Raw genomic sequence first — 115,343 nt, 5'->3', positions numbered from 1 at the left:
AGGCCCGGTTTATCAACTCGGTGCGGGGGACCATTGCGGCGGCCCAGACCCTGGCCCTGCGCCACCTGCCCGCATCCCTGCTTATGGTGGCCATCGTGGCCGCACAGGTGCTGCTGGCCGCCTACGCCGCCCCTCTGCGGGGCTGGCTGGTGCTGTTTTGGGTGATGCTGGGGGCGTCCGGTACGGCGTTCCTCTGCTCCAAGGTGCTGGAGTCCGTGTTCCGGAAGGAACTGGGGCAGAAGGAGCGCGATCCGGTTCCGGCTGTCCGGAATTGACGCCCGGCGCTGCCGGACAAATAAATATGACATCCAGTCCTGTATGATTGGGAGAGCACGACGCGGGGCGGTCCATTGGGCCGCCCCGCGTCGTAATTCTGTCCGCCTCCGGCAGAGCCGCGTGTTCCGGCGGGGCTCAGGCGGGACACTGCCTGCCTGTGTGGTCGATGGTGTAGTCCGTGCCGCAGGTGCCGGGGAGGATGAGCTGGGAGATGGGCACAAAGGTGTAGCCCTCCTGGAGCAGGGTCTCCAGAATGGTGGGCAGGGCCTCGGGGGTGTGGAGGGCGGCGTTGTGGAAGAGCACGATGGACCCGGGCTGTACCTTGCTGGTGACCCGCTGGACGATCTCCGAAGCGGGCAGGTCCTTCCAGTCCAGACTGTCACGGTCCCAAACAGCTTCAAGCCCCTGGGGCCCGCCGCCTCTGGGGCCCAAAGGCGGCGGGCTGGGAAAGCGGACCGAGAAGAGAATGGTGGAAAAAAGATACCGGGTATGGTAAGATATCTCCAAAAAATTGGTTCTGTTCCCTGTGAGCGGGGCAGAGCGGGAGGGATATCATGGTACGCATCGCCATCGCGGAGGACGACCCCGCCTACCGGGCCACGCTGGAGGAGTATCTGGAGCGGTACCGGAGGGAAAACGGCCTGGAGGCAGAGGTGACCGCCTTTTCCGACGGGCTGGCCCTGACCGAAGGCTACCGCCCGGTGTACGACCTGCTGCTGCTGGACATCGAGATGCCCAACCTGGACGGCATGTCGGCGGCGGAGAAGATCCGCGCCGCCGACCCGGAGGTGGTCATCATCTTCATCACCAATATGGCCCAGTACGCCATCAAGGGGTATCAGGTGGACGCCCTGGACTACGTACTCAAGCCGGTGAGCTACGCGGCCTTTGCCTTCAAGATGAAGAAGGCCCTGGCCATGATCCGCCGCCGGGAGGGAGCGGACGTGGTGATCCACATGGCGGGGGGCCTGCGGCGGATGAATGCCGACGAGATCCGGTATGTGGAGGTGGTGTCCCACAAGCTCTACCTCCACACCGGGGACGGCGTGCTGTCCGTGCCCGGCACCCTGCGGGATATGGAGGTCCAGCTGGAGGGACGGCACTTTGTCCGCTGCAACAAGTGCTACCTGGTCAACCTGCGCCACGTCCGGGAGGTGCGGCAGAACACGGTGGACGTGGGCGGGGAACAGCTGCTCATCAGCCGCCCCAGGAAAAAGGAGTTTCTCCAGGCCCTGACCGACTATCTGGGAGGTGGGGGCATATGATCGCGCTCTCCGCGCTGTGGGACTGGGCGGTAAACTACCTGGGCTTCGCTCTGGAGCTGTCGCTGGCCTGCGTGCTGTACATGCTTCCGCTCAACAAGCGGCCCGGCTTTTCCCTCCGCCTGGCGGCGGGCATCCTGCTGATGCTGGCCTTTGCCGGGCTGATCCCCCGCTCCCTGCTGCGCTATCTGCTGGAGTTCGCCGCCGCTGCCGTGCTGGTGTGGGGCTGCTGCGACCTGTCCTTCTGGGACGCCCTGTACTGCGCTGTGTGCGGCTATGCCACCCAGCACTTCGCCTTCTGCTGCCACACCTGGCTCAACCGCACGGTGGGCGGACTGGCCCGGTGGTACTATCCCGCCAAGCTGGCCACCTTCCTGGCGGTGTACCTGGCGTTCTTCTTCCTGATCGCCCGGCGGCTGCCCGAGAAAGGGCGGTACAACGCCGGCGCCAGGCAGTCCCTGTTCTCCCTGCTGCTCATCCTCACCTGCACTATCCTGCTGAGCAACTATGTCACCTCACGCATCGTGGCGGGCACGGCGGCCGAGGACCTGTATATCTGCTTTCTCTACGCCATGCTCTGCTGCTTTGCGGCCCTGTGGCTCCAGGTGCTGCTCCAGCGGCAGTCCCGTCTCCAGCGGGAAATGGACCTGAAGGAACGGCTCTGGCACCAGCAGAAGGCCCAGTACCACATCACCAAGGAGAACATCGCCCTCATCAACCGGAAGTGCCACGACCTCAAGCACCAGATCGCCGCCCTGGCCCGTCCGGAGGCCGACGGAGCCCGGAGCGGCTACCTGAAGGAGCTGGAGGACTCCATCCAGATCTACGACTGCACGGTCAAGACGGGCAGCGAGGTGCTGGACACCGTGCTCACCGAGAAGAAGCTGTACTGTGAGGCCCACCAGATCAACATGACCTGTGTGGCCGACGGCAGCAAGCTGGGCTTTATGGACCCGGTGGACGTGTACGCCATGCTGGGCAACGCCATCGACAACGCCATCGAGGCGGTCAGCGGCCTGCCCGACCCGGAGCAGCGGCTCATCGCCGTGTCGGTGTGGACGGGCCGGGGGCTGCTCCTCCTCCAGTTCGAGAACTACTTTGACCACGCCCTGACCTTTGAGGACGGCCTGCCCGCCACCACCAAGGCCAGGGACGGGTATCACGGCTTCGGCATCCCCAGCATCCGCTCCACCGCCGAGAAGTACGGCGGCTGCATGACCCTCCACGCCGAGGACGGCCTCTTCGTCCTCCGGGTGTCCATCCCCCTGCCCTGAACCTGCGCCCCCTCCCCCTGCCGGGAGGGGGCTTTTTGCAGTTGGGGCAGAAAAAGCGACAGTTGGGGCCGGACCTCTGGACGTTCTGAAAAGAGCTGATATACTGTGCAATATCAGCTGTGTCCGGGCACAAAGTGAAAAAACATGAGGAGCGAGGAAAGCGCGCCCCGCCCCTGTGTTTCCCTTCAAGGAGGAATGGAATACAATGCAAAAGCGAAAGAAGTGGAGCAACAAGCTCTTTGCCGGACTGTGGGGCGCTGTGCTGGCCATTGTCCTTGTGGCGCTGATCATCGCCAACGCCGTGGCCCTCAACTACGCCACCATCATCACCACCTACTTCGGCCACACCACCAGCAAGGTGGAAAACGGCAACGACTCCGCCATCTACTACGAGAGCGACTATGCCTCCGACGAGGACCTGTACCAGGCCGGCCTGGAGATGTGCGAGACCGTGGAGGGCGAGGGCCTGGTACTGCTGAAGAACGAGGATGACGCCCTGCCCCTGGGCGAGGGGATGAAGGTCAGCCTCTTCTCCGAGTCCTCCGTGGACCTGATCTACGGCGGCACCGGCTCCGGCAGCGTGGACACCTCCACCGCCAAGGATCTGAAGACCGTCTTTGAGGACGTGGGCTATGAGGTCAACGGCACCCTGTGGGACTTCTACAAGGGCAACCACGAGACCTACTCCCGCTCCAACCCCAGCATTTTTGCCAGCCAGAACAACTTCGCCATCAACGAGTGCCCCGTCAGCGAGTATACCCAGGAGGTGAAGGACTCCTTCGCCCAGTACAGCGACGCGGCCATCGTGGTCATCGCCCGCTCCGGCGGTGAGGGCGACGATCTGTCCCGCCAGCTGGACGAGAGCGAGGGCGGCGGCACCTATCTGGAGCTGACCACCCAGGAGAAGGAGATGCTGGAGATGGTGGCCGGCGCCGGATTCGGCAAGATCGTGGTGCTCATCAACTCCTGCAACGCCATGGAGCTGGGCTTCCTGGACCAGGCCGAGTACGGCATTGACGCCTGCATCTGGATGGGCGCCGCCGGCCAGAACGGCCTGAGCGCCGTGGCCGCCGCCGTCAAGGGCGACATCAACCCCTCCGGCCACCTGGTGGACACCTACGCCTACGACTCCCTAAGCTCCCCCGCCATGCAGAACTTCGGCGGCCTGGAGTACACCAACGGCTCCGAGCTGGACAACCTGTCCGAGAGCTACTTCGGCGTCATGACCCAGTACACCGGCAAGAACTACGTGGTGTACCAGGAGGGCATCTACGTGGGCTACCGGTACTACGAGACCCGGTATGAGGACGCCGTCATGGGCACCGGCAACGCCGGCGACTACGACTACGCCTCCACCGTCCAGTTCCCCTTCGGCTACGGCATGAGCTACACCACCTTTGAGCACAGCAACTTCACCTTCACCCCCAACGGCGACACCTTTACCGTCACCGTGGATGTGACCAACACCGGCTCTGTGGCCGGCAAGGACGTGGTCCAGATCTACTTCCAGTCCCCCTACACCGACTACGACAAGGCCAACGGCATTGAGAAGGCCTCCGTGGAGCTGTGCGGCTTTGCCAAGACCGGCGAGCTGGCCCCCGGCGAGACCGAGACCGTCACCGTTGAGGTGGACAAGGAGGAGCTGCGCACCTACGACGCCGACGGCGCCAAGACCTATATCCTGGACACCGGCGACTACTACTTCGCCGAGGGCGACAACGCCCACGAGGCCCTGAACAACATCCTGGCCGCCAAGGGCTACACCACTGCCGACGGCATGACCGCCAACGGCGACGCCGACAAGGCCGCCAAGTGGACCCAGAGCACCCTGGACACCACCACCTACTCCGTCAGCGACACCGGCGTGGCCATCACCAACCAGTTTGACAGCGCCGACATCCAGCACTACTACCCCGACATCACCTACCTGACCCGCAGCGACTGGGAGGGCACCTTCCCCCAGACCCTGGAGCTCACCGCCACCGAGGAGCTGAAGGCCGATCTGGCCGCCGGTCCCGACACCAGCGAGGAGGGCTACACCATGCCCACCATGGGCGCGGACAACGGCCTCACCGCCGCCATGCTCATCGGCAAGGACCACGACGACCCCATGTGGGACGACCTGCTGGACCAGATGACCGCGGATGAGATGATCACCCTGGTGAGCCTGGGCGGCTACCGCACCACCCAGGTCAACTCCATCTCCTACCTGGGCACCACCGACCAGGACGGCCCTGCCGGCATCTCCGCCACTCTGGTGGGCGGCGGCACCAAGTGCATGGCCTACCCCGCCGAGGTGGTCATGGCCGCCACCTGGAACGTGTCCCTCATCAATGAGCTGGGCGTCCTCATCGGCGAGGACGGCCTCCACAGCGGCGTCACCGGCTGGTACGCCCCCGCCATGAACACCCACCGCACCCCCTACACCGGCCGCAACTTCGAGTACTTCTCCGAGGACGGCTTCCTGGCCGGCCAGATGGGTGCCGCCGAGGTTCAGGGCGTCCAGAGCAAGGGCATCTTCTGCTACATCAAGCACTTCGCCCTCAACGACCAGGAGACCAACCGCAAGGGCGTGGCCACCTTCTCCAACGAGCAGGCCATCCGCGAGATCTACCTGACCCCCTTTGAGAACTCCGTCCGCTCCGGCGGCGCCAAGGCGGTCATGACCTCCCACAACCGCATCGGCGCCACCTGGGCCGCCGGCTGCTCCGCCCTGAACAACAACGTGCTCCGGGACGAGTGGGGCTTCACCGGCCACATCGTCACCGACTACGTGGGCACCCCCGTCTACCAGTCCGCCCTCCAGGCCGTGCTGGCGGGCAACGACATGATGCTCTCCACCTCTGCCGCCAACGAGAACATCAGCCCCTACAAGAACAACGCCCATGTCATGACCGCCGTCCGTGAGGCCTGCCACAACATCCTCTACACCGGCGTCAACAGCGCCGCCATGAACGGCGTGGACGAGAACACCCGCATCGTCAGCGTCCTGCCTCTGTGGCAGACCTGGCTCATCGCCTTCGACTGCGTGGTGGCCGCCCTGATCCTGGTGGGCGTGGTGTGCATCGTCCGCCGCTGCCGCAAGAATACCGCCGCTCAGACCGGCAAGCAGTAATTTTTTCCCATTCCCGCCACCGCCCCCGCGCCCAACGGCGCGGGGGCGGTTTTTAAAAATGGGTATTGGGATGCAGACGTCTTTCAGTTCCCTCCTGCCTGCCCGGACGGGGCGGCGGGAAAACAGGGCAGAGCCTCAGTTGCAAACAGCGGCGGCAATTGGTATAATAAAACCAATATAGAACAGCGCGTTGAAAATATCTCCGGAAGCGAAAAAAACGCTGCCGGGCGGCGCTTCCGCACCGGAAAGAATACCGGCGCGGCGGGCGGAGACCGTCCGGTCAATGGGGATGGGGGAGCAAAACAGTGAACTTTTTGGAGCGGTTGGAGTACCATTCTTCCAGGCTGACCAACACGGAGCGGAAAATATCCGAGTATGTCCTGACCCACCAGTCGGAGACGGTCCGGGTGAATATTGCCGAGCTGGCCCAGCTGTGTGAGGCGTCCCGTTCGGCGGTGCTGCGGTTTACGCAGAAGCTGGGGTATTCCGGGTTCACAGAGTTCCGGTACGATTTCTCCCTGTTTGTCCATGCGGGCCTGGTGACCCACAGCGAGAGCCCCAACCGGGTCCAACTGGTGGCCTCCTACTACGAGACCACCATACGGAAGATCTCCGAGTGTATCAATGACAGCCAGCTGGGCGAGATCACCGAGCAGATCATCCGGGCCCGGCGGGTGAAGATTTTCGGCATGAACCGGAATGGATACAGCGCCCAGCAGCTGCGCCACCACTTCCACACCCTGAACTTTGACGCCGAGGCGGTCACCGAGGACGTGCTGGTGCGGGACCTGTCGGCCGCGGGCAGGAAGGGGGACGTGCACATCTACTTCTCGGTCAGCGGCGAGACGCCGGTGATCCGGGAGGCCATTCAGTCCTCCTTTCAGCAGGGTGTGACCACCGTGCTGATCACCATGCACCGGGACAGCCAGATGGCGCCCTACGCCACCTACCAGGTGGTGCTCCCCTCCACCCGGACCGTGACCACAGAGTATTTTCTGGACCAGCAGGCCATCAACTTTGTGTTTATTGAGATTTTGATCGTCTTTCTGGGCAACAGCCTGGCCCTGGCGGAGGAGAAGGCGCGCAGCGGCCAGAAGAGCGAGACGTGAATAAAGCCGTGGATGCAAAACACCCCTGAACACGCAAGTGTTCAGGGGTGTTTTTGTGTGTTGTATGGCGGTCACGCAGGGCTGGACAGGGGCGCGCTGAGCTTTTTGCGGTAGAAAGAGAAGAAGCAGGCGCCGCCGATGGCGGTGGAGACGATATCAGCCACCGGCTCGGCGGCCAGTACCGCCAGCACCTGATCGCCCTGAAAGAGCACGGGGAAGAGATAGATCAGGGGGATCAGGAGGATGACCTTGCGGAACACGGCGAAGAACAGGGAGCTTTTGGCGTTGCCCAGGGCGATGTAGGCCTGCTGGCAGGCGTTGAAGGCCCCGTAGCAGATCATGCCGAAGAAGTAGACCCGCAGCATGGTGGGGCCGGCGGCCAGGGTCTCCGGGTCGGCGGTGAACATCCGCAGGAACAGGGAGGGGAAGGCCAGCACGGCCACGGCGCACAGCAGCGTCCAGCCCCAGCAGGTGAGCAGCTCCAGACGGAAGGCGGAGCGCACCCGGTCCAGCTTGCCGGCGCCGTAGTTGTAGCCCAGGATGGGCTGGGCGCCGTCGGTAAAGCCGTGGGTCATCAGCTGGGCCATCTGCCAGACGCTGTTCATAATGGTCATCACGCTGACAGCCAGGTCCCCGCCGAACCGGTAGAGCTGGTTGTTGAAGGCGATGGACAGCAGGCTTTCGGTCAGCTTCATGATAAAGGGGGACACGCCCAGCAGCATGATCTGCCACAGAATGGACCAGTCGGGCCTCATCAGGGACCAGCGCAGCCGCAGGGTGCTGCCGCCCACCAGGAGAAAGCGCATGACCATCACGGCGGACACGCCCTGGGAGATGACGGTGGCCAGGGCGGCGCCCGCCACGTCCATATGCAGGCCGTAGATCATAATGGGGTCCAGCACCACGTTGAGCAGCGCACCGGTGGCCACGGTGAGCATGCCCATTTTGGCAAAGCCCTGGGTGTTGATATAGGCGTTCATGCCTACGGAGATCTGGACGAAGAAGGTGCCGCAGATGTAGATCCGCAGGTAGGAGAGGGCGTACTCCAGGGTGGTATCCCGGGCGCCGAAGGCGTAGAGCAGGGGCCGGCCGAAGGCCAGGCACACCGCCATGATCACCGCGCCCACAGCCATCAGGGCGCTGAAGCTGTTGGACATGATGTGCTCGCCCTTTTCCGTCTCGCCGCGGCCCAGGCAGATGGCGCACAGGGGGGCGCCGCCGTTGCCCAGCAGAGCGGTGAAGGCGGTGACGATCAGGGAGATGGGGGCGGTGATGCCGATGGCGGCCATCATGCTCCGGCTGTCCGGGAGCTGGCCGATGTAGATCCGGTCCACCATGTTGTAGATGACGGTCACGATCTGGGCCAGGATGGACGGGCCTGCCAGGGAGAAGAAGATGCTGCGGATGCTGCCGGTTCCCAGTTTGACAGTATCCATGGGTTACCCGGGCTGTTTGGTGCCCAGATAGAAGGCGATGTTGGCGTTCCGGTCCAGCTTAGGCACCAGCACCGGCTCACGGCAGGTCATGATGGGGGTGACGCCGGGGCCGTGGCCGGCCAGATGGGAATCGCCGTGGATGATCACGCCCACCGTGCCGGAGCCCCGCAGGTAGTCCGGGCCGTGGAAGCACTGGTGGTCCTGGATGAACACCAGGTCGCCGAAGCGGAGGTCCTCCAGGTGGAACTCGGCCCGGGAGGCGGGGTCGCGGGTCATGATGTCGTAGTCGCTGCCGAAGACCTCCATGGCGCCCAGGCCGGAGCCCATGAGGTAGGCGGGGATCACGGCGGACACGGGCACCACCAGATGGCCGTCCTCCTCCTGGATGTTCAGCTTGCCAAAGAGGTCGGGGTCCACGCTCATCAGCTTGACCTGGGGATAGTCCAGCAGGGCCAGGCCCTGGCCGTAGGCCTTGACCAGGATCTTGTCGTCGCAGACCATCTTGTTCAGGGTCTCCTGGGAGAACCAGATCATCACGTGGTCGATGCCGCCGTGGGTGCCGGTGACAAAGCCCTTGTCGCCGGCGGCCTTGCCGGTGACCACCTCCGCCACGTTGCCGATGCAGGACAGGTGGGTGTAGGCCCGGTTCTCGATGTCGTCGGCGTTCTTGGAGCTGACGCCGGGCTCGATGTGGTCGCCCACCAGGCCCATGCAGCTGTCGCCGATCTCAATGTCGTAGGTGATGGCGCCGTGGGCGGGGGTGAAGCGGGCGCCGCCGTCGCTGCCCACCCGGTAGACCTTCTGAGGGGTGAGGACGGGGTGATGGACCCGGCCCATGACGGACTGGCGGACGATTTTGTCCCGGTTGGTAGCCAGACTCATAGCAAAGACTTCCTTTCTTATGCGTTGTTGTTGCGGTAGCGCTCCAGCTTCTCCCGGTCCAGCTGGGAGACGAAGGCGGTGACCGCCTCCAGACAGTGGAGATAGTCTCCGGCGTCGATCATCAGGCTGCCGGTGTGGACGTTGCGGGCGCAGATGCAGGCGGTGAGGGCGGGCACGGCCAGGCCGGAGGTGTTGATACACCCGGCGTCGGTGCCGCCCTTGGACTGGTGGAACTGATAGGGGATATTCCGGCTGCGGAGCAGGTCCAGGTAGTCGAGAAACATGGTGCGGTTGGGCAGATAGGTGCCGTCGGCGAAGCGGACCATGACGCCCTGGCCGATGCCGCCGTAGGGGGGCTCGAAGCGCTCCACGTCGTTGGCGGCGGTGCAGTCCAGGATGATGGCCAGGTCGGGGTTGACCAGGTTGGAGGCGGTGCGGGCGCCCCGGAGGCCCACCTCCTCCTGCACGTCGGCGCCCACATACAGGTCAAAGGGCAGTTCCACGTCCCGCAGGCTGCGCAGCAGCTCCACGCCCAGAATACAGCCGAAGCGGTCGTCCCAGGCTTTGGAGAGCAGCCGCCGGCCGCCGTTGAGCACCTCAAAGGGGCCGTCCACTACGATCTGACAGCCCTCCAGCACGCCCTGGCTCCTGGCGTCCTCCTCACTGAGAAAGCCGAAGTCCAGATAGAGCTGATCCAGGGGGACCCGGCTGTTGCCGATCCGCTCCCGGAGGACCTTGGTGGACAGGGCGGAGACGCAGCCCCGGAATTCCCGGCCCTGGTCGGTGCGCATGCGCACCCGGGCGCCGGGGAGCACGTCATCCCACAGCCCGCCGATGATGTGGGCCCGGATCAGGCCGTTGGGGCGGATCTGGCGGACCACCAGGCCCACCTCGTCGCTGTGGGCGGCCACCATCACCCGGAAGGGATCGGGCGCTTTGGAGCGCTTGACGGCAAAGAGTGAGCCGTTGTAGTCGCGGACGACCTGGTCGGCCACGTCTTTGTAGTAGTCTGCCAGCAGGCGGCACACCTGCCGTTCCTGACCGGAGACTCCGATGGCCTGGGTGAGCGTCTCCATCAGTGAGAGGGTTTCAGATGAGCAATTCATATCGGTTCCTTTCCTCAGCCCGTAATGGGGAACCAAACGGCGCGCCGGAGTTGGCGCGCCGTTTGGCGCAAGACTGATCAGTAAGTCAGCCCGTCAAAGTAGACGGAGTTGGTGGGGTCGTGCTTGAGGCCGGAGACATCCGGGTTCATCAGCGCCAGCGCGCCCGAGCCGTACAGGGGGATGGTGTAGGCGTTGTCCTCCACCAGGTACTTCTCAGCCGCGTGGAGCATCTCCATACGCTTGGCGGGATCGGTCTGGGCGTTGGCCTCCTCGATCATGGAGTCGTAGGTGGGATCGTTGACCTGCTTGTAGGACTGGTTGTAGGACACCCAGCGCTCCAGATAGTAGTAGGGGTCCAGGTAGTCGGCGCTGGTGGAGCCGGTGGCCACCTCGTACTGACCGGCCTTGCGGGCCTGGGCGTAGGCCTTCTGCTCGGCGGCGCTCAGCTCCACGTCCACGTAGATCTCCTTCCACATGGCCTGAAGGGCCACGCAGATGTCGGTGTTGCCGCTGGTGCCGATGTAGCTGATGGTCAGGGGCATACGGTTGTTCTCGTTGTAGCCGGCGGACTCCATCAGGGCCTTGGCCTGCTCCAGGTCGTAGTCGGCATACCGCTCCTGGTTGTCGGCGTTCTCACGGAAGTCGCCGCCGTCGGCGTCGGCCATGCCCTTGGGCACGTAGCCGTAGAGGGGGTACTTGGTGTCGTTGGAGCCGATCAGGGTGAGCAGCTGCTCCCGGTCAATGGCCATGGACAGGGCGCGGCGGACGTCCGCATTGGCCAGGGCGGGGTTGGTCTCGCCGGTGCAGTTCACCCACAGGAAGGTGTTGGACACCACGGGGTCCAGGTGGATGAGGGCGGGGTCGTCGGCGTAGTTGACGGACACGTCAACGGGGACGTACAGGGCCAGATCCAGCTCGCCGGTCTGGAAGGCGGAGAGCTGAGCCTGGGGGTCGGTGATGATCTTGGCGATGAGGGTGTCGGTCTGGACCTGGTCGGCGTAGACGTAGTACTCGTTCTTGGTCATGACCACCTCTTCCTTGTCCCGGACGGCGTCCAGCTTGAAGGCGCCGTTGGTGGGCACGGCGGGGTCGTTGGCCCAGGTGCTCTCATGCTCCACGGCAAAGTCGCTGCGGAGGGGGTAGGCCACCACGTTGCTCAGCAGGCCGGTGAAGTAGGGGCAGGGGGCGGCCAGGGTGATCTCCAGGGTGGTGTCGTCCAGGGCGTGGATGCCCACGTCGGTCATGTCGGCCACGTCCAGCATGTTGGCGTTGGCCTCGGCGCCGCCCGCCACAGTGCTGTACAGCAGGTAGGCGTAGGTGGAGTCAGGGCCGTAGCCGATGCTGCGCTTCATGCCGTACTCGTAGTCGGCGGCGGTGACGGGCTGGCCGTCGCTCCAGGTGTTGCCCTCCACCAGCTTGAAGGTGTAGGTCAGGCCGTCGTCGCTGACGGTGTAGCTCTCGCAGGCCATGTTCTGGACGTTGCCGTTCTCGTCGTAGCGGAACAGGGGGAAGTACAGCTGGGCCAGCACGGCGCTGGTGTTGGAGTTCATGCAGATGGCGGGGTCCAGATAGTCGGGCTCGCTGGAGAGACCGTAGGTAAAGGTGTGGGTGCTCTCGCCGGTTTCACCGGTCTGGGTCTCGCTGGGGGTGGACGGCGCGCAGCCGGCCAGCAGGGCCAGACTGAGGGCGCAGGCCAGCAGTCGTGTGAACTTCTTCATAATTCTCTCTCCTTTTGCGTTTGCGTTTTTTAGGAAGCGGAGGAGCCGCTCTCCTCGTACAGGAAGCAGCTCACCTGTCTTCCGCCTACCTGAACAGTGGGGGGCGGGGACTGGAAGCAGCGCTGGCTGGCCCTGGGGCAGCGGGTGGCGAAGGGACAGCAGGGCTTGGGGTTGATGGGGGTGGGGATCTCACCCTCCAGCACGATACGCTTCCGGGCCCGGGCGGTGCGGGGGTCGGGGATGGGGATGGCGGACAGAAGGGCCTGGGTATAGGGGTGCAGGGGATTGCGGTAGAGCTCGTCGCTGGGGCCGGTCTCCACGATGTGGCCCAGATACATCACGCCGATGCGGTCGGAGATGTGCTTGACCATGGACAGGTCGTGGGCGATGAAGAGGTAGGACAGGCCGCTCCGCTCCTGTATCTCCTCCAGCAGGTTGATGACCTGGGCTTGGATGGACACGTCCAGGGCGGAAATGGGCTCGTCGCAGACGATGAACTCGGGGTTGAGGGCCAGGGTGCGGGCGATGCCGATGCGCTGGCGCTGGCCGCCGGAGAACTCGTGGGGGTAGCGGCGGATGTGGTCCGGCTTGAGGCCCACGGTACGGAGCAGCTCCACCACCCGCTCCTCGCGCTCATGGGGGGTGTACAGATGGTGGATGTCCATGGGCTCCCGGATGATCTCGCCCACGGTCATGCGGGGGTCCAGGGAGGCGTAGGGGTCCTGGAAGATCATCTGAACGTGCTTGCGGTAGTCCCGCAGCTGGGCGCCCTTCAGGGTGGTGATGTCGGTGCCCTTGTAGTAGATGTGTCCCGAGGCGGGGGAGTAGATCTTGACGATGGTGCGGCCCAGGGTGCTCTTTCCGCAGCCGGACTCGCCCACCAGACCGAAGGACTCCCCGGGGTAGATCTCAAAGGACACGCCGTTGACCGCCTTGACGATCTGCTTTTTGGCCAGCAGGCCCTTGGTCACGTCGAACCAGGTGCAGCACTGGTCTACCTTTAAAATAGGCTCGGTCATTGGCTCGCCCCCTCTTTCTGATTGAGCCAGCAGCAGCTGGAGTGGGTGGGACTGAATACGGTGGCATCCGGCATATAGTCCCGGCAGACCTTCATGGCGTACTCGCACCGGTCCAGGAAGGGGCAGCCGGCGGGGGGCTTGAGCAGGTCGGGGGGAGAGCCGGGGATGGGGGTGAGGACGCTGTCGTCCGCCTCCGGGTTGGTGACGCAGTTGAGCAGGCCCTTGGTGTAGGGGTGGTTGGGGGAGTAGAAGATCTCGTCCGCGGTCCCCTGCTCCACGATCTTTCCGCCGTACATGATCAGGACCCGGTCGCACACCTGGGCCACCACGCCCAGGTCGTGGGTGATGAGGATGACAGAGGAGTGGAACTCCTCCTTCAGGTCGGCGATCAGGTCCAGCACCTGGGCCTGGATGGTCACGTCCAGGGCGGTGGTGGGCTCGTCGGCGATGATGAGCTTGGGGTTGCAGGCCAGGGCGATGGCGATGATGATGCGCTGGCGCATGCCGCCGGAGAACTGGTGGGGATACTGCTTGATCCGCTTCTCTGGGGAGGGGATGCCCACCTTGCGCATGAGCTCAATGGCCCGGGCCACCGCCTCCTTCCGGGAGAGCTTGGTGTGATTCATGATGGGCTCCACCAGCTGGGTCTCGATCCTCAGCACCGGGTTGAGGAAGGTCATGGGGTCCTGGAAGATCATGGCCATGTCATTGCCCCGGGTGGCCTGCATCTTTTTCTCGTACTCCTTGGGGGAGGAGAAGCTGGACACGGACAGGTCGGTGCCGTCCAGCATGACCTTGCCGGAGGTGACGGTGCCGTTGCCCGCCAGCAGGCCCATGATGGAGAACATGGTGACGCTTTTACCCGAGCCGGACTCGCCCACAATGCCCAGGATCTCGCCCTTTTCCACGGTAAAGGACACATCCCGGACGGCGCGTACCGTCCCCTGCTCGGTGGAAAATTCGGTTGAAAGGTGCTCTACGCTGAGAACAGACATGACAATCACCTACCGTTTCTTGGGGTCCAGGGCCTCGCCCAGGCCGTCGCCCAGGAAGTTCAGGGCCAGCATGGTCAGGCAGATGGACAGCACCGGCCATACGATCTGAAGGGGATAGCTGTTGATGACCAGCCGGGCGTCGTTGGCCAGGGTGCCCCAGCTGGACATGGGGGCGGAGATGCCGATGCCCACGAAGCCCAGGAAGGACTCCTGGAAGATGGCCGACGGGACCATCAGGGTCAGGGACACGATGATGGGGCCGATGGAGTTGATGATCAGGTGCTTGAAGAGGATTCTGGACTTGCTGGCCCCCATGACAAAGGCGGCCAGGGAGAACTCCTGCTCCTTGAGGGACATGACCTGGGTGCGGACCAGACGGGCCATGCCCACCCAGGAGGAGATACAGATGCCCAGCAGTACGGAGAACATGTTGCTGCCGAAGATGAGCATGATCAGGATGATGTACAGCAGGTTGGGGATGGAGTAGAGCATGTCCACCACCCGCATCATGATCAGGTCGGCCTTGCCGCCGATGTACCCGGCGATGCCGCCGTAGACGATGCCGATGACCATGTTGATGCCGGCGGCTGCAAAGCCTACGGCCAGGGAGATCCGGGCGCCGAACATGACCCGCACGAAGATATCCCGGCCGAACTTGTCGGTGCCGAACCAGTGCTGGAGGGTGGGCAGCTGGTTGAGGGCACTGCTGTCCATGCCGTCATAGGTGTAGGGGGAGAGGATGGGGACGAAGATGGCCATCAGGCACATGAGAATGATGAAGCACAGGCTGATGAGGGCCAGCTTGTTGCGCCGGAAGTTGCGCCAGGCGTCCTGCAGGAAGGTCTTGGACTCCATTGCGATGAACTCGGCGTTCTTTTCCGAGGCCGGCAGCGGCTCAAAGGCGTCGGGCGGCAGCGGATGGGGGGCGGAGGCTTGCTTGATGATTTCCTTCATGTCAGTCACCTGCTTACTTGTCCAGTTTGATCCGGGGGTCCACCGCGGCGGCCACCAGGTCGGAGAGAAGGTTCATAACGATCACCAGGAAGCCCATGAAGATGGTCAGGCCCATAATCAGGGTGTAGTCCCGGTTGGTAACGCTGCTGACAAATTCAGAGCCGATGCCGGGGATGGAGAACAGGGTCTCCACCACGAAGCTGCCGGTCAGCAGGCTGGCGATCAGGGGGCCGGCGTAGGTCACCACCGGCAGCAGGGCGTTGCGCAGGCCGTGCTTGATGATGACCTGCCACTTGGGTGTGCCCTTGGACCGGGCCAGGATCATGTAGTCCTGCCGCATGACCTCCATCATGCTGGTGCGGGTCAGGCGGGAGATCATGGCGATGGGGTGGAGGGAGACGGCAATGGTGGGCAGCACGTAGTGCAGCGGCGTCTTCAGGCCGATGGTTGGGAACAGGCCCAGCCCCACGCAGAACACCAGCATCAGGAACACGGCCAGCAGGAAGTTGGGGACGCTGACGCCGATGGTGGACAGCAGCATGACGAAGTTGTTGATCCACCTGCGCTTGGACAGGGCTGCGGCAATGCCCAGGCCGATGCCCACCACCATGGAAAAGACAAAGGCGGTCAGGCCCAGCCGCATGGTGACCGGGGCGGTGGTGCCGATGATGTCCACAACGGTCTTGCCCTTGCGGATCAGGGACTCGCCCAGATCTCCGTGGATCAGGCCCTTCATGTAGATGCCGTACTGCTCCAGCAGCGGCTTGTCCAGACCGTGTTTGCGCTCCAACTGCTCGTACTGCTTCTGCGCGGCCACGGATTCGTCGTCGTTGATGAAAGGAGAACCCGGGATAATGCGCATCAAGAAGAAGGTGGCGGTAATCAGAAACAGCATGGTCAATATACCGATGAGCACGCGCCTGATAATGTAATTCAGCATACGATTCTCCTGCCTTCCTGGGGAATGGGAAGAAGTATCAAAAAATATATTGAATTGAATCTCTTTCCCAAATTTGATATGAATTATATAGCGTCTCGCATAATAATGCAAGAAGAAAATGTGAAAGAGTCGAAAAAATTTTTTCTTTGTCAATTTGCTGCAATAAAATAAAAAGTGAAAAAGGTAAACTGTGCTTTATGATATTGGGAAAAAGTAAAATTGTTTCAGCGTGAATCTTAAGAATAAATAGTGACTTGCAAAGTGTTTCATTTCAAAATACTTTTGCAACAAAGTGTTTAAAATGAATTTTATTCAAGATACAAATGCATATAATGAGAATCCGTCTTTGAGTCAGAGACGGATTTCAGACGGGATATTCAGAAAAAAGAGAGAAACTGAAAGAACTTTCTTGCAGCAGGAAAACTTCGGAAAAAGAAGAAAGAAGGACGGTAAACCCCATATAAGCGGACAAGTGTCCCATTTTGAACAGAAAATATAATGGAGTAAAGCGCCGGAAGGGCGGGATCTCAAACATCGGGTGTGTTATGGAAAGACAAATGTACGCCTGATAAAGCGGCCGTCAGAGAAGGACAGCACAGCGGGAGCGAGTGAATGTTTCCACATCCGGATGAAAAAATGTGGACAGTTTCGGGCTGTGTCCGGAGAGCGGCAGACCGGAAGGCAGCCCGGATTCAGGCGGACAAAAAACGTGAGGCGGAACAGCGCATGCGCTGTTCCGCCTCACGTTTTCGGTATGGTTTTTGAGATGCAGCCCGCTATTCCGGCAATTCGCCACCGGACGCGGGGGTGGCGCGGAAGTTCGGGGTGGCTGTGCCGTCCTCCGCCGCCGCAGACCCATTACTGGCGGCGTTGGCGATGAGCAAATATCAGCCGTTGGAGGGGTTGAGCACGGGGATAAAGATGGTGTATACCACCAGGACCAGCACGGCGAGGAAGGCGATCACCGCTACATAGAGGGCCAGGCTGGCCAGGGCCCGGTTCATGCCGCCGCGCCTGACATAGAGCACGTTGCCCACAATGGAGCAGATCAGCCCCAGAACAATCAGGGCCACGCCGATATAGACCACCGGGGACAGGGAGAGGTTGACGCCGATGCCCTCCTGTACGGAGAGGACCAGGCAGCCCACCAGGGCCAGAACCAGGCCCAGCAGCGCCGCGGCGATGGAGGCCACGTTGATGAGATCCAACTTATTGAGCTTCATGTTTATCCTCCTTTTTCTCGCCCAGCTTGTTCAGGACAGGCGTCATTGCCAGCAGATAGAGCACGTAGATGAGGACCGCGTCCACCGCGTACAAGCCGTAGACCCAGGCGGGCGTGATGGAGATGACCCGGGAGGAGGAGGAGAGGCCGTTCATCAGGTTGGAGTTGACGTAGGTGTAGCAGATGCGGTGGGCAGACTCCCGGAGGGCGTTGAGCACATCGGGGTCATTCTGGTATCCCTCGATGAACATGGACTGGTCACTGACGGTGCAGAGGAACAGGTCGGTGCCGGCCAGAACCAGTTCCCGGGGGACCACCTTGTCGCTGGGGCCGCTGACAAAGTCGGTGATGACCACGCCGTGGAAGCCCCACTCGTCCCGCAGGATGCCGGTGCACAGATTGTAGTGGGAGCTGGAGTAGGTGGTGCCCACCCGGTTCATGGAGGTCATGATGCCCATGCCGCCGCCCTCGGCCACGGCCATCTCAAAGGGCTTGAGGTAGATCTCCCGGATGGCCTGCTCGTTGGAGAAGGTGCACACGGAGGAGCGGTTGTTCTCCTGCTCGTTGAGGGCGAAGTGCTTGGTGTAGGTCACCACGCCGTGGGCCTGGGCAGTGGAGGCCACGGCGTAGGCCATGGTACCGGAGAGGAAGGCGTCCTCGGAGAAGTACTCTCTGGTGCGGCCGCAGATGGCCACCCGGTGGATATTGCAGGCGGGGGCGTACCAGCCGGTGGTGCCGGTCAGGAGGCAGTCCTGAGAGACAAAGTAGCCCAGCTGGGCCACCAGCTCCCTGTTCCAGGTGCAGGCCAGCATACTCTCGGAGGGGAAGGTATAGCAGCTCTCTCCGCCCAGCTGGGAGGAGTCCAGACCGGCGGGGCCGTCCTTGTCCACGGAGGCGGGCTTGTTGATGCTGCCCACCATGTTGGTCTTGAAGCCGCCGTAGGCCACGATGGACATGAGCTCCTCCGCCGTGAACTGGTCCAGGAGCATGTCCCAGTACTCGTTGTCGTAGTCCAGCCCCATCAGGGACATGATGGTCAGGCCGTTGCTCTGGCCCGTGGCGGGAGCGGGTTCCTCGCCGGACTCAAAGGTGGGGTTGAAATTGCCCAGCAGCTCCTCGGTGGCGTCGATGTCGCCCGCCTTCTGGGCGGGGATGGTGCCCATCCAGTCGTTTCTGGTGACATAGGTGACAGTGCCGGGGTAGTAGTAGTTCAGGTTGACGTCGTCAAACTTATTGGTGATCTTTTCGCCGTTGGCACCGTAGGAGTAGGTCTCGGCGTCAAAGCTCTCCTGGGTGTAGGTGCCCACCAGGGAGGCGTCGCCGGGGGCGGTCATTTTGTAGGCGTCCATGGCGATGCCGGCGGCGCCCTTGGAAGCCAGGATGTTGTTGACGGCGTCGTGGGCGTTGGCACCTGCGGCAAAGTAGTACAGGCCGTCGTCCACAATGTAGGTCTTCAGGTTGTTGGCGTCGTAGGCCCGCATCTCGGACTTGTCTACCTCAACAGTCAGGGTCTCGCTCTCGCCGGGGGCCAGCAGGCCGGTCTTGGCAAAGCCTACCAGCTGTACGGAGGATTTCTCCACGCCGTTGCGCTTGTCGTACTCGGTGTAGGGGGACTGCATGTAGAAGCCGACAGCCTCCTTGCCCGTATAGGTGTCGCCGGTGTTGGTCACCGTCACGGACAGGGTGAAGCTGGTGGGGTTCTCCTGGAGGGCAAAGCCGGAATAGGCGAAGGTGGTGTAGCTGAGGCCGTAGCCGAAGGGGTACTGCACGGTGGCGGCGTAATCGAAGTCGCCGGCGTTGCCGTTGCCCAGGACCACGTCCTCATACCGGGTCTCAAAGTAGCGGTAGCCCACATAGATGCCCTCGATGTAGTTGACGTAGTTGCCGACTCGCTCTCCGCCGCTCATGAGTCCCTGGTCCTCGGCGCTGTTTTCGTAGTTGAGCATGGAGATGGGGGATTCCACGTCATAGGCAAAGGTGTCCGTGGTCTTGCCGGAGGGATTGATCTCGCCGGTGAGGATACGGGGGATGACGCCGATGCCGGCGTCGCCGCTGAAGTTGATGTAGAGCACGGAGAGATTGTCGAACTGCTCCAGATAGTCGCACTCCACCGTGTTGGAGGTGTTGAGCAGAACCACTACATTGCTGAAGTTTTCAGAGGCGTACCGGATGAGGGCCTCCTCGGTGTCGGTAAAGCGCAGGTCGTCCACGGTAATGTCCATGGCCTCGGCGCCGCCGCTGAAGAGCACCACCACGGCCAGGTCGTTGTAAGAGGAGATGGAGTCTCTGGCCTCGGCGGAAAAGGCGGAGGGGTCGGCCTCCTCGGTGAGGCCCTGGTAGTAGGAGATCATGGTGGGGTTCACCTCAAAGCCGGCGTCGGTGAACTGCTTTTCCATGGAGGGCGCGTTGTCGGAGACGGATACGCCGGCGGAGAGCATGTCGTCCCGGCTGTAGATGCCCAGGAAGGTGGTCCTGGTGGGCGCCACGGGCAGGCCGTTGTTCTGCAGGAGGATCACGCCTTCGGACTGGACCTCCTCGGCGTAGGCCCGCTCATCGGCCTCCAGCTGCTCGGTGGAGGTGTAGTCCAGATTGAAGTAGTTGGTATTCTCGCTGCCTGCGTTTTCATCCGCCTCAATGCGGAAGGTGGACTGGTGGAAGAAATTGCTCACCAGGGTGCTGTAGGAGAAGGCAAAGTAGTTCAGCGCGATCAGGACCGCCAGAAAGAAGGCCACGACCACGTACAGGAGCCCGTAGAGCTCTTTTCTCTTGATCTTCATGGGTTAACCCTCCATATCCGCAAGGGAGGCGCTGCCGGAGAAGGTGACGATATCGCCGGTACCCAGTCCCCAGTTGTACTGCGCTTCGATTGCAATCTGATAGCTGCCCGTGGCCTCGTCGTACCGGGCGTGGTACTCGTAGGGGTCTGTGAACAGCTGATAGGTGTCCTGAAGCTCGCTGACCAGAAGGTGGGTGCTGTACTCGGGCTCCTCCGCGCCCACGGGGAACTTGGTCCAGAGGACGTAGTCGCCCGCCGGGTCCTCGTGGATGTCGATGTTGCCGTCGGTCAGGGAGATGGTGGAGTCGGTGAATACGATGATGTACTCGTCGGCCGCCTCGTCGTAGGTCCAGGTGCCGGAGCGGTTGAAGTACCAGCCCGCGCCGGTGTTGGTCAGACTGGCGGAGACGGTGCCGTCCTCGGCGCAGAGGAGGGTGCCGTAGCCGTAGTGCTGGTAGGTGGTGTAGCCGGTGAGGGAGAAGATAGGCGGCTTCCGGCCCAGACCCACGCCGTCGTACTGGGCGGCAAAGTCCTCGTCCAGATAGGTGAGCACCACCCGGGGCTGGCCGAAGTTGCCCATATCGTAGTCAAAGGTCAAGGAGTAGGATTTGGTGTCGGGATTGTAGCGGCTGTACGCAAAAGTCCCGCTGGCGTCGTCCAGGAAGATCTTGTAGCCCTTGCCCTCGGTGAAGGTCCATCGGCCGGTCAGGTTCAGGGCCGGCATCTCCTTCACGGTCAGGTCCAGCGTCTGGTCCTCGTCCTTGTTGCCGGTCATGTCCAGGGTGAAGGTGCGGCCTGTGGCCGTCTCCACCGTGCCGCTGAAGACGAACTCATAGTCGCCCTGGGGCGCGCTGCTCTCCGGCCCGGCGTCGGCCGTGGCGGGACGGCTGTCCGCAAAGTGCATGCCGACCATGACGGCCGCGATGACGGCATATACGACCAGCGGAGCAAGCAAAATGAACAGTTTCTTCGTTTTCGTTGCCAATTTCAATCTCTCCTCCTTAAAATATTGCTTTTTTAAGCGCCCTTATTGTAGCACACACCCAGGCGTTTTCAGCGGTTTTACCCATGACTGGTCGGGATTCATGTCCTCTCTGCGCGGGCATTGCATAAACGGTATGTTTTCGCGCACGTCCGGTATTTTGAAGCCCGGCGGGAGAAGGAGAGTTTGGCGTTTTGCACAAAAGACACCCAATCCGCCTCTGGGCAAAATAAAAGCGTGACTGCATTTGTGCAGTCACGCTTTCATGGGAAGATTCTGTTAAGGTTCCCTTCGCTTGGCGTCCACAGAGAGCAGCGCCGAGACGATAAAGGCGTCTCCCTCCTGGCGCATCAGCAGGTTACCCCCGTACAGGTCGTGGATGATGTAGTGCATGCTCTTGGTGCCGAAGCCGTGGAGGCTCTTGTCGCCCTTGGACGTCCTGGGGAGCCCGTTCCAGAACTCCGGCTGCCGCTCGCTGTAATTTTTGATGACGATGCTGACAAAGCCGCCGTTCTGCCGGCAGACGCTGACCGAGATGCTCCGCCGGTCCTCCGGGCAGCGCTGCTGGCACTCGATGGCGTTGTCCAGGGCGTTGCCGAAAAAGGAGTAGATATCCGTCGGGCTCATAAAGTCCAGCGCCGCGCCGTCCACCGTGCAGGTCAGGGAGATCTTTTCACTCTGGCACAGCAGGCTCTTCTCGGTCAGGATCAGATCCAGGTACTTGTTTCCCGTCTTGAAGAAGCTGTCGTAGATCTGGATGGAGTCCAGGGTCTCGCGCATGTAGGTCCCGTCGGAAGCGCCGCTCTCCTTCCGGCCCAGGGCCAGGAGCTGGTGCTTCATGTCGTGGCACTTCATGTTGATCATGGCGATGGTGCGCTCCGACAGGCTGCGCTGCTTCTCCTGCTCCAGCAGCAGCTGCCGCATGGTGTCCTTTTCGTACTGAGCATAGGACCTGTCGTAGACGCCCGCCAGCAGCAGGACGATGAGGGCGGTGCAGATGCTGAAGAGCAGGCAGTTGTTTGACAGAGTAAAGAGGTCCAGGCTGGTGTTCTGCATGTAGGAGTTGAGCACGTTCAGGATCAGCAGGATGGCGATGGCGGATACCAGCAGATACATCTTGTTGATGCGCAGCTCCAGCCTGAATTTGTGCACCCACGACCGGACAAAGGTCAGGTAGAACAGGGCGTACAGCGCCAGCATCAGCACCAGCGTCAGACTCTGGAAGAGCAGGGAGGAGACAGAGAAGAAGCGGTAGAGGAGGAAATATTTCATGCTGGCAAACAGGTTTTGCATGCTGTATGCCACAACGCTGATGTAGACCAGCTGCTCCGCGTCCAGCCTGTGGCAAAAGGCCATGGCAAAGACCGAGTAGACAAACCAGACCAGAAAGCTCCAGGTATAGTTGTGGACGATAAAGAAGGCGCTGTCAAAGCCGTTGTCAAAGCACAGCGGGAGAAGGAGAAAGGGGAGCCACACCAGCGCCCGCAGTCCGAAGAGCCGCCGGCGGGGCAGGTGGACGAAAAACAGCAGCTCCGCCCAGAACAGGCGGAACTGATAGGACTGTATGCTGTCGAGTCCCCGGATCAGAAGGTTCACAGCGGAATCTCCGTCCATATTCGCTCAGCCTCCCGTCTCAAAGAAGACCGTCAGCGCGTTGAGGAAGCCCTTCCGCCGCGCCCGGCTGATCTTCAGCTGGCTGTCGCCCACCCAGAGGGTATCGCCGTCGATTTTATTTACATAATGCAGATTGACCAGAAAACAGTTGTTGCAGCGGACAAAGCGGCTTCCAGCCAGGGGCCCCAGCTTTTCCTCCACGCTTTTTAATGATTCCCAGGACTCCAGGTCCCCGTTCACCGTGTGGTACACCACCAGATGCTTGTTCACCTCGACATAGCAGATGCTGTTTGTGTCGATCCGGGAGAGGCCGCTCTGGGTTTTCAAGAGGACGGCGTGGTGCTGCCTGCCCTTGGCCGAGGCCACCGCCCTGTCAAAGCGCAGTGCAAAGGAACCGTAAGTGACGGGCTTCAAAATATAGTCGCTGGCGCCCACCTCATAGCCGTTTAAGGCGTACTGGGCCATCTGGGTGACAAAAATCAGGCATACGCTGGGGTCCACGACGCGCAGACGCTTTGCCGCGCTCAGCCCGCTCATGAGCGGCATATTAATGTCCATAAAAATAATGTCGTAGCGCGGCTCATAGCCTTCCATAAAGGCCAGTCCATCGGAAAAGCGTTCCACGGCAAAGACCTCGTTTTTCTCCCTGCCGTACTGTTCGATGCACTTCGTGAGCTGCCGCGCTTCGTCCTCCAGATCCTCCACAACGGCGATGCGGATCATGGCCCCTCAACCTCCCTGACGCAGAGTAAATAGGTTGAGAATATTATCTCATAGATGCAATAACTTGGCAATACTTGATTAAATCCGGCTAAAATGTGTACGGAAAACGGATATTATCGCCCGCGCCGCCAATGAAACGGTGCAGTACGGCCGTGGCGGACGCCGGGGACGGATAAAAAACAGACCTGGAATACAGGAGGGGATGGCTGCCGTCCAGGCCTCATATGTTCCAGATCACTTCCGTCGTATCGTCGGATAATTTGATTTCCCGAATAAACTGGGCCGCCACCAGCTTTTTCTGTTCGAATTCCAGGGGACCGAATTTCAGATGCGCCAACTTGGGGCTTGGACTTGCGTGGTGCCCGGCCTGCTGCTCCAGCAGTTCCTGCCGCTGGCACTCCAGCTTTTTGACGGTGCGGTTGATATAGGCCATGGTCAGGTCGCTGCTCTCGGCCAGGGCGGAGATGAGCCGGTCGATTTTCCGGTCGATCTCGGCCAGAGCCGCGGTGTTTTCCCGGCCGTCTGCCGGATGCTCCTTCACGTCCGGGCACTCTGCCAGAAGCCGCTCCAGCTCCGCCTCCACGGCGGCCTCCAGGGTCCGCAGGTCCACCTGTATGGACGAGTGGCACAGTCCCAGATTGGAGCGGCCGCTGCACACCAGATAATATCTGTCCTTGTCCCGGTTGACCTTGACGCTGTACCCGCAGGTCCCGCACTTCAAAAGACCGGAGAGCCAGGTGTGCTTTCCCCGACCGGAATTGCCCAGCTGCCGGTTGGCCTCCAGCTTGTACTGGCACCGGAGCCACAGGCCGGAGGAGACCAGCCCGTAGTGGGTGGACAGGGAGAAGTGCTGCTCCTTCAGATCCTGGTATTTGCCTGCGCTCCGGTCCCGCTTGCCCACGATCATGCCGCCGTGAAGCCCGTCGAACTCCTCCAGCCGGTTGGCAAAAATCAGGCCTTTGCCCTGGTAGTATAGATAGACATCCTCATCGGCCATGACGTATAATGGACTATGTAAAATACGGGAGAGCGCCACATTGTCCCAGGTGGCCCGTTTTGGAGCGGGGACGCCGTCGCCGTTCAGGGACCGGGCCACGCTGCCCAGAGAGGCGTCCTCCCGGGCGTAGGACTGAAAGATACGCTCCACGGTGGAGGCGTGCTCGTCGGGCAGAAGGCCGGGGGCCGGTTTTCCGTCTAGCCCCGGAAGTCTGCCGATGGTAAAGCCGTAGGGCGCCGGACCACCCGGCCAGGAACCCAGTTTGGCCCGCTGGTAGTAGTTGTCCCGCACCCGCTCCGCCGTGGTCTCCCGCTCCAGCTGGGCAAAGACCATGATGATGTTGAGCATGGCCCGGCCCATGGGCGTGGAGGTATCAAAGGTCTCGTTGATGGAGACAAACTCCACATTATGGCGCCTCAGAATCTCCCACAGCCGGCCGAAGTCGGCGATGGAGCGGGAGAAGCGGTCCAGCCGGTAGACGATGATCTTCTGGACCAGGTCCCGCTCCACATCCGCCATCATCTGCTGAAAGGCCGGGCGGTTGGTGTTCTTGCCGGAGTAGCCCTTGTCCTGATAGACGCGGAATTCTCCGCCGGATTTCTGGCGGCACAGATCGATCTGCCCCTGGATGGAGAGGCTGTCCGCCTTGTTCACGGACTGCCGGGCATAGATGGCGTCCAGGGCGGACACCTCCTTTCATGACAGCGACCTGGCCGGCTCAGCGGCCTCTTGCGTTCCCGGGCGGACGCCGGGGTACCCTGGGGCCGGACTGTTGGAGCGCCCGCAGGCAGGCGGTATGGATTTGCAGCAGGCGGTCGTTTCGCTGCTGTACATCCGCGTCTGCGCAGGGATGCAGGTGGATCAGGTTCAAAGCAAACGCCTCCTTTTGCGGATAGGGCTCCTGCCGGCCTGGCGGCTGCCTTCAGTGCCCGTCCTATCCTATTCATGGCGGGGGCCTGATATCCATCCTGTCCCCCTGCCCTGCGGAAAGGAGGGCTGGAGGCGGTCTGGTCATATTGTGAAAAATACCTGTGATAAATTGTACAGTTCGGAGGGGAGAAAACAGGGCAAAAAAGGACACATGGCCTTTCTAGTTGTGAGATATAGCGGATATAATGGGTTTACAGGGAGAGAAATCTGTGCCATTTGCTGATTCTGGAAGCTGCGCGCTCTGAGGAGATGGATGCATTTGGAAATTTTCAAAGAATTGCCAGAGGACAAGCGGGCGTACATGGAGCTTCTGTTTCGCAACTGCACGGAAGAGGTCAGGTACTATATGTCCCTGTTGGAGATTCCGGCCAACCAGACCTTTATCAAGGCGGGGACAGAGTGCACCCATATTTTTATGATCCTGTCGGGAAAGGTGACGGGGGTGGAGTGGCCCGCCCACGACCGGTCCTACCCGTTCAAGGATTTCGGACCGGGAGATTTTTTCGGAGAGATCGAGTGCTTTGCCGGTCTGCCCTGCTACCGCATCAGCATCCTGTCGGCCACAAGGTGCCGGGTGCTCACCATCCCGGCGGTGTGCTACATGGAGTGGATGCATATGGATGTGGACGCGCTGTTTATGCGTACCCAGGAGAATATGCACCGGCTGATCACCCAGACGGCGGAGGCCAGAAAGTATCTCTTCATGGAGGGAAAGGACCGGCTGATGGTCCACCTGATCCGTCTGTTTGAACAGCGGCAGCCCCAGCCTGAGAGCCTGGAGCTGAAAAAGACCAGGCAGCAGCTGGCGGAGGAGATCGGCTTTTCGGTCAAGACCCTCAACCGGAGCATCCAGCATCTGGAGGAGATGGGGCTGATCCAGGTGCGGAAAGGAAAGGTCGTCATCCCCCGGGAGGGATTTTATCAGATGAAGGCCCATGTGGAACACCACGTCAACGGCTGATGGGCTGTCCCGAAGGGCGCCCCTTCATCCATCAGGAAACAGGAGGAAAGCACCATGTATGTAGGGAAGAAAGTCACCCGGGTAGATGCCTATGACAAGGTGACCGGACGCACGAAATATACCGACGATCTGTGCGACAGGGGGGCATATGTGGCCCAGATCCTGCACGCCACCATTCCCAACGGGCGGGTGGTGTCCATGGACGTGTCGGCCGCCGAGGCCATTCCCGGCGTGGTCAAGGTATTCACCTGCTTCGACCTGAAGGAGAAGCACTATTTCCCCACGGCGGGGCACCCCTGGTCCACCGACGAGAGCCACCAGGACGTGGCCGACCGGCTGGTTCTGACCGAGCGGGTGCGGTTTTACGGCGACGACATCGCCGCCGTGGTGGCGGAGGACGAGGTGGCCGCCGCCCAGGCCCTGCGGGCCATCAAGGTGGAGTATGAGGAGTACCCCTTCGTTCTGGACGTCCAGGAGGCCATGAAGGACGGAGCGCCCCAGCTCCATGAGGACTACCCCAACAACATCCTCAAGCACACCTCCATCCGCAAGGGCAACTATGAGGAGGCCATCAAGGAGCCCGGCCTCATCAAGGTGGAGGGCTGGTACGACACCCCCACCGTCCAGCACTGCCACATTGAGAACTTCATCTGTACCGCCGAGATGACGGGGGACCGGATCAAGATCATCAGCTCCACCCAGATCCCCCACATCGTCCGCCGGGTGGTGGGCCAGGCCCTGGGAGTGCCCTGGGGCAAGATCCAGGTCATCAAGCCCTACATAGGCGGCGGCTTCGGCAACAAGCAGGACGTGCTCTACGAGCCCCTGTGCGCCTGGCTGTGCACCCAGCTGGGGGGCCACCTGATCAAGATCGACATCCCCCGGGAGGACACCTTTGTCTCCAACCGGGTGCGCCACGCCATCCGCAGCCACATCATCTCCTGGGTGCGGCCCGACGGCACCTACGCCGCCCGCAAGCTGGAGGCCTTCTCCGACCAGGGGGCCTACGCCTCCCATGGCCACAGCATCGCGGCCAAGGGCATGGGCTGCTTCCCCCAGCTCTACCCCTGCGACAACGTGGAGGCCGATTCCTACACCGTGTTCACCAACAAGTCGGTGGCGGGCGCCATGCGGGGCTACGGCATCCCCCAGGCCATGTGGGCGGTGGAGTGCCACACCGAGGACGTGTGCGCCAAGCTGGGGCTGGACCCCATCGAGTTCCGCCGGAAGAACCTGATGCCCGTGGGCTTCACCGATCCCTTCTCCAAGAACGAGCTCTACTCCGACACCTTCAACCAGTGCATGGACAAGGGCATGAAGGAGATGGACTACCTGCGCAAATACAAGGAGTACCAGAACCAGACCGGCGATGTGCGCCGGGGCGTGGGCATGGCTGTGTTCTGGTACAACACGGCGGTGTGGCCCATCTCCCTGGAGACCTCCTCCTGCCGTATGGTGCTCAACCAGGACGGCTCCCTCCAGGTCCAGCTGGGCGAGACCGAGATCGGCCAGGGCGCCGACACCGCCTACACCCAGATGACGGCGGACATTGTGGGCGTGCCGCTGGACGCGGTCCACGTGGTCTCCTGCCAGGATACCGACGTGACCCCCTTCGGCACCGGCGCCTACGCCTCCCGTCAGACCTACACCGCCGGTTTCTCCATCCGGCAGACCGGCTCCCTGCTGAAGGAGCGCATCCTGAACTACGCCCACCAGCTGACCCGGATGCCCCCCTACAATCTGGACATCATCGACGGCAAAATCGTCCGCATAACCGACGGTCGGGTGCTGATGACCCTGGGCGAGCTGGCCACCGAGGCCCTGTACAGCCTGACCGACAGCCAGCACATCACCGCCGAGAGCACCTCTCAGATCAAGTCCAACGCCTACTCCTTCGGCTGCACCTTCGCCGAGGTGGAGGTGGACATCCCCCTGTGCAAGGTGAAGCTGGTGGACATTGTGAACGTCCACGACGCGGGCACCATCATCAACCCGGCCCTGGCCGAGGCCCAGGTCCACGGCGGCATGAGCATGGGCATCGGCTACGGCCTGTCGGAAAAGCTGATGTTCGACCCCAAGACCGGCCGGGCCCTGAACAACAACCTGCTGGACTACAAGCTCTCCACCTTTATGGACCACCCCCGTCTGAGGGCCTATTTCGTGGAGAACCCCGAGCCCACCAGCGCCTTCGGCACCAAGGCCCTGGGCGAGCCCCCCGCCTGCTCGGTGGCCCCCGCCATCCGCAACGCCATCTACCACGCCACCGGCGTGGCGGTGGACGAGGCGCCGGTCAACCCCCATATCCTGTTCCGCAGATTCCGTGAAGAAGGTCTGATCTAAGGAGGCAGCAGTCTATGTATGATATCAAAGCGCTCTATGAGGCTGAGAGCGTACCCCACGCGGTGCAGCTTCTGGTGGAGCATCCGGAGGCCCAGATCATTGCCGGCGGCAGCGACGTGCTGGTCCAGATTCGGGATGGAAAGCGGGCCGGCAGGGAACTGGTGAGTATCTACATGCTGGATGAGCTGCGGGGCGTCTCCCTGGAGGAGGACGGCGCCCTCCGGATCGGCTCCCTCACCAGCTTCTCCCACATCACCCGGGACCCCCTGATCCAGCAGCACATCAAGGTGCTGGGCGAGGCGGTGGACATGGTGGGCGGCCCTCAGATCCGCAACATCGGCACCATCGGCGGCAACACCTGCAACGGCGTCACGTCGGCGGACTCGGCCTCCACCCTCTTCGCCTGGGACGCCATCGTGGAGATCACCGGCCCCGAGGGGGTGCGGCGCATCCCCATCCAGACGTTCTACATCAAGGCGGGCCAGGTGAACCTGCGCCCCGGCGAGCTGCAGACCGCCATTATCATCCCCAAGTCCTCCTATGAGGGGTACAAGGGACATTACATCAAGTACGCCATGCGCAACGCCATGGACATCGCCACCATCGGCTGCTCGGTCAACGTCAAGCTGTCTGCGGACAAGCAGACCATGGAGGACGTGCGCATCGCCTACGGCGTGGCGGGCCCCATTCCCATGCGGGCCGTCCACGCCGAGGAGAAGGCCAAGGGCCAGCCGGTCACCGAGGCGGCGATCAAGGCCGCGGCCCAGGCTGTGCTGGAGGACATCCACCCCAGAGACAGCTGGCGAGCTTCCAAGGACTTCCGGGAGCACATCGCCGTGGTGCTGGCCGAGCGGGGGCTCAGGGAGGCAATTCGTCTTTCGGGAGGTGAGATCCATGCGTAATCAGTACAAGCTGGTCTCCTGCACCATCAACGGCAAAAAGGTGGAAAAGATGGTGGACGTGCGCTCCTCCCTCACCGACATGCTGCGGAACGACTTCCGCCTGACCAGCGTGAAGAAGGGGTGCGAGGTGGGCGAGTGCGGCGCCTGCAACGTGCTCATCAACGGCGAGACCTTCAACTCCTGCATCTATCTGGCCGTCTGGGCCGACGGCAAGGAGATCGTGACCCTGGAGGGCCTGGCCGGCCCCAACGGCGAGATCTCCGACATCCAGCAGGCCTTCATCGACGAGGCCGCGGTCCAGTGCGGCTTCTGCACCCCCGGCTTTGTCATGAGCGCCGCAGAGCTGCTGGCCGCCGGCCGGGAGTTCTCCGACGATGAGATCCGAAAGATGCTCTCCGGCCATCTCTGCCGCTGCACCGGCTATGAGAACATCTTCCGGGCCGTGAAAAAGACCATGCTGCGCCGGCTTGGAAAGAATGCCGAGGCGGACGCGGTATAACCGCCCCAGAAAAAGCGCTTGCATCCATATCCTATCCCAATTGTCGCGCCCTCCGGCTGTGTCAGTGTCCGATCCAAACCAAGTGAGATGTGTACGACCGGCCGGAGGGATTCTTTTCCTCTTTTAGCTAAAAAATAGTTATTTGTAATGAAAAATATAATTTAGCAATCAGACGATGAGAGGTGCAGAAATGGAAAACAAGGAAGCGAATGTGAAGACCGTCACTGCGGAAAACATCTACCGGCTCAATGGGCGCGTCCCCCTGTCCAAGGCCATCCCCTTCGGCCTGCAGCATGTTCTGGCCATGTTTGTGTCCAACCTTGCCCCGGTGCTCATTGTGTGCAGCGCCGCCCTGGTGCGGGGGACGGAAAACCACCTCACTGCGGTGGAGATCACCCGCCTGCTCCAGTGCGCCATGTTTGCCGCCGGCATCGGCACCTGCATGCAGCTCTATCCCATCTGGAAGATCGGCTCCAAGCTGCCCATTGTCATGGGCGTCAGCTTCACCTTCCTTGGAAGTCTTCTGATCATCTGCACCAATCCCAATCTGGGCTATGAGGGTATGATCGGCGCGGTCATCCTGGGCGGTATCTTTGAGGGCCTGGTGGGCCTGAGCGCCCGGTACTGGAAGCGCTTCCTCACCCCCGTGGTGTCCTCCTGCGTGGTCATCGCCATCGGCCTGTCCCTGCTGCCCGTGGGCATGAATTCCTGGGGCGGCGGCAGCGGAGCCGCCGACTTCGGCTCCTGGCATCACCTGCTGGTGGGCCTGTTCACCCTGCTGGTCTGCCTGGTGTCCCGCTACCTGCTCAAGGGCGTGTACAAGAACCTGAACATCCTGGTGGGCCTCATCGCCGGATACATCCTGGCGGGCATCCTGACCCTGGCCGGCGTGGCGCCGCTGGTGGACTTCTCCGGCATCGGCAAGACGGTGGGGGAGATCGGCTTCTTCAGCCTGCCCCGGCCCGTGTTCTTCACCGGGCACATGCCGGTGTTTGACCTGGGCGCCTTCTTCACCATCGCCATCGTGTTCCTGGTCTCGGCGGCGGAGACCACCGGCGCCACCACCGCGGTGTGCAAGGGCGCCCTGGACCGGGACCTGAAGATCGAGGAGCTCCAGGGCTCCCTGGCCGTGGACGGCTTCTCCAGCACCATCTCGGGCTGCTTCGGCTGCCTGCCCCTGACCTCCTTCAGCCAGAACGTGGGCCTGGTGACCATGACCGGCGTCATCAACCGCTTCACCATCCTCATGGGCGCGCTGATCATGATCCTGGCCTCCCTCTTCCCGCCCCTGGGCGCCTTCTTCAACTCCCTGCCCCAGTCCGTCCTGGGCGGCTGCACCGTGATGATGTTCGGCTCCATCCTGTATGAGGGCGTCAAGATGCTCAAGGACTGCAAGTTCAACGACCGCACCATGATCATCGTCTCCCTGTCCTTCTGCGTGGGCGTGGGCCTGACCCAGACCGACGGCAACTTCTTCAGCGCCTTCCCCTCTGCCGTGGGCGACATCTTCAACGGCAATGCCGTGGCCGGCGTGTTTGTGGTGGCCCTGCTGCTCAGCCTGTTCCTGCCCAAGAGCAAGGACGCCGACGAGGACTGAGCCATCGCACAAGTACATAACAAACGCAGCCCCTGCCGCCAAGCGGCAGGGGCTGCGTTCGTCTGCGGGCAGTAGAAGCGCGGGCGGAGGCACACTGCATCCGGACCCGGGAACTGCGGAGTCCGGTATCATGCTACAATGGGTTTGCCTGAAAATAATATTGCATTTCTGTGAAAATACGGTATGCTATGGATGGAATCCTTTCGAAATATACGTACAGAGAGGAAGAACAGCGTATGCCAGGGGTAAAGATCGTTACACAGCCATATTTGCTGATGGAAGCAGTTGAGCTGCTGTATCTGTTCATGAACAATGACTCATTTCACAATACCAGACGGAACTTCTTCCTGAAGTACAGCGAACAGCTCTCCGAAGCGGAGCGGGAATACTACGAGACGCTGTTCAGAACTTTGGAGGAGATCCTGACGGAGGGGACAAAGGGACTGGACCGGGAGGACCCTGAACTGCAGTACTATTTTCAAAAATTTCAGTGGGGAACGGCCCGGGATACGGTCTGTCTTGCAAAAATTGTGCTCTACTCCTTCCTGCAGGGCGGTCCGGCAGAATTTGACGAGAGTATCAAAGCATGCCGGGAGCGGTACTATATCTGCGCATCCGACAACTTTTCCCACTACAAAATCCAGGGCATCAGCCACTCCGGGCTGGATTTTGTCAGATGCGGCGGGGAGGAGACACAGTCGCTTTTTGCTCAGGTGGATCAGCTGTTTTTGCCGGAAGCGAGTAAATGGAATATCTATAAGATACTCATGGAGTATGAGACCCATCTGAATGCCCTGCAAGAGCGGCTCAGGCCGGTGGCAGCCCGGCTGCAGCAGATCTTACAGCGCCACGATGCGCTGTTTCAGAAGGCAATCGACAGCTGGCGCAGTTATTTTGCCCACCATGGGCTGCGGGACTTCAAGCAGAGCGTTCTGGGATTCGACATGGGAACGGCACAGGACGCCACATGGGAGGAAACGGTTTGCTTCTGGCGGATCGGGTGTACCCGCGTGGACCTGTGGCAGGATGAAGCGGCAGAGACTGCCAATATCGGCGTGGTGGTGCGGCTTGACACCAGCACGAAGCCCTCGGGAAAGGTCATGGAGGATGTGTCGAATATTTTGAAGCTCCTCAGCGATAAGAGCAGATTCGAGATCCTGCAGCGGCTGTCCCAACGGGAATATTATGGCCTGGAGCTGGCAGGGGAGATGAAGCTGACCTCCGGTACCATATCCAAGCACCTGAATGTACTCTTTTCCTACGGCCTGCTCAACCTGCGGCGGGTAGACAACCGCATATATTACCGGACGGACGAAGAGAGCGTTCGACATTTTTTGCAGCAGGTGGGGGAGCAGCTGTTCTCAAAGCATGAGGGCCCCTGACCGCAGCGGATGTTGCATACGGCCCCGGCGCACGCAGCAATGCGGTGCGCCGGGGCCGTATTTTTTTGTCAACATCACAAAAAAACTGTTGCATTCAATACAGAACCGATGTATTCTTATTTATGAAATATAAATGTTTCATAATAAAGAAGATAGAATAAAAATTCTGAAAATCCGCAGAAAATACAGGATTTACGGGAAAAGAAAGGAGAAATCACATGAAGAGAGCGAGACGGGCAGTTGCGCTGATCCTGATGCTGTGTATGCTGTTGGGCATGAGCGCATATGCAGAAAACGAGTTGTCATGCGACATCGTGGAGGATTGGGACGCAAGTACCGATTTGATGGACGCAGAAAAGTACCAGAGCACAAACTGCACGCTTACCCTGGGCAGCGACACTGAGGTGGGCGGCTATGTGGCGATGAAGGCCACAAACTATGGCCCGCTCCTGACGGTTACGGCACAGTTTGCCGCCGGGAAGAGCGTGGGCGTGTGGGTGAAGCAGGCTGATGCCTGGATATCACCGCAAAAGGTGAGCGCATCCTGGACGCCATTGACAGCCAGCAGGACGCCGTGATCCAGAGCATCGAAGAAGAGGTGCTTGACGGCGAGAAGGCAGACGTACAGTACCGGTACACCCTGGCTACCAACGCCATCGCCATGGATGTGGCCTTTGGCGACATGGAGGCCATCAGTGAGCTGGACGGGGTCTCCTGTGTCTATGTGGCCCCCACCTTTACCGTGGACCCCCTGATGAGTTCCGCCTCCCAGATGGAGGAGGTTGCCAAGGTGTGGGACGATCTGGGCTACAAGGGCGAGGGCATGGTGATCGCCGTCCTGGACAGCGGCATTGATACCGACCACGACGCCTTCAGCGTTGCGCCGGAGAATCCCCGGCTGACCCAGACGGATGTGCAGAACCTCCGCGTGGATATGCACGCCACCACTGCGCGCTATATCAGCCCCAAGATGCCCTTTGCCTTCAACTATTTCGACAAGACCACCCGTGTCGACCACAACGGGGGCTCCGACCACGGCACCCATGTTTCCGGTATCTGCGCCGGCAATGACGGCAAGGAGAACGGTTTCCGCGGTGTTGCGCCCGAGGCCCAGATCGCTGTGTTCAAGGTCATGAGCGATGAGGGCTCCGGCAGCTACGCCGACATTCTGGCCGGCGTGGAGGACGCGGTCCGGCTGGGTGTGGATGTCATCAACATGAGCCTGGGCTCCACGGCGGGCTTCACCTACGTGGGCGAGTCTGTCCCCACCTATGACGATATCTATGCCAGCGTGGAGAAAGCGGGCATCTTCCTGGCGGTTGCGGCTGGCAACAGCTACAGCGTGGCCTATGGGAACAACTGGGGACTGGATCTGGCTCTTACCGACAACCCGGACACCGGCACGCTGGCCTCCCCCGGCACCACGATGAGCGGCACCACTGTGGCCAGCGTCAATAACGCCTTTGAGACGGGCGTGGGCTTTATGTTGGACGGACAGGCTTACCCCTACGTGGACAACGCCCCCACAGGCGTGGAGGGCGTCCATGCCTTCAGCGAGCTGGAGGAGGGCGACTACCAGTATGTCATGGTCCCCGGTTACGGTGCAGCCGAGGATTACGAAGGCCTGGATGTGGAGGGCAAGATCGCTGTGGTCTCCCGCGGCTCCATCTCCTTCAATGAGAAGGTAGGCTACGCCAACAACGCAAAGGCGGCGGCGATCATCATCTACAACAATGTCTCCGGCACGTTCTATATGTCCATCAACACCTACTATATCCCCGCGGTCTCTGTGGCGAAGGCCACCGGGCAGGCCCTGGCGGATGCCGCGGTGGACGGCGTGGGTACCCTGACCATCAAGAAAGGTACGTTCCAGTGCGTCAGCGGCGATGGCTACCGGATGAGCATTTTCTCCTCCTGGGGCGCTACGCCGGATCTGCGGCTGGAGCCGGACATTACCGCTGTGGGCGGCAATGTCTACTCCTCCCTGGACAACAACACCTATGGTAGCTCCAGCGGCACCTCCATGGCCTGCCCCAACCTGGCCGGCTGCGCCCTCCTGGTGCGGCAGTACATGAAGGACAAGACCAGCTCCAACTATGTGGCATTCGAGGGGCTGACCGGCTATGAAAGCAACCTGCTGGCCAATACGCTGCTGATGAACACCGCTGCGCAGCTGCAGGACGAGGACGGCCATACATATTCTCCCCGGCGGCAGGGTGCTGGCCTGGTGCAGGTGGAAAAGGCCATGAGTACCACCTCCTACCTGACAGTGGATGGGATGAACCGCCCCAAGATCGAGCTGGGCGACGACGCCGACAGGCGGGGCGCCTACACGCTGACCTTCAATGTGACCAACTTTGCGGATACCTCGGTTACCTTTGCGCTGGATACCCAGGTGATGGCGGAGAGCGTGCTGGAGCAGGACGGCCTCAGCTTCATCGCCGAGAAGCCCTACGACCTGACGGACCTGACCAGCATCAACTATATGACTGGCAAGACCGTGAAGGTCAACGCCAACAGCACCGAGACGGTTACCATTCAGCTCCAGCTTTCCAACCAGGCCAAGGCGTACCTCAACGAGAATTTTGCCAACGGCATGTATGTGGAGGGCTATGTGACTCTGACCCCCGTGGGAGAAGGGAACAACGGCGTGACTCTGTCCCTGCCCTACATGGGCTACTACGGCGACTGGGCGGCGCCCAGCATCATGGATCAGGGCACCTACGCCGACGGCGTGGACAGTATGTCCAGCCAGTATGAGAACTGCGCGTTCAGCGGCGTCATCTATCCCAATGAGGAGACCGGTGAGCTGGAAAACAACTCCTACTTTGAGCTGGGCTTCAACCCCTACTGGGAGATGCAGGATTCCGAGCACCCCGACGGCGTGCCCTTCTATGCCGACCGGATCTCCATGACCACCCAGGAAGCGGTGCAGAACGGGGAGCAGCAGGGCGTTTTTGCCATCAGCGGCCTCTATGTCTCGCTGCTGCGCAATGCCAAGACCATCCGCTATGCGATCACCGACACGGAGACCGGCGATGTGTACTGGCAGGATACTGCGTTCTATGTGCCCAAGAGCTACTACATGAGCTCGGCAGGCATGTGTGTGCCCGCAGTGGAGCCCATTGTGTGGTACGGCACGGATGCCAATGACAACTATCTGCCGGATGGGACGACCGTGGAACTGCCCGTGCATGCAGAGCTGGACTATGCCCGCGGTGAACAGACCTGGTCCATGCCGATCACCATCGACAACAGCGCCCCTGAGCTGGTGAGCCTTACCACCTACCAGGCCGGAGAGAAGACGATGGCTCGCCTGAAGGCTCGGGATAACCACTATCTGGCCTATATCCTGGTACAGGATATGGACACGCAGGAGAAAATCTTTGAGACGCCCGTGGCGGAGTTCCAGCGGGGTGCCACCACTGTGGTGGAGTTCGATGTGACCGGGCATACCAATCTGGGCGTGCTGCTGGGCGACTACGCCTTCAATGAAACTGTCGATGAGAGCATCTCCCTAGGCGAACCGGCCAGCTTTGGGATGGCTCCCGCCGCAATGGACCTGCAGGTAGCCGAGACAGGCAGCCTCACGGTGTACGGCGCGGCTGCGGAAGACGTTTCCTTTACCAGCGAAGACGAGAGCGTGGCCACCGTGGATGCCGCCGGCGTCATTACCGCTGTAAAGGCCGGCAAGACCCGCATTTGTGCCAGCTATGAGGATCAGACCGCCTACTGTGTGGTCACCGTCACTGACGCCGAGCAGACAGGGCCGGTAGACCCTGTGCCCACCAACGGAGATCTGGCCGTCCGTATCAGCAGCCCGGAGAAGGCCTGTGAGGGCGACTTTGTGACGGTTACCCTGGATGTGATAGAAAACAAGTTCGGATTTGCTGCCGGCGATCTGATCTTCCACTACTCTGACGATGTGCTGAACCTTGTGAAGGTAACCGTGGGCGACATGCTGGAGAACGCTGAGGTGGCTGTCAACGCGCCCTTTGGAACCGGCGGCGCGTCTGTCGATTCCCAGACCAGCAAGGGAACGGTAAAGGCGGCCTTTGCAAATGATACGGACATCCAGGGAACGGGAACGCTGCTGAGCTTCCTGTTCGAGGTGGCGGATGATACCGCGGATCAGGAGGCCTACATGAACCTGACGGTTACCGACCTGTACCAGATAGACCTGTCCAGCTTTGACACGACGGAGCTGTGCCCGGAGGTCAGCCTGACCGTGGAGAGCAAGCCTGAGGTTCCCGGCATTCCGCTTCCCGACATCCCGTCCACCAAGCCCGAGCCCGGTGATTCCGACGAGGACACTGACATCCCCTTTACTGATGTGAAGTCCGGCGAGTGGTATGCCGAGGCTGTGGCCTGGGCGGTGAAGGAGAGCATCACCAATGGCACCTCCGCCACCACCTTCGGGCCGAACGCGGATTGTACCCGCGGCGAGGTAGTGACGTTCCTGTGGCGCGCTGCGGGCTGCCCGGCACCCCAGTCCGACACCAGTGCTTTTGAGGATGTAAAGGCTGATACATACTATACGGATGCCGTCCAGTGGGCGGTGGAGCAGGGCATTACCAACGGCACCTCCGCTACCACCTTCAGCCCGGACGCCACGGTGACCCGCGGCGAGTTCGTCACCTTCCTGTACCGCTATGCCGGATCTCCCGCTACCAGCGGAACGAACCGATTCAGCGACGTCCAGGCGGGCGCGTACTACTACGACGCGGTGCTGTGGGCTGCGGAGAGCGGCGTCACCCAGGGTGTGACCGCGACTGCCTTTGCCCCCAACGCAACCTGCACCCGCAGCCAGACCGTGACCTTCCTCTACCGTGCGCAGGCGGAGTAAAACGCCACTCGGTCTTCGTTCTGAGCCGATTGCGGCGGTCCTACGGGGAAAATTTAACTGCTAAGATACAAAGGAAGGCAGCCGGACATTTTTGCAAAAATGTCCGGCTGCCTTCCTTGCTGCCTTTATAGGCAGAATATGACTGCTGCTTCTGAAACTTTGATGTATCAGGCCCTTGAAGCTGTTGGGGAAACATCCACGTCCCACTGGATGGGCTCCATGCCGATGGAGCGGATGGCGCTGATGACCGTGTCGTTGTACTCGCCGTAGGGGGGGCGGATCAGGGTGGGCCGTACGCCGGTGACCGCCTCGATCTTGTCGCTGCACGCCTCCACGTCGGCGATGATCTCCTCCCGGGAGAGTTTGGACATGTGGGCGTGGGTGTTGGAGTGGTTCATCACCTCGTGGCCCGCGTCGTGGAGGGCCTTGACCGACTCGGGGTATTTGTCCACCCAGTCGCCTACCACAAAGAAGGTGGCCTTCACATTGTACCGCCCCAGAATGTCGATGAGCTCCTGGGTGTCCTCGTTCCCCCAGGGTGACGTCACATTGCGGCGCTGTTTTTGGCGCCGAAGCGTCAAATGCGAGTGGTATTTTGCGCTGCTTTGTGCTATCATGAAGTGGAATGGCATAAAGAGACGGGAAATGCCCGGCGTTCGGAGTAGAGTGCCGGGCATGGGGTCAAAGAACCATATAAAACTGAAAAATGGGAGGTCCCATATTGATGAACATCACCATTTCCGATCTGCTCGATCTGTCCCACACCATGGCGGGGGAGTACCTCAGCCAGTTCCAGTACCCCTGGGAGGCCCTGGACGGCATCAAGGAGATGATCCTCTCCCTGGGCAGCCAGCTCTCCCCGGAGGAGTACAGCCAGCCCCAGGAGCACGTCTGGGTCCACAAGACCGCCGTGGTGGCCCCCACCGCCTATCTGGGCGCGCCCTGCATCATCGGGCCTGAGACCGAGGTGCGCCACTGCGCCTTTATCCGGGGCTCCGCCCTTGTGGGCGCCCACTGCGTGGTGGGCAACTCGGTGGAGCTGAAAAACGTCATCCTCTTCGACAATGTCCAGACCCCCCACTACAACTATGTGGGCGACTCCATCCTGGGCTACAAGAGCCACATGGGCGCCGGGTCCATCACCTCCAACGTGAAGTCGGACAAGACCCTGGTGGTGGTGAAGGGGGAGACCGACATGCCCACCGGACGGAAGAAGATGGGCGCTATCCTGGGCGACTTTGTGGAGGTGGGCTGCAACTCGGTCCTCAACCCGGGCACCATCCTGGGCCGGCACAGCAGCGTCTATCCCACCTCCTGCGTCCGGGGCGTGATTCCCGCCAATTGCATCTACAAGGACAAGGACCACATCGTCCCCCGGCAGGAGAAGTAACGGTTTCCCAGGGCCCAGGCGCCGGAAAACCGGACATCTCCCCGCTTCCGGCGGGGGACAGCGGACAGAACAGGAAAGAGCCCTCACACCGGCCTGAAGAGAATGGCCGGTGTGAGGGCTCTTTTTGTTTGCCCGGCCCGGCATATTACCGCTCCGGGGATGCATACAATGGGGAGAGAACGCAGGAGAGGAGGACACGCTATGGCCCAACGCAGCAGGCCGGGAGAGCGGGCCTTGTGGCGGATATCCCGCCGGTTCGACGGCGCCAGGGACCCGGAGGCTCTGGTGCGGGCCCTGATCAAGGCCCACAGGAAGTGAGCTGTTTCCATAAAGAGGGGGCGAGCGGGGTTTGGATGTGTGGAGGACGGCGGGCTACCTGCGCCTGTCCCGGGAGGACGGGGACAAGGCGGAGAGCGACAGCATCGCCAACCAGCGCAAGCTGCTGGAGCAGTACATAGCCGCCCGGCCGGAGCTGCGCCTGGCGGACTTCTACCAGGACGACGGCTACACCGGCACCAATTTCGACCGCCCCGCCTTCCGCCGCATGGAGGAGGACATCCGACAGGGCAGGGTCAACTGCGTGCTGGTCAAGGATCTGTCCCGGTTCGGCCGGGACTACATCGAGGTGGGGCGGTATCTGGAGCGGGAGTTCCCCGCCCGGGGGGTGCGGTTCATCGCGGTCAACGACCACGTGGACAGCGCCGCAGGCCGGTACGACATGCTGCTGCCCATGAAGAACATCTTCAACACCCAGTACGCCCGGGACATCTCGGACAAGGTGCGCTCCGCCATCCGCACCAAGCAGGAGCGGGGGGAGTTTGTGGGGGCCTTTGCCAGCTACGGCTACCGGAAGGACCCGGAAAACCACAACCGCCTGCTCATCGACCCGCCCGCCGCCCAGGTGGTGCGGCGGATCTTCGACCTGTTCGAGGGCGGCTGGGGAAAGGTCAGGATCGCCAAGTGCCTGAACCAGGAGGGGATCCCCAGTCCCAGCGAGTACAAGCGGATCCTGGGGGAGCGGTACCACAACGGCCGCAGGATGGACAAGACCACCTACTGGACCTACGCCACGGTCCACCGGATGCTGCGCAACCAGATGTACGCGGGGGACATGGAGCAGGGGCGGAGCCTGCGGCCCGCCATGCACGGCAGGGCGAGGCAGAGAGACCGGAAGGACTGGGCGGTGGTGCCCGACACCCACGAGGCCATCATCAGCCGGGAGCAGTGGGAGCGGGTGCAGTCGCTGCTGGAGAAGCGGACCCGAGCGCTGAGCTTTGAGGGGAACCAGAGCCCCTTTGCCGGGTTCCTCCGCTGCGGCGACTGCGGACGGGCCATGGTAAAGACCAGGAGCGCCGGGGGGATCTACTACAGCTGCGGCTCCTACAAGCGGTACGGTCCCGCCGTGTGCAGCAAGCACAGCATCTCCCACGTTCTGCTGGAGGAGATCGTGCTGGAGGACCTGAACCAGGTCATATCCGGAGTCCGGGACCTCGGGGGCCTGGCGGACGAGGCGGAAGCCTGGACTGCCCCCGGTCCCCGGGACCAGCGGGGGCGGCTGGAGGAGGGGCTGGAGCGGCTCTACCGGCTGAAAAAGGCATCCTATGAGGACTACCGGGAGGGACTCATCAGCCGGCAGGACTTCCTGCGCTACCGGGAGGACTACGAGCGCCAGGAGCGGGAACTCGCCGCCCAGCTGAAGGGGCTGCCGGGCGGCGGGGAGGAGACCGCGCCAAACCCATGGGTGGAGGCGCTGGTCCGGCAGGGAAGGCTGACCGGGCTGGACCGGGTCACCGTGGCGGAGGCGGTGAAGCAGATCCTGGTTTTTGCGGACGGGCACATGGAGATCACCTATACCTTTTCCGACCAGCTTGGACTGATACAGCAGTAGGGGGCCTTTCCATTATGGAAAGGCCCCCTACTGCTGCGCGTTTTGCGGCCTGCGCCATGGGCGGCATCCATAAAATTTGAAAAATTTTTCTTGTGATTTTGGTTCCTTCCCAGGTATGGCGGCGCCCGGCAGAACGGGAATAAAGGCAAAATTTTGCCGGGAAAAGGGAAAACCGCGGCGCAGCGGGCCGCCTGCCATTGAAGGGAAAACCAATTGCCCGCCCTGAAGGATTATGATATTATAATTAAAAATACGAGATAAAATCCACGGAAACGGGAGAGACGGTCGGCCCATGGCGGGCTGAGACGGCGGGGCTCTGCCGCCTTCCGGGGAGAGACTGGCATGGGGCAGGTGAGGGAGATGTTTGATATTGCAGTGGTCGAGGACAACGATCAGGATGCAAAGACCATCATCCATTCTTTGACACGGTATGCATCCAAAAATCAGCTGGAGTTCCGGATCACCCGGCTTCCCGACGCGCTCAAGCTGATCAACGCCTACAAGTCAAATTACGATCTGATCCTTATGGACATCGAGATGCCCCACATGACCGGCATGGAGGCGGCGAAGGCCATCCGGCGGATGGACCACGGGGTGACCATCGTGTTTGTGACCAACATGGCCCAGTATGCCGTGGAGGGGTACGCGGTGGAGGCCTTCGACTACATCCTCAAGCCCATCAACGACTACGCCCTTGACCTGAAGCTCAAGCGGATCATGGCCCACGTGGGCAGCACGGCGGGGGAGCGGATCGTGATCCGGACCGAGGGGGAGACCATCGGCCTTCAGGTGCGGAAGATCTGCTACGTGGAGGTGGACGGGCACTACCTCAACTGGCACACCCGGGACGGGGTGTACCGCTCCCTGGGCACCCTGAAGTCCATCGACCAGCAGCTGCCCGAGAGCTACTGCGCCATCAGCCGCTGGCACGTGGTCAACATGCGGTACGTGCGCAGTGTGGTGGGGGACGAGGTGCTGGTGGAGGGCGAAAAGCTGCACATCGGCCGGTCGTACAAGCAGAAGTTCCTGCAGGCCTATGCGGAATACATGGTGGGTGGGACTTAGACGATGGATGAATTTTTTCTGGTATACGTTGAGAACCTGATGTGTTTCTCCCTGTTTTTCATCAATTTCCCTCGGAGACAGCACTTTGTGGCCCGCTTTCTCGCGGCCCTGGCCCTGGGAGCCGGCGGCGTGCTGCTGATCGGCCGTCTGCTGTACGCCTCCAGCCTGTTGGTGTTCATCTACTATCTCATAGAATTCTGTATGCTCATGGTCATCTTCCACTTCTGCTTTCAGACCAGCTGGGAGCAGGCCCTGTGCTGCGCCAGCGCCGGCCGGGCCACCCAGCACCTGATCTACCAGATATTGCAGCTGATCAGCCTGAGCTTTGACCCGGCCGACTACCTGGCCTCCGACTCCGCGGCCTATTTCCTGGGGGCGCTGCTGTCCTATCTGCCCTTCTGCGCAGTGGTCTATGTGGCGCTGGGCCGGAAGATCGGCGCCTTTGATTTTGACTACGAGAAGGGCGAGTTCCGCTGGCGGATGGGCCTGCTCAGCGCGGTCATGGTGCTGGTCTGCGTGGGCATCACCCGGTTCGCCAAGAGCAGCACCTCCCAGGATATATACGGCACCATTGCGGAGAGCCTGTACGCCATCATCTGCTGTCTGGTGTGCATGCTCATGCAGTTTGAGCTCAACCGGCGGGCCAAGCTGACCAAGGAGATGGAGATGGTGCGCATGCTGTGGAAGAAGGACAGCAAGCAGCTGGCCGAGCGGAAGGACACCATCGAGCTCATCAACATGAAGTGCCACGACATCCGCCACAAGCTGGAGGACTACCACCTGCCCATCACCGACGAGGAGGAGAAGGAGATCAAGTCCCTCATCCGCATCTATGACCAGACCTACCGCACCGGCAGCCAGACCCTGGACGTGCTGCTGGCCGACCGGGCCCTCCTGTGCGAAAAGGACCACATCCAGCTGAGCTTTATGGGGGACGGCAGCTGCCTGAGATTCCTCACGGAGTCGGACATCTACTCCCTGCTGGGCAACGCGGTGGAGGCTGCCCGGGGACTGGAGGAGGAGAAGCGCCAGATCAGCATGATCATCCGGAGCAGCGGGGACCTGGTATCTATCAGCGTGACCAATTATTACCAGGGCCAGCTGCATTTTGAGGAGGACCTGCCCGTCACCAGCCAGCCCGACGCCGAGGACTTCCACGGCTACGGCATGAAGAGCATGCAGGCCATCGCCCAGAAGTACGGCGGCAAGCTGAAGGTCAAGGCGGAGGACGGCGTGTTCAAGCTGACCATCTGGCTGATCGACGGCAGCCGGCAGCCGGCGTAACGGCGCCACACGTCGGGCAGCGCCGCAGACGGGCGGAAAAGGCGAAAACTGCCCCACAATAGAGAGACCCCATAAAATACGAAAACCGAAATTTTTTGCCACACAAAACACCCATACCGGTCAGACATCGACCGGTATGGGTGTTTTTTTCTGCCAAAAATCAGAGCTGTATCGTAGTTCTGCGGGGGACAGATGTTTCTCTGGGACAGTGCGACCGAGGAGCGCTTATTGCAATTCGTGCAAAAAATCTGCGGATTGTGCAGGGTTTGCTGTGGAAAATAGATAATTCGAATATAATACACATGGCTCGAAACGGGTCATATTACGAGGAAGGAGAGTTATTCATGAAGAGAATCGTTCCCTTGCTGCTCTCGGCAGCCATGCTCGTCTCCCTGGCAACCTCCTGTACCAATACGGGGGATACGCCCTCAACGCAACCGACCACATCCCCCAGCCCCTCCCCCACGGAGAGCGCGACCACCCTTCAGGACGGCTACATCCCCGCGCCCTATACGGCGAGCAACGAGGATGAGCTGACCGCTGAGTTCCTCGACCCCGTGTTCTATGAGAACGAGGACGGCCCCACCATCGGCGTGACCCTGCTGGGCGTCATCGTTCAGGACGGCAAGTACTTCCGCGACCTGGACAACGACCAGGAGCTGGACGACTTCGAGGACTGGCGTCTGGACGCCGAGACCCGCGCCCAGGCCATGGCCGCAGCCATGACGGATCACCAGCTGTCCTATCAGCTCCTCAACGTCATGGCGTACAGCCCCAAGAGCACCAAGACCGCCGACGTGGTGGATGAGAACGGCGAGCCTGTCTGGACGCTGATCTACCCCGCTCAGGGCGGCTTCGGCGGCGGCGATGAGGACCCCGACGCCACCAACATCGAGTACCTGCAGACCTCCGGCATGCGCAACTTCGTCCTGCGTAGCAACCCGGAGACCGAGGTGGCCGTGTGGTTCAACAACGGCCTGGAGCAGTTCAGTGAGTACGAGGCCGTCACCAGCGGTGAAGTGGCCGTCCCCTACCTCACCTTCACCAACCCCATCAGCCACGGCCTGCCCAACTCCGAAGGTGTGGCCGCCGCGTCCCTGGGCGACGGCAATGCCGACGCCGTGCTGGAGGACGCCCAGTATGACCGCCAGGTCATGTGGGCCAAGGGCGTGGAAGCCCTCTACGGTCCCCAGATCGACCTGGTGACCGCCCCCCGCTGGTCCCGCAACTCCACCACCTACGGCGAGCGGGTGGACATGGCGGAGGAGATCGCCAGCAACCTGGTCATTGGCTATCAGAACGGCGACCAGGGCATGGTGGAGGGCAGCGTCCTGCTGACCGTGAAGCACTTCCCCGGCGACGGCGCCGCCTACAACGGCTTTGAGAGCCATGGCTACACCGGCCGCTACCGCGTCTACTCCACCGAGAACTCCCTGGCCAACTACCAGCTCAAGCCCTTCATCGCCGCCTTTGAGGCCGGCGCCGCCGGCGTCATGCCCGGCTACTCCCAGCCCGCTGACGACCCCCGCACTGCGCCCCAGTCCATTACCTACAACGGCGAGACCTATGACATCCGCCTGGGCGGCTACGGCAACGCCTTCAACGAGGACGTGCTGCAGTACCTGCTCCGGGAGGTTCTGGGCTTTGACGGCCTCATCAACTCTGACTCCGTCAGCCAGAGCAACGCCCACGGCGTGGAGGACATGTCCGGCTATGACCAGACCGTCCTCTTCGTAAAGGCCGGCTGCGACGCCGGCGTGTTCAGCGCCGCCGGCCAGATGGGCGGCATGGCCATCAGCCCCGAGCTGATCGAAGAGGCCCTCACCAACGGCGACCTGACCCGCGAGGAGCTGGAGCTGGCTGCCTACCACCGCCTGCTGCCCCAGATGCAGAGCGGCAACCTGGACAACCCCTACCGCGACCTGGAGGAGAGCGTGGCCACCGTCAATGAGGTGACCCCCAAGGTGGAGTCCCTGGCCGAGGAGATGAACCTGAAGTCCGTGGTTCTGATGAAGAACTCCGACGCCACCCTGCCCCTGAGCGACACCAGCGTGAGCGTGTATGTCCACGGCTTCAACCAGGACGATGACGCTGACGTCAGCGGCATGGTCGCCGCCCTGGAGGGCGCCGGCTTCACCGTGGTGGACGACTACACCCAGGCCGACGTGGCCTACCTGCGTGTGGATCCCAGCATCGTGGGCCAGGGTTCCAGCGAGCTGGCCATTCTGGATCTGGCCGAGGACGTGGAGACCCCCATCTATGACGACAACGCCAAGCGCACCGACGACACCGCCCTGGTCACCACCGTGGCCAGCATGGACGAGTTCCAGGAGATCGCCGACGCCGTCCACGCCAACGGCGGCAAGGTGGTGGGCGAGATCGACGCCTCCAACGCCTGGATCCTGACCAACATGGAGCCCTACTGCGACGCCCTGTTGGGCACCTTCAGCACCAGCGACGACGCCGTCGTCCAGGTGGTGACCGGCGCCTATAATCCCACCGGCAAGCTGCCCGTCACCATGGTGGCCGACGCCTCCGTCATCGCCCTGGTGGAGACCGAGCTGGAAGGCGAGATGTGGGATATCTGCGTCTCCCCCAACGACGTGCCCGGCTATGAGAAGGAGCAGTACATGGACGCCGACGTGCTGGCCGCTTCCCCCTCCGGTTCCTACGCCTATCAGGACTCCGACGGCAACTTCTACTGGTCTGATTTCGGCCTGAGCTACTAATTTCAGCCCTTCGTCCGGGCCCATGCCCGGCGGAACCCATGGGGCAGGCCTCTGGTCTCAGAGGTCTGTCCCCGTGTGGTTATTCCAACCCCATGCTATATGACAAAAGGAGCGTATTAAAATGAAAAAGATTCTCAGTCTCTGCCTGGCCCTGTGCCTGATGACCCTCGCCGGCTGCACCAGCGAGCCCGCCCCCAGCGACAGCACCCAGCCCTCCGACAGCGCCCAGGTGAGTACCCAGCCCTCCGACAGCGCTCAGCCCGCTGTGGAGCCCAGCGACAGCGCCCAGCCCTCCGAGGACGAGGAAGTCGCCGCCACCCCCGACCCCAGCGCCCCCGCCACCCAGCTGTTCTACAGCAGCGATGTATCCGAGATGGAGGGCAGCTGGACCCTGTCCCAGGTCTATGTGGGCGGCGAGACCTTTGACGCCGTGGACAACGCCGCCACCCTGGCCATCACCTTCTCCCTGGACCCCTCTGAGCTGGTGGACGATGCCGCCTACATCCACAACCAGGTCTATAACCTGACCGGCGACCTGACCTTCGGCGTGGCCGGCATCAACGACACCCTGTCCGCCGACGGTCTGGACGGCTATCGCGGTTCCACCGCCTGGTCCGACTTCCCCCAGGGCGAGGTGGTCACTGAGGGCGAGTTCTACAAGCAGCCCGGCCCCGCTACCATGCGCTTCCAGGACGTGGACGCCTACGGCCTGTTCCTGGACCAGCTGGCTACCGGCGCTCCCGCCGATGTGGAGACCACGGAGCGCACCCTTGTCATCGGCATCAACAACCAGGGGCAGCTTCTGCTGGGCGCCAGCGAGGAGCACCTGGAGCGCCCGGGCACTGAGGGCGACTGGACCTACTGCCTGATCTTCGACAAGGCCGCGTAACCGATTCCACCTCCCGTACCCCATCACCTGGTCATTTCCCGGCCGGACAGGAGCGAGCTCCTGTCCGGCTGTCGAGAGGAGCGTTTTCTATGAAGACATCCAAAAAAGCGCCCGGTTTCTATGTGACCCTCTTCTCCTGCGTGCTTGCCATCGTGTCCGCCGTATGCTACGGCGTGATTTTCCGGGAGATCGAGTACAAGGAGCCGGTATTTGACCTGCGGATCTGCATCATCATGGCGGCCGCTGGCGTGGTCGCCGCCGTCCTGCTGTTTGTGAATGAGCGTACCGCCGGCTTTGCCCCGGCCCTGCTCTGCCTGGGCAGCGGCATTTCCCTTATGCTCTTCATCAAGATCGCCATCTGGCCCGTCTCCGATACCATCTACGGAATCGAGCCCTTCCCCGCTTTTACCCAGCTGGTGGCCTGTGCCGTGCTGCTGGTGGTCACCCTGGTGGTCTCCGAGGTGGTACTGTACATGAAAAAGTACCGTTCTGCCTGATGGAAAGAACGCGCAGAGAGGAGAACTTCCGATGAAATCCTCAAAGAAAAGAACACTCAAGAAAATTTTTGCCAACGTCACCGTGGGCCTGCTGATCCTGGTCTACTTCGCCAACACCATTGCGGGCCAGTTCTCCGGTCAGATCAACAGCTTCCTGGGCACCTCCACCTCCATGACGGTGACGGAGGGAGACGACGCTTCCAGCGAATATGTGCGCTACTACGAGTCTGTGTTTGACTCCGTGGCCGACCTGAAGGCGGCCGGTCTGGCCAAGGCGGAGGAGGCCGAGGCCGAGGGCGCGGTGCTGCTGAAGAACGACGGCGTGCTGCCCCTGAAGAACCCCGAAGTCTCCCTGTTCGGCGCCACTGCTACCGCTCCCGTGTACGGCGGCACCGGCTCGGGCGCGGTGAATACCGCCGATGCCCCCACCTATGTGGACGCCCTGACCGAGAGCGGCCTGACCGTGACTAACGAGGCCCTGCTGGACTGGTATGCGGAGGAAGAGTATGGCCGCACTTTCTCCTCCAGCGGCGAGGAGATCAACGAGGCCCGGTGGAACTCCATCGCTGAGAGCGACGCGGCCTCCACCTTCGGCAACGGCGAGGTGGCCATCTTCGTCGTGGGCCGTGTGGGCGGCGAGGCCAACGACCTGAAGAGCACCAACCATGTGGACGGCGGCACCAACCCCCTGGGCGCCGACGTGCCTGAGAACTCCGATTACCTGATGCTCAACCGGAACGAGCTGGGCATCCTGGAGGGACTGAAGGGCCTCAAGGATGAGGGCAAGATCAGCGGCATCGTGGTGCTGTTCAACAGCGCCAACCCGGTGTCCGCCGCCTTCCTGGACGACGAGGTCTACGGCATCGACGCGGCCGTGTGGATCGGCTCGGTGGGCCAGAGCGGCCTGTACGCTGTGGGCGACATCCTCAGCGGCGCGGTGAACCCCTCCGGCTCCCTGCCCGACACCTGGTGGACCAACAATCTGCTGGACCCCGCCATGTCCAACTTCGGCGTCTATACCTACACCAACGCCGGCGACTACACCTATGCCTCCAGCCCTGCCAAGTTCACCAGCTACGTGGTCTACCAGGAGGGCATCTACGTGGGCTACCGCTACACCGAGACCCGGTATGAGGACGCGGTCCTGGGTACCGCGGGCGTGGGGGACTATGTCTACGACGACGTGGTGGCCTATCCCTTCGGCTACGGCCTGAGCTACACCACCTTTGACATGAGCGACATGCAGGTGGAGAAGAGCGGCCAGGGCACCGACGCGGCCTACACCGTGACTGTCACTGTCACCAACACCGGTTCTGTGGCCGGCAAGAAGGCGGTGCAGGTGTACGCCCAGAAGCCCTACACTGACTACGACAAGGAGAACCAGATCGAAAAGGCAGCTGTGGAGCTGGTGGGCTACGGCAAGACCGGCCTGCTGGAGCCCGGCGCCAGCGAGACCGTGACGGTCACCGTGCCCGAGTATTTCCTCACCAGCTATGACGCCATGGGCACCGGGGTGTACATCCTGGAGGACGGCACCTACTACCTCACTGCGGCGGACGACAGCCACGAGGCCATCAACAACACCCTCTCCGCCAAGGGCTACACCACTGCCGACGGCATGACCGCCGACGGCAACGCCGACCTGGTGTACGCCGCGGACTACACCTTTGACGCCCAGACCTACGCCCAGGCCTACGGCACCGGCAACGACGTCACCAGCCTCTTTGCCTCCGCGGACATCAACCGCTACGAGGGCAGGGGGGACAACAGCGTGACCTATGCTTCCCGCAGCAACTGGGAGGGCACCCTGATGCTCTGGGCCGACGAGAACGCCGACGGCGAGAACGACAACTATGTGAAGCTGTCCATGACCGACCAGATGTATGAGGACACCATTCTGGACGCGTCCGACCTGCCGGAGAACGACGACCAGTGGCCGGTAATGGGCTCTACTGAGACCAACTACAGCCTGATCCAGCTGCTGCAGAACGAGGACGGCAGCGAGATTGCCTACGACGACCCCATGTGGGACGACCTGCTCAACCAGCTGACCTACGAGGACCTGTCCCGTCTGTGCGCGGTGGGCCTGCGGATGACGGTCTCTCTGGAGTCCATCGGCATGCCTGAGACCCTGGACCACAACGGCCCCTCCGGCGTGACCCAGAAGTACTCCGCCGGTCCCAACGGCTACGCCAACCAGACCAACGACCCGGACAAGGAGCAGACCGGCACCTGCTACCCCTGCAACGGCATCCTGGCCGCCACCATGAACGACCAGCTGGTGCAGGAGGTGGGCGAGCTCATCGGTGAGGACGCCATGTGGGCGGGCTACGCCGGCTTCTACGGCAGCGGCCTGAATATCCACCGCACCCCCTACGCCGGCCGTGTGTTTGAGTACTACTCCGAGGACGGCATCCTGACCGGCCTCATCGACACCTACGAGACCATCGGCATCCAGTCCAAGGGCGTGTATGTGTACAACAAGCACTTCGCCCTCAACGACCAGGAGCTGCAGCGGCAGGGTCTGGGCACCTGGTGCAACGAGCAGGCCATGCGGGAGATCTATCTGCGGGCCTTCGAGCTGCCCATCGTCAACGCCGACGCCAAGTGCGTCATGACCGCCTTCAACCGTATCGGCGCGGTGTGGTCGGGCGCCTGCTCTGAGCTGCTCACCGACTGGCTCCGGGGCGAGGCCGGCATGACCGGATTTGCCGTCACCGACATGTTCGAAGGCGACTACATGAGCAAGGCCCACGAGGTGCTGGCGGGCAACGACATCCCCGATAACTTCCCCGGCACCACCGGCACCGGCGTGGATACCGCCTCCAGCGGGGACCTGGGCTTTGAGTTCGCGGCCTACGGCCCCGACGGAGAGACCCCCAACGCCCAGATCGCCCAGGCCATGCGTGAGTCCGCCCACCGCATCCTGTACACCGTGCTCCACTCCCGGGGCATGGACGGCATCGGCGCCAATACCCGCATCGTGACCGTCACGCCCTGGTGGCAGATGGCCCTCAACGTGGCCCAGATCGCGCTGGCAGTGCTGAGCGTGGTGGCCGTGGTGGTGCTGGTGGCCGACATGGTGCCCCGCAAGCAGAAGAACGCCAAGCAGTAAGGCAGGGAACGGGACGGCCCGGTACCCCTGAGGGAACGCTGTCCGCCGCAAGCAGCTGATGCCGTGCGGCGGACAGCGCCCATTCCCTTGCTCCGCTTTATTGCGCGGACAGGTAAAAAACATTACAATAATAACCAGAAATTAGCAGCGCCCGGACCCGGACGGAGCCGGCGCCTGCAAAGCTCCACGGACAGGAAAGAAGGAGAGGCTCGATGCGGAACAGCATTTGTTTAAACCGGAACTGGACCTTTTACGGTCCCAAAGGTACGCCGGAGGCAGTGGATCTGCCCCACACCTGGAACGCGGTGGACGGACAGGACGGCGGAAACGACTACTGGCGCGGCACCTGCACCTATGAGAAGACGTTTCCCATGCCGGAGTTTGACCCGGACACCCAGACGGTGTACCTGGAGTTCCGGGGGGTGAACGCCTCCGCCGACGTGGAGCTCAACGGGAAGCCTGTGACCCACCACGACGGCGGCTACTCCACCTTCCGGGCGGAGGTGGCCGGGCTGCTCCAGGCGGAGAACCACATGACCGTCCGGGTGGACAACAGCGTCAACGACCGTGTGTACCCCCAGAAGGCGGACTTCACCTTCTACGGCGGCATCTACCGGGACGTGGTGCTGCTGGTGGTGAGCAAGCACCACTTTGATCTGGATTTCTTCGGCGGTCCCGGTTTGCGCATCACGCCCGCCCTGGACGGCGCCACCGGCAAGATCCGGGTGGAGAGCTGGACCAACGTGGAAAGCCCCGCCGTGGAGGTGACCCTCACCGACGCGGAAGGGAACACCGTGGCTGTCGGCCAGGGCACCGACGTGACCCTGGACATCCCCGGCGTGCACCTGTGGGACGGCGTGAAGGACCCCTATCTCTATACCGCCACCCTGCGGCTGGTGGAGAACGGCGCTGTAGTGGACGAGATCTCCAGTACCTTCGGCGTGCGCACCTTCCGGGTGGACCCCAAGGAGGGCTTTTTCCTCAACGGGCGGCCCTATCCCCTCCACGGCGTGTCCCGCCACCAGGACCGGAAGGGCCTGGGCAACGCCCTGACCAGGGCCCACCACGACGAGGACATGGCCCTCATCCGGGAGATCGGCGCCAACACCATCCGCCTGGCCCACTATCAGCACGACCAGTACTTCTACGACCTGTGCGACCAGTACGGCATGATCGTCTGGGCGGAGATCCCCTATATCTCCGAGCATATGCCGGGTGGTCGGGACAACACCATCAGCCAGATGAAGGAGCTCATCATCCAGAACTACAACCACCCCTCCATCGTCACCTGGGGCCTGTCCAACGAGATCACCATCTCCACCAGGGACAAGGCGGACATGCTGGACAACCACCGGGTCCTCAACGACCTGTGCCACACCATGGACCCCACCCGGCCCACCACCCTGGCCTGCTACGCCATGTGCGGCCCCTTCAACCGCTCGGCCCATATCTCCGACCTGGTGAGCTGGAACCTGTACCTGGGCTGGTACGTGCCCGGGCTGTTCCTCAACGACCTGTGGATATCCTTCTTCCACCTGGTCTACCCCAAGCGGTGCCTGGGATTTTCGGAGTACGGCTGCGAGGGCATGCCCAACCTCCACGCCTCCCACCCCCGCCGCGGGGACCACACCGAGGAGTATCAGGCCATTTACCATGAGTTCATGCTCAAGTGCTTCCAGCGCCACCCCTATATGTGGAGCACCCACGTGTGGAACATGTTCGACTTTGCCGCCGACGCCCGGGACCAGGGCGGCGAGCCCGGCATGAACCACAAGGGGCTGGTCACCTTTGACCGCAAGATCAAGAAAGACAGCTTTTATCTCTACAAGGCCTACTGGAGCGACGAGCCCTTTGTCCACCTCTGCGGCAGCCGGTACACCGACCGGGCCGAGCAGGTGACCACCGTGAAGGTCTACTCCAACCAGAGCCAGGTGTCCCTCTACTGCAACGGCAAGCTGGTGGAGACCAAGACGGGGGATAAGGTCTTTACCTTCCGGGTGCCCCTGAATGGCCCCGTCAAGCTGGAGGCCCGGGCCGGTCAGTGCCGGGACGCCATCCATATCCGGCGGGTGGAGCGTCCCAACGACGCCTACCGCCTGAAAAAAGGGAAGAGCTCCAGTGCCAACTGGGTATGAGACTCATTGCAAGGGAACCCATCATTTTGAAAGAAGAAGGAGATGCCATGTGAAGAACCATACCCATGATCCTTCCGGAAGCGGGTTGAACCGGGCCAAGCCCTATCAGCTGGTCCTGTTCCCCCTCAATAACGGCGCAACCAACGTCTATTTCATCCTGATTCTGTCCTATGTGGCCCAGTTTGGCTCCAGCATCCTCCATCTGGGCGTGTTTGCCTCCATCATGGTCACGGTCATGCGGGTGTGCGACGCCATCACCGACCCCATCATCGGCGCCATGATGGACCGCACCAACACCAGAATCGGCAAATTCCGGCCCTTTATGATTTTGGGCAGCGTGGTCATGGCCCTGAGTGTGGTGGCCCTCTACATCCTGCTGCCCTTTATCCCCGAGACCATGATGCCCCTGCGCTACGTGGCATTCACCGTGGTCTACTTCATCTGGGTTCTGGGCTACACCTTCCAGACCTCTGTCACCCGCGCCGGCCAGACCGTCCTGACCAACGACCCCAACCAGCGCCCCATGTTCACCATCTTCAACACCGTGGGCTCCCTGCTGGGCATGGGCATCATGCAGTTCCTTATCCCCCCTGGTCAAGGCCATGTATGACGTGAAGGACGCCGCCGGCAACGTCATCACCTCCGGCTACGCCAACCCCATGGTCTACCGCATCATCACCCCCATCGGCATCGGCATCTCGGTGCTGCTCACCATCCTGGCCATCATCGGCATCGCCGAGAAGGACCGCCCCGAGTTCTACGGCCTGGGCGTACTCGGAGAACGTGAAGCTCTCCGAGTACGCCCAGATCATCAAGGCCAACAAGCCCATGCAGCGCCTGATGGTGGCCGGCGCCGGCTGCAAGCTGGCCCTGGCCATCGCCACCAACACCACCGTGCTGCTGGCCCTGTACGGCATTGTCATGGGCAACTACAACTCCCTGTACCTGCCCATGATGGTGCTGGGCTATGTGTACGCCGTCCCCTTCTTCCTGCTGTCCATGCGCACCAGCCAGAAGAAGGGCCAGCGGGCCTCCCTCATCCGCTACGTCTCCGTGGCCCTCATCTGCTACGTGGGCGTGCTGGTGCTGCTGCTGGTCAACAGCCACGGCAATCCCAGCCTGACGCTCTCCTTCCCCTTCAAGGGCGGCGGAGCCATCAACCTGTACACCATCCTGTTCATCGTGTTCTTCGGCGTGGGCTACGGCACCTACTACGCCACCGCCGACATGCCCATCCCCATGGTGGCCGACTGCTCGGACTACGAGACCTACCGCTCCGGCAAGTATATCCCCGGCATCATGGGCACCATGTTCTCCCTGGTGGACAAGCTGGTGTCCTCCCTGGCCCAGACCCTGGTGGCCTTTATCTTCCTGGCCTGCGCCGGCCTGTCTGAGCTGCCCGACGACAGCACCCCCTACTCCATGGGCATCAAGGTGGCTGTCATCATCATGTTCTGCGTCATTCCCATGCTGGCCTGGGGCGCCACCCTGCTGGCCATGAAGGGCTACACCCTCACCGGCGCCAAGATGAAGGAGATCCAGGCGGTCAACGCCGCCCGCAAGGCGGCCATCGAGCAGGGCATGTCCCTGGAGGAGGCCATGGAGCGGTACCAGACCGTGGACCAGGTGCCCGAACAGCTGCGAAACTGAACTGAAAGGGAGAAAAAAACTTGAATACCTTTCTGACCGACGATTTTCTGCTGGACACGGAGACCGCCAAGGCCCTGTACCACACCTACGCCGCCTCCATGCCCATCGCGGACTACCACTGCCACATCGACCCCAAGGACATCTGGGAGGACAGGCGCTTTGAGAACATCACCCAGATCTGGCTGGGGGGCGACCACTACAAGTGGCGGCTCATGCGCTCCAACGGCGTGGAGGAGAAGTACATCACCGGCGACGCCTCCGACTATGAAAAGTTTGAGAAGTTCGCCCAGACCCTGCCCCGGGCCATCGGCAACCCCATGTACCACTGGTGCCACCTGGAGCTGAAGAACTACTTCGGCTACACCGGCGTGCTCAGCGGCGAGACTGCCCGGGAGGTGTGGGAGCTGTGCAACCACAAGCTGAAAAACGACCCGGCCATGAGCGCCCGGGGGCTGATTCTGGGCAGCAATGTGGCCATGGTGGGCACCACCGACGACCCGTGCAGCGACCTTATCTGGCACGAGAAGCTGGCGGGGGATAAATCCTTCCCCGTGCAGGTGTGCCCCAGCTTCCGGCCCGACCCGGCGGTGAATCTGCACAAGAGCGGTTTTGCCGCCTATCTGGAGCAGCTGGAGCAGACCACCGGCCGCACCATCGCCACCATCGAGGATATGCGGGCCGCCCTCAGCGACCGCATCGCCTTCTTTGACGCCCACGGCTGCCGCTCCGCCGACCACGGCCTGGACTATGTCATGTGCCGCCAGGTGTCCGACGAAACCGCCACCGCCGCCATGAACAAGGCTCGGGCGGGGGAGACCCTCACCCGGGAGGAGGCCGAGGGCTACCAGACCGCGGTGATCCTCCACTGCGCCCGGGAGTACCGGAAGCTGGGCTGGGTCATGCAGCTCCACTTCAGCTGCATGCGCAACCCCAACAGCCGCATGATGGCCCAGCTGGGGCCGGACACCGGCTTTGACTGCATCGCCGTCACCGACAGCTGCGCCGCCACCTACCGCCTCATAGACGCCCTGGAGCGGGAGGGCAATCTGCCCAAGACCGTGCTGTACAGCCTGAACCCGGCGGACAACGCCTGGATCGACACCCTGCTGGGCGCCTTCCAGGGCCCGGAGACGGCGGGCAAGATCCAGCACGGCAGCGCCTGGTGGTTCAACGACCACAAGACCGGCATGACCGAGCAGCTGACCAGCCTGGCCAACCTGAGCGTGCTGGGCAACTTCATCGGCATGCTCACCGACAGCCGCAGCCTGCTCAGCTACGCCCGGCACGAGTACTTCCGCCGGGTGCTGTGCGCCCTGCTGGGCCGCTGGGTGGAGAACGGGGAGTACCCCCGTGACCTGCCCGCCCTGGGCCGCCTGGTGCAGGACATCTGCTTCAATAACGCCAAACGCTACTTTAATCTTTAATCATAAGGAGAACACAATGAAACTCTCGTTTCGCTGGTACGGAGAGAGCGACCCCATCTCTCTGGAGTATATCCGCCAGATTCCCGGCATGCGCAGCATCGTCACCGCTGTGTACGACGTCAAGCCTGGCGAGGTCTGGCCCGAGGAGAGCCTGGCGGCCCTGAAGAAGGACTGCGAGGACAACGGCCTGGTGTTCGACGTGGTGGAGTCCATCCCCGTCCACGAGGACATCAAGCTGGGCCGGGGCGACCTGGACCACCTGCTGGAGGTCTACTGTGAGAACATCCGCCGCTGCGCCAAGTACGGCGTCAAGTGCGTGACCTACAACTTCATGCCCGTCTTTGACTGGACCCGCACCCAGCTGGACAAGAAGGCCCCCGACGACCCCCCGTACCCCATCTTCGGCCTGCCCCGCATCATCACCTGCGAGGCCAACCTGGACCGGTTCCTCAAGCTGGTGGACTCTCCCGCCAACTGCCTGTGCCTGTGCACCGGCAGCCTGGGCTGCGCCAGGAGCAACGACGTGGTGGCCATGGTGCGCAAGTACTCCGCCATGGGCCGCATCGCCTTCATGCACATCCGCAACGTGAAGATCATGGAGGACGGCTCCTTTGAGGAGCGGGCCCACCTGTCCAGCTGCGGCAGCCTGGATATGTACCAGATCGTCAACGCCCTGGTGGAGACCGGCTTTGACGGCTACGTCCGGCCCGACCACGGCCGCATGATCTGGGGCGAGACCGGCAAGCCCGGCTACGGCCTGTACGACCGCGCTCTGGGCGCGGCCTACATCAACGGCCTGTTCGAGGCCTGCGAGAAGGCAAAGAAATAATCTTTTTCTGAAAGAAGGAGCTTTATTATGATCAATCTGCCTCTGAATGTGGATTTTACCGGCAAGGTCGTCGTGGTGACCGGCGCCGGCGGCGTGCTGTGCGGCGAGATGGCCCGTGCCTTCGCCCAGGCGGGCGCCAAGGTGGCCGCCCTGGACCTGAACGAGGACGCCGTGAAGAAGCTGGCCGATGAGTGCAAGGCCGAGGGCTATGTCTGCGAGGGCTACAAGGCCAACGTGCTGGAGATCGAGGCTCTGGAGGCCGTCCACGCCCAGGTGCTCCAGGACCTGGGTCCCTGCGACATCCTCATCAACGGCGCCGGCGGCAACAACCCCCGCGCCACCACCGACAACGAGTATCAGCACGAGGCCAAGGAGGGCCAGAAGACCTTCTTTGACCTGGAGCCCAGCGGCGTGGACTTCGTGTTCAAGCTGAACTTCCAGGGCACCCTGCTGCCCACCCAGGTCTTTGCCAAGGACATGGTGGACAAGCAGCACGGCTGCATCCTGAACATCTCCTCCATGAACGCCTACATCCCTCTGACCAAGATCCCCGCCTACTCAGGCGCCAAGGCCGCCGTCTCCAACTTCACCCAGTGGCTGGCCACCCACTTCGCCGGCAGCGGCATCCGCTGCAACGCCATCGCCCCCGGCTTCCTGGTGTCCAACCAGAACCGGAAGCTCCTCTTCAACGAGGACGGCACCCCCACCCCCCGTACCGCCAAGATTCTGGCCGGCACGCCCATGAACCGGTTCGTGGAGAGCGACGAGCTGCTGGGCGGCGTGTTCTTCCTGTGCGACGACAAGGCCGCCAGCGCCATCACCGGCGTGGTGCTGCCCATCGACGCGGGCTTTGCCGCCTACTCCGGAGTGTAACAGGTCATGGCGCTTCACGTTATGGACGAGGCAGCGCGGTGCCTGGGCTGTAAAAAGCCCAGGTGCCGGGAGGGCTGCCCCATCGGAACCAATATCCCGGAGGTCATCCGCCTGCTGAAGGAAGGCAAGCTGGACGAGGCGGGCTGGATGCTCTTTGAGAACAATCCGCTGACCACCGTCTGCTCCCTGGTGTGCAACCACGAGAGCCAGTGCGAGGGGCACTGCATCCGGGGCATCAAGGAAGCGCCGGTCCACTTCTCCATCATCGAGAACTACATCTCCACCACCTACGCCAACAAGATGGTGAAGGGCCCCGCGCCGTCCAACGGCCGCCGGGCCGCCGTCATCGGCGCGGGCCCCGCAGGCCTGACCATCGCCATCATTCTGGCCCGGTACGGGTACCAGATGACCATCTTCGACGGCCGGGACAAAATCGGCGGCGTCATGCGGTACGGCATCCCAGACTTCCGCCTGCCCGACGCCGTGCTGGACGACATCGCCTACCGCCACCTGGAGCTCAAGGGCATCAAATTCCGCCCCAACACCTACATCGGCAACACCCTCACCATTGACGACCTGTTCCGGGACGGCTATGAGAGCGTGTTCGTGGGCGCGGGGCTGTGGCGGCCCAACCGGCTGAACATCAAGGGCGAGAGCCTGGGCCACGTGAGCTACGCCATCAACTACCTGGCAAACCCCGACGCCTTCCATCTGGGGGAGCGGGTGGTGGTCATCGGTACGGGCAACTCGGCCATGGACTGCGCCCGCACCGCCATCCGCAAGGGGGCCAGGCACGTGGTATGCGTGGCCCGGGGGGACGCCATCAGCGCCAGCCAGTACGAGACCAGCTACGCCAAGCTGGAAGGGGTGGACTTCCTCATGGACAAGGCCACCCTGGAGATCCGGGACGACGGCGTGGTGCTCTCCGACAACCAGAGGCGGGAGGACGGCTCCGTGGCCCCGCGGAGGGCACGGAGGAGCTCTACCCCTGCGACAGCGTCATCATCGCCGTCAGCCAGGGTGCGGAGAGCAACCTGGTCCAGACCACCCAGGGCATCGACACCAATGTAAAGGGCCTGCTCACCGTGGACGAGGACGGCCGCACCAGCCGACCCGGCGTGTTCGCCGCCGGCGACGCGGTCAACGGCGCCCGCACCGTGGTGGAGGCGGTTGCCAACGGCAAGCGGGTGGCCGAGGCCATGCACGCCTACATGCAGAGCCTGCCCATGCCCGAGCCAGACCAGTACGCGGACGTGCCTGTGGCCCGGGAGGCCCAGGTGCTCCAGACCCCTGCCGGGTCATAGACAAGATCTACTGCTGCTGAAAAGGAGCGTTATCAACATGAATGCCATGAATGAAGCCATTTCCAACATCGGCGTTGTGCCGGTGATCAAGCTCAACCACCCCGAGCGGGACGCCGCCGCCCTGGCCAACGCCCTGTGCGAGGGCGGCGTGCCCGTGGCCGAGGTGACCTTCCGGGCCGCCGGCGCCGCCACCGCCATCAAGCTGATGAGCCAGGCCCAGCCCGATATGCTGGTGGGCGCGGGCACCGTGCTCACCACCGGGCAGGTGGACGAGGCCCTGGCCGCCGGCGCCAAGTTTATCGTCACCTCTGGCCTGGACCCTGATATCGTGAAGTACTGCCAGGCCAAGGGCGTGCCCGTCTACCCCGGCTGCAGCTCCGCCACCGACTACCACACCGCCTTCAAGCTGGGCCTGGAGGTCGTCAAGTTCTTCCCCGCCGAGCAGTGCGGCGGCCTGGCCAAGATCAAGGCCCTCAGCGCCCCCTTCCCCATGTTCAAGGTCATGCCCACCGGCGGCATCTCCCTGAAGAACCTGAAGGACTACCTGTCCTGCCCGGTCATCTGCGCCTGCGGCGGCTCCTACATGGTCACCGCCGACCTGATCGACAACCAGAAGTGGGACGAGATCATCAACCTGTGCAGGGAGTCCGTGGCCATCGTGAAGCAGGTGCGGGGCAATGGCTGACTATGTGCTGGCCCATGTGGGCATCAACGGGGCCAACCCGGAGGAGGCCCGGCGGGCGGCCGCCCTGTTTGGCACACTCTTCGGCTTCACGGCCAAGGAGGGCAACAGCTCGGTCTTTGCCGGCAGCGGCATCGAGGTCATGAAGGAGCCCTACAAGGGCACCCACGGCCACATCGCCATCGGCACCCCCGATGTGGCGGCGGCCCAGGCGGAGCTGGAGGCCAAGGGCTTCACCTTTGACCCCTCCACCGCCAAGTACCTGCCCGACGGCACCCTCAACGCCATCTATCTCAGCGATGAAATCTGCGGCTTTGCTCTCCACCTGGTGGGCAGGAAGTAAGGCGCATACAGGAGGAATCCCGACCTATGAAAGTTGTTACCTTCGGCGAGCTGATGGTCCGGCTCCAGCCCTACAACTACGAGCGCTTTGTCCAGGCCGACCACCTGGAGTTCAGCTTCGGCGGCGGCGAGGCCAACGTGGCCGTGTCCCTGGCCAACTACGGCGCCCACGCCGTGTACGTCACCAAGCTGCCCGCCCACGCCATCGGCCAGGCGGCGGTCAACTCCCTGCGCCGGTACGGCGTGGACACCACCAAGATCGTCCGCGGCGGAAACCGGGTGGGCATCTACTACAACGAGAAGGGCGCCTCCCAGCGGGGCAGCGTGTGCATCTACGACCGGGCCCGCTCCGCCATCCAGGAGTCCCAGCCCTCCGACTTCGACTGGGACAGCATCTTTGAGGGCGCGGACTGGTTCCACTTCACCGGCATCACCCCCGCCCTGGGCCCCAACCTGGTGGACGCCTGCGAGGACGCCTGCAAGGCCGCCAAGGCCCGGGGCGTGAAGATCTCCTGCGACCTGAACTACCGGGGCAAACTGTGGACCCGGGACCAGGCCCGTGCGGCCATGACGCGCCTGTGCCAGTACGTGGATGTGTGCATCTCCAACGAGGAGGACGCCAAGGACGTGTTCGGCATCGAGGCCGAGGCCACCGACATCTACGCCGGTGAGATCAACCGTGAGGGCTACAAGTCCGTGGCCAAGCAGCTTGCCGACAAGTTCGGCTTTGAGAAGGTGGCCATCACCCTCCGGGAGTCCCACTCCGCCTTTGACAACGGCTGGAGCGCCATGCTCTACGATGTGGCCTCGGACGAGTACTGCTTCTCCAAGAAGTACGACCTCCACATCATCAACCGGGTGGGCGGCGGCGACAGCTTCGGCGGCGGCCTGATCTATGCCCTGCTGTCCGGCAAGTCCACCCAGGAGGCGGTGGAGTTCGCTGTGGCGGCCTCCGCCCTCAAGCACTCCATCGAGGGCGACTACAACATGGTCACCCTGCCCGAGGTGGAAAAATTGGCTGGCGGCGACGGCTCCGGCCGCATCCAGCGCTGAATATCAGACAAACAGGGCCGGCTGCATCAGCAGCCGGCCTTCCTTTTTATCTATGACAGAGAGGAGATGCAGGCCATGATACACCGCAATCCGCTGCTGAGTCCCCAGGGGGACACGGGGAAGTTCATCACCGTGGGGGAGATCATGCTGCGGCTCACACCCCCGGACTACGGAAAGATCCGGGTGGCCACCAGCTTTGAGGCCAGCCACGGCGGCAGCGAGGCCAACATCGCCCTGGCCCTGGCCAACCTGGGCGTGGACAGCACCTTTTTCACCGTGGTGCCCAACAACAGCCTGGGCAAGAGCGCGGTGCGCATGCTGCGCAGCAACGACGTTCACTGCACCCCCGTCATCCTCAGCACCCCCCAGGAGACCCCAACCCACCGGCTGGGCACCTACTATCTGGAGACGGGCTACGGTATCCGGCCCAGCAAGGTCACCTACGACCGGAAGCACAGCGCCTTTGCCGAGTACGACTTCCGCCAGGTGGACCTGCACGCCCTGCTGGAGGGCTTCGACTGGCTCCACCTCAGCGGCATCACCCCCGCCCTCAGTCCCTCCTGCGCCCGGCTGGTGCTGGACTGCCTGAAGGCGGGCCGGGAGCTGGGCATGACCATCAGCTTTGACGGCAATTTCCGCAGCACCCTGTGGAGCTGGGAGGAGGCCCGGGACTTTTGCACCAAATGCCTGCCCTATGTGGATGTTCTGCTGGGCATCGAGCCCTATCACCTGTGGAAAGACGAGAACGACCACAGCAGAGGGGACTGGAAGGACGGCGTGCCCTTCCAGCCCAGCCTGGAAGAGGAGAAGATGGTGTTCGACACCTTTGTGGCCCGGTACCCCAACCTGAAGTGCATCGCCCGCCACGTGCGCTACGCCCACAGCGGCAGTGAGAACAGTCTGAAGGCCTACATGTGGTACAAGGGCAAGACCTACGAGAGCCGCCTCATCACCTTCACCATCCTGGACCGGGTGGGGGGCGGCGACGCCTTTGCCAGCGGCCTCATCTACGCCATGCTGAAGGGCTGGAGTGCGGAGGAGACCGTCAACTTCGCCGTGGCCAGCAGCGTCATCAAGCACACCATCCACGGAGACGGCAATATCACTGACGACGTGGACACCATCCGCAGCATCATGAACCAGAGCTATGATATTAAAAGGTAAGGGACGCCGCAGTTCAAATCCAGAGCGGCAAAGCGAGGCTCCGGGCCACTGGCCCGGAGCCTCGTGCTTTTTTTCTGCGTAAGGTCCCCTCGCAGAGGAACTTTTACGCCTCTGTCCCTGTCAGCCGCGCCACCACCTGGCGCCACTCTTCGGTCCCCTGCCCCCGGAAAAGCCCGTCAAATTCAGGGGATACCCGGGTCAGGCGGGACAGACGCAGCCAGTGGAGTCGCAGCGCGTCCATGCCCAGAAAGTACCCCGTGGTGTACCGGATCCGGCTCAGATCAGTCCAAAGGGCTTCCCGAAGGAGCGCATGGTCGGCGCGGCGGTTCCGGGGGTCCCGGAGGGCGGCGGACAGAGCCTTTTCCAGCCGGGCGGCCGTGGGGATCTGCTGCTGGTAGAAGGTGCGGATGGCCGACTGGAAGGCCTCTGTCCGCAGCGGAACAGGCCGGACCGGAGCGTACTCGGCCAGCAGGATGATGGTGAACAGGTCGGGGGCATAGCCATCCTCTTTCTCCAGGCGGGCGTCGCACCGGCAGATATCCCAAGTCCCCCGGTAGCGGCGCTCCAGCTCCTGTTTCAGGGCGTCCCGGTCCCGCACCGCGCCCTGGATGTACAGCTCCGGCTCCTGCCGCTCCAGCAGCTCGTTGAGAAAGCGGATACGGCAGAGCTGGACGCCCTTTCCCTGGCCGGAGCAGGACCGGGCGGTGGACTCCCACAGAAAATCCAGCTCGGCCTGATTCAGGGCGGGGTCCGGGCCGGGGCCGGGCAGCGCCTCTTCCCCCTGGCCCAGCCGCACCTGACGCATCAGCAGCAGGGCGGACAGACGCCGGGCGGGGTAGGGCTGGAGCCCCCGCTGGATCTGGTAGATGCGCAGATAGAGCTGCCAGGCGTGGAGGGCGTGGCGGGGGTCGGCCAGGGCCTCCCGGGGGATGGGGCTGTGCAGGCCCGGGTTCTGCTGGAAAAAGGCCAGATCCGGGCTGTTCTCCAGCAGCTCCTGCTGGTTTTCGCAGAAGCACCCCAGCATGTTCAGCGCCGCGCCGGAGGCCCCCTCGTGAAAGGCCGCGTAGACGCTCAGCAGCTTGGCCACATAGGAGGCCTCCAGGAGGAAATGCACCGTCTCGCTGCCCATCCAGCCCCTGGCCTGGTAGTGGTCCAGCCGCAGCCTGGCCCGGTCGGCCAGGGCCAGGAGGGCGGGGAGCACCGGGCGGCTCTGGGGCAGAAGCCGCCCCAGCACCGGGTCTGCCTCGGGCCAGTCCCCGCCCCGGTCCGCCAGGCCATGGAGGGCCGTCCACACCTGGTCCGCCGTGGCCCGCTCCTCCGGCGGGACGGCGGACAGGGGCTGCTCGCCCGGGTCCTGGCCGTTGAGGAGGCGGGCGACCTGCTCCAGGTAGACCTTGGCCAGGCTGTGGTATCCGTCGGAGTTTTTGAACTCCGGGTGGTCCCGGTGGACCCGGATGGCCTCCCGCGCGGCCTCCGCCGCCTGGGCAAACCGTCCCTTCAGCCGGAGCTCCCGGGACTGCTCGCACAGGTCCAGCATGATGTACTCCACCCCCACCCGGCCGGAACAGGCAGGGTCCAGACAAGCCCGGAGGGCGGCGGCCCTTGTCAGCCACGCCCGCTGCTGGGGCAGTTCCAGTGCCGCGCACATCTCGGCGGCCAGGGTACACAGCAGGTAGCCGGAGAGACCGGCGCAGGGGGTGCTGTCCGGATGCTCCAGAATGCCCCGGAGTACATCCTCCCCGCCGAAGAGCACGCAGAGAAAGCCGTAGACCCGCCTGAGCATGGGGCGGTGGAGATAGTGGGCGGGGCAGTCCCAAAAGGGGCCCTCCATGGTCCCGTGGCCGGTGCGGTTCTGTTGGTAGGCGGCGTAGAACAGGTTGGCCATGTGGAGCATGGCCAGGCTGTCCCCCATGGCGTGGTTGACAAAGTGGTAGGCCCACTCCAGAGTGTCCGGGTCAAAGCTGCGGTGGAGGACGGCGGCGGCCTGCCCGGCGGCGAGCCCCTCCGCCGTCAGGGCTCCGCTCTGGGAGGCCAGGACCTCCAGCCCGCCGTGTTGATACTGGGGGAAGTGGCGCAGCATCTGCCGGAAGGCGAGGAAGCTGTCCCGGATGAGGCCCTCCACCCGCTGGCCGTCCACCGGGTCGGCGGCGGAGGGCACATAGTAGCTGTCGCACACCTGGTGGACCAGCATTCGGAAGGCCACCGCAGGCAGGGCGAACAGGAGGAAAAAGGCGTCCAGCTCGCTGCGCACGTCGTCCCCGGGGCAGCTCTCGCACCAGCGGCAGATCTGGACGCACAGATAGCGGTAAAAGAGGGCCTCCTGTCCGCTGCCCACTGCAGGGGAGAGCCACCGGTCCCGGATGCTCTGGAAGATGGGGGCATGGGCGTCCGAGAGAAAGCGCTGGGTGGAGCCGTACAGGGTGAGGAGAAAGGGGGTGTTCAGCCCCTCGCTGTCCTCCGTCTGGGCCTGGCCGCTGCGCCGCAGGTAGTCCAGCCGCTGGGCCCGGCCGATGGTCCGGATGCGGCAGGGGACGCCGCCCCGCCACAGGTTGGAAATGCCCCGCAGGCCCAGACGCCAGGCGGCGAGCTCCTCGGGGGGCAGCTTGCTGCTGACGATGATCCGCAGGGAGGGGAGGCGGCACAGGGCCACCAGGTCGTCGCACAGGGCCTGGACCCCCTCGGGGGCGGTGATCTCGTCCAGTCCGTCCAGAATGAGGAGCCGGCCGGACAGGTCCTCCCGGTCCGGCAGAAGGACGCCCTGGAGCTCCAGCCAGGTGAGCAGCCGGGGCCGTCCGTTTTCCTTTTGCAGGTTGCGCATCTCGTAGGCGGTATAGACCCGGCTGAGCGGGACGAAGATGGGCCGGAGGCGGGGCAGATACCGGCACAGCAGCCGCAGGGAGGTGGTCTTCCCGGCGCCGGACACGGCGCTGTCCTGCTCCCCGCACAGGAGGAACAGCCGGGCGGTATCCCAGCGCTCCAGAATCTGCTCCATGGGAGTGCTGCAGGGGCGGCCCCTGCCGGCGGGCAGGGTGCGGAAGGTCTGCCCCTCCACGGTCACGTCCGGGATCAGCTCGTCGGCGATCTCCTCCATATTCCACTGGAAAATGCCGTCGCTCCTGCTCAGGTCCCAGCGGGGCGGCGGGGGGGAGACGGCCCGGTCCCGGGGCCCGTCCTCTCCGGCCAGCCAGTGTGCCGCCGGGCTGTCCGCCGCGGGATAGCAGTCCTCGGTCAGCAGGGCCAGGACAAAGAGAAGGCTCAGCTGCCGGAGGGCCCGCTCCCGGCCCTCCGCCTGCCAGGAGACCGAGGGCCTGCCCATCTCCCGGCGGACGCCCTGGAACAGGTCGTCGATTTGGAGCGCCGCCGCGCCGCTCAGCTGGAAGCCGTCCCGGGCGCAGCTCTCGTCCAGCCGGTCCCGCACCTGCTGCAGGCGCAGAACCGGCTGCTTCCGGTACTGCTCCAGCAGCTGGTCCAGGTACTCCCTGCACACCTCCTGCTTTCCCGTCTCCCGGTACTGATAGCAGCCGTGCTGGAGGATGGACAGCTTGTTCTGGACGCTCTTTTTGGTCAGGCCCTTCTCACCCCGGAGAAGCTGGATATCAAAGACGGTCCCGCCGAACACCCAGTCCATGAGCGCGTCCATGGCGGGCGGCTTTCCCGCGCCCAGGATGGGTGGCCCGCCGGTGCACAGCGCCTCCCGCAGGCCCCACAGCGTCACGTGCCGCCGGGGCTCCGGGCCCACCCGGTCCAGCCGCTCCAGGACCTTCCGGCAGTGGTTGAGCTCCCGCTTCAGGGCATCCGCCCGGGCGGGAGAGGCGGAGCGGAGCTTCTCCTCCGTTCTGGCGAGCTCCTTGGCCAGGTCGGCGGCCACGCCCGCCTGAAAGTCCGCCAGCTTTTTGCCGTTTACCAGGCGTTCCCGCCAGGAGATGTCGCGCGTTCCGGGCATCACAACCCACGCTCCTTTCAAGCATCCCGACATGGTCGGGATGCTTTTTTGCGTATCAGGGCGAAAAAGCCGGAATTCGAGGGAGGGATGAACCCCATCTCTCCGCCGAAATTCCGGGGATTTTGACTGAATTTAGTGTACCATACAAATTTTTCTTCCGCAATCCCCGGTACGCGGACGGCGGCTTGTCCCGGACGGGTCCCGACTGCTTCCCGAACCGGCGGGTTGCGGGGGCGAACGGAGGGGAATAAGGTCACATCAGAGGGAAAAAGATGGATTTCTGCAGTTCCGCGCCGGAACTTTGCAGCACTTATGACAGCAAGGTGGAGATCCATGGCGATCAGCCTGTACAAGCAGATCCTGATGATGACCCGGAGAATGCCGGTATCCCTTGCGCCCCCGGCGTCCGACGGAGCCGTGGCCGCCTTCCGGCGGCACTGCCCACGGGCCCCGGATGTGCTCTATGAGCTGTGGGCCATCAGCGACGGCATGGAGCTCAACGCCCCGGGCACCGTGCTCTACAGCGCGGGAGAGGCGCTGAAGGAGCCGGTATTGGGCGGCTGCGTCCCGCTGGGCCGCATGTCCTTCGGCGATCCCCTCTACCTGGACGCCCGGGGGCAGGTGCTCCAAATAGATCGCAGGAACGGCGCGCTCTTCCAGACCTGGCCCACCCTTGTGGACTTCCTGGAGGAAGAGCGGAAGACGGCGGAGGGGCGGGGGAGGGCCCCTTGGGCGGAGTAGAGAACGGCGGAAGAGAGAGAAAAGGAGGGTGGAACATGTCCAAAGACCTGATCTGTGCCAATGGGGCGCCCTTCCGCAGGGCGGCCGTAGGTCCCATGGCCGGTGTGGACCCTGCCTGGAGACCCCTGGGGACGGCGTGCTGCACTGCGGGACGGTTCTGCATGGAGCAGCGGGCAAAGGCCAGGACAGTCCGGCCCTCCGCAGAGGCGGGATACCTGATGTCCCGTACCCTGCCGCAGCACCGTTCGGCCTGACGGGGCGTCGGAACAGCCCGGAACAGGAAAAAGGGTATGCACCTCAGTGCATACCCTTTTTCCGTCTGAAAAGCCGGCAGTGCCAGCCCTTTGCTATGCAGCGCGGCCGCTTCACGGCCGGGAGAGGTCACGCTTTCCCGGCGGAACCGCATATGTCGATGTAGTGTTCCAGGGTCTGCGTATACCCCTGGGCCAGCAGCGGGTACATCTTGTAGGCGCCCATGCCCATCAGGTTGTCCTGGGCGGTCAGGGCGGCGATGGCGCCCCGCTTCAGGTCGTTGGAGATGTTCAGCTTGCAGATGCCCATCTTGCAGGCCCTGGACAGATTTTCATCTCCGGTGCCCGAGCCGCCGTGGAGGACCAGGGGCACAGGGACGGTCTCCCGCAGTTGCCGCAGCAGGTCGAACTGGAGCTTGGGGGTGCCCTTGTAGGGGCCGTGGGCAGTGCCGATGGACACCGCCAGGGTATCCACCCCGGTCTCGGCCACAAAGGAGGCCGCTTCGGCGGGGACGGTAAAGACGCTGCTGCCCGTACCCTCTCCCGAGTCGTCGGGACCGTCGGAGTTGGTGCCCACATGGCCCAGCTCGGCCTCCACGCCCACGCCCACGGCATGGGCGATTTTGACCAGTTCCTTTACCTGGGCCACGTTCTCCTCATAGGGCAGGGAGGAGCGGTCCACCATGATGTCGGTATATCCGGCGCGGATGGCCCAGACGGCCTCCTCATAGGTGGCGCCGTGGTCCTGACAGATGGCGATGGGCACCCGGGTGCGCAGGGCGATGTCCGTAATGATGCGGCCGAACATCATGATGTCGGGATTGACTTTAAACAGGGAGATGAGGATCAGGGGGGAATTCTTGGCCTCCGCCGCCGCGATGCAGGCGCGCACCGTGTGCTCGTTTTCCACCGCGGGGGCGGGGATGCAGTAGCCCTCCTGCCGGGCCTTCTGCATCAGGCCCACCATAGAGACCAGCATAGCCGCTCACACCTTTCTATTTCGTATCAGAATTTGATCATCACCCGGTAGGTGTCCATACTGCAGGCCCGCTCAAAGGCGGTGTCCGCGTCCTCCTTTTCATAGGACTCGGTGAGGAGGGGCCGCAGGTCCACGATCCCCTTGGAGAGGATGCGGGCGGAGGTGTCAAAGGACTTTACGCTGGGGCTCTTGGAGCCGGTGATCACGACCTCGGTGTTGTGGATGGCGTTGGGGCTGACCTGGATGGGCTCGTCGGGGTGGAGGGAACTGTACATCACGCACCGGCCCAGCGGAGCGGTCATGGCCACGGCCTGGGCCGCCAGCGCGGCAAAGGGCGTGGTGTTGAAGACCACATTGGCGCCCATGCCACCGGTGAGTTCCTTGACCCTGGCCACCACGTCCTCCTCCTTGGGGTTGAGGACCACGTCCGCGCCGTAACGGCGGGCCATCTCGGCCCGGTTGGGGTCGGGCTCGCTGAGAATGACCCGGGCGCCCGACATCTTGGAGGCAATGACATGGAGCATGCCCATGATGCCGCCGCCGATGACCGCCACGTCGTCCCCCAGCTCGATCTGGCCCCGCTCGATGCTGTTGAGCACACAGGCGAAGGGCTCCACAAAGACGGCCTGCTCATAGGGGGTGTCGTCGGCCAGGGGGTAGACCTGGTCCAGGTTTACGGCCAGATATTCACCCAGACCGTTGGGGTTCAGGCTGCCGGCGGAGGCGGCGGACTTGGCGTAGGCCCCGGTGCACAGGTTCTCCTGTCCGTGGCGGCAGTAGTAGCAGGTGCCGCAGGACTGGAGCACCCGGACCGCCACCTTTCGGCCCAGCGGCCAGGCGGCGGCGTCCACGCCGGGACCCAGCTCCTCAATGACGCCGGCGCACTCGTGGCCGCCCACATAGGGCAGGGCCTTTTTGGTGACCTGGGTAAACACCCGCTGCTCAAAGGTGCACAGGGCGCAGGCGTGGATGCGGATGAGCACCTGCCCTGGGCCGGGCACCGGCTTTTCGATGTCAAAAACCCCGGTCTTTCTGGGGCCCGTAATGGCGACAACCTTCATTTCAGATCCTCCTCATTGATTCCGTAGTATGCCTGAAGATAGAGGTCCCGCAGGGAGTCGTCCCCCCGGAAGCCGCGAATCCAGTAGATATGTCCGATGGCCTTGACCATTTCAATGTACTCCGGCAGCTTGTCCAGGAACTCCTGCTCCGGCACACCGGCATCCCGGATGGTCTTGGGCATACCCAGCAGGTCGTACATCTCCCAGATGCGCCCCACCAGAGCCCGCTGCTTTTCCTCCGGGCTGCCGCCGGGGATGCCCAGCTGCTCGGCCAGGGGCAGGTAGTGGTTTTCCGGCAGCAGGTAGAGCATGGTGTAGGGCAGGAAGATGCCGATGATCTCGCCGTGGGGGATGTGGTAGGCCTTGGCGAACATATCCAGCTTGTGCTCCAGGCCGCCGCCGGCGTTGTTGATCTCGTCCCCCGCCAGGTAGGCGCACACGTGCATCATGTCCCTGGCCTGGGGATCGGCGGTCAGGTAGGAGCGGGGCAGATTCTGAAGGATGCTCAGGGCCACCTGGGTACAGATCATCTTGTCCATGGGGTTGGCGGACTCCACGCTCATGGCGCCGATGACATGGGCCAGGGCGTCCACACCGGCGTTGGCCACCACCTTTTTGGGCAGAGAGGAGAGCAGGTCAAAGTCCAGGAACACCTGGCCGGGGCGGATGGCTCCGTCGATCAGCAGGGCCTTGGTGCCGTCGTAGCGCTTGTAGACCGCCGCACCGGTGGCCTCGGCGCCGGTCCCGCTGGTGGTGGGCACGGCGATGAGCACCGCCTTTCCGGGAAAGGCGGGCAGCGGGGTGCCGCCGGTGAGGGTGTCCCAGGTCAGCTCGGGCCGCTCGTAGAAGGCCCAGAGGGCCTTGGCGGTGTCCATGGTGGAGCCGCCGCCGATGGCCACGATCTGGGTGGGGGCGAATTCACGGATGACCGGAATATAGGGGTCGATGGCGGCAAAGGAGGGCTCGTCCTTCACGCCGCAGATGATGCGGTATTCCTGACCGGCCAGAGTCTGGCCGGTCAGGGTCTGAAGGAGCGGGCTGTCCATCAGGTAGGCGTCCAGCACCAGGGCGATCCGGCCGCCGGGGAGGGCGCCCAGCTGGCTGAGGGCGCCGTGGCCCATGGTGACCTTGGGCGTGCTCAGGTGGCAGGTGAGCCCCGGCGCGCCGGGCAGGTGATAGGGGTTTGGTTTTTTCACGTTTCAGGACTCCCGTCTGTATTTAGATAATGTGCAGCAGGCCCAGGACCAGACCGCCGATGATGAGGATGAGCATCATCTTCAGGGCGGAGCAGCCCTTGTCCATCCGGCGGTAGACCACCATGGTGAGGATCAGCGGGAGCATGCAGGGCATGATGGCGTCGAACACGTCGGTCTGGAGATTGAATACGCCGGTGGTGAGCTTAAAGGAGACCGTGGTGCTGAGGGTGACGTACTTGGCCACCAGGGCGCCCATGACGGTGCAGCCCATGATGCCGGCGCCCGAGATGATCTTGTTGATCACGCCGCTCTCGATAAAGCTCATCAGGGCCTCGTCGCCCTTCTTGTAGCCCAGGTTAAAGGACCAGTAGCCCAGGGCGGCCACAACGGCCACAAAGACCAGGAAGTAGAGGATGGGACCCAGCACGTTGCCGCTCTCGGCCAGGCCCAGGGCCACGGAGAGGAGCAGTGGGGCAAGGATGGCCTGGATGAAGGTGTCGCCGATGCCGGCGAGGGGACCCATCAGGCCGTACTTGATGGAGGGAAGGGCGTCGTCGGCCAGGGCCTCCTCGCCGGAGGCGATCCGCTCTTCCATGGAGGCGCACAGGCCCACGATGGCGCTTCCGGTGCGCACCTCGGAGTTGAAGAAGGCGGTATGGCGCTCCATGGCGCGGCTGCGGGCCTCCAGATCGTTCTTGTCGTACAGCTCGTCGATGATGGGGCACATGGCGTGGAGAAAACCGATGCCCTGGAGCCGCTCGTAGTTGTAGCAGCTGTGGGCGTAGAAGATCCAGTTGAGGAAGCACTTCCAGCGGGCCTTTTTGGAGACCCTTCTGATCTTGTCGGTGTCGTGCATCAGAGTGTTTTCGCTCATTTCACAGCCGCCTCCTTTTCATCGCTGCTGCTTTTCAGCTGCATGTAGAGAATCGCGAAGATCAGCGCCAGGGCGCTGATTGCAATCAGGTCCAGGTTCAGGTACACCACCAGGATAAAGCCCACGAAGAAGAAGCACCGGGCGTCGCCCTTAAAGATGGCCTTCATGTTCATGGCGATGCCGATGACGGGCAGAATGCCGCCGATCACGCTGAGGGCGGAGAGGATCGCGGAGCCGGAGAGGGCGTCTACCACGCCGGAGATGGCGTTGACGCCGAAATAGCAGGCCAGGGTGCAGGGGATGATGTAGATGGCGGCCAGGATGATCTGGGGATAGAGGACATTGGCCAGGAAGACCTTTTTGGTGTTGCCCTCGGCGGCGTACTTGTCGGCCAGGTGGGTGAAGGGGACGGCGGAGAGCATACGCAGCTGGTAGAGGGCGGTGCCGATGAGGCCGATGGGCACCGCAATGGCCACGGCCTCCGTGGCGCTCAGACCGGTGGTAATGGCGGCGGCAGTGCCCATGATACCCGCCAGAGCGGAGTCGGCGGGATAGGAGCCGCCGGTGGACATGACGCCCAGGTAGATGAGCTGGATGGTGGCGCCGATGATGGTGCCTGTAATGGGATCGCCCAGCACCAGGCCCACCATGAAGCCCAGCAGGAGCGGCTTGCCGAAGGTGTAGTAGCCGGCGCCGATGACCCAGGGGCCGGCGTTGAGGTAGTAGAAGATCCCGCAGATAACCGCCTGCAGCAGACTCACAACGATTCCTCCCTTTTAAAACAGTTTTTCAATGTTCAGCGCCATGTCGGACGGGACCAGCTGATAGTAGATGGACGAGCCCTTGGAGATGATGCGCTTCATGCACTCCACCTCTTCGTCGGTGGCCGCCACATTCTTGTTGAACTTCTTTCGTGCGGGCGTAAGGCCCATGCCGCCCAGGATGATCCGGGGCATGGGGATGCCGCTGTCGATCAGCGCCTCCAGCACGGCCGGGACTTTTACCAGGATCACAATGTTTTCCCCCGCCGCGGGCTCCCCCTTCAGGTCCTGGATGGCATCCGCCTGGGACATCACCTCCACCGCCACGCCCGGCGGCGCGGCAGCCCGGAGAATCCGCATCATCATGGCGTTTTTCAGCAGGGCGTCGTCAATGATGAGAATGCGGTTGCCGTGGGTGGATTTGATCCACTGGGTCACGACCTGGCCGTGAATGAGCCGGTCGTCAATACGGACTAAAACCAGATTTTTCATGCGCTCGCGTCCCCTCTCTTTTGATTGCCGCCGCCGTCCAGCTCGTCAAGATAGGCGTTGATGTCGGCGACAGCGGTCATACCTGCGTCCAGAATATCTGGGAAAGCCTCGTCCAGCGTGGCATAGGACTGGGTGCTCACCGCCTCGATGACCATGGGCAGGTTTAGCCCCGTGATGTGGCGGAATTTGTACTGGGTCATGGCGCCCACCGTCACGTTGAAGGGGCTGCCCGACCGCATGTCGCTGAGGACCAGCACGTCCCCCCGGGTCAGGCTCTCCGCAATGGCGGCGGTCACCGCCTCGCCGAACAGATCCACACTGTCCCCAAGCTGAAGGCCGAAGGTTTTGATCCCCTCCTTCCGCTCTCCGGCGATCAGCTCGGCGGTCTCCAGCAGGGCGCGGGACAGCGTTCCATGGGAGACAAGAATGATATCAAACAAAATGTTCACCTCCCGTCCGACGGGCCGCGAAGGCCCTGAGATATTCCTCGGCTTGCGCCGCTGTGGATGTACTGAGCGCCTGACGGGCGGCCTCCTGGGCCTCCGGAATGGTCAGGACAGCCACCAGCTGCTTGATGCCCGCCACCGCGGAGGCGGACATGCTCAGATGGCGCAGTCCCAGCCCGATGAGGGCGGAGGCAAAGGCGCAGTCCCCGCCCAGCTCCCCGCAGACGCACAGGTCCTTGCCCTGGGCGGTAAAGGCGACGGCCACATCCCGGATCAGCCGGAACATGGCGGGGTGATAGCTCTGGTAGTAGGGCGCCGCGCCCGGCTCCAGCCGGTCGGCGGCGTTGAGATACTGGCACAGGTCGTTGGTGCCGATGCTGGCAAAGTCCGCCTCCCGGGCCAGGAGATCGGCGATCATGGCGGCGGCGGGGATCTCGATCATAACGCCCAGCGCGACATCCCGCCGGAAGGGGATTCCCTCCCGCTCCAGTTCCTCCTGGGCCTTGACCACCGTCGCCTTGGCGGCGCGGAAATCGTCCAGGCTGCCCACCATGGGGAACATGATCCGCAGCTGGCCGAAGACCGAGGCCCGCAGCGCGGCCCGAAGCTGGATGCGGAAGAGTTCCGGCTCCGCCAGGCACAGCCGCAGTGCCCGCCTGCCCAGGAAGGGATTGTCCTCCCTGGGCAGCTCCAGATAGGGAAGCTGCTTGTCCCCGCCGATGTCCAGGGTCCGCAGCACCAGGGGCCTGCCGTCCAGGGCCTCCAGGGCGGCGCGGTAGGAGGTGAATTGGGTGTCCTCGTCGGGCAGGGTCTGGGACTGCATATAGAGAAATTCCGTCCGGAACAGGCCCACGCCGTCCACACAGTCCAGACCATCCAGGGCCTGGGCCGTCACGCCGCCGATGTTCAGGTCCACGTGGATGCGGACGCCGTCCCTGGTCACAGCGGGGGCGCTCCGGTAGCGCTGCGCGGCCTGGGCCTGGGAGAGCACCCGCTCCCGCATGGCCTGATAGCGGAGCAGCGTATCCCGGTCCGCCGCGGCGATGACCTTGCCGTGGACGGCGTCCAGGATCAGGGGAGTCCCCGGCTCGACCTGAGACAGGACCTCCGGTACGCCCACCACCGCCGGGATGCCCAGGCTGCGGGCCAGAATGGCGGTGTGGGAGGTGACGCCTCCCCGCTGGGTCAGGATGCCCAGCACGTTTTTGCGGTCCATGGTGACGGTGTCCGAGGGGTACAGATCTTCCGCCACAACGATGGAGGGCCGGTCGATCTGGGCGAGGGAGCAGGGGGGGAGCCCCAGAATGCAGCGGAGCAGCCGCTGGCCCACATCGTCCATGTCCGCCGCCCGCTCCCGGATCAGGGGGTCGTCCACGTCCCGGAGCAGGCCGGCGAACTCCCGGTATACGGCCTGAACCGCCCAGCCGGCGCAACGGCCGAGGGACTGGATACCGGCGCGGATCTCCTGGTTCATCTCCTCGTCGGACAGAATGGCCAGATGGGCGGCAAAGATGCCCGCCCCCTCTCCTCCGGTCTGGATGGACCGGAGCTCTTCCTCTGCCCGCGCCAGAGCCGCATCAAACAGAGCCAGCTCTGCCGCGGCCTCCCCGGGGGAGATGGAGCGCTCCTTGGCCTGCACAAGGGTGTGGGTGAACACCATCGCCGGCCCGATGGCCACGCCGGGGGAGGCGGTGGTTCCTGTATATTCCCGCATATGTAAACCTCCCGCTGTTACAGCTCGCCGAAACCGCCGTTCACAAGGGCCACAAGGGCGTCCACGGCCGCCTCCTCGTCGGCCCCCTCGGCCGAGACGGAGATGCGGGTTCCCTGGGCCATGCCCAGGGAGAGCACCCGTACCACGGATTTGGCGTTGGCCTGCTTGCCTTTGTCCAGATTTCGGACCGTGACCGCGCTCTGAAATGCGGCCGCCGCTGCGGAGAAGGCCGCTGCGGGTCTGGCATGAAGCCCGGTTTTGTTTCTGACCACAGTTTCTGCTGTTTTCATCGCCGTCCAATATCCTCCTATACTTTGTATTGTCTGACGGGTTTGGGGTCGTCGTCCGGTGCGTTTTGGGCCACGACCCGAACTCCGGCGGAGAGCAGGTAGTTGATGGCGTGCTTGCTGGCCTGTGGGACGGCCAGCTTGTTGGGGAAGTAGCGCCTGTCCGCCAGTGTGATCTCCTCCGGCGCCAGGCCGTGCCGGGCCAGCGCCTCAAAGGGAAGGGGCGTCCTGGCCAGGAGCATGATGCGGCCGGGCTCGCTCTGGGTGGCCAGCAGATACCGGGCGGCAGAGGCGGTGGAGCGGATCTGGACATCCAGCCAGAGGGGGGCCAGAGCCTTGTAGATGTTGGACATGAACTCGTCTGCCACCAGACTGTCGTCAACGATGAGCAGATGGGTGCAGGCGGTCCGGTTGACCCATTCATTGATAATCTGCCCATGAATGAGGCGTTCATCCACCCGGGCCACTGAGATATTCACTGTGATAGTCCTCCTACGAAATCGTTGACATCCATCATCTGTGCCGAAGCCTTTTCCAGGGCGCCGCGGCAGAGGGCGGCCAGGTCTGTTTTACTCTCGCGGGCGGAGAGCAGGTTGAGGAGAAGCGGCAGGCTCATGGCGGTCAGGTGGCGGAACTGGTGGGTCTGCATCAGCTCCGCGGAGACATTGAAGGGCGTGCCCAGAAGCAGGTCGCTCACCAGAACGACCCCGCCCCTGATGAGGCAGCGCTCCAGCTGGGCCTGGACCCTGGCCTTAAAGTGCTCCGCTGTCTCCAGCGGCTCCAGACCCAGCGCATAGACCTGTTTTTGCCGCCCTGCCACCATCTGCGCGCTCTCCAGCAGGGCTTTCGCAAGGGGACCGTGGGAGACCAAAATGATGGAGATCATATGCCCTTCCTTTCTGTGCAGTCTGCCCCGAAATGCGTTTTTTACGTCCCACTCAAAATTTTGATTGACAAGAAATAATCCCGTGTTATTATGGACTCAGGGTATCATTTGTCGAAAATTCTGTAAAGTACGCACCTTGAGGTAACCGATATTGTGCATATTAACCTGAAAATGTATAAAGAAGGGAGAAAAGAGAATGTCAGGCATGAATGAGTGGACCACCAGCTTTGAAGTCGTCCGCCGGCTGGCGGGGGACAAGTGGAAGTTCCTGATCATCTGCTATCTGTTCAACGGCCCCAAGCGGTTTGGCGAACTTCAGTACCACGTGGATTCCATCACTCAGAAAGTGCTGACAGAAAACCTCAGGGAGCTGGAGCATATCGGCATTGTGCAGAGAACGACATATCAGGAGAGCCCGCCCCGCGTGGAGTACGCTCTGACCAGGATCGGCGAGACCCTCCAGCCTATTTTTCAGTCCCTCATTATCTGGAGCCTGAGCTACTCCCACGAGTACCGCAAGAGGATAGAGTGCGAGGCCAGAGAATAAAAAGCAAGCGGCATGCTGCCTGAGAAGACAGCATGCCGCTTGCCGGCGTTTTTTCCGGGGGAAACTGGGATGCGGAACCGGATCTGTTTGCAAAAGTCCGCCTCAGCCCAGAGGGCCGAGGCGGACTTTTGAAGGGAAAGACAGCTCAATACCGTGCGGGACGCTTTTTCTGATCCCGCGCCTTATAGACGGTAATGCCAATGACCAGCACCAGAAGGGCGCCGGCGGCGATTTCCCCGATCAGGCAGCCCGCCTCCCAGGGGGCGAGCCGGTATGTGATGGTGGAGCCGGGGGCCATGCCGTTCATGGCGTTGGAGTTGGCCACCATATAGCACATGTCCTTGGTGGCCTTCTGGAGATATTTCACCGTAGTGGCGCTTGGATTCTCCTGGTCCACAAAATTCTTCCGGTTGGACTGGAGGATGGCCGTGCCGCCGTTGCGGATCAGCTGGTCGGGATACATAAAGTCGTGGAGGGCGTAGTCCGTCAGCGCCGTGCCGTGGAACCCCCACTTGTCCCGCAGCAGGGTCTGGAGCAGGGCGTGGTTGCCGCCGGACCAGGTGTTGCCCACGCAGTTGAACGCCGCCATCACGCCGGTGGCCGCCCGGAAATTTTCAATGGTGTTTGTCTGGCCGTTGCTGTCCACATAGGTCAGATCGGTGACGGCCTCCTTGACGGCAATCTCAAAGGCCTTCAGGTAGATCTCCCGCATGGTCTGCTCGGTGGCCCAGGTCATGAGAATCCACTCCGGGTTCTTGTAGCGGTCCATGGACGGGTCCATATGGGTGCCGCAGTTCCAGGACCGGGCAAACGCCTCCTGGTCGTTCATGGCAAAGTGCTTGATGTAGCAGAACACGCCGTAGTCGGCCGCCCCGGAGATCTCCCGGGCGCAGAGCTTGCCGGCCAGGAAGGGGTCCTCGGAGAAATACTCAAAATTCCGTCCGCTGAAGGGGCTGCGGTGGGTGTTCAGGCCGGGGGCGTACCAGCCGGACATGCCGTTCACAGCGCCCTCCCTGCCCACGGCCTGGCCGATCTCCTCCAACAGGTCCTCGTTCCAGGTGCAGGCCAGCAGGACCTCGCAGGGGAAGGCGGTCATGTAGTAGGTGTCGATGCGCTCGTCCTCCACGCCCAGGGCCTGGTGGCGGAAGGCCTGAGGGCCGTCGTTGTCCAGGGTGGAGGGCTTGCCGTATTCGGCAAAGGCCTCGGTCTGGAAGCCCGCCTTACCCAGAAGCAGCGCCATCTCAGAGGGGGTCCACTGCTGGACATAGGTCTCCCAGAGGGGGTCGTCAAAACTCTTGCCTCTCAGGTCGATCAGTTGGATGCCGGCGTCCACGCCGGTGGCGGGCATCTCGATGTCCTCGTCGTGCAGCAGGGTGGCCGCTTTTGTGGAATAGTCGTTGTCGATCAGGATGGCTTTCAGTTCGTCGGGCATGACGCAGTCCTCCGGCGTGGGGGACGTGGGCCAGGAGGCCTCAAACCCGGCGGCGCGGCTCATGGTCATGTCGCCGTTGGAGACCTTCATGTTGTTGCCCGTCAGCTCCCGGTCAAAGGCGTTTACAGCAGTGGTATAGCCGGTGCCCTCCTGGTTGTGGGCGTAGCGATCGCTGTCCCGGGGGCCGTCATGCTCGTCGTTGTAGATGATGGTCTCGCTGACCGCGTCGGCCTGGGCGAAGACCGCCGCGCTTTCGCCGCCGGACAGCGCCTTGGAGTCGGCCGGGTGGGCGTACGCCCAGGCGTGGCTGCCGTAAACCGTCCCGTCCACCGTGCCCAGGTAGAAGGTATAGTCTCCCGCGTCCAGCACGTAGCAGCAGTTGACCGTGTCGTCGTAGGAGGCGATGTCCTCCTGGTCCACGGCGATGGTCACGGTCTCGCTCTGTCCGGGCTCCAGAATCTGCGTCTTGTCAAACCCGCACAGGACGACCTTGGCCTTTTCGATGCCGCCCGGATAGTAGGGCGTCTCCACATACAGCTCCACCACATCCTTACCGGCCACAGCTCCGGTGTTGGTGACAGCCACGTCAAAGGTGAAGGCGCCGTCCTGATACGCCGCCCTGGTGATGGACTGGGAGAAGGTGGTGTAGGACAGGCCGTAGCCGAAGGGGTACACCACGCCGTTGGTGCGGTTGTAATAGGGGTCTTCCGCCGCGGTCTGGGTCCCGAAATAGCCGTCCGCCGCCGCGGTCTCATAGAAGCGGTAGCCCATGTAGATGCCCTCTTCATAGCTCACGAACATGATGGGCCGCTCCTTGGCGCCGTCCAGATAGGGGATCTTGGTGTCGTACTGGTTGTCGAATTCCCCGTCGGCGTCGTAGTACACATCGCTGCCGAAGTTCATCATCACAGGGGAGGTGAGCAGGTCGGCGGGGTAGATGTCCGCCAGGCGGCCGGAGGGGTTGACCGCGCCGCACAGCACGTCGCCGATGGCGTAGAAGCCGTGCTTGCCGGGGCCGCCCACAAAGAGAATGGCGTCCACCATGGGGTCGTCCTGCAGCTCGCCCAGCTCCATGGTGTTGTTGGCGTTGACGATCACGATGATCTTTCCGTCCTGACCCCGCAGCTCCTTGGCCTGGGCCAGAACCGCCTCCTCCTCGTCGGTCAGCTCCAGATAGTGCTTGTCCGGGTTCACGCCGTACTTGTTGACGCTTCCGCCCTCCTTGGTCATCACACGGGGCGCGTCGTGATACTCGCCGCCGCCCCGGCCCAGCCAGAGGATCTGCACCTTGTTGTCCGCCGCGCCGGTGGTGTCGCAGGCCTCCCCGATCTCCTGGGCGTTGAGCTCGGGCACGTCCCAGGACGCCCGCCATGTATTGGTCATGCTGGGCCGCTGGGGCTGGGTGTTGGTGTCGTGATCCTCGGGGTAGCCGTTGGCCTTTGTGATCTGCCAATCGGTATAGTGCTGCTCCGACCAGTGGATATAGTAGTCGGAGAGACCCTGATTGATCTGGATATGGGAGGCTGCCAGGGCTTCCGTAGGGGAGACCAGGCCGTCAGACCCCACGGCGCCCGACCCGGAGCCGCCCAGGCTGGGGTAGTAGAAGGACCAGCCCAGGGCGTTGACCGTGATCGGATTGTCCTCCGACAGCGCCCGGCCGTTGTTGGTCAGGGGGAGGGTGTTGTTCTGGTTCTTCAGGAGGACGATGCCCTCCCCCTCGGCGCGGCGGGCTACCTCCTGGCCGTCCAGGGCGGTCTGCTCCTGGGTCATCCCCTCTGCGTTGAGATCGTAGTAGTCCGTGTCCCAGTCCTCCGTGCCCCTTGCGGGATTGATGGAGATCTGGGCGCTGCCGAACACCGCGTCCATGACGGTGCTCCAGTACTGCATGACGCCGGAGACCACAAAGGCCAGCACCAGCAGCACGCTGCATATGGGGATAAAAATCGTACCGAATTTCCGAGCGCTCATTTTCTTCTTCATCGTGTTTCTCCTCTTCTCCACGCGTCAGACCGCCTTTCTGCATGCTTCCCGCGCCGGTGAGGCCCGCTGCCGCGGCGCAGTTTGTTGCAACAAAAATAGCAAAAACAGCCACCCCTATCAACGGATTTTCAATCATTGAAACAAAAACCGGGCCCTGTTTCAATCATTGAAACCGGATCGACTTGGCAGCAAAATTGCAGCTTGCCGTCCCGTGCCGAATACCCCCTTCATGTCCCGGCCACGCCGGCTGAAAGCGCCTGATGGCCCCGCTGTCGGTAGACACAAAATGTGAAATATGGTATAATTCTTATAAATACACAGGGACAATAGCGGCGAAATGAGGTGGAACAGTGTTTTACGGCAAGCTTCCGATCATGGTCCTGTCCGAGATGGTAAGCAGCAGGAGCAACACCACCAACGGTCAGATCGCGGCCTATATCCTGGAGCATCTGGAGGAGATCAAGCACGACTCCATCCGCGATCTGGCCGCAAAGACCTATGTCTCCACCAGCTCCATCAGCCGGTTTTGCAGGGACATCGGCCTGCGGGACTATATGGAGCTCAAGGAGCTGTTCTCCACCACCTCTTTGAATTTTGAGACCTGGTCCCAGGCCCCTGACCCGGACGTGCAGCGGGACGAGTATGTATCCGCGGTGCATGACAGCCTGGAGCGGGTGCGCAAGAGCCTGGATATGGAGCGGCTTTACCGCCTGGCCAACGACATCCGCCGCTATCAGAAGATCGCCATCTTCGGCATGCTCAAGGCGGAGACCGTGGCCATGAACCTGCAGTGTGACCTGGCCATGCTGGGCAAGATCGCCACCACCAAGGTCCGCTTTTCGGAGCAGTCGGAGTGCCTGGCCACCGCCGGCCCGGACGAGCTGCTCATCATCTTCAGCTATACCGGCATCTATTATGACTACGGCATGCCGAGGCATCAGACGGACCGCCGCACCCAGCGGCCTAAGATCTATTTTATTACCAGTGATGAGAGCGCAAAGACCAATCCGGCGTACGATGAAGTGATCTGGTTCGACTCCACCCAGACCCAGGTATCCCACCCCTACCAGCTTCAGCTGGTGGGCAGCCTGATCGCACAGTGCTACTCCCACGTACTCGGGAAAAAATGAAAGCAAAAGCGGGCTGCTGCGGCAGCCCGTCAAAAAGACTTTTTCGACAGGCTGAACAGCCCGCTCCCCTTTGACGGAGCGGGCTGTTTTCATGCGGCGTGTTGAGGCGCTCTGTGTACAGGGGGGATCACAGCGGGCCGGATATAATCCGCTGCCCTCTTACCGGCTTCCATCTTGCTGGAATAAACAAGAAGCGGTATAATATTATGACATAATCACTCGAACATCCCCGGATTTCCGGCACAAGAAAAGTCCGCACCCCCAGTGTGGACGGCCAGGAGGGTTTTGCCATGGAAGATGTCGCATCCGTCACGACCAGCACCAGCGAACAGCCCCAGGCTCCGGCAGAGGAGAGCACGATTTCCCTGCAGCCGCAGCTCACTCCCGTGGTCAACTATGCGCTGCAGCAGAACAGACTCCCCATTTTATCCCAGCTGATTATCCAGAACCACACGGACCAGAACCTGCAGGGGCTCACGCTGACGGTGGAGAGCGATCCGGAAGGGGTTCTGCTGCCCTTCTCCCAGCTGATCGAGCAGATCCCCGCCCAGTCCGAGTTTGTACTGCAGCGGCTCCCGGTGTATGCCTCCGCGGACATGCTGTCCGGCCTGACCGAGCGGGTCAGCGGGTCCATCACCCTGCGCCTGCTCCACGACGGCGAGACCCTGGCGGAGTGCCGCAGAGAACTGACGGTCCTGGCCTTTGACGAGTGGCACGGTGTGGGCTACTATCCCGAGCTGGTCACGGCGTTTATCACGCCCAACCACCCCGAGGTATCCAAGCTGACGTCGCGTGCCGCGGAATTCCTGAAACAGTGGACGGACGACCCCTCTCAGGATGCCTATCTCCGGGAAAACCCCAACCGGGTGCGGCTTCAGGCCGCCTCCGTCTACGCGGCGATCCAGGAGCAGAACATCGTCTACTCCATCATGCCGGCCAGCTTTGAGACGGTGGGCCAGCGGGTGCGGCTGTGCGACAGAATAATCCAGGAGAAGAAGGGAAACTGCCTGGAGCTGACCCTGCTCTATGCCGCCTGCCTGGAGGCCATTGGGCTCAATCCCCTGGTGATCTTCCTGCCCGGCCACGCCTTTGCCGGGGTGTGGCTGGAGAACCAGACCTTCCCCGAGGCGGTCCAGGACGACCCGGCCCTGCTGACCAAGCGGCTGTCCGACGGGATCGGAGAGATGGCGGTGGTGGAGTGCACCGTGCTGACCGCCGGAAAGAAGGTGTCCTTTGACGAGGCCTGCGCCACGGCGGAGCGGGAGCTGAATACGCCGTTGGAGTACATCGTCGACGTCCGGAGAGCCCGCCTCAGCGGCATTCGCCCCATCCCCCAGCGCATCCGCACGGAAGACGGCTGGAGGGTGGTCTCCCAGCCCCGGGATGAAGAGGAGATCACCAGCGCGCCCAAGGACAGGGAGCAGGCCGTCCAGGTGGGAGAGAGCCCTGCCGCCGCGGTGGGCAAGGTGGCCCAGTGGGAGCGCAAGCTGCTGGATCTGGGCCTGCGCAACACGCTGCTCAACCTTCGCCTGACCCAGAATGTGGTCCCCCTGCTGGCCGACTCCCTGGGGAAGCTGGAGGACATGCTCTCCTCCGGGGAGGAGTACGGCATCAGTCCCCGGCCCCAGGAGTGGACCAAGCGGGAGGCCTACCGCCGCGACCCGGAGCAGTTCGCGGACCTGGGAGAATACCGCCAGCTGATCCAGGCGGAGTTTGAGAACAAGCGCCTCAGGTCCGCGCTGAACGAGACGGAGCTGGCCCACGCTGTCACCCGGCTCTACCGCACCGCCCGCACCTCCCTGGAGGAGAACGGCGCCAACACCCTGTACCTGGCCCTGGGCCTGCTCCGCTGGTACGAGAGCAGGGCCAGCGAGCGCCCCCGCTATGCGCCGCTGGTGCTGCTGCCGGTGGAGATCGTGCGCAAGTCGGCTGTCAAGGGGTATGTCATCCGGCTGCGGGACGAGGAGCCCCAGATGAATATCACCCTGCTGGAGATGCTCAAGCAGGACTTCGGCATCACGGTGAGCGGGCTGGACCCCCTTCCCCAGGACGACCACGGGGTGAATCTGCGGGCGGTGTACGCCGTGATCCGCAGGGCGGTCATGGACCAGCCCCGCTGGGATGTGGTGGAGACCGCGTTTTTGGGCCTCTTCTCCTTTACCCAGTTCGTGATGTGGAACGACCTGAGAAACCGGGCGGATGACCTGCAGCGCAACAAGCTGGTGCGCAGCCTGATCGACGGGAAGCTGGTCTGGGCCGACGGGGCCATGGAGTCCGACGCCAGAGTGGAGGAGGAGGGCACCCTGCTGCCCATCCCCGCGGACGCCTCCCAGCTCTACGCCATCCAGCAGGCGGCGGCGGGCAGGAGCTTTGTGCTCCACGGCCCGCCCGGCACCGGAAAATCCCAGACCATTACCGCCCTCATCGCCAACGCCCTGGCCCAGGGCAAGACCGTGCTGTTTGTGGCGGAGAAGATGGCGGCCCTCTCTGTGGTGCAGAAGCGGCTGGACGCCATCGGGATCGGGGCCTTCTGCCTGGAGCTCCACTCCAACAAGTCGAAAAAGCGGGACGTGTTGGACCAGCTGAAGGCGGCCACCGAGGTGACCCGGGGGAAACCCAAGGAGTCCTGGGAGAAAAAGGCCGCCCAGACCGCCGCGCTGCGGAAGGAGCTGGACGAATACGCCCAGGCCCTGCATATGCCCCGCCCCTGCGGGCACACGCTGTTCGAACTGGTGGGCCTCTACGAGGACAACCGGGAGGCGCCCGCCATCGCCCCTCTGACGGAGGACTTTATCCGGTCGGCCTCCCGGGAGCGGCTGACGGTCCAGGAGCAGGCTGCGGGCCGCCTGGTGGCCGCCGGACGGGAGGTGGGGCACCCCTCCGGCCATCCGCTGCGCCTGCTGGGCCGGAGGGAGTACAGCCCCACGCTGCGCACCGACATCGCCGGCAATCTCCAGAACTTCTTGCAGGACCTGGACCGGCTGGAGGCCGCCGGGAAGGCGCTGGCCGGAGCCACCGGCCAGCCTGTGCCCCGGCAGGCCGCCCAGTGGGAAAAGCAGTTCCAGTTTGCCGGACAGTTGCTGGACTGGCTGGAGCTCCCCGCCGCCTGGACCCGGGAGGGGGCCTTTGAGGAGCTGCTGGGGAACATCGACCGGTTTTCTCAGCATATCAAGGCGGCCCAGCAGGCGGGACAGGCGCTCTCCGTCCGGTGGAAGGACAGCTTTCTCCAGCAGGACGCCGTACAGCTCAAGGCTGCCTGGACACAGGCCTCGCTGCAGTGGGTTCTGCCCCGGATGCTGGGACAGGGCCGGGTTGTCAAGCTGCTGGCGCCCCATGCCAGGGGCGGCGTGGACAAGGCCAGTCTGGAACAGGACCTGACGCTGCTGGAGACCTACCGCAGCGAGATGCAGCAGGCCGGAGCGCTCCACCAGACCCTGGGTGCGGCCCTGAATGGGCTCAATGAGAATGCTCCGGATGCGCTCCGGGCCATGACGGGCCAGGCCAGGGACCTCTGCGCCGGGCTGCGCCAGCTCACCGACCGGGACACGCCCGCCAAGCTGGGCGGCCAGAGCCAGCTGATCCCCCTGGCCCAGGAGCTGCGGCAGGCGTGCACCGCCGTCCGGGCGGACTGGGAGAAACTGCTGCCCCTGCTCCAGCCCGACCAGACCCGCTGTGCCGCCATGACCATCGACGAGATGGGACAGGCGTGCCGGGAGGCGGCGGACGGACTGGAGGGTCTGAAGGACTGGTGCGTCTGGAACGAGGCCTGCGCTGGGGCGAGAGAGCTGGAGATGGGGAGCCTTGTGGACGCCTACTCCGGCGGTCTGCCCCACGACCAGGTGCTTCCCGCCTGGCGCAGGGCCGCGGCTGTGGCCCTGATCTCCTCCATTGTGGACGGAGACCCGGCGCTGCGCCACTTTTCCGGCGCTATCTTCAACGAAAAGATTCGGCAGTTCCGGCAGCTGGATGACCAGCTCACCAGGCTGGCCCAGACGGAGATCTTCTGCCGCCTGGCGGCCAATGTGCCCGACTTCACCCAGACGGCCGCCGGCAGCTCCGAGGTGGGCATCCTGCAGCGGGCCATCCGCAGCGGCGGCCGGGGCGTCAGCCTCCGCAGGCTCTTTGACCAGATCCCCACCCTGCTGCCCCTCCTGTGCCCCTGCATGCTGATGAGCCCCCTCTCAGTGGCCCAGTATCTGGACCCCGGACACAAGCTATTTGACCTGGTGGTCTTCGACGAGGCCTCCCAGCTGCCCACCTGCAAGGCGGTGGGGGCCCTGGCCCGAGGCGAGAACGCCGTCGTGGTGGGCGACCCCAAGCAGATGCCGCCCACCAGCTTCTTCACCAGCAACACGGTGGACGAGGAGAACCTGGAGCAGGAGGACCTGGAGAGCATCCTGGACGACTGCCTGGCGCTGAACATGCCCCAGAGCCACCTGCTGTGGCACTACCGCAGCCAGCATGAGAGCCTGATCGCCTTCTCCAACCGGGAGTTCTATGACAACCGGCTGTACACCTTCCCCTCGGTCAACGACCGGGAGAGCATGGTCCGGCTGGTCCATGTGGACGGCTGCTTCGACCGGGGCAAGACCAGGCAGAACCGGGGCGAGGCGGAGGCGGTGGTGGCCGAGCTGTCCCGCCGGGCCCATGACCCCGCGCTGAAGGGGCGCTCTGTGGGCGTGGTGACCTTCAACATCAATCAGCAGAACCTGATCAGCGACCTGCTGGACGAGGCGTGCAGGACGGACAGTACCCTGGAGGAGTGGGCCTACCACAGCCCGGAGCCGCTGTTCATCAAGAACCTGGAGAACGTGCAGGGCGACGAGCGGGACGTGATCCTCTTCTCCATCGGATACGGCCCGGACGAGCAGGGCCATGTGACCATGAACTTCGGCCCGCTGAACCGGGAGGGCGGCTGGCGCCGCCTGAACGTGGCGGTGTCCCGGGCGCGGCAGGAGATGGTGGTCTACGCCACGCTGCGGCCCGACCAGATCGACCTGTCCCGCAGTCCGGCCCAGGGCGTGGCGGCGCTGAAGGACTTCCTGGCCTATGCCGCCAGCGGCACGCTGAAGGAGAACGCCGCCTCTGCCGGCGACGCAGGGACGGAGATCAGCGGGATCGCCCGGGACATCTGCGCCGTACTGGAGGAAAACGGGTACCGCACTCAGTGCATGGTGGGCCACTCCAAGTACCGGCTGGACATCGGGGTGGTGGACCCCGGCCATCCGGAACAGTATCTGGCGGGCATCCTGCTGGACGGCGGGAACTACCGGGACGCCCGCACCACCAGGGACCGGGAGCTGGCCCAGCGCATGGTGCTGGAGCGTCTGGGCTGGCGGCTGTACCGGATCTGGACCATGGACTGGCTGGAGCAGCGCAAAAAGGAGATGGAGCGCCTGCTGGCGCACCTGAAGGAGCTGGAGGAGGCCCAGGCCGTTCCGACCGCCCCTGTATCTGCCCCGGAGCACGCAGGGATCGAGCAGAACGTGGATGCCGCTGCGGCGGTGATCGAGGCCGGACCTGTGCAGGAGCAGGAAGGGACGCCCTACCGGCCGGCAAAGCCCAAGGCCAGGCCCCTCAGCGCGGATGACTTCCTTCTGCCCAGAAATCAGCGGCTGATCCTCAGTGTGCTCCGCCAGGTGATCGACCAGGAAGGCCCCGTCAGCGAGGCGCTGCTGATCCGCCGTACCGTGCAGAGCTTCGGCATCGCCAGGGCGGGCTCCCGGATGCAGAACCATCTCCAGACGCTGCTGTCCACCCTCGGGGCCAGGACCACCGCCCAGCAGGACGGCCGCTTCTATTGGGCGCCGTCCCAGGAGCCGGACAGCTATACGGAATTCCGCACAGGCGGCGAGGCGGAGGATAAACGGGACGCCAGAGATCTGCCGGTGCAGGAGATCGCCAATGCCGCCGTGGCGGTGCTGCGGCGGCAGGTGGGCCTTCCCGAGGAGGACCTGATCCGGGAGGCCGCCCGCCTGCTGGGCTACACCCGCCTGGGCGGTCCCATGCGCCAGGCCATGAGCGGCGGCCTGGCCTACGGCCTGGAGCGGGGACGGCTCAGCCAGAGCCGCCCGGGCTACTATGTCCTCTCCCAGGAATAGAGGCAGCGGCCGGAGCGGGCAGACCGGCCTGAGAGAACAAAAACTCCGTGCTTTCCTGTACAGGAAAGCACGGAGTTTTTTATGTCCGATGCAATCGCGGAACAGAGGCCGTCCCGGCGATGGCTGATCTACGCCTGGGGACCGCCGGGGCGAGGGCTGCCGTTATGCCTGCATCCCGCGGTGGAACCGCATGAGCATCATGGCGACCTCAGCGCGGGTGGCGGTGCCCTGGGGGTCCAGCGCGTTTCCGCTCTTGCCGGTGAGGATGCCCCGGCCTACGGCCCAGGCCGTGGCGTCAGCCGCCCAGCCGGAGACGGAAGCGCCGTCGGCAAAGACGGTCAGGTCGCCGGCCTCGCCCTGGGCCAGGTCCTTCCATGCCGCATACCGGTACAGAATGACCGCCAGGGACTCGCGGGTGATCTCGTCCTCGGGGGCGAAGCGGGTGTCGCTGACGCCGGTGACGATGCCGTTGGCAGCCGCCCAGGCCACTGCATCGGTGTACCAGGTGCCGCCGGGCACGTCGGTGAAGGGGCACGCGCCTGCCTGAGGCTCGCCCTCCAGGCGGTAGAGCACGGTCACCAGCATGGCGCGGCTCATGGACAGCATGGGGCTGAAGGTGGTCTCGCCGGTGCCGTTCATCAGGCCCTGCCCGGTGACGTACGCCACTGCCTCGGAGTACCACACGCCGTCGGGCACGTCGGTGAAGCCCTCCTCTGCCCCGCCGCCCTCAGGGGCAAAGACAGCGGTGACAGTGACCTTGCTGCCGGGCATGGTGAAGGCGTACCCGCCGCTGGCCAGCGCCCGGAGGGTCAGCTCGCTGCCGCTGGCGTCCACAGCCTTCAGGCTGTCCAGAACGTAGCCTTGGGCGGGGACGGCGGTGATGACCACGGTGCTGCCCATGGTGGCGTAGTCCTTGTTGACGGTGACGGTGCCGTTGGCGGCGTCGTTCACAGTCACGGTGCTGGTGGGAGCGGAGCTCACATCGGAGGTGTCCACCTCGTTGGTGGCCTCACAGACCACGGTGCCGTTGGCCGCCACGGGGACGGTGACATAGCTCACGGTCACGCCGTTGACGTCCTTCTGCTGGGCGGACAGCTGGACGCCGTCCACGTTGACATACTTGTACTCGCCGTAGAACCGGGCCTCCCACTCCAGGGCGTTCTCGCTGTGGTTGGTCAGGGTGCTCTTGGTCAGGCCGTCGTGGGCCAGGTCCAGCTCGTGGTCGCCCATCTGGATATACTTGACGGACACGTTGCGAACCTCGTCGGGCAGGCGGGGCGCGGTGACCACCTTGTGGTTGTAGGCGTCGGCCTCCATGCCCATCATGCCCTCCACGGTCTGGGAGATGATGGTGAAGGAGATCTCGGGGTAGTCGCCGTTGGTGCCCTGGCTGGGCCGCTCGTGGGGATCGTCCTTCACGCTGAGGATATAGGTCATGTACTTCCAGGCGTCGTTGGCCCGGTTGTAGGGGAAGAACACGTCGGGCAGGTAGGACCAGGCCTCGATGTTGGAGGGGGAGTTGGTCTTGTCGCCGATGTGGTCGCCCACCTCATCCGCAATGAAGTCCAGATAGGCGTCGTTGCGCGCGCCCGGCTCGGTGATGAGCTTCATGGGCATGAACCAGCTGTTCTCCTTGCCGAAGTCGTCGTACTTGGTGACGCCGTCAGTGCTCAGAGCCCGGGCGTAGAGGCCGGTGCCGTCCTCGTCGTCGGGCATGACGCTCCACTCCTCGTTGAAGTAGCGCTTGAGCTCGTCGGCCTTGGCATACCACGCCTCGCTCTCCTCCAGCTCGCCCCGCTCCTTGAGCATGGCGGCGTAGGCCAGGGTGGCCTGGTACTGGGAGCCGATGGCGTCGCCGGCCTCGATGATGGGCTGGCCGCCCCGCTCGTTGTAGGTGCAGGAGCCGGAGAAGATGCCGCCGCCGGTGCCCTCGGCGATACCGTTGCCGTTGGTGTCGTGGAGCTCCACAAAGTCGGTCATGACCTTGGTGTAGAAGTTCCACATGGTCTCGTCCTCGATGTAGCGCCGGTCGCCGCTCCACAGGTACTGCTTGTAGGCCTTCTCCACCAGCTCGAACTGGGCCGGGACTTCCCGGACGAAGTTGTTGTCGTTCTTGTAATCCAGGGTGTAGATGGAGCCGTCAAAGTTGAAGGCCCAGCCGGTGTACCAGTCGCGGGATTCAGAGGCGAAGGCGGCAAAGGTGTGGAACATGTTCCAGTTCTCATTCCACAGGCCCACGATCTGGCCGCCCACGGCCTGGTGGACAAAGTCGCGGCCATAGAAGGCGGTGCGGTCGTAGTAGCCCGCCCAGTAGGAGGGCATGTAGTCCACGGGACCGGTACCGGCGCCGCTCTCGGACTTGTTGATCAGGCCGGACTTGCCTGTCATGACAAACTGGTTGGTCTTCTGCACCGCCCAGTTGAAGCCCTCGGTCAGGATCTCGTTGTCGCTGGTGAGCACCAGGCACTTCTCCGCCACGGTGACGGTGACGGTCCAGGTGGCGCTGCTGCTGCCGTTGGTGATGGTGAACTCCACAGGCTCGGAGAAATCCACCGCGCTGCCGGAGGCGGGCTGAATGGTGGCACCCTCGGACACCTTGCTGGTGACGGTGAGGGCGGTGACGTCGGTCTCGTAGGGGACGGTGACGGCAATGGTCTTGGCGTCGTTGTCCATCTTCACGGAGGTGGCGCCTTCCACATCAAAGGCGTGGAGGGTGACGAACTCGGGCAGGTTCTCCTTGTCCTTGTAGAGGATCTGGAAGTCGTCGCCATAGATCTGGCTGCAGCCCTCAGCGCCCTTCAGATAGAACTCTACCTGAGTGCCGCCCTCAGCGGCAAAGGTCAGCTCCACGAACTGATACTCGCCGCTGGTCGCGGGCAGGGTGATTTCCTGGAGCACCGCTCCGGAGGTGGTGCGCACACCCAGCGTTCCTGCAGCGGTATCGGTATTTATCCAGGCACCTGCAGTATAATTTGCAGTCATAGGAATATCTGCGGTATAATATACCTCAGCGTCGCTGTCCCCGGCAAAGATACGGGCAAACCGGAAACCGCCACGTGCATCGTTGAAATTATTGGGCATACTGCCGCCGTTTTTGGTGGCCCAACCCACGGGCTGATAGCTGCTCTCAATCTCGAGGCCGGGGTTGCGGACATAGTTGATGACCACGGGGCCCTGTGCCTCAGTCGTCACAGTCTCGCCCGCCTTGCCGTAGCCGTCCACAGGGGTAACCTCGAACTTGATGTACTTCCCGTCCAGGTCGTCGGTGAGCGCCAGAGTCTTGCCGGTCTCACCCTCAATGGCGGTGTACTCGCCGTCAATGGCGTCGGCGCTCAGCCAGCGGAAGGCGGTGACACCCTCCTTGCCGCCCTGACCCTCGTCAGTGTCGGTAAAGGTGTAGCTGCCGGTGAGGATCTGACCGGAGTGGAGGATACCGGTGAAGGCCACATCGGTGGCGGTGGGGGCCTCGTTGGGGATGCTGGAGGTGTCCAGAGTCAGGCTGGCGTTCTCCACGGTGCAGCCGTCGGACACCACGATCTCGGCCATGCTGTCCAGCTCCAGACCGGTGAGGGACAGCTTGCCGTCAGCCACCTCCTGGCCGTTGACGGTGACAGTGCCGCCGGTGATGTCGGCGGTGAAGATGTAGTCACCAGCCCAGGGCAGACGAACGGAGGTGGTGCCCTCCAGGGTCAGGCCGGAGAGCAGGTTGTAGGCCACCTGGGAGAAGTCATAGGCAAAGGAGATGTCGTCGCCGTTGGTCCAGGCGCTGCCGCCGGTGACATAGACGGTGACCTCGTCGCCCTGCTTCAGCTCCAGGGTCTTGAGGGCGTGGGGGGCGCTGTAGGTGGCGCCGTTGGGCAGAGTTGCGGAGTCCAGAACCTGGTCGCCGCTGTCCTTGATGCCGAACACCGCGCCGCTGCCGCCGGTGGCGATGTAAGCGGAGGTGGTGTAGCAGCCGTTATAGGGCACGGTCACAGTCTGGCGGATGGCGTTGCTCTCACCGCCGTCCAGGAAGAAGCCTCTGGAGCCGGTGTGGGGGTTGTTGGTCTGAATGCCGGAGCCGGAGCGCTGAGGGGTGCCGTCGCCCTTGCTGTTGGCAAAATACCAACCGGTACCGCCGTTCTCAAAGCCGGGGTCCTGCAGCAGGTTGCCGCTGTAATCGGGCGCGGGCTCGGGATAGTTGACGTCCACGACCTTGATGCCGTTGCCGTTGACCCAGTTGCCGGTGGCGCTCCGGGTGGCGTATACCTCGATGACGTCGTCCTGCTGGAGGTCAAAGGTGCCCAGTTCGATCAGGTCGTAGTCCAGCCCGCTGGCCAGCTGCTCCTCTTTCAGGACGTCGCCGTCGGCCATCTTGACGCCGAAGGTGCAGTCCACAGTGCCGGAGGCGGTGGCCAGCTTCCCGGAGACGGCGTAGGTACCGTCGGCGGGGATGGTGATCTTCTGGCTCACCCGGCCGTCCTCATCCAGATAGAAGTGGCCGCCGGACACGCCGCCGTTGACAAATTCCCAGTTGTCCTCGGTGAGAAAGTCGGGGTTCTGGACCAGGTTGGGGCCCTCTGCCGCCAGCGCCGCGCCGGGCAGCAGGCCCAGCAGCATGGCCAGAACGCACAGCAGGGAACAGGCGCGTTTCGCAGTCTTTTTCACAGCTTTTCCTCCTCATTTCATTGGCGCGGTAATTTGAAACCTCACTGGAAACGGGAATGTATGGAATTCCGAATGCACCTCCTTGTTCTCTGTGATCTTATAGATTGCCTCGTCGGAAAGGGTAATTACCTCGTGCCACACCGCCTTGTACAGGCACACCGGCGCGTCCAGCAGAAAGGCGTGGAGCTGATCCGGCGCGTGGGGCTCGGCGCACAGCAGGACGCCGATGCCTGAGACCGGCTCAAAGCTCTCCATGGAGGTGGGGTGGCACTCCAGCCGCTCCGCGGTGCGCTGGCGCACCCGGAACATGGCGATGCGCCAGGGTTCGATCTCCTCCCGGATGACCACCTCAAACCGGGGGTCCTCCGGGTGCTGGGAGAACTGGATGAGCCGCCCGAAAGGGGCAAAGGCTTCCTCACTCAGCAGCTCAAGCGGGATGTTCACGCCAGTGTCAGGCATAGGTCCGCCTCCTTGTTCTCAAATGTCACCACAGCGGTGGTCAGCGCGCCCTGTTCCAGCGCAGCGGTGCAGCCCCTCTGTTCCCCGAGGGCAAGGGACATGCCGCCGGGCGTCCAGATGTGGTAGCGGAAGGTCTCGCCCACAGGACCGGTGAGCCTGAGACGGAGGGCCTTGCCGTCCCAGAGGTGGGACAGGATGCTGACCGCGTCCATGGACACATGCCGGTCGGAGGCGATGACCGCGGGGTGATCGGGCCTCTGGTGGAAGGCCACGGCCTGGCAGCAGCCCAGGGCCAGAGGGGGGCAGTCCACGGTGCCGCTCACCTCGCCCAGGAACTCCTGCGCCCAGAAATCGTAGGCCAGATAGGTCTTGTCCGGGTCCAGGGCCAGCCGCTCCAGGGGCAGCCGTCCGGAGGCCAGCGGCGTGGTGGCCACCCGGAGCATGACCCGCCAGTTCATGCCGTGGTGGACCATGGCAAAGGACCAGAGGCTGGAGAAGGGGTGGAGGTTGTCCCGGTCGGGGGCCCAGCCGGCGATGTTGGCGGCCTCCTGGGCGCTCACGTCCTCCATCTCCACCGGCGTCTCGTGGGACTGGACGGCAAAGCCGTGGAGCTTGGTCCAGGTGTAGGCGGGATACTCCAGATTCAGGGGCCCGGTCTCACCGGTACTGGTGGTCAGGGGCGGCAGGGTCCTGCGGAGGATATCCAGCTTCTCGGCTGTGTAGGCCTCGGCGGTGTCGCTGAGCATGTACAGCTCGCCGGACAGGCTGATGAGGGAGAGCACGCTGCGGGCCCACTCCGGCTTGGTGCGTACGCACACGTGGTCCGGGTCGTTGAGGAAGAGCACCCGGTGGGCGTGGAACCAGCGGGCGGACTCGAAGAGCTGCATCCGCACCCCTGCCCAGGTGGGGTTGGCGTCCATGGAGATGCGGCAGGCGTCGGCCACGCCCACCACCTCGTGCATCTCGCCCCAGCTGGCCAGGTAGTACATGTCTTCGCCCATGCCCCTGCGGCCCGCCTCCATGAAGGCGCGGAACCGGGCGGAGGCGTCCTCGTTGGTCATCAGGCCCAGGCGGACGCACTCGTGGAGGCCGTCAAAGAGCAGGTGGCGGATGGCGTCGATCTTGATGTAGCGGTAGCCCTTCTCCCGCAGGGCGGCAAAGAGGGGCTCCACATGGGCGGCCAGGGTCTCGGGGGTGCAGTTGTAGAGGAAGTCGATCCACTCCCCCGTGAGAGGCTCCCCATCGTGCCAGATGACGGCGTCGGGATGGGCCGTGGGAAAGTCGGGGTTGGTGATGTTGGCGTTGACCCAGATGGCGGGGGCCAGGCCCTTTTCCGCAGCCGCCGACACGATGCTCTCGTGGCCGCCGGGAAACTTCTCGCTGTCACAGCACATCCAGCCCTGGGCCATGGTCATCTCCGCCTTCACGGGCAGGGGCATGGCCTGATAGCCGTCGTCCACCTGGAGGTACTCCAGGCCGTAGGGGGACAGGTGTTTGCTGAGAAAGTCGGCAACGGCGCGGACCTTGCCGATGTCGATGTCCCGGCGGTAGGCCTCCCAGGAGCACCAGCCGGCCACCGCCTTCTGGTTGGGACGGCGGAGCCAGGGGCGGTGGAAGCGGTAGCCCAGGTAGCTGCCGTAGTACCGGGGGCGCAGGTTGAGATACAGGGCCTGCATGGTCAGCTCCGCCTCAAAGACGGCGGCGACCCAGCCGTCCGGCTGCTCCTCCATGGCCTGGGCGGTCCAGCGCCAGGGGAGGCCATGCCAGTCCAGAAGCAGGTCCCACTCCGTGTCGTAGAAGCCGTTGACCCCCCAGCTCAGCACACCGGGCTGGGTGCCCAGCACCGCCTGCTCGCCCCTGGCCCGGTGGGGCCGCAGGTTCAGCGCTCCGGCGTGGCCCCGCAGGGTGATGCGGGCGGTGCAGGGGGTCTCGCTGGCCAGATAGAGCTGCTGAATATACTGGATGCTCTGCATGGAGCCGTCCGACCCGTGGCGAAAGCCCAGATCCGTCCCGGCGGGCACCTGTACTTCGATCACGTTGACGCCGTTGTACTCATAGGTGAGCAGGCCCCGGTCCTGATCCCAGTGGTGCAGCGCGTGTGCCAGCGGCGGCTCCTCTATGATAGGATGAAAGCGTTCGTTATTCAATAGAGCGGCTCCTTCCATTATTTGATGGCGCTGTCCACCATGCCCTGGATAAAATACTTCTGCAGGAACAGGAACGCGATGACAATGGGCAGGATGGCCAGAAGGGCCGCCGCCGCCGCCGCGTTGACGTTGCTGGTGGTCTGGGAGAAGTAGGACGCGATGGCCAGCGGAATGGTGCGCAGCTTGGGGGACTGGAGCATGTACAGGGAGAACTGGTAGTCGTTCCAGCAGTGGACGCCGGTGAGGATGACCACCGAGGCCGTCACCGGCTTGAGCTGGGGCAGGATGATCTGGAAGAAGGTGCGCACCGGACCGCTGCCGTCGATGGCGGCGGCCTCGTCCAGGGCGTTGGGGATGGAGGAGATGAAATTGGTGTACAGGAAGATGCTCAGGGGCAGCTCAAAGGTGACCAGGATGATGATGATGCCCCAGAAGCGGTTCACGCCCTGGAGCTGCACCATCACCGAGTAGAGGGACACCAGGATGGACAGGGGCGGCACCATCATGATGCCCAGGGCAAAGCCCTTGATGCCCATGTTGAGCCTGGTGCGCCGCCGGGCCAGGGGATAGGCCGCCAACGCGCCGATGACTGTGACCAGGAACACGGCGCCCACGGTGATGATCAGGCTGTTGAAGATGGCCAGCAGGATATCTCCCTCTTGGATGGCGCTCTGGAAGTTCTCCAGGTGGAGCTGGGTGGGGAAGATCCAGTAGGAGCTCAGGTTCTGGGGGGAGCGGAAGGCCACGCTGAGCAGGATATAGAACGGCGAGAGGAAAATGGCCAGGATGACGAGGGCGATGGGGATGCGCCACCAGGCCCGGCGCTTGTTCGTTTTAGGCTGTCTGCTCACATCTGGACCTCCTTCCGGGTAAAGTATCGGGTGACCAGGGAGCTGATGACCAGGATCAGCAGGAAGGACACCAGGCCGATGGCCGAGGCGTAGCCCGCGTTTTCGCTGCCGAAGTAGGTCCGGTGGATCAGGGTGGACAGGCTGTGGGAGGCGTAGCCCGGTCCGCCGGAGGTGAGGGCCATGATGATGTCGAAGAGCTTGAAGCCGCCCACCAGGTTGACCACCACCGACGACTGGATGGCGGGCATGAGCAGCGGGAAGGTGATGTAGCGGAACTGGGAGACCGTGCCGATGCCGTCCACCTTGGCGGCCTCATAGTACATGCTGGGGATGTTCTGCAGGCCCGCCAGATAGATGACCATGGACACGCCCACGAACTGGAGGGCGTTGATGACCGTCATGATGATGACCGCTCTGGGCCCGCTGGCCATCCAGTCCACCATCTCGCCCCCCAGGGCCACCACGATGTCGTTGATGGCGCCCCGGTTGTAGGAGAAGAAAAAGTACATCACGTAGCCCATGATGAGGGGCGCAATCATGACCGGCAGGTAGATAATGGTGCGCAGCAGGGAGCGGCCCCGGAACTTGCTGTTGAGGAACAGGGCCAGAGCCAGGCCGATGACATTTTGCAGCAGGGTGCTTCCGAATGCGTAGATCAGGGTGTTCAGAATGGCGGTCCCCATGTTTTTGTCGGTAAACAGCCGCAGATAGTTGTTCAATCCCACCATCCGATAGCTCTGGGAATAGCCGTTCCAGTTGGTCAGGGAGAGAAAGCCTCCCTTGAGAAAGGGGTAGATGACAAATACGATGAACAGCAGTACGGCAGGCAGATAGAAGAGATCCATTTTGTACTGCCCCATACGGGCTCGCGGCCGTTTTTTCAACATGACGTCCTCCTTTGCTGTGCGCGCCAGTTTAAAACAGACGGGCCTGCAGGGGCAGGCCCGTCCGGCAGGGGGATTGGATTATCCGGCGTATTTGTCGTTGAACGACTGCTCCATGATCTTGCCGGCATTCTCCACGGCGCCGGAGGTCTGGGCCAGGATCTCGGCGCCGGTGGAGCACATCACGTCCCACAGGCCGCTGGGCAGATACTCGCGGTCAAAGTAGGGGAAGGTCTTCACGTCCTTGTACTTCTCCAGATACACGCCGATGTCGCCCAGCTCCACGGTCACATCGTTGAGGCCGGCGGCGTTGCCGGCGGCTTCGGCGATCTTGGCGCACACTTCAGGACGGGCCAGGTACTCCAGCAGCTCCTGGGCCGCCTCGGGATAGGCGGTGTCCTTCCACACGCCCACGGCGATGTCCTCGCCGGCGATGAGGGTGGGATCATCGTCAGGGCTGTTGGAGGGGATGGGCATCATGCCCAGGTTGGCGTCGGCGTTGATGCCGTAGGCGTCCACCATGGAGGAGGGGCCGTAGAAGCAGAAGGCGGTGGTGCCGGTGGCCAGGGCCTCCATGTCGCTGTTGTAGTCGGCGGTGAGTACGTCGGGGTTGAAGTAGCCGGCCACGGTCCAGTCGGACATCATCTGGGCGATCTCAGTCCACACGGCGCTGTCAAAGGTGCCGCTCTTGAGCTCCTCGGCCTTGCTGTTGTTCTCGTCGGTCACGTAGAAGGAGGGGGCCACCCAGTCAAAGAACTGGCCGATGGTCCAGGTATCCTTGCCGCCGATGTGCATGGGGGAGATGCCGGCGGCCTTGATGGTCGCGCAGGCGGCGGCAAAGTCGTCCCAGGTCTTCAGGCTGTCAGGGTCGATGTTGCAGCTGTCCAGCACGTCCACGTTGTAGATGATGCCGGCGATCTCCATGTCCACGGGCAGGACGAACATCTGGCCCTCGGAGTTGGTGATGACCGACTTGATCTGATCGGAGATGCGGGAGGCAAACGGCATGTCGTTGACCGGCATCAGGTACTCGCTGTACCGGGCCACAGACCAGCCGTGGGTGGTGAACACGTCGGGCAGCTCGTTGGAGGACATCTTGGTCTTCATCAGCTCCTCGTAGCTGCTGCCGGGGGCGGAGAACTCCACGGTGTAGCCGGTCTCGGCCTCAAAGTCCTTGATGGCGCTCTCCAGCGCGGAGGCCTTTTCGCCCACCACGTTGGTCATGAAGGTGAGCTGGACCTTTTCGCCGGAGCCGGAATCGCCGCCGGTCTGGGAGCCGCTGGGAGAGACGGTGGGTTCGCCGCTGCTGCAGCCGGCGAGAAGGGAGACGGAAAGCGCGGCGGAGAGTGCAAGAGCGAGTGCCTTTTTCATGTTTATGTACTCCTTTCCATGTCCAAACTGGTTTCGGACTTCATGCTTTGATTATAAAAGCCTTCCGGCGGCCTGTATATGTAGCAAATCTATAATCCAGGTACGTTTTTGTGCACTCACCATCAAAACCATTGTATTTCACTTAAATGAGTTGTTATAATTGCACCAGAAATTCCGGACAACAGCGGTCAGGAGGAATCGCCATGAATATGGGGTACAGCTTTCGCAACATCTCTCTGCGCCACTTTATCATCAGCTCCATGCTGCCCATTCTGGCGCTGTTCTGCGCGCTGTCGTTCTACTACAACTGGAAGGCCCTTGAGTTCAACAAGGATGTGTACGCCGGAGCCCTGGACGCCGGGGCCAGCGCGCTCAACATGTCCTTCGCGGAGCTGGAGCAGATCTCCTTTACGCCCTACCTGTACACCGACATCTCCCGCATGATGACCTACATGAAAAACGGATATCTGGAAGCGGGGGTGGAGCCGCCCGATTATCTGAACCTGGCCCAGCTGGAGACAAATTACACCCTGCTCTTTACCAAGCTGCTCCACGCCTCGGCACAGGATGTGCGCTCCATCCGCTTTTACCCCTTCGGCCAGGGCCGGGGCGCCTGCTACTCCATCAACCGGGATACCGCCGGGCTCTCCCACACCCAGGTGAGCTGGCAGACCGTTGACACCCTCTACTCCTATACGGTGCCCTACGGCAGCAAGGCGGTCTTCCTCGGCCTGGACGGCGCACAGGACACCGGGGGCTCCTTTTTGCTGCTGCGCACCATAAAGGATTACGACTCGGGAAAAGAGCTGGGCATCCTGGAGATTGAGGCCGGTACTTCCCGGATCTATGACAGCCTGGACCGCATTAACATTACACAAAATTCCGGTCTTCTCCTTACCGATCAGACCGGAACCGTCGTCTACAGCGCCGGCAGCGCCACGCCCGACCTGCTGGCCCAGGCCGCCGGGAGCAGCGCCTATGTGGTCCAGGACTGCACCCTGGAGCGGGCTGGCTGGCAGCTGTCCCTCATTCTCTCGGTGGATGACTTCAGAGTGTCCACCGCGGAGTCCGTGGCCATCATCTTCGTGGTGGCCGCGCTGGCCTTTGTGGCCGGTTTCGTGCTCTACCGGTTCCAGTCCGCCAGCGCAGTGGTGTCCATTGACTCCATCCTGTACGCCATCCGCCAGCTCCAGGACGGCAACCTGAACTACACCTGTAAGGTGGCGGGGAACCAGGACTTCCAGGCCATTGCCGACGCCCTCAACCAGACCGGCCAGAAGCTGGACGCCCTGATCCACACCGAGGCGGAGGCCAGGGCCAGCCAGAGCCGCGCGGAGTACCTGGCCCTCCAGTCCCAGATCAACCCCCACTTCCTCTATAACGTGCTCAACGGCTTCATCGCCCTCAACCGCATGGGGGAGCGGCAGCTGCTGGAGTCCAGCATACTCCATCTCACCAAACTCTTCCGGTATATCTGCAACAACGACGACACCACCACCGTGGCCCGGGAGTACGACTTTGCCGTCCAGTACCTGGAGCTCCAGAAGCTCCGCTTCGGCGACCAGATCACCTATACCGTCATGGTGGACCCCGCCGTGGCGGACATTCGGATCCCCAAGCTGGTGGTCCAGCCCTTTGTGGAGAACTGTATCGTCCACGGCATGGAGGCCGACGACACCCCCATTGAGATCATCCTCCACTCCATGCTCCGGCGGGAGGAGAACGGCGGACAGACGCTGATTCTGGAGATCGTGGACACCGGCGTGGGCTATGACACCGCCTCCACGCCCCCTGGCGTGGGGCTGACCAACGTGATGCAGCGCCTGAGCATTTTCCATGAGCGCTCCCATTACGAGATCCGCAGCACCCCGGGCAAGGGGACCACTGTCCGCATTCTGCTGGAAATGAACCGGGAAACCACATAAGGAGTTTTGAGATGGATATATTACTGGTGGACGACGAGCGCCTGGTGCGCATATGTACCCAGTCCATGCTGGAGGAGCTTCTGACAGGGACGGACGTCTCCTATCATCACGCCGGGGGCGCGGCTCAGGCCAGAGCCTGGATCGCCGAGCATGGCGCGCCCAGTCTGGGCTTTGTGGACTATAAGATGCCCAAATGCAGCGGGATAGAGTTTCTGCTCCAGGTCCATCCCCTCTGCCCGGAGACGGTATGGGTCTTCCTCAGCGGATACGATGTCTCCGCTGAGGCGGGGCCGCTGCGGCGCTGCGGCGTGCGGTACATTCTGGCCAAGCCGGTCAGCCTGGAGGACCTGGAGCGGATCCTGCGGGAGAGCGGATTTGAAAAGGAGATGAGAAGATGCTGATCCTGATTGCCGATGACGACCGGCTGGCCCGCTATTCCCTCAAGAGCATGCTGCACGACCTGGACGACGGCACGTTTATGATCTTTGAGGCCACCAACGGAAAGACGCTGGTGGAGCAGTGCCGACGCCTCCACCCGGACGTGGCCTTCGTGGACATCAGCATGCCCCATATGGACGGCCTGACCGCCATCGAGCAGTGCAGGCAGTGCTCGATGGACACCCAGTTTGTGGTTGTCAGCGGACACTCCGAGTTTGACTACGCCAAGAAGAGCATCACGCTCCAGGTGGCCGACTACCTGGTCAAGCCGGCGGAGCCCCAACAGCTGGCGGCCCTGCTGGAGCGGCTCTCCCAGCGCCTGTCCCGCACCCGGCGGAACCTGAATATGGATTTTCAGGTCAAGGTACTGGAAAACTGCCTGCTGTGGGAGGAGATCGGCTACTGCAAGCTGGCCGACCCCTGTGCCGGGCAGCAGGGCGCCTACTGCGCCTTTGCCTTTTTCCTGGACACCCGCCCGGGCAAGGCCAACTACGCCAAGGCCTATCTGGCCATGCAGGAGAGCCTGAACGCCGTGATCCGGGAGTGCGCGGACCAGCGGCTCCGGGCCGTCCTGCGGGACTCCAGGCAGGCCTGCTTCGAGCTTATCATCCACTGCGGCGACAAGGCGTTCCCCGGCCTGTGCAGCCGGGTGGAGCGGCTGTGCCGCGCCCTGGAGTACGAGGACGCGGCGGTGACCTGCCTGTGTACCAAGGGCGTTGACCTGTGGCAGCTGTTCAAAAACACTACGGATGCGGAGGAGATGGATTACCTGCGCTTCGGGCTTCCGGCGGGCAAGCTCTGCTTTCCGGCCGAACTGCCCTTTACGCCCCAGGAGCATGAGCTGCTCTCGGCGGCCAACACGCTGGTCACCGCCTTTCAGGATGCAGACGAGGCCCTCTATCTGAAGGCCCTGGGGCAGATGAAGGCCGTCTCCCTCCACGCGCCCTTCAGCCTGGATACGGGCAGGCTCACCGCCCTGCTGAGCCTGTGCCTCAACGGGTCCTTCTCCTGGACCACGCTCCCGGCGCTGTGCCGTCAGCTGGCCGTCCACAAGAAGCAGCTCTACCTGGAGGCCGGCGCCAGCCGCACGGATAAGATGACATACGCCATGGACTATATTGCCAAGCACTATATGCAGGACATCAGCGTGGCCCAGCTGGCGTCCCGCCTGGAGATGACCCCCAACTACTTCAGCAAGCTCTTCCACGAGCGCACCGGACAGACCTTCTCCTCCTATCTGACCGCCCAGCGGGTCAACCAGGCCAAACGTATCCTGCTCACCCGGCAGGATGTGCTGGTCAAGGACGTGGCCATGATGGTGGGCTACTTCAGCTCCCGCCACTTTGCGGATGTGTTCAAGAAAATGACCGGCCTCTCGCCCAGTGAATTCCGGGAACAGGGGCACACATAGGCTGTAAAAACTGAGGAGTTGGGCGGGCAGCCGTGGAACAGGGGGAGGGACTACGCGCTGCGCCGCGGGAAAAAAGAAATACATGGGCTCCCTTTGAGGAGCGGCCTGAAGAGCCGAATGGCTCGGGTAAGCCATGTCGTCGCGGACGCGGTATCGTCTGCGGCGACATTTTTTTGCAGGAAGCGACCCGGCCTGGCGGAGCCAACGCGCTTTTTGAGTCAGGTGGAGACGGTGTGGCACACATGTGAAACATTATAAAATTCTAACATTTGTTTTTCGAGTTCTTTTTATAGGATTGTGTAAAACGCACAAAAAACGTTGAGGAGTGGGTGGCGGGTTGTTATACACTTTTGATCATGCCGCCCAGAGACGCCAGAGGTGATTCCGAAGGCAGATGGCAGCCGCCGCGCATCACCGCAAAGGAGGGCTGGCAGGAAATTTACGGCTGGATGCGGGTCGTATATATCGCATTTGTTGCGTTCACGCTGGGCTACAACATCCACGGTGTGCTTACCCTGCCTGCAGAGATCAAGATCGCCTCCTGGTTTGGCATGAGCCATATCGCGATGCCTACGGCGGTGTATTTCCTGGGCAGCTTCGGCCTCCTCCTGTATTTTATTTACCGAGACCTGATCCGGCGGTCGCTGTCGAGATACAGGCTGTTTATGCCGTTTGCTGTTACATTTTTGAATGTCTCTGTCATAACGCAGCTGATATCATGACAGGAGGGAAAAAGATGGGCTGGATCCAGCAGGTACAAGCGGCGATCGAGCGGAACCGCCCCTTGATTTTGGATGCAGAGCGCTATCTGTGGGACCATCCGGAGACTGGATACCATGAGTGGAAGGCCCATGCCTACCTGAAAGAAAAAATGGAAGCCATGGGCTATCGGGTAGAGGAAGCGGGAGAGATTCCCGGCTTCTATGCGGAGCTGGATCTGGGGAAAGCCGGGCCGTGCATCGCAGTTCTGGGCGAGATGGATGCTCTGACCTGTCCGGAACATCCCTGCGCCAACCCTGAGACAGGCGCGGTGCACGCCTGCGGACATCACACCCAGTGCGCGGCCCTTCTGGGTGTCGCGGCCGCGCTCCGGGAGCCCGGTGTGACAGACGGCCTGTGCGGAAAGATCAGACTGATGGCGGTGCCCGCGGAGGAGATCATCGAGCTGGAGTTCCGCGAGAGCCTTGTGCGGCAGGGCGTGGTGCACTACCTCCAGGGGAAGCCGGAGTTTATCTACCGCGGCTACTTTGACGGTGTGGACATGGCCATGCTGATTCACGCCGGCAAACAGGCGAAAGGCACCCATCTGAAGGTACGAAACGGTCCCACATGCGGCTGTATTGTAAAAAAGATGACCTTTATCGGCAAAGCGGCCCATGCGGGGGCACGGCCCCAGGAGGGGATCAACGCCCTCTATGCGGCCACCGCAGCCATTACGGCGGCGAACGCTATCCGGGAGCGGTTCCCCGACGATGAGCACATCCGCTTTCATCCCATCATCACGGAAGGCGGAGACGCCATCAACGTGATCCCCGACCGGGTGGTGGTGGAGAGCTATCTGCGGGGCGCCCGGGTCGCGCCCATGGAGGCCTTCAACCGGGCCATCAACAATGCGTTCGCCGGAGCCGCCGCGGCCTTTGGCGCACGGCTTGAGATTACAGACTGGCCGGGGGCCCTCCCCATGAGAAATGAGCCGGCGCTCCGGCAGGTGGCAAAGGAGGCCATGGAACTGCTGGAGGGACCGGGCACCTGCCTTCTGAGCACAGAGGCGTGGAGTCCCGGCGGGACGGACATGGGCAATCTGAGCGCACTGATGCCGGTGGTTCAGCCCAGCTCCAGCGGCGTACAGGGCGCGGGACACAGCAAAGACTTTATGATCGCAGACCCTGAACTCACCTGCGTTGTGCCGGCGGCCTGCCTGACGACCATGATCCACCTGCTGCTCCAGGATGGGGCAGAGAGAGCCACGGCGATCAAAGCGGAATATCAGCCTGTTTTCCCCGATACTGCGGCGTATTTTGCGGCGCTGGACGCCCTCTCCGTCAAGGGCGAGGCGGTCCGCTACGAGGAGGACGGCAGCATCGTCATTCACTGCGCTTCAGAGAAGAAGCGGACATAGCATCCGGGTACAGACCAGACAACCGGCAGATAAAAGCGGCGGAATGGACAACCATTTCCTGACGAATACGTTACAACGGAAGCAGCAAAGGTCAAAATAAAATGTGAGGTGAAATAGTGTGGAGATCTTCCTGAGCATCGTTGACTGGATTTGGACCAACATCTTCTCCTCGGCGGCCCTGTTTATGGGCCTGTTGATCATGATCGGACAGCTGTGCGCACGGAAAGCCGTGCTGGACAGCGTCTGCTCCGGTGTCAAGGGCTATATCGGATACCTGGTATTCAATGTGGCCACAAGCGGTTTCAGTACAACCTTCCGCCCGATCCTCAATGGACTGAGAGCCCTTTTCGGCGTTACCCTTACGGTAAACGACTCGTATTACGGCCTGTCCGCCCAGAAACAGGCGTTTGCCGATGCGGGCGGCAACGACGGCCTTCAGGGCCCCATCCTGGTGGTGGCACTGGCGATCATGATCGTCTTTGTGCTGCTGCGCCGGGTCACAAAGATCCGCTCCTTCCCCATTCAGGGCCATCTGCTGACCAACACCTCTCTCGGCATCCTCCTGATCATCTATCTCATCATGCCGGATGCCAACAACATCACACTGATCGTGGTCTGCGGCGTTATCATGGCGCTGCGCCTCATCGTACCCACCAATTTCTCGGTGGAACCGGCACAGGATCTCACAGACGGAGTTGGCATGGTGGTAGGCCATGCACAGATGTTTGCCGACCGGATCGCATGGGAGGTCGGCAAAAAGATAGAAAAGAACAGCATCAAGAAGACCGGCAAGAAGCCCAAGCGCCTGGACGACCTGCGGCTGCCCGGCTGGCTGCGCATCTTTGACGACGTGTACGTGTCCTGCTTCCTGGTGATGTTCATCTTCTTCGGCATCATCATGGCCATCATCGGCAAGGAAGCCATGATGGAGATCGACAGCAGCCTGAGCGCGGGGAGCAGCTTCCTGATGTACATCTTCGGCACTGCTGCAAAGTTCCCCCTGTACCTGGTCATCCTGTTCTCCGGCCTGCGGATGTTCGTGGCTGAGATCACCGACGCCTTCAGCGGTCTGACTCAGGGCGTCCTGAAGGGCATCCTGCCTGGCATCGACGTGGCGGCCTTCTATGGCTACTGCGGCAACCCCAACATCATTACGGCCGGCTTCCTGTGGGGCACCATCGTGATGATTATCATGACCATCCTGGGCGTGGTCCTCAACGCCCCCGTGATCGTGATGATGGGCTTCACCCAGATGATGTTCGACAACGCCTCCGCCGGTATGTTCGGCCACCACAGAGGCGGCATCAAGGGCCTGATTTTCGGCGCCAGTCTGACCGGTGTGGTGGATGTGGTGTTCGGCGGACTGTGTGCCTGGGTCTACGGTCTGGCGCAGACGGTCCAGGGCGTGGCCGCTCCCTTCGACCAGTCCATCATGATGTCCACCGTGGGCCTGGGAATCAAGTACCTGGGCATTGCGGGACTGGTGATCTGGTGCGTGGTAATGATCGCGCTGCCCCAGATCCAGTACTACTGCTGTAAGGACAAGGAGGCCTACTGGCTGGCCGCTACCGACTGGGAAGAGTATAAGCGGCGCATGCTGGACACGGAAGAGACCAACGCAAGCCATTGATTGGAAAAGAAAAGCCCGATTTTATCTGCCGGCGTTTTTCGTATGAGCGCCTTTTATAGGAGAATACAGCGGCGCGGGGCTTCAAAGCTACAGCTTTGAAGCCCCGCGCTGTCGTTATGTCATCTGTTCCAGTTCCAGCAGATTCAGCACCTTGATGGCCAGATTGGAGTCCATAAAGTAGACGTTGGCAAGGCCGCTCTTCAGCAGCGCCAACAGAGGGAGGGCCTTATAGCCGCCGCTGGCAATGCAGATTCTGGTTTTAATTTCACGCAGCGTTTTTTCGCTGGGAGAGATCATTCTGCTGTAGAGCGGGGTATCCACCACCTGACCATTTTGGCCGAGAAAAAGCCCGCCCATACAGCCCACAGCGCCGCTGGCCTCCAGCCGCTGGTACTCCAGAGGGTCCAGATGATAGGCCCAGGGCTCCAGGGTGGAGACGCTGCTGCAGTGAATGCTCACGCCCTGCTGGGCCTGAAAGATATCCCGCACAGTCCCGCTCTCCACCAACTGATTCCTCAGTTCGCTGGTCTCCAGGATGCAGGGCAGGGCAAAACACTGCGCTCTGCAGCTGTAGAGATCGGCCAGCTTTCTAATCAGGGTCATCTCTTCAAACCGGGGCTCACGCTGTTCCAGCAGACCGGAGAGCTGACGCATCACCATGCCGGGATAGGACTGGCGGGGCCTGAGATGCTGCACGAGCTTGTACATGGTCTTCCCGCGGGAGACGCTGAAAACCGCTTTGTTGGAGATGATCCCGTCAATATAGTCGGCAGCGGCCTCACAAGTGCTGTCATATGCGTCGGTCAGGCTCTTGCCTTTGCAGTTTATGACAAAAATATTGCTGTTTTGGAAGTGGTCCCGCAACTTTCCCTCCGCCTCTACGTGCCAGGACTCCGGGTAGTTGACGATTACCTCAATGATGCCCCGCTCCTGCGCCTCTGTGATGAGCCGAAAGACCTTGGTACGGGATATATTGTTTGCGTCCGCAATTTCCTGCTGCGTCATCTTGTTCACATAGTAGCTGACCGCAATATTATAGAGAAGGCGTTCATCTTCCATGGTATCCTCCTGCCCTGCGGGGCGGCGTTATCTCTGTTCCAGCTTTTTTACCCGTTCCGCCAGCATGGAGTCAGTGATCAAGGTATGTACCAGGCCGGTGCGCAGCAGGCCGAGCAGCGCCTGGGCTTTGTAAAGACCTGTGGAGACACAGATCAACTGCTTCGCCTGCTCCAATATCTTTCGCGGAGGAGCAATGAAACGGCTGTTCAGAGGTGTGTCGATAAACTCCCCCATCTGGTTATAGAAGTTGCCCTGAATGCTGCCCACAATGCCCAGATCGCCCAGCATCTTGTATTCGTCCTCGCTGAGCCAGCGCTTCCACTGTTCCAGTGTGAGTAGGCTGGAACAGATCACCGTGATCTGTTCTGCCATCTCCACCGCCGGGTAATTGATGGGGAGATTCAGCACAGCGTCCCGCAGTTGGGGACTGTCGAAGATATAGGGCAGCATCATGCAGTAGTACTCACAGTGGAAGGCGTCGCCGATTCTGCGGACAAAATCCGTCTGCTCCAGATAGGGATCTTCCATCCCCAGTAGGCCCTCTGTCTGCACCACCTTCATCCCTGGAAGGGGACGGTGAGGGGAGAGGTTCTGTACGATGCTGTACATGGTCCGCCCGCGGGATACGTTGAGCACGGTGTCATTGGTGAGCTGTGTGGCCAGATAATCCGCCGCACTCCTGCATATCTCGGAAAAAATCTCATTCCCAACGCAGTAACGACCCTCTACAATGATGGCGTCGTGCAGGTTGAAGTGCTGAAAGAAGTAATTTTTCAGATTGATAGGCTGGTAGACCATGGGCCGGACTTCAAATCGCACATAGCCTTTTTCCTCGGCCTCGGTCAGCAGGTGGGAGATCCGGGAGCGGGAGAAGAAAAGCTGCTTTGCAATTTTTTCCTGTGTCATCCCAAGACCGTAATACATGTGTGCGATTTTAAGCAGCAGATCTTCTTCCATGGGGGCCTCCGTAATTGCCGTAAGATTCCCGGTACAGCCGACTTTGTGGTGTGGACATAGAAAACAAAAGCCGAAATTTCAACTTCTGTGACATACAGATTCAACAATAGATGTCTACGCTTTAAAAATTATTTTACATTAAAAAACAGGGGAATGCAAGGTGGTTCATACCGGCCTCTGCCGCTGAGAGAATGACCTGGCCGTCTGCGGGCGGAAATGGTGCTCAGCTGCGGGCAGAGCGGACAGAACCAGCCGGGAGTCCTCCCCCCTTGAAACCGCCGCGCCGCTATCTCACATCAGCCCAGGCCGCGTCGAAAGAGATGGAGATCATCTTCTGATCCCGCTGTACGCAGTAGATGGGCAGCTGGCGGGTGGTGGCGGATGCGCCCACCACGGCGGGATGGTTGACCACATAGAACATGGCGGCCGCCGCCAGCACGCAGGCAAAGGCGGCCAGTATTTTGCGCCGGACCAGAAACAGCTTCATTACAATACCTCCTACAGTTTCTTGTGGTATCTATATATGAGCGGAACAGGGGCGGCATGTCGGCGGAAGCAGGCGGGCGCATGAGGGAGCGCGTTCAGGGCGCCCGGGAGGACCGGGCGCTCGCTCCGGCGGCGGGAGACAAAAAACACGGAAGCGGCCGGACCGGGAGGTCCGGGCGCTTCCGCATAATCAGAGAAGGCTGTGCGCTGAATCACAGGCCAAAGGAGGGGCGCCGGAAAAGGGCGGGAGAGGGACCGCACCGCTCCGGCATGAGATGGGGGAAACAGAATGTCTGCACAGCGGATCTTTCGTTAGCTTAAGCTAACCATCCGTTGGGAAAAGACTACCACATCAATGGGAATATGTCAAGGTTTTTTGCGAAAAAAGAGATCCGCGCCGGGCTTTTGCCCGGCGCGGACGGAAAACAGCAGCATGAGGATGTTTTACCCGGCCATAAACAGCCGGTCCAGGAAGCGCAGGAAGATGCCGGGCACTGTGAGCCGCGCCACCGCCCGCTCCGCCACGATGGGGATGGTCTGGAGGACCTGGCCGTCCACGGTCACCACCATCTCGCCCAGTTTCTGGCCGGCCTCCACCGGGGCTTCCACGTTTTCGCACAGGTTGATCTGGGAGCTCACGCTGTTGAGCTGGGCCTTGTCCACCAGAATGCGGCTGGACGCCGACAGCACCGGCTGGACGCAGTCCTCCTCGCCCAGGAGCACGTCGATGGGGGGCAGAGCCTGGTCGGGGTAGACGTCCATCAGGGTGTAGTTGGCAAAGCCGTAGTCCAGCAGGGCCCGGGCGGTGTCAAACCGCTCCTGGGAGGTGGGGGACTTGAGCACCACCGCGATGAGCTCCATACCGCCCCGCTCCGCCGTGGCCGAGAGGCAGTAGAGGGCGGAGTCGGTGGAGCCGGTCTTCAGGCCGGTGGCGCCGTCATAGAAGCGGATCAGCTTGTTGGTGTTGGTGAGCTGAAAGGCGCCGTCCCGCAGGGTGTCCATCCAGATGGTGGTGTACTCCCGGATGGAGGAATGGTTGAGGATCAGTTCCCGGCTCATGAGGGCGATGTCATAGGCAGAGGTCAGGTGCCCGGCGGCAGGCAGGCCGGTGCAGTTGACAAAGGTGGTGTCCGCCATACCCAACTCCGCCGCCCGCTGGTTCATCAGGGCCACAAACCCCTCCTCACTGCCCGCCACCAGCTCGGCCAGGGCCACGGCGCCGTCGTTGGCGGACACCACGGCCACCGCCTTCAGCAGGTCGTGGACCGTCATCTGCTCCCCTTCCTTCAGCCAGATCTGGCTGCCGCCCATGGACACCGCATGGGCCGACATGGTCACCGTCTGGTCCAGGGAGATGCGGCCGCTGTCAATGGCCTCCATCACCAGCAGCAGGGTCATGATCTTGGTGACGCTGGCGGGCTCCAGCTTGTCGTGGGAATTCTGTTCGTAGAGAATGGTGCCGGTCTCCTTTTCCATCAGCACCGCCGCGCCGCAGCTGACGGTAGGCGCGCCGGACGCCGCCCGGGCCCCGGGGACGGGAAGCGCCAGAAGGGCGGCCAGGGCCGCCGCAAGGAGCTTTTTTCTGTGGTTCATATGGCAGTTCCTCCGTGGTTGATTTCTAACACAGAGGATATGGAATTGTGCCCGGTTCTATACAGCGCAGAGAAATTTTGATGGGCGGACAAAAAAGAAAAAAGCGCGCTCCGGACGGCCAGTCCGGAGCGCGGAGGAGAGAGGGCTCAGCCCTGGGCCTTGGCGGCCATCTCGCCGGCAAAGGCAGCCGCGGAAGCCAGGTCGGCCTGGTCGGGGTGGGGGAGGGCGCGGTCGAAGTTGGCCAGAAAGCTGGCCGCCTTGGAGTCGCCCGGGTTCTGGGCGGCCATGGCCTCATACCGGGTCCGGACGGCGGCGGGCATCTTCCCCTGGCACATCCAGCCCCCCAGCACCGTGTTTCCGGCGGGAAGCAGCGCCCGGGTCCGCTGAAGAATGGCCTCAAAATAGGCCTCGCTGCCGCCGAAGCCGGCGGTGCCAAAGAGGGCCACCTGCTTGCCCGCCAATTGGGCCATCAGCTTCTGCATGTCCGGGGGACAGACCCCCTTGTCCGTCCAGAAGCCCAGGAACAGCACCTCCTCCTGGGGGACGGCGGTGTCCGGCCCCACGGCCTCCAGCCGGGCCTGGCCGGCGGGGAGCGCGGCGTAGACGGCACGGGCCACCTGCTCGGTGTTGCCGGTACCGCTGGAATACAAAACTGCGTAACGCATGGGCACACATCCTTTCGGGAGATCAAAGCGGAAGGAACAAACCGGAGTGTATCCGGTGGGATGATCATATCACGACTTCCCGCCCTTGTCGAGGGACAGGCGGGATGTTATAATAAGGTCTGCTATCAAAATGGGCGGCCGCCGATGGGCCGTAAGGAGGAGAGCGGGATGGAAGGGATGTTTCTGCCGGTGCTGTCTCACTTTCAGAATGAAAATATCTGGATCTCCAGCGACGGCAAGCTGCGCTATCAGGTGACCCCCGCCACTGTGACCGGTGAGGACGGCCAGGAGGAACAGATCCTGGTCGCCGAGACCTGGGAGGGTCCCTGGAGCCGGGAGTTTTCGGCCATTGAGGGGATAGAGGAGTTCCCCATGACCGACGATGGGATTGAGGAGCTGCGGGTCTGGCTGATTCTGGAGAGCGAGAAAATGAATGAGCGGCCGGACAAGAGCCTGGCGGAGAATCTGGCCCGCCGGGAGGCGGTCGTCCGCGCCAGGGAGGAAGCCCGGGCCGAAGGGGAGAAGGACTGACCCGCCAGCCATAAAACCATAAAAAACCGCGCCTGTCACTGGACAGGCGCGGTTTTTGTTATGGGGTTCAGGCCTCGGCGGAGGCGAAGAGGGAGGCGGCCCGGAGGACCAGGGCGGCCAGCTCAGCCCGGGTGGCAGTGGCCTTGGGGGAGAGGGTGTCGCCCTTGCCGGTGCCGTTGACCAGGCCGGTCTCCACGGCCCAGGCCATGGCGTCGGCGGCGTAGCCGGAGACGGCAGCCGCGTCGGTGTAGGCGCTCAGGTCAGCCTTACCGGTCACGTCCAGCCCCAGAGAGGCGGCGTAGTTGTACAGCATGACCACGGCCTGCTCACGGGTGAGAGCGGCGGTGGGGTAGAAGGAGCCGTTGCTGCCCTGGACCACGCCGGCAGAGGCGGCCCAGTTGACCGCGTCGGCGTACCAGACGCCGTCTGCCACGTCGGTGAAGCCGGCGGAGGTAGCCTCGGGGGAGCCGGCCAGCCGGTACAGGACCATGGCCAGCGCGCTGCGGTCAGTGGTGCTCAGGGGGAGGAAGGCACCCTTGCCGTTGCCCTGGAGCAGGTCCTGGGCGGTGGCGCTGCCCACGGCCTCGGAGAACCAGTCGCCGGTGTTCACGTCGGTGTACTTGGCGGCGGCCAGGGCCTTGGCGTTGTCGCCGCTGTCAGCGCTGCCGGTGCAGATGTCGCCCAGCAGGCTGGAGAAGGCGGTGTTGCTGATGAAGTTGAACTCGTCCCGCTGGTGGACCTTGTTGGTCAGGGTGTTGGCGAAGAGGACCAGGTTCAGGCCGTTGCCGTGGTACTCAATGGCCTGGATGGAGTCGTCCAGGAAGTCGGCATAGTGGTCGCCGGTGCTGGGCAGGAAGCCCTCCAGCAGCTCCTTGGAGCCGTCCAGCTGCACCAGTACCTGGGCGCCCTCGGGGATGGAGGAGAAGTAGCCGGCGCCGTAGCCGTAGAGCACGTCGTCACCCTCGGCCACATAGCTGGCGGTCACCAGGCTGTCGGTGGGATAGGTCACATAGGCCAGAGCGTCCATGGCGGAGCGGTCCACGGTCTCCCGGACCAGGGAGCCGTCGGCGAAGAGGGTCACGGCGGAGCGCATGGCGTTGGAGCCGTAGCCGATGTAGGGGGTGCCGGACTTGACGGCGGCCAGGGCCTGGTCGTCCAGAGCGGCGGCGCCGATGATCAGGTCGGCCTCAGCGGCGTTGTCGGTGACGGTGAAGCCCAGCAGCTCCATGGACTGGCGGTCGTAGTTGTACTGGGCGGCGCCGCTGACCAGGGTGCTCTTGACAAAGCCGGTGCTGTTGTCGGCGGGCTTGCCGGAGATGTAGATCACAGGGGCCTTGGTGATGGTCAGGGACAGGGGAGCCTCGGCGGCGGTGACGCCCTTGCCGGTGAGCAGGTAGGTCTGGGAGACGGACTGCCAGTCGGCGTAGTCGCACAGGAAGGAGCCCTTGTCCTCGCCGGTGAGGATCATGGCCACGGTCTTGCCCGCCCGGAGCAGATCGTTGACGGCGGAGGTGGAGTCCTCGGAGGCGTTGGACAGGATGACCTTCTCGCCGGTGACGCCGGTGAAGGAGGAGGACACATCCCAGTCGTCGGTCACGGAGCAGGCGGCGGCGATGGTCTCGTAGGCAGCGGGCTCGGCACAGGTGACCATGTCAAAGCCGCGGGTGTAGTTGAAAGCGGTGATGCCCTCGGAGTAGAGGACGGGCCACTCGGTGATGACGGTGCCGTCATACAGCACGCCGTTGGCCACGCTGCGCTTGGCCTGGTACATGGAGATCACCGCGGTGCCGGCGGGATACTCCACGCCGTCGTAGGTGAAGGCCTTGTCGGCGGTCATGACGGTGACGCCGTTGCGCGCCAGGTAGGTGAGCATGTCGTCGGCGGCCTGGAGATTGCTCTGGTTGGCGCCGTCCAGGGGGATGATGTAGCACTCGGGGTAGAAGTTGCCGTTCTGGCCCTCGCCGTCGTACTCGGGACGGAACAGGTCGGCCTCGGCGCCCTCCTCGTCGTACTGGTTGCAGAGCCACTGGCCAACCAGGTCGTAGGCGTCGGAATTGGCGTTGGTCACGCCGCGCTCAAAGATCTTGGTCTGGCAGAGCAGGTAGCTCTCCTTGTTCTGGGCGATGTAGTCGCTCTGGCCCAGCTGGCCGTAGGACAGGGCGGTGACCATGTAGTCGTCGTAGGCGGGGACCTCAACGGTGTAGGCCACGGTGCCGTGGAGCATGGCGTACTGGGGGGTGTAGCTGGTGGACATGTCGTCCCAGGGATCGTACCACTGGGTCTGGTAGCTGCCGTCGGCGTTGACCTCGCCGGTGTAGCTCAGGTAGTCGCGCTGGGGGGTCACATAGCTGTTGTGGCCGTCGTTGTTGGCCACGGCGGCAATGCCCAGGGCCTCGCCGCCGGTCATCAGGTGCTCGGCCAGCAGGTCGTACTCAAAGTTGGGCTCGTGAGGGGGATCGCAGGGCTCGCACTGGAAGGCCTCCACACGGCCGTGGAACTCGGCAAAGCTGACGGGGTTCCACTCCGCGATGAGGGCGGTCATGTTCTGGGTCTCGGCCTGGGTCTGGAAGGAGTTGTCCCGGTTCAGGTCAAAGCCGCCGGAGGAGGTACGGGTCAGATAGGTACGGCCCTCCACGTTCTCCTCGGGCACCAGGATGAAGAACACGTCGCTGAGGAGGTCGTCCACATTGACGGTCTCGGTCTCGATGGTGTAGTACTTCTCCAGGTCCACAACGGTGGACACGTCGGCGGTGGTGCCGTCGGCGTTCTTGCCCTTGATGTAGCCCAGGTAGGTGGCGGTGTCGGCCACCAGGTCGGGCACGGCCACGGAGCCGGCCTCGCCCTCGGGGCCCATCTGGGCGGCCAGCTCGGCCTCGCCCTCGGCGGTGAAGCCGGTGAGCTTGTCGTAGTCGATGGTGCCGTCGCCGGCGGCGGCGTTGAGGAGCATCCAGGCAAAGGCGGTGACGCCGTCGCTGGCGGCCACCTCATTGGCGTGGACGTTGGAGTACATCACGGGCACCTGGTAATCGCCCAGGGTGCCGTTCTCGATCTTGGCGATGAGGGCGGTGGGGTCGCTCTCGGCCTCCGCCTTGATCTCCTGCCACTTCTCCACCGCGGCCTTGTCCTTGGCCACGATGAGGTAGGGCATATCCAGGCTGGCCATGCCGTTGTCGCCCTGGCTCATGCCCATGGAGAACTTCTCCACGTACAGGTCGGTGTTCTCGGCGGCAAAGGCCACCATCTCGTCGATCTCCTCATAGATCTCGCTCATGGTGTGGAACTGGTCGTAGGGGGCCACCTTCACGCCCACGGCGCCCAGGGTCTCGCCATCGGCCTGCGCGGTCAGGTTGAAGTAACCGCACACATCCATGTAGTAGCCGCCATTGACGTGAGGCACGCTGAAGTCGTCCAGGAAGTAGCAGGTGTTGGCAAAGGTCAGGGTCACGTACACCTGGCCGTCAACCTCCTCGGCGGAGGAGACCAGGTCGGTGAAGAAGGGGGTCTCCCCGTCCTTGCACATCCAGGTGTCCAGGGCGCCGCCCTCGGTCTGGTTGGGGAACAGGGTGTCGTCCAGGTAGTCCTTGGTCTCGTCGGGCACCAGGGACCACACCGCGTCAGCGGCGGCGGCCTGGGCCTGAGCCAGGGTCATGTCGACGGGGAGCATGACCTTGAAGGTCCGCTCGGCGGTGAGGGAGATGGCGTTCTCTCCGCCGTCCTCCGTGGTGTTGACAAAGCTGGCGGCGGGGGCGGCGGTGTCCGTCTCCGCGGCAGCGGCGGGCAGAGAGACCAGCGACAGGCACAGGGCCAGCGCCAGAATCAGAGACAGCCACTTTTTGGGCGTGTGGGTACTGCTTTTCATTTGCTTCACCTTTCCTTCTCTCAAATCGCGGGCACACAGAATAAAAATACGGAATACTCACAACTTGATGAATAAATATGAATGAATAATACCACCGCAGAAGAAAAGTGTCAACTGTCCAAATGGTAAAAAATGCACAAAATAAAAGGGCGAAAACCGGAGTATTCTGGCGAAAAGAGTGACGCGCAGGGGCGGGTACAGGGAGGGACGGGAAAATAAGACCCTGGAAATGGCAATAAAGAAGCGCCCCGAAGGAGAATCGGGGCGCTTTTCGTGCTGGAATATTCAGAAAGTGAAGTCCACAGCCACCCGCTGCTCGATCACCTTTTTGATGTAGTCCACAACCTTCAGATGCTCGGGGTGGTTGGCGTAGACGGAGAGGGTGTCGGTGTTGGCGGTCTCCACGATGAGGGCCAGGTCGAAGTTGCCCTGGATGGAGCCGATGTCGATGCCCACCTCCATGTGCTTCACCTCGGGGATGACCCCCACCAGGGCCAGCAGGCGGTCCCGGACCAGAGCGCAGTTCTCGGCCCGGGACTTGCCCTCGGCCTGGTCCTTGAACTTCCATACGACAATATGCTTGAGCATGGGAATAACCTCCTTTGCAGCGTTACCGGAGCGGACAGCCGGGCAGGCAGCCAAAAATCCGGGGAGAAAACCCGCCGCGTTTCCACCAGAATGACCGTTGCGCCGGGCGCCTCATTTATATTATAATGCGTACGGCGCGGCGGAGCAAGCCCGGAAGGGGCGGGATCTCCGCCGCTTACTGGAAAAATGCGGGGCTGGGGGAGATACCGCCCGGACCTGCGGCCTTTCCTAGGAAAGAAGGAAAAAGCATGGAATATCGGATGAATCGGAGCCTGAGCACATCCTACCGGCTGGCAGGGGTGGTGTTCCTGGTGGCGGCGGTGCTGCTGTGGGTGTGCAGCGGGCTGGAGCTGATGGGGGACGACAGTCTGCGGCTTCTGTGCCGCATCGGCGCCGTGGTGGTGGCGGTGCTGGCGGTGGTTTCCCTGCTGCGCCCCGCCCGGGCCTGCGTCCGGCTGGAGGACGACGATACCCTCCGCTGCTGCGACGGCTACGGACCGGCCAAGCGGGTCGCCACCGGCGACATCGCCCGGGTGGACCTGCTGGGCGGACGCCGGATGGCCCTCTACCTCAAGAACGGAAAGCGGATCAATCTGGAATTCCTCTTTGAGGGACGGGAGATCTTCCTGGCCGAGCTGCGGTCCAGGGGCATCCCGGTGGAGAGCCCGGCGCAGCGATAACAAGTGGCTTTTAAAGTAAAGTATGGAGCGCCGCGCCCCTCAGGGGGCGCGG

The 115,343-nt window shown here is 62.8% G+C and carries 84 protein-coding genes and 2 pseudogenes (1 of these 86 running past the window's edge); 44 read left to right on the top strand and 42 right to left on the bottom strand.

Going from position 1 to position 115,343, the window contains the following annotated elements:
- On the top strand, positions 1 to 275 hold the 3' end of the coding sequence (locus WMO64_RS06635) for a DUF624 domain-containing protein (protein ID WP_294518079.1). It extends 385 nt beyond the left edge of the window; the window shows 275 of its 660 coding nt (coding positions 386–660); the start codon falls outside the window, past its left edge; the stop codon is at positions 273 to 275.
- A gap of 136 nt (positions 276 to 411) precedes the next feature.
- Here the strand turns inward: WMO64_RS06635 and WMO64_RS06630 are convergent, their stop codons facing one another.
- Positions 412 to 783: a polysaccharide deacetylase family protein gene (locus WMO64_RS06630; protein WP_349231449.1), complete on the bottom strand. Its 372-nt coding sequence runs from the start codon at positions 781 to 783 to the stop codon at positions 412 to 414.
- Between the two features lie 47 nt (positions 784 to 830).
- Between WMO64_RS06630 and WMO64_RS06625 the strand changes: the two genes are divergently transcribed.
- The 4 genes from WMO64_RS06625 (at position 831) to WMO64_RS06610 (ending at position 7,036) form a co-directional block, all read left to right on the top strand.
- A complete protein-coding gene (locus tag WMO64_RS06625; RefSeq protein ID WP_294518075.1) occupies positions 831 to 1,541 on the top strand; it encodes a LytR/AlgR family response regulator transcription factor in 711 nt (236 codons plus the stop codon).
- Complete coding sequence (locus tag WMO64_RS06620) at positions 1,538 to 2,812, top strand: ATP-binding protein (protein WP_294518073.1); 1,275 nt, start codon at positions 1,538 to 1,540, stop codon at positions 2,810 to 2,812. Before WMO64_RS06625 ends, WMO64_RS06620 begins: the two co-directional genes overlap by 4 nt.
- Positions 2,813 to 3,017: 205 nt before the next feature.
- Positions 3,018 to 5,927: a glycoside hydrolase family 3 N-terminal domain-containing protein gene (locus WMO64_RS06615; RefSeq protein ID WP_349231448.1), complete on the top strand. Its 2,910-nt coding sequence runs from the start codon at positions 3,018 to 3,020 to the stop codon at positions 5,925 to 5,927.
- A 305-nt stretch (positions 5,928 to 6,232) separates the two neighbouring features.
- Positions 6,233 to 7,036, top strand: a complete 804-nt coding sequence (locus WMO64_RS06610) for a MurR/RpiR family transcriptional regulator (protein ID WP_294518070.1) — start codon at positions 6,233 to 6,235, stop codon at positions 7,034 to 7,036.
- A 71-nt stretch (positions 7,037 to 7,107) separates the two neighbouring features.
- On the opposite strand, the gene WMO64_RS06605 is transcribed toward WMO64_RS06610, so the two are convergent.
- From WMO64_RS06605 to WMO64_RS06540, 14 genes are all read right to left on the bottom strand, one after another.
- Positions 7,108 to 8,472, bottom strand: coding sequence for an MATE family efflux transporter (locus tag WMO64_RS06605; RefSeq protein ID WP_294518068.1), 1,365 nt, complete (start codon positions 8,470 to 8,472; stop codon positions 7,108 to 7,110).
- 3 nt (positions 8,473 to 8,475) lie between these two features.
- Positions 8,476 to 9,354 carry a DUF4438 domain-containing protein gene (locus WMO64_RS06600; RefSeq protein ID WP_349231447.1) on the bottom strand — a complete coding sequence of 293 codons (879 nt, stop codon included), beginning with the start codon at positions 9,352 to 9,354 and terminating at the stop codon, positions 8,476 to 8,478.
- Between the two features lie 17 nt (positions 9,355 to 9,371).
- Positions 9,372 to 10,460: a M42 family metallopeptidase gene (locus tag WMO64_RS06595; protein ID WP_294518064.1), complete on the bottom strand. Its 1,089-nt coding sequence runs from the start codon at positions 10,458 to 10,460 to the stop codon at positions 9,372 to 9,374.
- 77 nt (positions 10,461 to 10,537) lie between these two features.
- Entirely contained in the window at positions 10,538 to 12,178 is a 1,641-nt protein-coding gene (locus WMO64_RS06590; RefSeq protein ID WP_349231446.1) for a peptide ABC transporter substrate-binding protein, read from the bottom strand.
- 29 nt (positions 12,179 to 12,207) lie between these two features.
- The gene (locus WMO64_RS06585) at positions 12,208 to 13,197 is read right to left on the bottom strand and encodes an ABC transporter ATP-binding protein (RefSeq protein ID WP_294518059.1); all 990 of its coding nucleotides are present in this window, start codon (positions 13,195 to 13,197) and stop codon (positions 12,208 to 12,210) included.
- On the bottom strand, positions 13,194 to 14,192 hold the full coding sequence (locus WMO64_RS06580) for an ABC transporter ATP-binding protein (protein WP_349231445.1): 999 nt from the start codon (positions 14,190 to 14,192) through the stop codon (positions 13,194 to 13,196). Before WMO64_RS06580 ends, WMO64_RS06585 begins: the two co-directional genes overlap by 4 nt.
- Positions 14,193 to 14,201: 9 nt before the next feature.
- Positions 14,202 to 15,146: an ABC transporter permease gene (locus WMO64_RS06575; protein ID WP_294518055.1), complete on the bottom strand. Its 945-nt coding sequence runs from the start codon at positions 15,144 to 15,146 to the stop codon at positions 14,202 to 14,204.
- Positions 15,147 to 15,159: 13 nt separating this feature from the next.
- On the bottom strand, positions 15,160 to 16,086 hold the full coding sequence (locus WMO64_RS06570) for an ABC transporter permease (protein ID WP_294518053.1): 927 nt from the start codon (positions 16,084 to 16,086) through the stop codon (positions 15,160 to 15,162).
- Positions 16,087 to 16,973: 887 nt separating this feature from the next.
- Positions 16,974 to 17,309 carry a hypothetical protein gene (locus tag WMO64_RS06565; protein ID WP_294518051.1) on the bottom strand — a complete coding sequence of 112 codons (336 nt, stop codon included), beginning with the start codon at positions 17,307 to 17,309 and terminating at the stop codon, positions 16,974 to 16,976.
- Entirely contained in the window at positions 17,296 to 20,085 is a 2,790-nt protein-coding gene (locus WMO64_RS06560; RefSeq protein ID WP_349231444.1) for a beta-glucosidase, read from the bottom strand. Before WMO64_RS06560 ends, WMO64_RS06565 begins: the two co-directional genes overlap by 14 nt.
- A 3-nt stretch (positions 20,086 to 20,088) precedes the next feature.
- On the bottom strand, positions 20,089 to 21,069 hold the full coding sequence (locus tag WMO64_RS06555) for a hypothetical protein (RefSeq protein ID WP_349231443.1): 981 nt from the start codon (positions 21,067 to 21,069) through the stop codon (positions 20,089 to 20,091).
- A 276-nt stretch (positions 21,070 to 21,345) separates the two neighbouring features.
- Positions 21,346 to 22,680 (bottom strand): ATP-binding protein, encoded by a 1,335-nt coding sequence (locus tag WMO64_RS06550; RefSeq protein WP_349231442.1) that lies wholly within the window; start codon positions 22,678 to 22,680, stop codon positions 21,346 to 21,348.
- A gap of 6 nt (positions 22,681 to 22,686) precedes the next feature.
- The gene (locus tag WMO64_RS06545; protein WP_294518042.1) at positions 22,687 to 23,403 is read right to left on the bottom strand and encodes a LytR/AlgR family response regulator transcription factor; all 717 of its coding nucleotides are present in this window, start codon (positions 23,401 to 23,403) and stop codon (positions 22,687 to 22,689) included.
- Positions 23,404 to 23,623: 220 nt separating this feature from the next.
- Positions 23,624 to 25,090: a recombinase family protein gene (locus WMO64_RS06540; RefSeq protein WP_349231441.1), complete on the bottom strand. Its 1,467-nt coding sequence runs from the start codon at positions 25,088 to 25,090 to the stop codon at positions 23,624 to 23,626.
- Positions 25,091 to 25,583: 493 nt separating this feature from the next.
- Here WMO64_RS06540 and WMO64_RS06535 point away from each other — a divergent pair, with 493 nt between their 5' ends.
- The 8 genes from WMO64_RS06535 (at position 25,584) to WMO64_RS06500 (ending at position 37,857) form a co-directional block, all read left to right on the top strand.
- Complete coding sequence (locus WMO64_RS06535; protein ID WP_294518037.1) at positions 25,584 to 26,291, top strand: Crp/Fnr family transcriptional regulator; 708 nt, start codon at positions 25,584 to 25,586, stop codon at positions 26,289 to 26,291.
- Positions 26,292 to 26,345: 54 nt separating this feature from the next.
- The gene (gene xdhA / locus WMO64_RS06530) at positions 26,346 to 28,631 is read left to right on the top strand and encodes a xanthine dehydrogenase subunit XdhA (protein ID WP_349231440.1); all 2,286 of its coding nucleotides are present in this window, start codon (positions 26,346 to 26,348) and stop codon (positions 28,629 to 28,631) included.
- Between the two features lie 14 nt (positions 28,632 to 28,645).
- Positions 28,646 to 29,533 (top strand): xanthine dehydrogenase subunit XdhB, encoded by an 888-nt coding sequence (gene xdhB, locus WMO64_RS06525; protein WP_294518033.1) that lies wholly within the window; start codon positions 28,646 to 28,648, stop codon positions 29,531 to 29,533.
- The gene (xdhC, locus tag WMO64_RS06520; protein ID WP_294518031.1) at positions 29,526 to 30,032 is read left to right on the top strand and encodes a xanthine dehydrogenase subunit XdhC; all 507 of its coding nucleotides are present in this window, start codon (positions 29,526 to 29,528) and stop codon (positions 30,030 to 30,032) included. The genes xdhB and xdhC overlap by 8 nt, the downstream gene beginning before the upstream one ends.
- A gap of 190 nt (positions 30,033 to 30,222) precedes the next feature.
- Positions 30,223 to 31,629: a uracil-xanthine permease family protein gene (locus WMO64_RS06515; protein WP_294518029.1), complete on the top strand. Its 1,407-nt coding sequence runs from the start codon at positions 30,223 to 30,225 to the stop codon at positions 31,627 to 31,629.
- A 236-nt stretch (positions 31,630 to 31,865) separates the two neighbouring features.
- Positions 31,866 to 33,011 (top strand): ArsR/SmtB family transcription factor, encoded by a 1,146-nt coding sequence (locus WMO64_RS06510; protein ID WP_349231439.1) that lies wholly within the window; start codon positions 31,866 to 31,868, stop codon positions 33,009 to 33,011.
- A 218-nt stretch (positions 33,012 to 33,229) separates the two neighbouring features.
- On the top strand, positions 33,230 to 33,589 hold the full coding sequence (locus WMO64_RS06505) for a hypothetical protein (protein WP_294518025.1): 360 nt from the start codon (positions 33,230 to 33,232) through the stop codon (positions 33,587 to 33,589).
- A complete protein-coding gene (locus WMO64_RS06500; RefSeq protein ID WP_349231438.1) occupies positions 33,586 to 37,857 on the top strand; it encodes a S8 family serine peptidase in 4,272 nt (1,423 codons plus the stop codon). The genes WMO64_RS06505 and WMO64_RS06500 overlap by 4 nt, the downstream gene beginning before the upstream one ends.
- Before the next feature lie 167 nt (positions 37,858 to 38,024).
- Here WMO64_RS06500 and WMO64_RS06495 read toward each other — a convergent pair whose 3' ends face one another.
- Entirely contained in the window at positions 38,025 to 38,405 is a 381-nt protein-coding gene (locus WMO64_RS06495; RefSeq protein ID WP_349231437.1) for a polysaccharide deacetylase family protein, read from the bottom strand.
- Between the two features lie 176 nt (positions 38,406 to 38,581).
- Between WMO64_RS06495 and WMO64_RS06490 the strand changes: the two genes are divergently transcribed.
- From WMO64_RS06490 to WMO64_RS06400, 18 genes and pseudogenes are all read left to right on the top strand, one after another.
- Positions 38,582 to 39,247 (top strand): acyltransferase, encoded by a 666-nt coding sequence (locus WMO64_RS06490; RefSeq protein ID WP_294518017.1) that lies wholly within the window; start codon positions 38,582 to 38,584, stop codon positions 39,245 to 39,247.
- Between the two features lie 355 nt (positions 39,248 to 39,602).
- A complete protein-coding gene (locus tag WMO64_RS06485) occupies positions 39,603 to 41,135 on the top strand; it encodes a recombinase family protein (protein ID WP_349231468.1) in 1,533 nt (510 codons plus the stop codon).
- A 360-nt stretch (positions 41,136 to 41,495) separates the two neighbouring features.
- A complete protein-coding gene (locus tag WMO64_RS06480) occupies positions 41,496 to 42,200 on the top strand; it encodes a LytR/AlgR family response regulator transcription factor (protein WP_349231436.1) in 705 nt (234 codons plus the stop codon).
- An 87-nt stretch (positions 42,201 to 42,287) separates the two neighbouring features.
- Positions 42,288 to 43,484, top strand: a complete 1,197-nt coding sequence (locus WMO64_RS06475; protein ID WP_349231435.1) for an ATP-binding protein — start codon at positions 42,288 to 42,290, stop codon at positions 43,482 to 43,484.
- A gap of 344 nt (positions 43,485 to 43,828) precedes the next feature.
- Complete coding sequence (locus WMO64_RS06470) at positions 43,829 to 46,213, top strand: glycoside hydrolase family 3 N-terminal domain-containing protein (RefSeq protein WP_349231434.1); 2,385 nt, start codon at positions 43,829 to 43,831, stop codon at positions 46,211 to 46,213.
- 121 nt (positions 46,214 to 46,334) lie between these two features.
- Positions 46,335 to 47,102: a hypothetical protein gene (locus WMO64_RS06465; RefSeq protein ID WP_349231433.1), complete on the top strand. Its 768-nt coding sequence runs from the start codon at positions 46,335 to 46,337 to the stop codon at positions 47,100 to 47,102.
- An 89-nt stretch (positions 47,103 to 47,191) separates the two neighbouring features.
- Positions 47,192 to 47,599, top strand: a complete 408-nt coding sequence (locus tag WMO64_RS06460) for a hypothetical protein (protein WP_349231432.1) — start codon at positions 47,192 to 47,194, stop codon at positions 47,597 to 47,599.
- A gap of 31 nt (positions 47,600 to 47,630) precedes the next feature.
- Positions 47,631 to 50,714 carry a glycoside hydrolase family 3 protein gene (locus WMO64_RS06455; RefSeq protein ID WP_349231431.1) on the top strand — a complete coding sequence of 1,028 codons (3,084 nt, stop codon included), beginning with the start codon at positions 47,631 to 47,633 and terminating at the stop codon, positions 50,712 to 50,714.
- A gap of 212 nt (positions 50,715 to 50,926) precedes the next feature.
- Entirely contained in the window at positions 50,927 to 52,849 is a 1,923-nt protein-coding gene (locus tag WMO64_RS06450) for a glycoside hydrolase family 2 protein (protein WP_349231430.1), read from the top strand.
- Positions 52,850 to 52,898: 49 nt separating this feature from the next.
- Positions 52,899 to 54,499, top strand: a pseudogene (locus WMO64_RS17140) (MFS transporter).
- Between the two features lie 20 nt (positions 54,500 to 54,519).
- Positions 54,520 to 55,923 (top strand): glucuronate isomerase, encoded by a 1,404-nt coding sequence (uxaC, locus tag WMO64_RS06435; RefSeq protein WP_349231427.1) that lies wholly within the window; start codon positions 54,520 to 54,522, stop codon positions 55,921 to 55,923.
- Between the two features lie 16 nt (positions 55,924 to 55,939).
- Positions 55,940 to 56,752 carry a mannonate dehydratase gene (locus WMO64_RS06430; protein WP_349231426.1) on the top strand — a complete coding sequence of 271 codons (813 nt, stop codon included), beginning with the start codon at positions 55,940 to 55,942 and terminating at the stop codon, positions 56,750 to 56,752.
- Positions 56,753 to 56,779: 27 nt separating this feature from the next.
- The gene (locus tag WMO64_RS06425; protein ID WP_349231425.1) at positions 56,780 to 57,625 is read left to right on the top strand and encodes an SDR family oxidoreductase; all 846 of its coding nucleotides are present in this window, start codon (positions 56,780 to 56,782) and stop codon (positions 57,623 to 57,625) included.
- Positions 57,626 to 57,631: 6 nt separating this feature from the next.
- Positions 57,632 to 58,929: pseudogene (locus tag WMO64_RS06420) on the top strand (NAD(P)-dependent oxidoreductase).
- Between the two features lie 37 nt (positions 58,930 to 58,966).
- Positions 58,967 to 59,614 carry a bifunctional 4-hydroxy-2-oxoglutarate aldolase/2-dehydro-3-deoxy-phosphogluconate aldolase gene (gene eda, locus WMO64_RS06415; RefSeq protein WP_349231424.1) on the top strand — a complete coding sequence of 216 codons (648 nt, stop codon included), beginning with the start codon at positions 58,967 to 58,969 and terminating at the stop codon, positions 59,612 to 59,614.
- Complete coding sequence (locus WMO64_RS06410; protein WP_349231423.1) at positions 59,607 to 59,954, top strand: VOC family protein; 348 nt, start codon at positions 59,607 to 59,609, stop codon at positions 59,952 to 59,954. The genes eda and WMO64_RS06410 overlap by 8 nt, the downstream gene beginning before the upstream one ends.
- Positions 59,955 to 59,980: 26 nt before the next feature.
- The gene (locus tag WMO64_RS06405) at positions 59,981 to 61,006 is read left to right on the top strand and encodes a PfkB family carbohydrate kinase (RefSeq protein ID WP_349231422.1); all 1,026 of its coding nucleotides are present in this window, start codon (positions 59,981 to 59,983) and stop codon (positions 61,004 to 61,006) included.
- Between the two features lie 75 nt (positions 61,007 to 61,081).
- Positions 61,082 to 62,170 (top strand): sugar kinase, encoded by a 1,089-nt coding sequence (locus tag WMO64_RS06400; RefSeq protein WP_435412055.1) that lies wholly within the window; start codon positions 61,082 to 61,084, stop codon positions 62,168 to 62,170.
- A gap of 103 nt (positions 62,171 to 62,273) precedes the next feature.
- Here WMO64_RS06400 and WMO64_RS06395 read toward each other — a convergent pair whose 3' ends face one another.
- The gene (locus WMO64_RS06395; protein WP_349231420.1) at positions 62,274 to 66,113 is read right to left on the bottom strand and encodes an NACHT domain-containing protein; all 3,840 of its coding nucleotides are present in this window, start codon (positions 66,111 to 66,113) and stop codon (positions 62,274 to 62,276) included.
- Between the two features lie 333 nt (positions 66,114 to 66,446).
- Here WMO64_RS06395 and WMO64_RS06390 point away from each other — a divergent pair, with 333 nt between their 5' ends.
- A complete protein-coding gene (locus tag WMO64_RS06390; RefSeq protein WP_349231419.1) occupies positions 66,447 to 66,854 on the top strand; it encodes an SMI1/KNR4 family protein in 408 nt (135 codons plus the stop codon).
- Positions 66,855 to 66,889: 35 nt separating this feature from the next.
- On the top strand, positions 66,890 to 67,108 hold the full coding sequence (locus WMO64_RS06385; protein WP_349231418.1) for a hypothetical protein: 219 nt from the start codon (positions 66,890 to 66,892) through the stop codon (positions 67,106 to 67,108).
- Positions 67,109 to 67,235: 127 nt separating this feature from the next.
- Here WMO64_RS06385 and WMO64_RS06380 read toward each other — a convergent pair whose 3' ends face one another.
- From WMO64_RS06380 to WMO64_RS06330, 11 genes are read right to left on the bottom strand one after another with little or no spacing between them, the layout of a single operon-like run.
- Complete coding sequence (locus WMO64_RS06380; protein ID WP_349231417.1) at positions 67,236 to 68,084, bottom strand: class II fructose-bisphosphate aldolase; 849 nt, start codon at positions 68,082 to 68,084, stop codon at positions 67,236 to 67,238.
- Between the two features lie 26 nt (positions 68,085 to 68,110).
- Positions 68,111 to 69,145 carry a zinc-dependent alcohol dehydrogenase gene (locus tag WMO64_RS06375; protein WP_349231416.1) on the bottom strand — a complete coding sequence of 345 codons (1,035 nt, stop codon included), beginning with the start codon at positions 69,143 to 69,145 and terminating at the stop codon, positions 68,111 to 68,113.
- The gene (locus tag WMO64_RS06370) at positions 69,142 to 70,341 is read right to left on the bottom strand and encodes an iron-containing alcohol dehydrogenase (protein WP_349231415.1); all 1,200 of its coding nucleotides are present in this window, start codon (positions 70,339 to 70,341) and stop codon (positions 69,142 to 69,144) included. Before WMO64_RS06370 ends, WMO64_RS06375 begins: the two co-directional genes overlap by 4 nt.
- 22 nt (positions 70,342 to 70,363) lie before the next feature.
- On the bottom strand, positions 70,364 to 71,215 hold the full coding sequence (locus WMO64_RS06365) for a PTS system mannose/fructose/sorbose family transporter subunit IID (protein WP_349231414.1): 852 nt from the start codon (positions 71,213 to 71,215) through the stop codon (positions 70,364 to 70,366).
- Entirely contained in the window at positions 71,212 to 71,976 is a 765-nt protein-coding gene (locus tag WMO64_RS06360; protein ID WP_349231413.1) for a PTS mannose/fructose/sorbose/N-acetylgalactosamine transporter subunit IIC, read from the bottom strand. The genes WMO64_RS06365 and WMO64_RS06360 overlap by 4 nt, the downstream gene beginning before the upstream one ends.
- 15 nt (positions 71,977 to 71,991) lie before the next feature.
- Positions 71,992 to 72,468, bottom strand: coding sequence for a PTS sugar transporter subunit IIB (locus tag WMO64_RS06355; RefSeq protein WP_349231412.1), 477 nt, complete (start codon positions 72,466 to 72,468; stop codon positions 71,992 to 71,994).
- Positions 72,465 to 72,908 carry a PTS sugar transporter subunit IIA gene (locus WMO64_RS06350; protein WP_349231411.1) on the bottom strand — a complete coding sequence of 148 codons (444 nt, stop codon included), beginning with the start codon at positions 72,906 to 72,908 and terminating at the stop codon, positions 72,465 to 72,467. The genes WMO64_RS06355 and WMO64_RS06350 overlap by 4 nt, the downstream gene beginning before the upstream one ends.
- Positions 72,901 to 74,628 (bottom strand): phosphoenolpyruvate--protein phosphotransferase, encoded by a 1,728-nt coding sequence (gene ptsP, locus WMO64_RS06345; RefSeq protein ID WP_349231410.1) that lies wholly within the window; start codon positions 74,626 to 74,628, stop codon positions 72,901 to 72,903. The genes WMO64_RS06350 and ptsP overlap by 8 nt, the downstream gene beginning before the upstream one ends.
- 17 nt (positions 74,629 to 74,645) lie before the next feature.
- Positions 74,646 to 74,918: an HPr family phosphocarrier protein gene (locus WMO64_RS06340; RefSeq protein WP_349231409.1), complete on the bottom strand. Its 273-nt coding sequence runs from the start codon at positions 74,916 to 74,918 to the stop codon at positions 74,646 to 74,648.
- A gap of 17 nt (positions 74,919 to 74,935) precedes the next feature.
- Positions 74,936 to 75,394, bottom strand: a complete 459-nt coding sequence (locus tag WMO64_RS06335; protein WP_349231408.1) for a PTS sugar transporter subunit IIB — start codon at positions 75,392 to 75,394, stop codon at positions 74,936 to 74,938.
- Positions 75,391 to 75,801, bottom strand: coding sequence for a PTS sugar transporter subunit IIA (locus WMO64_RS06330; RefSeq protein ID WP_349231407.1), 411 nt, complete (start codon positions 75,799 to 75,801; stop codon positions 75,391 to 75,393). Before WMO64_RS06330 ends, WMO64_RS06335 begins: the two co-directional genes overlap by 4 nt.
- A 196-nt stretch (positions 75,802 to 75,997) precedes the next feature.
- Here WMO64_RS06330 and WMO64_RS06325 point away from each other — a divergent pair, with 196 nt between their 5' ends.
- Positions 75,998 to 76,348: a winged helix-turn-helix transcriptional regulator gene (locus WMO64_RS06325; protein ID WP_349231406.1), complete on the top strand. Its 351-nt coding sequence runs from the start codon at positions 75,998 to 76,000 to the stop codon at positions 76,346 to 76,348.
- Between the two features lie 145 nt (positions 76,349 to 76,493).
- Here WMO64_RS06325 and WMO64_RS06320 read toward each other — a convergent pair whose 3' ends face one another.
- Positions 76,494 to 79,760 (bottom strand): glycoside hydrolase family 3 C-terminal domain-containing protein, encoded by a 3,267-nt coding sequence (locus WMO64_RS06320; RefSeq protein ID WP_349231405.1) that lies wholly within the window; start codon positions 79,758 to 79,760, stop codon positions 76,494 to 76,496.
- 350 nt (positions 79,761 to 80,110) lie between these two features.
- On the opposite strand from WMO64_RS06320, the gene WMO64_RS06315 reads away from it, so the two are divergent.
- The gene (locus tag WMO64_RS06315) at positions 80,111 to 80,890 is read left to right on the top strand and encodes a MurR/RpiR family transcriptional regulator (RefSeq protein WP_349231404.1); all 780 of its coding nucleotides are present in this window, start codon (positions 80,111 to 80,113) and stop codon (positions 80,888 to 80,890) included.
- A 290-nt stretch (positions 80,891 to 81,180) separates the two neighbouring features.
- Positions 81,181 to 86,991: an anti-phage protein ProA gene (proA, locus tag WMO64_RS06310; RefSeq protein ID WP_349231403.1), complete on the top strand. Its 5,811-nt coding sequence runs from the start codon at positions 81,181 to 81,183 to the stop codon at positions 86,989 to 86,991.
- Positions 86,992 to 87,153: 162 nt separating this feature from the next.
- On the opposite strand, the gene WMO64_RS06305 is transcribed toward proA, so the two are convergent.
- The 6 genes from WMO64_RS06305 to WMO64_RS06280 all read right to left on the bottom strand — a co-directional run bounded on the left by WMO64_RS06305 (position 87,154) and on the right by WMO64_RS06280 (position 97,350).
- Positions 87,154 to 91,638, bottom strand: a complete 4,485-nt coding sequence (locus WMO64_RS06305) for an S-layer homology domain-containing protein (RefSeq protein WP_349231402.1) — start codon at positions 91,636 to 91,638, stop codon at positions 87,154 to 87,156.
- Positions 91,639 to 91,650: 12 nt separating this feature from the next.
- Complete coding sequence (locus WMO64_RS06300; RefSeq protein WP_349231401.1) at positions 91,651 to 92,097, bottom strand: ureidoglycolate lyase; 447 nt, start codon at positions 92,095 to 92,097, stop codon at positions 91,651 to 91,653.
- Complete coding sequence (locus WMO64_RS06295) at positions 92,079 to 94,244, bottom strand: alpha-galactosidase (RefSeq protein WP_349231400.1); 2,166 nt, start codon at positions 94,242 to 94,244, stop codon at positions 92,079 to 92,081. The genes WMO64_RS06300 and WMO64_RS06295 overlap by 19 nt, the downstream gene beginning before the upstream one ends.
- Positions 94,245 to 94,261: 17 nt before the next feature.
- On the bottom strand, positions 94,262 to 95,095 hold the full coding sequence (locus tag WMO64_RS06290) for a carbohydrate ABC transporter permease (RefSeq protein ID WP_349231399.1): 834 nt from the start codon (positions 95,093 to 95,095) through the stop codon (positions 94,262 to 94,264).
- Complete coding sequence (locus tag WMO64_RS06285; RefSeq protein WP_349231398.1) at positions 95,092 to 95,940, bottom strand: carbohydrate ABC transporter permease; 849 nt, start codon at positions 95,938 to 95,940, stop codon at positions 95,092 to 95,094. Before WMO64_RS06285 ends, WMO64_RS06290 begins: the two co-directional genes overlap by 4 nt.
- 120 nt (positions 95,941 to 96,060) lie before the next feature.
- Positions 96,061 to 97,350, bottom strand: coding sequence for an ABC transporter substrate-binding protein (locus tag WMO64_RS06280; RefSeq protein ID WP_349231397.1), 1,290 nt, complete (start codon positions 97,348 to 97,350; stop codon positions 96,061 to 96,063).
- A 203-nt stretch (positions 97,351 to 97,553) separates the two neighbouring features.
- Between WMO64_RS06280 and WMO64_RS06275 the strand changes: the two genes are divergently transcribed.
- The 6 genes from WMO64_RS06275 (at position 97,554) to WMO64_RS06250 (ending at position 104,873) form a co-directional block, all read left to right on the top strand.
- The gene (locus tag WMO64_RS06275; protein ID WP_349231396.1) at positions 97,554 to 99,275 is read left to right on the top strand and encodes a sensor histidine kinase; all 1,722 of its coding nucleotides are present in this window, start codon (positions 97,554 to 97,556) and stop codon (positions 99,273 to 99,275) included.
- Between the two features lie 11 nt (positions 99,276 to 99,286).
- A complete protein-coding gene (locus tag WMO64_RS06270; protein ID WP_349231395.1) occupies positions 99,287 to 99,676 on the top strand; it encodes a response regulator in 390 nt (129 codons plus the stop codon).
- A complete protein-coding gene (locus WMO64_RS06265; RefSeq protein ID WP_349231394.1) occupies positions 99,670 to 101,124 on the top strand; it encodes a response regulator transcription factor in 1,455 nt (484 codons plus the stop codon). The genes WMO64_RS06270 and WMO64_RS06265 overlap by 7 nt, the downstream gene beginning before the upstream one ends.
- 329 nt (positions 101,125 to 101,453) lie before the next feature.
- Complete coding sequence (locus WMO64_RS06260; protein ID WP_349231393.1) at positions 101,454 to 101,846, top strand: hypothetical protein; 393 nt, start codon at positions 101,454 to 101,456, stop codon at positions 101,844 to 101,846.
- A 14-nt stretch (positions 101,847 to 101,860) separates the two neighbouring features.
- Complete coding sequence (locus WMO64_RS06255) at positions 101,861 to 103,243, top strand: amidohydrolase (RefSeq protein ID WP_349231392.1); 1,383 nt, start codon at positions 101,861 to 101,863, stop codon at positions 103,241 to 103,243.
- Positions 103,244 to 103,361: 118 nt separating this feature from the next.
- Positions 103,362 to 104,873: a PTS transporter subunit IIC gene (locus tag WMO64_RS06250; protein ID WP_349231391.1), complete on the top strand. Its 1,512-nt coding sequence runs from the start codon at positions 103,362 to 103,364 to the stop codon at positions 104,871 to 104,873.
- A 114-nt stretch (positions 104,874 to 104,987) separates the two neighbouring features.
- Here WMO64_RS06250 and WMO64_RS06245 read toward each other — a convergent pair whose 3' ends face one another.
- The 5 genes from WMO64_RS06245 to bilS form a co-directional block, all read right to left on the bottom strand.
- Positions 104,988 to 105,932 carry a sugar-binding domain-containing protein gene (locus tag WMO64_RS06245; RefSeq protein WP_349231390.1) on the bottom strand — a complete coding sequence of 315 codons (945 nt, stop codon included), beginning with the start codon at positions 105,930 to 105,932 and terminating at the stop codon, positions 104,988 to 104,990.
- Between the two features lie 27 nt (positions 105,933 to 105,959).
- Entirely contained in the window at positions 105,960 to 106,889 is a 930-nt protein-coding gene (locus WMO64_RS06240; RefSeq protein ID WP_294518009.1) for a sugar-binding transcriptional regulator, read from the bottom strand.
- A gap of 286 nt (positions 106,890 to 107,175) precedes the next feature.
- Positions 107,176 to 107,376, bottom strand: a complete 201-nt coding sequence (locus WMO64_RS06235) for a hypothetical protein (protein WP_294518007.1) — start codon at positions 107,374 to 107,376, stop codon at positions 107,176 to 107,178.
- Between the two features lie 443 nt (positions 107,377 to 107,819).
- Positions 107,820 to 108,968 carry a D-alanyl-D-alanine carboxypeptidase family protein gene (locus tag WMO64_RS06230; protein ID WP_349231389.1) on the bottom strand — a complete coding sequence of 383 codons (1,149 nt, stop codon included), beginning with the start codon at positions 108,966 to 108,968 and terminating at the stop codon, positions 107,820 to 107,822.
- Between the two features lie 146 nt (positions 108,969 to 109,114).
- A complete protein-coding gene (gene bilS / locus WMO64_RS06225) occupies positions 109,115 to 109,633 on the bottom strand; it encodes a flavodoxin family protein BilS (RefSeq protein WP_349231388.1) in 519 nt (172 codons plus the stop codon).
- A 168-nt stretch (positions 109,634 to 109,801) separates the two neighbouring features.
- Here bilS and WMO64_RS06220 point away from each other — a divergent pair, with 168 nt between their 5' ends.
- On the top strand, positions 109,802 to 110,164 hold the full coding sequence (locus tag WMO64_RS06220) for a hypothetical protein (RefSeq protein ID WP_294518001.1): 363 nt from the start codon (positions 109,802 to 109,804) through the stop codon (positions 110,162 to 110,164).
- A 67-nt stretch (positions 110,165 to 110,231) separates the two neighbouring features.
- On the opposite strand, the gene WMO64_RS06215 is transcribed toward WMO64_RS06220, so the two are convergent.
- Both WMO64_RS06215 and WMO64_RS06210 read right to left on the bottom strand, forming a co-directional pair.
- Entirely contained in the window at positions 110,232 to 114,023 is a 3,792-nt protein-coding gene (locus tag WMO64_RS06215; RefSeq protein ID WP_349231387.1) for a M14 family metallopeptidase, read from the bottom strand.
- 285 nt (positions 114,024 to 114,308) lie between these two features.
- On the bottom strand, positions 114,309 to 114,611 hold the full coding sequence (locus tag WMO64_RS06210; RefSeq protein ID WP_294517996.1) for a Dabb family protein: 303 nt from the start codon (positions 114,609 to 114,611) through the stop codon (positions 114,309 to 114,311).
- Positions 114,612 to 114,859: 248 nt separating this feature from the next.
- Here WMO64_RS06210 and WMO64_RS06205 point away from each other — a divergent pair, with 248 nt between their 5' ends.
- A complete protein-coding gene (locus tag WMO64_RS06205) occupies positions 114,860 to 115,291 on the top strand; it encodes a hypothetical protein (protein WP_349231386.1) in 432 nt (143 codons plus the stop codon).
- Positions 115,292 to 115,343: the final 52 nt, after the last annotated feature.

It is taken from the genome of Pseudoflavonifractor intestinihominis (genome assembly GCF_040096055.1).
In the GTDB taxonomy this organism is placed as follows: Bacteria; Bacillota; Clostridia; order Oscillospirales; family Oscillospiraceae; genus Pseudoflavonifractor; species Pseudoflavonifractor intestinihominis.
The sequence above is the reverse complement of the archived record's forward strand: the minus strand, read 5'-3'. Positions and strand labels throughout refer to the sequence as shown.

Bases quoted from the DNA above. Each gene is read 5' to 3' on its own strand.
- WMO64_RS06625 (WP_294518075.1), top strand. From the start codon at position 831: ATGGTACGCATCGCCATCGCGGAGGACGACCCCGCCTACCGGGCCACG.
- WMO64_RS06620 (WP_294518073.1), top strand. From the start codon at position 1,538: ATGATCGCGCTCTCCGCGCTGTGGGACTGGGCGGTAAACTACCTGGGC.
- WMO64_RS06615 (WP_349231448.1), top strand. From the start codon at position 3,018: ATGCAAAAGCGAAAGAAGTGGAGCAACAAGCTCTTTGCCGGACTGTGG.
- WMO64_RS06605 (WP_294518068.1), bottom strand. From the start codon at position 8,472: ATGGATACTGTCAAACTGGGAACCGGCAGCATCCGCAGCATCTTCTTC.
- WMO64_RS06600 (WP_349231447.1), bottom strand. From the start codon at position 9,354: ATGAGTCTGGCTACCAACCGGGACAAAATCGTCCGCCAGTCCGTCATG.
- WMO64_RS06595 (WP_294518064.1), bottom strand. From the start codon at position 10,460: ATGAATTGCTCATCTGAAACCCTCTCACTGATGGAGACGCTCACCCAG.
- WMO64_RS06590 (WP_349231446.1), bottom strand. From the start codon at position 12,178: ATGAAGAAGTTCACACGACTGCTGGCCTGCGCCCTCAGTCTGGCCCTG.
- WMO64_RS06585 (WP_294518059.1), bottom strand. From the start codon at position 13,197: ATGACCGAGCCTATTTTAAAGGTAGACCAGTGCTGCACCTGGTTCGAC.
- WMO64_RS06580 (WP_349231445.1), bottom strand. From the start codon at position 14,192: ATGTCTGTTCTCAGCGTAGAGCACCTTTCAACCGAATTTTCCACCGAG.
- WMO64_RS06575 (WP_294518055.1), bottom strand. From the start codon at position 15,146: ATGAAGGAAATCATCAAGCAAGCCTCCGCCCCCCATCCGCTGCCGCCC.
- WMO64_RS06570 (WP_294518053.1), bottom strand. From the start codon at position 16,086: ATGCTGAATTACATTATCAGGCGCGTGCTCATCGGTATATTGACCATG.
- WMO64_RS06565 (WP_294518051.1), bottom strand. From the start codon at position 17,309: ATGAAGCTCAATAAGTTGGATCTCATCAACGTGGCCTCCATCGCCGCG.
- WMO64_RS06560 (WP_349231444.1), bottom strand. From the start codon at position 20,085: ATGAAGATCAAGAGAAAAGAGCTCTACGGGCTCCTGTACGTGGTCGTG.
- WMO64_RS06550 (WP_349231442.1), bottom strand. From the start codon at position 22,680: ATGGACGGAGATTCCGCTGTGAACCTTCTGATCCGGGGACTCGACAGC.
- WMO64_RS06545 (WP_294518042.1), bottom strand. From the start codon at position 23,403: ATGATCCGCATCGCCGTTGTGGAGGATCTGGAGGACGAAGCGCGGCAG.
- WMO64_RS06535 (WP_294518037.1), top strand. From the start codon at position 25,584: ATGCATTTGGAAATTTTCAAAGAATTGCCAGAGGACAAGCGGGCGTAC.
- xdhA (WP_349231440.1), top strand. From the start codon at position 26,346: ATGTATGTAGGGAAGAAAGTCACCCGGGTAGATGCCTATGACAAGGTG.
- xdhB (WP_294518033.1), top strand. From the start codon at position 28,646: ATGTATGATATCAAAGCGCTCTATGAGGCTGAGAGCGTACCCCACGCG.
- xdhC (WP_294518031.1), top strand. From the start codon at position 29,526: ATGCGTAATCAGTACAAGCTGGTCTCCTGCACCATCAACGGCAAAAAG.
- WMO64_RS06515 (WP_294518029.1), top strand. From the start codon at position 30,223: ATGGAAAACAAGGAAGCGAATGTGAAGACCGTCACTGCGGAAAACATC.
- WMO64_RS06510 (WP_349231439.1), top strand. From the start codon at position 31,866: ATGCCAGGGGTAAAGATCGTTACACAGCCATATTTGCTGATGGAAGCA.
- WMO64_RS06505 (WP_294518025.1), top strand. From the start codon at position 33,230: ATGAAGAGAGCGAGACGGGCAGTTGCGCTGATCCTGATGCTGTGTATG.
- WMO64_RS06490 (WP_294518017.1), top strand. From the start codon at position 38,582: ATGAACATCACCATTTCCGATCTGCTCGATCTGTCCCACACCATGGCG.
- WMO64_RS06480 (WP_349231436.1), top strand. From the start codon at position 41,496: ATGTTTGATATTGCAGTGGTCGAGGACAACGATCAGGATGCAAAGACC.
- WMO64_RS06470 (WP_349231434.1), top strand. From the start codon at position 43,829: ATGAAGAGAATCGTTCCCTTGCTGCTCTCGGCAGCCATGCTCGTCTCC.
- WMO64_RS06465 (WP_349231433.1), top strand. From the start codon at position 46,335: ATGAAAAAGATTCTCAGTCTCTGCCTGGCCCTGTGCCTGATGACCCTC.
- WMO64_RS06460 (WP_349231432.1), top strand. From the start codon at position 47,192: ATGAAGACATCCAAAAAAGCGCCCGGTTTCTATGTGACCCTCTTCTCC.
- WMO64_RS06455 (WP_349231431.1), top strand. From the start codon at position 47,631: ATGAAATCCTCAAAGAAAAGAACACTCAAGAAAATTTTTGCCAACGTC.
- WMO64_RS06450 (WP_349231430.1), top strand. From the start codon at position 50,927: ATGCGGAACAGCATTTGTTTAAACCGGAACTGGACCTTTTACGGTCCC.
- WMO64_RS06430 (WP_349231426.1), top strand. From the start codon at position 55,940: ATGAAACTCTCGTTTCGCTGGTACGGAGAGAGCGACCCCATCTCTCTG.
- WMO64_RS06425 (WP_349231425.1), top strand. From the start codon at position 56,780: ATGATCAATCTGCCTCTGAATGTGGATTTTACCGGCAAGGTCGTCGTG.
- eda (WP_349231424.1), top strand. From the start codon at position 58,967: ATGAATGCCATGAATGAAGCCATTTCCAACATCGGCGTTGTGCCGGTG.
- WMO64_RS06410 (WP_349231423.1), top strand. From the start codon at position 59,607: ATGGCTGACTATGTGCTGGCCCATGTGGGCATCAACGGGGCCAACCCG.
- WMO64_RS06405 (WP_349231422.1), top strand. From the start codon at position 59,981: ATGAAAGTTGTTACCTTCGGCGAGCTGATGGTCCGGCTCCAGCCCTAC.
- WMO64_RS06400 (WP_435412055.1), top strand. From the start codon at position 61,082: ATGATACACCGCAATCCGCTGCTGAGTCCCCAGGGGGACACGGGGAAG.
- WMO64_RS06395 (WP_349231420.1), bottom strand. From the start codon at position 66,113: ATGCCCGGAACGCGCGACATCTCCTGGCGGGAACGCCTGGTAAACGGC.
- WMO64_RS06390 (WP_349231419.1), top strand. From the start codon at position 66,447: ATGGCGATCAGCCTGTACAAGCAGATCCTGATGATGACCCGGAGAATG.
- WMO64_RS06385 (WP_349231418.1), top strand. From the start codon at position 66,890: ATGTCCAAAGACCTGATCTGTGCCAATGGGGCGCCCTTCCGCAGGGCG.
- WMO64_RS06380 (WP_349231417.1), bottom strand. From the start codon at position 68,084: ATGCTGGTCTCTATGGTGGGCCTGATGCAGAAGGCCCGGCAGGAGGGC.
- WMO64_RS06375 (WP_349231416.1), bottom strand. From the start codon at position 69,145: ATGAAGGTTGTCGCCATTACGGGCCCCAGAAAGACCGGGGTTTTTGAC.
- WMO64_RS06365 (WP_349231414.1), bottom strand. From the start codon at position 71,215: ATGAGCGAAAACACTCTGATGCACGACACCGACAAGATCAGAAGGGTC.
- WMO64_RS06355 (WP_349231412.1), bottom strand. From the start codon at position 72,468: ATGAAAAATCTGGTTTTAGTCCGTATTGACGACCGGCTCATTCACGGC.
- ptsP (WP_349231410.1), bottom strand. From the start codon at position 74,628: ATGCGGGAATATACAGGAACCACCGCCTCCCCCGGCGTGGCCATCGGG.
- WMO64_RS06340 (WP_349231409.1), bottom strand. From the start codon at position 74,918: ATGAAAACAGCAGAAACTGTGGTCAGAAACAAAACCGGGCTTCATGCC.
- WMO64_RS06330 (WP_349231407.1), bottom strand. From the start codon at position 75,801: ATGATCTCCATCATTTTGGTCTCCCACGGTCCCCTTGCGAAAGCCCTG.
- WMO64_RS06325 (WP_349231406.1), top strand. From the start codon at position 75,998: ATGTCAGGCATGAATGAGTGGACCACCAGCTTTGAAGTCGTCCGCCGG.
- WMO64_RS06320 (WP_349231405.1), bottom strand. From the start codon at position 79,760: ATGAAGAAGAAAATGAGCGCTCGGAAATTCGGTACGATTTTTATCCCC.
- proA (WP_349231403.1), top strand. From the start codon at position 81,181: ATGGAAGATGTCGCATCCGTCACGACCAGCACCAGCGAACAGCCCCAG.
- WMO64_RS06300 (WP_349231401.1), bottom strand. From the start codon at position 92,097: ATGCCTGACACTGGCGTGAACATCCCGCTTGAGCTGCTGAGTGAGGAA.
- WMO64_RS06285 (WP_349231398.1), bottom strand. From the start codon at position 95,940: ATGGATCTCTTCTATCTGCCTGCCGTACTGCTGTTCATCGTATTTGTC.
- WMO64_RS06280 (WP_349231397.1), bottom strand. From the start codon at position 97,350: ATGAAAAAGGCACTCGCTCTTGCACTCTCCGCCGCGCTTTCCGTCTCC.
- WMO64_RS06275 (WP_349231396.1), top strand. From the start codon at position 97,554: ATGAATATGGGGTACAGCTTTCGCAACATCTCTCTGCGCCACTTTATC.
- WMO64_RS06270 (WP_349231395.1), top strand. From the start codon at position 99,287: ATGGATATATTACTGGTGGACGACGAGCGCCTGGTGCGCATATGTACC.
- WMO64_RS06265 (WP_349231394.1), top strand. From the start codon at position 99,670: ATGCTGATCCTGATTGCCGATGACGACCGGCTGGCCCGCTATTCCCTC.
- WMO64_RS06255 (WP_349231392.1), top strand. From the start codon at position 101,861: ATGGGCTGGATCCAGCAGGTACAAGCGGCGATCGAGCGGAACCGCCCC.
- WMO64_RS06245 (WP_349231390.1), bottom strand. From the start codon at position 105,932: ATGGAAGATGAACGCCTTCTCTATAATATTGCGGTCAGCTACTATGTG.
- WMO64_RS06240 (WP_294518009.1), bottom strand. From the start codon at position 106,889: ATGGAAGAAGATCTGCTGCTTAAAATCGCACACATGTATTACGGTCTT.
- WMO64_RS06235 (WP_294518007.1), bottom strand. From the start codon at position 107,376: ATGAAGCTGTTTCTGGTCCGGCGCAAAATACTGGCCGCCTTTGCCTGC.
- WMO64_RS06230 (WP_349231389.1), bottom strand. From the start codon at position 108,968: ATGAACCACAGAAAAAAGCTCCTTGCGGCGGCCCTGGCCGCCCTTCTG.
- bilS (WP_349231388.1), bottom strand. From the start codon at position 109,633: ATGCGTTACGCAGTTTTGTATTCCAGCGGTACCGGCAACACCGAGCAG.
- WMO64_RS06220 (WP_294518001.1), top strand. From the start codon at position 109,802: ATGGAAGGGATGTTTCTGCCGGTGCTGTCTCACTTTCAGAATGAAAAT.
- WMO64_RS06215 (WP_349231387.1), bottom strand. From the start codon at position 114,023: ATGAAAAGCAGTACCCACACGCCCAAAAAGTGGCTGTCTCTGATTCTG.
- WMO64_RS06210 (WP_294517996.1), bottom strand. From the start codon at position 114,611: ATGCTCAAGCATATTGTCGTATGGAAGTTCAAGGACCAGGCCGAGGGC.
- WMO64_RS06205 (WP_349231386.1), top strand. From the start codon at position 114,860: ATGGAATATCGGATGAATCGGAGCCTGAGCACATCCTACCGGCTGGCA.